The 113186-nt window shown below is 74.3% G+C and carries 108 protein-coding genes and 3 tRNA genes (1 of these 111 cut by a window edge); 65 read left to right on the top strand and 46 right to left on the bottom strand.

What is annotated here, in order from left to right; translation table 11 throughout:
- The 3 genes from HKK73_RS12760 to HKK73_RS12750 form a co-directional block, all read right to left on the bottom strand.
- Positions 1-527, bottom strand: the start of a protein-coding gene (locus HKK73_RS12760; protein ID WP_081600202.1) for a recombinase family protein. It extends 1177 nt beyond the left edge of the window; only the first 527 of its 1704 coding nucleotides appear in the window; it begins with the start codon at positions 525-527; its stop codon lies beyond the left edge, outside the window.
- A gap of 61 nt (positions 528-588) precedes the next feature.
- Positions 589-1092: a Cys-tRNA(Pro) deacylase gene (gene ybaK, locus HKK73_RS12755; RefSeq protein WP_171468146.1), complete on the bottom strand. Its 504-nt coding sequence runs from the start codon at positions 1090-1092 to the stop codon at positions 589-591.
- Positions 1093-1117: 25 nt separating this feature from the next.
- Entirely contained in the window at positions 1118-1843 is a 726-nt protein-coding gene (locus tag HKK73_RS12750; RefSeq protein WP_171468145.1) for a VIT family protein, read from the bottom strand.
- Positions 1844-1932: 89 nt separating this feature from the next.
- On the opposite strand from HKK73_RS12750, the gene HKK73_RS12745 reads away from it, so the two are divergent.
- A complete protein-coding gene (locus tag HKK73_RS12745) occupies positions 1933-2358 on the top strand; it encodes a carboxymuconolactone decarboxylase family protein (RefSeq protein WP_034650365.1) in 426 nt (141 codons plus the stop codon).
- A 37-nt stretch (positions 2359-2395) separates the two neighbouring features.
- On the opposite strand, the gene HKK73_RS12740 is transcribed toward HKK73_RS12745, so the two are convergent.
- Positions 2396-5131, bottom strand: coding sequence for an RNA helicase (locus tag HKK73_RS12740; protein ID WP_043657742.1), 2736 nt, complete (start codon positions 5129-5131; stop codon positions 2396-2398).
- Between the two features lie 385 nt (positions 5132-5516).
- Here HKK73_RS12740 and HKK73_RS12735 point away from each other — a divergent pair, with 385 nt between their 5' ends.
- The gene (locus HKK73_RS12735) at positions 5517-10589 is read left to right on the top strand and encodes a glycoside hydrolase domain-containing protein (RefSeq protein WP_171468144.1); all 5073 of its coding nucleotides are present in this window, start codon (positions 5517-5519) and stop codon (positions 10587-10589) included.
- Positions 10590-10707: 118 nt separating this feature from the next.
- Positions 10708-11301: a YdeI family protein gene (locus HKK73_RS12730; RefSeq protein WP_144722631.1), complete on the top strand. Its 594-nt coding sequence runs from the start codon at positions 10708-10710 to the stop codon at positions 11299-11301.
- 30 nt (positions 11302-11331) lie between these two features.
- On the opposite strand, the gene HKK73_RS12725 is transcribed toward HKK73_RS12730, so the two are convergent.
- Together HKK73_RS12725 and HKK73_RS12720 are read right to left on the bottom strand one after the other, a co-directional pair.
- Positions 11332-12159, bottom strand: a complete 828-nt coding sequence (locus HKK73_RS12725) for an aminoglycoside 3'-phosphotransferase (protein WP_171468143.1) — start codon at positions 12157-12159, stop codon at positions 11332-11334.
- A gap of 89 nt (positions 12160-12248) precedes the next feature.
- Complete coding sequence (locus HKK73_RS12720; RefSeq protein WP_369824886.1) at positions 12249-13238, bottom strand: 3-methyladenine DNA glycosylase; 990 nt, start codon at positions 13236-13238, stop codon at positions 12249-12251.
- Between the two features lie 44 nt (positions 13239-13282).
- Here HKK73_RS12720 and HKK73_RS12715 point away from each other — a divergent pair, with 44 nt between their 5' ends.
- Positions 13283-14011, top strand: a complete 729-nt coding sequence (locus HKK73_RS12715; protein ID WP_081895958.1) for an HNH endonuclease family protein — start codon at positions 13283-13285, stop codon at positions 14009-14011.
- A 7-nt stretch (positions 14012-14018) separates the two neighbouring features.
- Here HKK73_RS12715 and HKK73_RS12710 read toward each other — a convergent pair whose 3' ends face one another.
- The 4 genes from HKK73_RS12710 to HKK73_RS12695 all read right to left on the bottom strand — a co-directional run bounded on the left by HKK73_RS12710 (position 14019) and on the right by HKK73_RS12695 (position 16983).
- Positions 14019-15257, bottom strand: coding sequence for a PIN-like domain-containing protein (locus HKK73_RS12710; protein ID WP_128082835.1), 1239 nt, complete (start codon positions 15255-15257; stop codon positions 14019-14021).
- 233 nt (positions 15258-15490) lie between these two features.
- Entirely contained in the window at positions 15491-16186 is a 696-nt protein-coding gene (locus HKK73_RS12705) for a hypothetical protein (RefSeq protein ID WP_085387631.1), read from the bottom strand.
- Positions 16187-16197: 11 nt separating this feature from the next.
- A complete protein-coding gene (locus HKK73_RS12700) occupies positions 16198-16617 on the bottom strand; it encodes a hypothetical protein (protein ID WP_034654486.1) in 420 nt (139 codons plus the stop codon).
- 150 nt (positions 16618-16767) lie between these two features.
- A complete protein-coding gene (locus HKK73_RS12695; protein ID WP_043655110.1) occupies positions 16768-16983 on the bottom strand; it encodes a hypothetical protein in 216 nt (71 codons plus the stop codon).
- Positions 16984-17380: 397 nt separating this feature from the next.
- On the opposite strand from HKK73_RS12695, the gene HKK73_RS12690 reads away from it, so the two are divergent.
- From HKK73_RS12690 to HKK73_RS12680, 3 genes are all read left to right on the top strand, one after another.
- A complete protein-coding gene (locus HKK73_RS12690) occupies positions 17381-18166 on the top strand; it encodes a hypothetical protein (protein ID WP_034654492.1) in 786 nt (261 codons plus the stop codon).
- Positions 18163-18414: a hypothetical protein gene (locus HKK73_RS12685; protein ID WP_034654493.1), complete on the top strand. Its 252-nt coding sequence runs from the start codon at positions 18163-18165 to the stop codon at positions 18412-18414. The genes HKK73_RS12690 and HKK73_RS12685 overlap by 4 nt, the downstream gene beginning before the upstream one ends.
- Before the next feature lie 541 nt (positions 18415-18955).
- Positions 18956-19297, top strand: coding sequence for a hypothetical protein (locus HKK73_RS12680; protein ID WP_137281009.1), 342 nt, complete (start codon positions 18956-18958; stop codon positions 19295-19297).
- Positions 19298-19328: 31 nt separating this feature from the next.
- Here the strand turns inward: HKK73_RS12680 and HKK73_RS12675 are convergent, their stop codons facing one another.
- Positions 19329-19634, bottom strand: coding sequence for an Lsr2 family protein (locus HKK73_RS12675; protein WP_034654496.1), 306 nt, complete (start codon positions 19632-19634; stop codon positions 19329-19331).
- A 161-nt stretch (positions 19635-19795) separates the two neighbouring features.
- Between HKK73_RS12675 and HKK73_RS12670 the strand changes: the two genes are divergently transcribed.
- Positions 19796-20299 carry a hypothetical protein gene (locus tag HKK73_RS12670; protein WP_128082837.1) on the top strand — a complete coding sequence of 168 codons (504 nt, stop codon included), beginning with the start codon at positions 19796-19798 and terminating at the stop codon, positions 20297-20299.
- 4 nt (positions 20300-20303) lie between these two features.
- Here HKK73_RS12670 and HKK73_RS12665 read toward each other — a convergent pair whose 3' ends face one another.
- Entirely contained in the window at positions 20304-21140 is an 837-nt protein-coding gene (locus HKK73_RS12665; RefSeq protein WP_137281010.1) for a hypothetical protein, read from the bottom strand.
- 301 nt (positions 21141-21441) lie between these two features.
- On the opposite strand from HKK73_RS12665, the gene HKK73_RS12660 reads away from it, so the two are divergent.
- The 3 genes from HKK73_RS12660 to HKK73_RS12650 all read left to right on the top strand — a co-directional run bounded on the left by HKK73_RS12660 (position 21442) and on the right by HKK73_RS12650 (position 24973).
- Positions 21442-21708: a hypothetical protein gene (locus HKK73_RS12660; RefSeq protein WP_171468142.1), complete on the top strand. Its 267-nt coding sequence runs from the start codon at positions 21442-21444 to the stop codon at positions 21706-21708.
- A 1212-nt stretch (positions 21709-22920) separates the two neighbouring features.
- Positions 22921-23997 carry a DUF4190 domain-containing protein gene (locus tag HKK73_RS12655; protein WP_051028181.1) on the top strand — a complete coding sequence of 359 codons (1077 nt, stop codon included), beginning with the start codon at positions 22921-22923 and terminating at the stop codon, positions 23995-23997.
- A gap of 28 nt (positions 23998-24025) precedes the next feature.
- The gene (locus HKK73_RS12650; RefSeq protein ID WP_034654504.1) at positions 24026-24973 is read left to right on the top strand and encodes a hypothetical protein; all 948 of its coding nucleotides are present in this window, start codon (positions 24026-24028) and stop codon (positions 24971-24973) included.
- A gap of 25 nt (positions 24974-24998) precedes the next feature.
- On the opposite strand, the gene HKK73_RS12645 is transcribed toward HKK73_RS12650, so the two are convergent.
- The 3 genes from HKK73_RS12645 to HKK73_RS12635 all read right to left on the bottom strand — a co-directional run bounded on the left by HKK73_RS12645 (position 24999) and on the right by HKK73_RS12635 (position 27683).
- On the bottom strand, positions 24999-25379 hold the full coding sequence (locus HKK73_RS12645) for an MmcQ/YjbR family DNA-binding protein (RefSeq protein WP_114553906.1): 381 nt from the start codon (positions 25377-25379) through the stop codon (positions 24999-25001).
- Between the two features lie 65 nt (positions 25380-25444).
- Positions 25445-26452 carry an aldo/keto reductase gene (locus HKK73_RS12640; RefSeq protein ID WP_171468141.1) on the bottom strand — a complete coding sequence of 336 codons (1008 nt, stop codon included), beginning with the start codon at positions 26450-26452 and terminating at the stop codon, positions 25445-25447.
- 10 nt (positions 26453-26462) lie between these two features.
- The gene (locus HKK73_RS12635) at positions 26463-27683 is read right to left on the bottom strand and encodes a heparan-alpha-glucosaminide N-acetyltransferase domain-containing protein (protein WP_171468140.1); all 1221 of its coding nucleotides are present in this window, start codon (positions 27681-27683) and stop codon (positions 26463-26465) included.
- 128 nt (positions 27684-27811) lie between these two features.
- On the opposite strand from HKK73_RS12635, the gene HKK73_RS12630 reads away from it, so the two are divergent.
- The 5 genes from HKK73_RS12630 to HKK73_RS12610 all read left to right on the top strand — a co-directional run bounded on the left by HKK73_RS12630 (position 27812) and on the right by HKK73_RS12610 (position 32139).
- Positions 27812-28702 (top strand): methyltransferase domain-containing protein, encoded by an 891-nt coding sequence (locus HKK73_RS12630; RefSeq protein ID WP_043656661.1) that lies wholly within the window; start codon positions 27812-27814, stop codon positions 28700-28702.
- A gap of 31 nt (positions 28703-28733) precedes the next feature.
- On the top strand, positions 28734-29516 hold the full coding sequence (locus tag HKK73_RS12625) for a fumarylacetoacetate hydrolase family protein (protein WP_034654511.1): 783 nt from the start codon (positions 28734-28736) through the stop codon (positions 29514-29516).
- 2 nt (positions 29517-29518) lie between these two features.
- Entirely contained in the window at positions 29519-29785 is a 267-nt protein-coding gene (locus HKK73_RS12620; RefSeq protein ID WP_085387635.1) for a hypothetical protein, read from the top strand.
- Positions 29786-29851: 66 nt separating this feature from the next.
- Complete coding sequence (gene gltX, locus HKK73_RS12615) at positions 29852-31354, top strand: glutamate--tRNA ligase (protein WP_021482938.1); 1503 nt, start codon at positions 29852-29854, stop codon at positions 31352-31354.
- Complete coding sequence (locus tag HKK73_RS12610) at positions 31351-32139, top strand: HAD family hydrolase (protein ID WP_171468139.1); 789 nt, start codon at positions 31351-31353, stop codon at positions 32137-32139. The genes gltX and HKK73_RS12610 overlap by 4 nt, the downstream gene beginning before the upstream one ends.
- 289 nt (positions 32140-32428) lie before the next feature.
- Here the strand turns inward: HKK73_RS12610 and HKK73_RS12605 are convergent, their stop codons facing one another.
- The gene (locus HKK73_RS12605; protein ID WP_171468138.1) at positions 32429-33685 is read right to left on the bottom strand and encodes a YeiH family protein; all 1257 of its coding nucleotides are present in this window, start codon (positions 33683-33685) and stop codon (positions 32429-32431) included.
- Between the two features lie 69 nt (positions 33686-33754).
- Between HKK73_RS12605 and HKK73_RS12600 the strand changes: the two genes are divergently transcribed.
- Positions 33755-34678 (top strand): LysR family transcriptional regulator, encoded by a 924-nt coding sequence (locus HKK73_RS12600; protein ID WP_171468137.1) that lies wholly within the window; start codon positions 33755-33757, stop codon positions 34676-34678.
- Between the two features lie 9 nt (positions 34679-34687).
- Here the strand turns inward: HKK73_RS12600 and HKK73_RS12595 are convergent, their stop codons facing one another.
- The gene (locus tag HKK73_RS12595) at positions 34688-35335 is read right to left on the bottom strand and encodes a hypothetical protein (RefSeq protein WP_171468136.1); all 648 of its coding nucleotides are present in this window, start codon (positions 35333-35335) and stop codon (positions 34688-34690) included.
- A complete protein-coding gene (locus HKK73_RS12590; protein WP_171468135.1) occupies positions 35332-36111 on the bottom strand; it encodes a class I SAM-dependent methyltransferase in 780 nt (259 codons plus the stop codon). Before HKK73_RS12590 ends, HKK73_RS12595 begins: the two co-directional genes overlap by 4 nt.
- A gap of 202 nt (positions 36112-36313) precedes the next feature.
- Between HKK73_RS12590 and HKK73_RS12585 the strand changes: the two genes are divergently transcribed.
- Both HKK73_RS12585 and HKK73_RS12580 read left to right on the top strand, forming a co-directional pair.
- Positions 36314-36385 (top strand) — tRNA-Gln (locus HKK73_RS12585).
- 100 nt (positions 36386-36485) lie between these two features.
- A tRNA-Glu gene (locus HKK73_RS12580) sits at positions 36486-36558 on the top strand.
- Between the two features lie 189 nt (positions 36559-36747).
- Here HKK73_RS12580 and HKK73_RS18940 read toward each other — a convergent pair.
- From HKK73_RS18940 to HKK73_RS12565, 3 genes are all read right to left on the bottom strand, one after another.
- Entirely contained in the window at positions 36748-37710 is a 963-nt protein-coding gene (locus HKK73_RS18940) for a PH domain-containing protein (protein WP_216607987.1), read from the bottom strand.
- A 2-nt stretch (positions 37711-37712) separates the two neighbouring features.
- The gene (locus HKK73_RS12570; RefSeq protein ID WP_163187158.1) at positions 37713-37880 is read right to left on the bottom strand and encodes a hypothetical protein; all 168 of its coding nucleotides are present in this window, start codon (positions 37878-37880) and stop codon (positions 37713-37715) included.
- Positions 37881-38056: 176 nt separating this feature from the next.
- On the bottom strand, positions 38057-38776 hold the full coding sequence (locus HKK73_RS12565; protein WP_034654517.1) for an IclR family transcriptional regulator: 720 nt from the start codon (positions 38774-38776) through the stop codon (positions 38057-38059).
- Positions 38777-38937: 161 nt separating this feature from the next.
- Between HKK73_RS12565 and leuC the strand changes: the two genes are divergently transcribed.
- Together leuC and leuD are read left to right on the top strand one after the other, a co-directional pair.
- Positions 38938-40419: a 3-isopropylmalate dehydratase large subunit gene (gene leuC / locus HKK73_RS12560; protein ID WP_074809932.1), complete on the top strand. Its 1482-nt coding sequence runs from the start codon at positions 38938-38940 to the stop codon at positions 40417-40419.
- A gap of 57 nt (positions 40420-40476) precedes the next feature.
- Positions 40477-41115 carry a 3-isopropylmalate dehydratase small subunit gene (leuD, locus tag HKK73_RS12555; RefSeq protein ID WP_034654518.1) on the top strand — a complete coding sequence of 213 codons (639 nt, stop codon included), beginning with the start codon at positions 40477-40479 and terminating at the stop codon, positions 41113-41115.
- Positions 41116-41295: 180 nt separating this feature from the next.
- On the opposite strand, the gene HKK73_RS12550 is transcribed toward leuD, so the two are convergent.
- From HKK73_RS12550 to HKK73_RS12535, 4 genes are all read right to left on the bottom strand, one after another.
- Positions 41296-42207: an LLM class flavin-dependent oxidoreductase gene (locus tag HKK73_RS12550; protein ID WP_253705634.1), complete on the bottom strand. Its 912-nt coding sequence runs from the start codon at positions 42205-42207 to the stop codon at positions 41296-41298.
- A gap of 94 nt (positions 42208-42301) precedes the next feature.
- On the bottom strand, positions 42302-43609 hold the full coding sequence (locus tag HKK73_RS12545; protein WP_171468134.1) for a hemolysin family protein: 1308 nt from the start codon (positions 43607-43609) through the stop codon (positions 42302-42304).
- 36 nt (positions 43610-43645) lie between these two features.
- Complete coding sequence (locus tag HKK73_RS12540; RefSeq protein ID WP_171468133.1) at positions 43646-44632, bottom strand: DUF808 domain-containing protein; 987 nt, start codon at positions 44630-44632, stop codon at positions 43646-43648.
- Positions 44633-44827: 195 nt separating this feature from the next.
- Complete coding sequence (locus HKK73_RS12535; protein ID WP_171468758.1) at positions 44828-47332, bottom strand: class I tRNA ligase family protein; 2505 nt, start codon at positions 47330-47332, stop codon at positions 44828-44830.
- A gap of 379 nt (positions 47333-47711) precedes the next feature.
- On the opposite strand from HKK73_RS12535, the gene lpdA reads away from it, so the two are divergent.
- Positions 47712-49118, top strand: coding sequence for a dihydrolipoyl dehydrogenase (gene lpdA, locus HKK73_RS12530; RefSeq protein WP_034654525.1), 1407 nt, complete (start codon positions 47712-47714; stop codon positions 49116-49118).
- 174 nt (positions 49119-49292) lie between these two features.
- Here lpdA and HKK73_RS12525 read toward each other — a convergent pair whose 3' ends face one another.
- Both HKK73_RS12525 and HKK73_RS12520 read right to left on the bottom strand, forming a co-directional pair.
- Positions 49293-49736, bottom strand: coding sequence for a MarR family winged helix-turn-helix transcriptional regulator (locus HKK73_RS12525; protein WP_171468132.1), 444 nt, complete (start codon positions 49734-49736; stop codon positions 49293-49295).
- On the bottom strand, positions 49733-50677 hold the full coding sequence (locus HKK73_RS12520; RefSeq protein ID WP_171468131.1) for a serine aminopeptidase domain-containing protein: 945 nt from the start codon (positions 50675-50677) through the stop codon (positions 49733-49735). The genes HKK73_RS12525 and HKK73_RS12520 overlap by 4 nt, the downstream gene beginning before the upstream one ends.
- A gap of 169 nt (positions 50678-50846) precedes the next feature.
- Between HKK73_RS12520 and HKK73_RS12515 the strand changes: the two genes are divergently transcribed.
- From HKK73_RS12515 to HKK73_RS12485, 7 genes are all read left to right on the top strand, one after another.
- The gene (locus HKK73_RS12515; RefSeq protein WP_171468130.1) at positions 50847-51737 is read left to right on the top strand and encodes an SDR family oxidoreductase; all 891 of its coding nucleotides are present in this window, start codon (positions 50847-50849) and stop codon (positions 51735-51737) included.
- A gap of 113 nt (positions 51738-51850) precedes the next feature.
- Positions 51851-52891, top strand: a complete 1041-nt coding sequence (locus HKK73_RS12510) for an adenosine deaminase (protein ID WP_171468129.1) — start codon at positions 51851-51853, stop codon at positions 52889-52891.
- A gap of 350 nt (positions 52892-53241) precedes the next feature.
- The gene (gene murA, locus HKK73_RS12505) at positions 53242-54558 is read left to right on the top strand and encodes a UDP-N-acetylglucosamine 1-carboxyvinyltransferase (protein WP_021481138.1); all 1317 of its coding nucleotides are present in this window, start codon (positions 53242-53244) and stop codon (positions 54556-54558) included.
- An 81-nt stretch (positions 54559-54639) separates the two neighbouring features.
- Entirely contained in the window at positions 54640-55920 is a 1281-nt protein-coding gene (locus tag HKK73_RS19140) for a sensor histidine kinase (RefSeq protein WP_171468128.1), read from the top strand.
- The gene (locus tag HKK73_RS12495) at positions 55917-56522 is read left to right on the top strand and encodes a response regulator transcription factor (protein ID WP_061266816.1); all 606 of its coding nucleotides are present in this window, start codon (positions 55917-55919) and stop codon (positions 56520-56522) included. Before HKK73_RS19140 ends, HKK73_RS12495 begins: the two co-directional genes overlap by 4 nt.
- Before the next feature lie 31 nt (positions 56523-56553).
- Positions 56554-57279, top strand: a complete 726-nt coding sequence (locus HKK73_RS12490) for a 1-acyl-sn-glycerol-3-phosphate acyltransferase (RefSeq protein WP_034654564.1) — start codon at positions 56554-56556, stop codon at positions 57277-57279.
- Positions 57276-58301: an NAD(P)H-dependent glycerol-3-phosphate dehydrogenase gene (locus HKK73_RS12485; protein WP_253705632.1), complete on the top strand. Its 1026-nt coding sequence runs from the start codon at positions 57276-57278 to the stop codon at positions 58299-58301. The genes HKK73_RS12490 and HKK73_RS12485 overlap by 4 nt, the downstream gene beginning before the upstream one ends.
- Before the next feature lie 19 nt (positions 58302-58320).
- On the opposite strand, the gene HKK73_RS12480 is transcribed toward HKK73_RS12485, so the two are convergent.
- On the bottom strand, positions 58321-59043 hold the full coding sequence (locus tag HKK73_RS12480) for a hypothetical protein (protein ID WP_216607985.1): 723 nt from the start codon (positions 59041-59043) through the stop codon (positions 58321-58323).
- A gap of 132 nt (positions 59044-59175) precedes the next feature.
- Here HKK73_RS12480 and HKK73_RS12475 point away from each other — a divergent pair, with 132 nt between their 5' ends.
- Both HKK73_RS12475 and HKK73_RS12470 read left to right on the top strand, forming a co-directional pair.
- Positions 59176-59511, top strand: coding sequence for a DUF6191 domain-containing protein (locus tag HKK73_RS12475; protein ID WP_114553221.1), 336 nt, complete (start codon positions 59176-59178; stop codon positions 59509-59511).
- Positions 59512-59575: 64 nt separating this feature from the next.
- Complete coding sequence (locus tag HKK73_RS12470; protein WP_171468127.1) at positions 59576-60046, top strand: hypothetical protein; 471 nt, start codon at positions 59576-59578, stop codon at positions 60044-60046.
- Between the two features lie 116 nt (positions 60047-60162).
- On the opposite strand, the gene HKK73_RS12465 is transcribed toward HKK73_RS12470, so the two are convergent.
- From HKK73_RS12465 to HKK73_RS12450, 4 genes are all read right to left on the bottom strand, one after another.
- The gene (locus HKK73_RS12465) at positions 60163-61314 is read right to left on the bottom strand and encodes a PLP-dependent aspartate aminotransferase family protein (protein ID WP_171468126.1); all 1152 of its coding nucleotides are present in this window, start codon (positions 61312-61314) and stop codon (positions 60163-60165) included.
- A gap of 154 nt (positions 61315-61468) precedes the next feature.
- The gene (locus HKK73_RS12460; RefSeq protein WP_171468125.1) at positions 61469-62653 is read right to left on the bottom strand and encodes an acyl-CoA dehydrogenase family protein; all 1185 of its coding nucleotides are present in this window, start codon (positions 62651-62653) and stop codon (positions 61469-61471) included.
- Between the two features lie 107 nt (positions 62654-62760).
- Positions 62761-63792: a hemolysin family protein gene (locus HKK73_RS12455; protein ID WP_043654869.1), complete on the bottom strand. Its 1032-nt coding sequence runs from the start codon at positions 63790-63792 to the stop codon at positions 62761-62763.
- Positions 63789-65219: a hemolysin family protein gene (locus tag HKK73_RS12450; protein WP_081600013.1), complete on the bottom strand. Its 1431-nt coding sequence runs from the start codon at positions 65217-65219 to the stop codon at positions 63789-63791. The genes HKK73_RS12455 and HKK73_RS12450 overlap by 4 nt, the downstream gene beginning before the upstream one ends.
- Positions 65220-65461: 242 nt before the next feature.
- Between HKK73_RS12450 and HKK73_RS12445 the strand changes: the two genes are divergently transcribed.
- On the top strand, positions 65462-66631 hold the full coding sequence (locus HKK73_RS12445) for a D-alanine--D-alanine ligase family protein (RefSeq protein ID WP_144682401.1): 1170 nt from the start codon (positions 65462-65464) through the stop codon (positions 66629-66631).
- Positions 66632-66676: 45 nt separating this feature from the next.
- Here the strand turns inward: HKK73_RS12445 and HKK73_RS12440 are convergent, their stop codons facing one another.
- A complete protein-coding gene (locus HKK73_RS12440; RefSeq protein ID WP_228485009.1) occupies positions 66677-67228 on the bottom strand; it encodes a DUF3515 family protein in 552 nt (183 codons plus the stop codon).
- Positions 67229-67292: 64 nt separating this feature from the next.
- Here HKK73_RS12440 and HKK73_RS12435 point away from each other — a divergent pair, with 64 nt between their 5' ends.
- Positions 67293-68279 carry a thiamine-phosphate kinase gene (locus HKK73_RS12435; protein ID WP_171468124.1) on the top strand — a complete coding sequence of 329 codons (987 nt, stop codon included), beginning with the start codon at positions 67293-67295 and terminating at the stop codon, positions 68277-68279.
- A 9-nt stretch (positions 68280-68288) separates the two neighbouring features.
- Here the strand turns inward: HKK73_RS12435 and HKK73_RS12430 are convergent, their stop codons facing one another.
- Both HKK73_RS12430 and rpmB read right to left on the bottom strand, forming a co-directional pair.
- Entirely contained in the window at positions 68289-68804 is a 516-nt protein-coding gene (locus HKK73_RS12430; RefSeq protein WP_021483587.1) for a GNAT family N-acetyltransferase, read from the bottom strand.
- Between the two features lie 154 nt (positions 68805-68958).
- Positions 68959-69150: a 50S ribosomal protein L28 gene (gene rpmB, locus HKK73_RS12425; RefSeq protein WP_024840757.1), complete on the bottom strand. Its 192-nt coding sequence runs from the start codon at positions 69148-69150 to the stop codon at positions 68959-68961.
- A gap of 319 nt (positions 69151-69469) precedes the next feature.
- Between rpmB and HKK73_RS12420 the strand changes: the two genes are divergently transcribed.
- The 3 genes from HKK73_RS12420 to rsmD are packed head-to-tail and all read left to right on the top strand — an operon-like array spanning position 69470 to position 74238.
- The gene (locus HKK73_RS12420; RefSeq protein WP_171468123.1) at positions 69470-71305 is read left to right on the top strand and encodes a DAK2 domain-containing protein; all 1836 of its coding nucleotides are present in this window, start codon (positions 69470-69472) and stop codon (positions 71303-71305) included.
- Positions 71302-73560: an ATP-dependent DNA helicase RecG gene (locus HKK73_RS12415; protein ID WP_171468122.1), complete on the top strand. Its 2259-nt coding sequence runs from the start codon at positions 71302-71304 to the stop codon at positions 73558-73560. The genes HKK73_RS12420 and HKK73_RS12415 overlap by 4 nt, the downstream gene beginning before the upstream one ends.
- Before the next feature lie 33 nt (positions 73561-73593).
- Positions 73594-74238, top strand: a complete 645-nt coding sequence (rsmD, locus tag HKK73_RS12410) for a 16S rRNA (guanine(966)-N(2))-methyltransferase RsmD (protein ID WP_086151161.1) — start codon at positions 73594-73596, stop codon at positions 74236-74238.
- A gap of 108 nt (positions 74239-74346) precedes the next feature.
- Here rsmD and HKK73_RS12405 read toward each other — a convergent pair whose 3' ends face one another.
- Positions 74347-75084 (bottom strand): GNAT family N-acetyltransferase, encoded by a 738-nt coding sequence (locus HKK73_RS12405; protein ID WP_171468121.1) that lies wholly within the window; start codon positions 75082-75084, stop codon positions 74347-74349.
- Between the two features lie 87 nt (positions 75085-75171).
- On the opposite strand from HKK73_RS12405, the gene coaD reads away from it, so the two are divergent.
- The 6 genes from coaD to mutM all read left to right on the top strand — a co-directional run bounded on the left by coaD (position 75172) and on the right by mutM (position 78968).
- Positions 75172-75672 (top strand): pantetheine-phosphate adenylyltransferase, encoded by a 501-nt coding sequence (coaD, locus tag HKK73_RS12400; RefSeq protein ID WP_031315746.1) that lies wholly within the window; start codon positions 75172-75174, stop codon positions 75670-75672.
- 23 nt (positions 75673-75695) lie between these two features.
- Positions 75696-76280 carry a hypothetical protein gene (locus HKK73_RS12395; RefSeq protein ID WP_228485008.1) on the top strand — a complete coding sequence of 195 codons (585 nt, stop codon included), beginning with the start codon at positions 75696-75698 and terminating at the stop codon, positions 76278-76280.
- Positions 76281-76560: 280 nt separating this feature from the next.
- Complete coding sequence (locus HKK73_RS12390; RefSeq protein ID WP_163187270.1) at positions 76561-77079, top strand: DUF177 domain-containing protein; 519 nt, start codon at positions 76561-76563, stop codon at positions 77077-77079.
- A 2-nt stretch (positions 77080-77081) separates the two neighbouring features.
- Positions 77082-77276 (top strand): 50S ribosomal protein L32, encoded by a 195-nt coding sequence (gene rpmF, locus HKK73_RS12385; protein ID WP_021482203.1) that lies wholly within the window; start codon positions 77082-77084, stop codon positions 77274-77276.
- 5 nt (positions 77277-77281) lie between these two features.
- Positions 77282-78031 (top strand): ribonuclease III, encoded by a 750-nt coding sequence (rnc, locus tag HKK73_RS12380; RefSeq protein WP_051028283.1) that lies wholly within the window; start codon positions 77282-77284, stop codon positions 78029-78031.
- Positions 78024-78968, top strand: a complete 945-nt coding sequence (gene mutM, locus HKK73_RS12375; RefSeq protein WP_168944353.1) for a bifunctional DNA-formamidopyrimidine glycosylase/DNA-(apurinic or apyrimidinic site) lyase — start codon at positions 78024-78026, stop codon at positions 78966-78968. Before rnc ends, mutM begins: the two co-directional genes overlap by 8 nt.
- Before the next feature lie 16 nt (positions 78969-78984).
- Here the strand turns inward: mutM and HKK73_RS12370 are convergent, their stop codons facing one another.
- The gene (locus HKK73_RS12370) at positions 78985-79926 is read right to left on the bottom strand and encodes an NAD(P)-dependent oxidoreductase (RefSeq protein ID WP_171468120.1); all 942 of its coding nucleotides are present in this window, start codon (positions 79924-79926) and stop codon (positions 78985-78987) included.
- 308 nt (positions 79927-80234) lie between these two features.
- Between HKK73_RS12370 and HKK73_RS12365 the strand changes: the two genes are divergently transcribed.
- From HKK73_RS12365 to HKK73_RS12355, 3 genes are read left to right on the top strand one after another with little or no spacing between them, the layout of a single operon-like run.
- Entirely contained in the window at positions 80235-81722 is a 1488-nt protein-coding gene (locus tag HKK73_RS12365) for an APC family permease (protein WP_086151157.1), read from the top strand.
- Entirely contained in the window at positions 81719-82252 is a 534-nt protein-coding gene (locus HKK73_RS12360) for a hypothetical protein (RefSeq protein WP_171468119.1), read from the top strand. The genes HKK73_RS12365 and HKK73_RS12360 overlap by 4 nt, the downstream gene beginning before the upstream one ends.
- A complete protein-coding gene (locus HKK73_RS12355; RefSeq protein WP_171468118.1) occupies positions 82249-83652 on the top strand; it encodes a dipeptidase in 1404 nt (467 codons plus the stop codon). The genes HKK73_RS12360 and HKK73_RS12355 overlap by 4 nt, the downstream gene beginning before the upstream one ends.
- 10 nt (positions 83653-83662) lie before the next feature.
- On the opposite strand, the gene cydC is transcribed toward HKK73_RS12355, so the two are convergent.
- From cydC to HKK73_RS12335, 4 genes are read right to left on the bottom strand one after another with little or no spacing between them, the layout of a single operon-like run.
- Entirely contained in the window at positions 83663-85477 is a 1815-nt protein-coding gene (gene cydC / locus HKK73_RS12350) for a thiol reductant ABC exporter subunit CydC (RefSeq protein WP_171468117.1), read from the bottom strand.
- Positions 85474-87258 (bottom strand): thiol reductant ABC exporter subunit CydD, encoded by a 1785-nt coding sequence (gene cydD / locus HKK73_RS12345; RefSeq protein WP_171468116.1) that lies wholly within the window; start codon positions 87256-87258, stop codon positions 85474-85476. Before cydD ends, cydC begins: the two co-directional genes overlap by 4 nt.
- Entirely contained in the window at positions 87255-88367 is a 1113-nt protein-coding gene (gene cydB / locus HKK73_RS12340) for a cytochrome d ubiquinol oxidase subunit II (protein WP_085387659.1), read from the bottom strand. The genes cydD and cydB overlap by 4 nt, the downstream gene beginning before the upstream one ends.
- 41 nt (positions 88368-88408) lie before the next feature.
- Complete coding sequence (locus HKK73_RS12335) at positions 88409-89923, bottom strand: cytochrome ubiquinol oxidase subunit I (RefSeq protein ID WP_061266797.1); 1515 nt, start codon at positions 89921-89923, stop codon at positions 88409-88411.
- Positions 89924-90332: 409 nt separating this feature from the next.
- On the opposite strand from HKK73_RS12335, the gene HKK73_RS19300 reads away from it, so the two are divergent.
- The 4 genes from HKK73_RS19300 (at position 90333) to HKK73_RS12320 (ending at position 96440) form a co-directional block, all read left to right on the top strand.
- Positions 90333-90455 carry a hypothetical protein gene (locus HKK73_RS19300; RefSeq protein ID WP_255181389.1) on the top strand — a complete coding sequence of 41 codons (123 nt, stop codon included), beginning with the start codon at positions 90333-90335 and terminating at the stop codon, positions 90453-90455.
- Positions 90452-94099 carry an Rne/Rng family ribonuclease gene (locus tag HKK73_RS12330; RefSeq protein ID WP_171468115.1) on the top strand — a complete coding sequence of 1216 codons (3648 nt, stop codon included), beginning with the start codon at positions 90452-90454 and terminating at the stop codon, positions 94097-94099. Before HKK73_RS19300 ends, HKK73_RS12330 begins: the two co-directional genes overlap by 4 nt.
- Before the next feature lie 95 nt (positions 94100-94194).
- Complete coding sequence (locus HKK73_RS12325; protein ID WP_171468114.1) at positions 94195-95694, top strand: 5'-nucleotidase; 1500 nt, start codon at positions 94195-94197, stop codon at positions 95692-95694.
- 20 nt (positions 95695-95714) lie between these two features.
- The gene (locus HKK73_RS12320; protein ID WP_171468113.1) at positions 95715-96440 is read left to right on the top strand and encodes a thymidine kinase; all 726 of its coding nucleotides are present in this window, start codon (positions 95715-95717) and stop codon (positions 96438-96440) included.
- On the opposite strand, the gene HKK73_RS12315 is transcribed toward HKK73_RS12320, so the two are convergent.
- Positions 96383-97015 carry a protein-L-isoaspartate O-methyltransferase gene (locus HKK73_RS12315; protein ID WP_171468112.1) on the bottom strand — a complete coding sequence of 211 codons (633 nt, stop codon included), beginning with the start codon at positions 97013-97015 and terminating at the stop codon, positions 96383-96385. The genes HKK73_RS12320 and HKK73_RS12315 overlap by 58 nt on opposite strands.
- Before the next feature lie 169 nt (positions 97016-97184).
- Here HKK73_RS12315 and HKK73_RS12310 point away from each other — a divergent pair, with 169 nt between their 5' ends.
- The 13 genes from HKK73_RS12310 (at position 97185) to HKK73_RS12250 (ending at position 106782) form a co-directional block, all read left to right on the top strand.
- Positions 97185-97391 carry a dodecin family protein gene (locus tag HKK73_RS12310; RefSeq protein ID WP_021482381.1) on the top strand — a complete coding sequence of 69 codons (207 nt, stop codon included), beginning with the start codon at positions 97185-97187 and terminating at the stop codon, positions 97389-97391.
- A 276-nt stretch (positions 97392-97667) separates the two neighbouring features.
- Positions 97668-97976: a 50S ribosomal protein L21 gene (gene rplU / locus HKK73_RS12305; RefSeq protein WP_198285668.1), complete on the top strand. Its 309-nt coding sequence runs from the start codon at positions 97668-97670 to the stop codon at positions 97974-97976.
- Between the two features lie 86 nt (positions 97977-98062).
- A complete protein-coding gene (gene rpmA / locus HKK73_RS12300) occupies positions 98063-98320 on the top strand; it encodes a 50S ribosomal protein L27 (RefSeq protein WP_021482383.1) in 258 nt (85 codons plus the stop codon).
- Positions 98321-98461: 141 nt separating this feature from the next.
- The gene (gene obgE, locus HKK73_RS12295) at positions 98462-99982 is read left to right on the top strand and encodes a GTPase ObgE (RefSeq protein WP_144722600.1); all 1521 of its coding nucleotides are present in this window, start codon (positions 98462-98464) and stop codon (positions 99980-99982) included.
- 177 nt (positions 99983-100159) lie between these two features.
- Positions 100160-101287 carry a glutamate 5-kinase gene (gene proB / locus HKK73_RS12290; protein WP_171468756.1) on the top strand — a complete coding sequence of 376 codons (1128 nt, stop codon included), beginning with the start codon at positions 100160-100162 and terminating at the stop codon, positions 101285-101287.
- Between the two features lie 53 nt (positions 101288-101340).
- The gene (locus HKK73_RS12285) at positions 101341-102693 is read left to right on the top strand and encodes a glutamate-5-semialdehyde dehydrogenase (protein ID WP_171468111.1); all 1353 of its coding nucleotides are present in this window, start codon (positions 101341-101343) and stop codon (positions 102691-102693) included.
- A 190-nt stretch (positions 102694-102883) separates the two neighbouring features.
- Positions 102884-103039 (top strand): hypothetical protein, encoded by a 156-nt coding sequence (locus HKK73_RS12280; RefSeq protein WP_021483496.1) that lies wholly within the window; start codon positions 102884-102886, stop codon positions 103037-103039.
- 43 nt (positions 103040-103082) lie between these two features.
- Positions 103083-103688 carry a nicotinate-nucleotide adenylyltransferase gene (gene nadD / locus HKK73_RS12275; RefSeq protein ID WP_031316993.1) on the top strand — a complete coding sequence of 202 codons (606 nt, stop codon included), beginning with the start codon at positions 103083-103085 and terminating at the stop codon, positions 103686-103688.
- A complete protein-coding gene (locus tag HKK73_RS12270; protein ID WP_171468110.1) occupies positions 103681-104730 on the top strand; it encodes a hypothetical protein in 1050 nt (349 codons plus the stop codon). The genes nadD and HKK73_RS12270 overlap by 8 nt, the downstream gene beginning before the upstream one ends.
- 25 nt (positions 104731-104755) lie before the next feature.
- Positions 104756-105202 carry a ribosome silencing factor gene (rsfS, locus tag HKK73_RS12265; protein WP_021482244.1) on the top strand — a complete coding sequence of 149 codons (447 nt, stop codon included), beginning with the start codon at positions 104756-104758 and terminating at the stop codon, positions 105200-105202.
- Positions 105199-105879, top strand: coding sequence for a histidine phosphatase family protein (locus HKK73_RS12260; protein WP_171468109.1), 681 nt, complete (start codon positions 105199-105201; stop codon positions 105877-105879). Before rsfS ends, HKK73_RS12260 begins: the two co-directional genes overlap by 4 nt.
- Positions 105880-105947: 68 nt before the next feature.
- Positions 105948-106020 (top strand) — tRNA-Ala (locus HKK73_RS12255).
- A 192-nt stretch (positions 106021-106212) separates the two neighbouring features.
- Complete coding sequence (locus tag HKK73_RS12250; protein ID WP_021483178.1) at positions 106213-106782, top strand: dihydrofolate reductase family protein; 570 nt, start codon at positions 106213-106215, stop codon at positions 106780-106782.
- 63 nt (positions 106783-106845) lie between these two features.
- Here the strand turns inward: HKK73_RS12250 and HKK73_RS12245 are convergent, their stop codons facing one another.
- Entirely contained in the window at positions 106846-107814 is a 969-nt protein-coding gene (locus HKK73_RS12245; protein WP_171468108.1) for an SH3 domain-containing protein, read from the bottom strand.
- A gap of 171 nt (positions 107815-107985) precedes the next feature.
- Here HKK73_RS12245 and HKK73_RS12240 point away from each other — a divergent pair, with 171 nt between their 5' ends.
- Positions 107986-108831, top strand: coding sequence for an aldo/keto reductase (locus HKK73_RS12240; RefSeq protein WP_171468107.1), 846 nt, complete (start codon positions 107986-107988; stop codon positions 108829-108831).
- Positions 108832-108927: 96 nt separating this feature from the next.
- On the opposite strand, the gene HKK73_RS12235 is transcribed toward HKK73_RS12240, so the two are convergent.
- Together HKK73_RS12235 and HKK73_RS12230 are read right to left on the bottom strand one after the other, a co-directional pair.
- On the bottom strand, positions 108928-109374 hold the full coding sequence (locus HKK73_RS12235) for a hypothetical protein (RefSeq protein WP_085387669.1): 447 nt from the start codon (positions 109372-109374) through the stop codon (positions 108928-108930).
- A 91-nt stretch (positions 109375-109465) separates the two neighbouring features.
- Entirely contained in the window at positions 109466-110398 is a 933-nt protein-coding gene (locus tag HKK73_RS12230) for an aldo/keto reductase family oxidoreductase (protein WP_171468106.1), read from the bottom strand.
- 242 nt (positions 110399-110640) lie between these two features.
- Between HKK73_RS12230 and HKK73_RS12225 the strand changes: the two genes are divergently transcribed.
- Both HKK73_RS12225 and HKK73_RS12220 read left to right on the top strand, forming a co-directional pair.
- A complete protein-coding gene (locus tag HKK73_RS12225) occupies positions 110641-111642 on the top strand; it encodes a LysR family transcriptional regulator (RefSeq protein WP_083711899.1) in 1002 nt (333 codons plus the stop codon).
- On the top strand, positions 111639-112871 hold the full coding sequence (locus tag HKK73_RS12220) for an MFS transporter (protein WP_083711898.1): 1233 nt from the start codon (positions 111639-111641) through the stop codon (positions 112869-112871). The genes HKK73_RS12225 and HKK73_RS12220 overlap by 4 nt, the downstream gene beginning before the upstream one ends.
- Positions 112872-112929: 58 nt before the next feature.
- Here HKK73_RS12220 and HKK73_RS12215 read toward each other — a convergent pair whose 3' ends face one another.
- On the bottom strand, positions 112930-113148 hold the full coding sequence (locus HKK73_RS12215; RefSeq protein WP_086151137.1) for an SCO4848 family membrane protein: 219 nt from the start codon (positions 113146-113148) through the stop codon (positions 112930-112932).
- Positions 113149-113186 lie beyond the last annotated feature (38 nt).

The raw sequence follows: 113186 nt of genomic DNA, 5'->3' as shown, positions 1-113186 counted from the left end.
GGGGCGCCGGTCGATTGCGCCTTTGCCTGAAGTCCACCTTGCGTCCGACGGCGGATGTCATCCACCTCGGCAGCAGCGCGTGCAGCGAGGACCTCCACCACCGCGCGCCCCAACCGGCACAGATCGTCGACCCTCAGCGACGACACGGCGAGCGCGACCCCAGCGGCGGCCAACGCGTCCACGGTGTCCCAGATGTCTCGTCCTGAACCGAGCCGGTCGATGCTGTCGATCACCACGACCTCGAAGTCGTGTCGCTCGGCAGCGGTCACGAGCGCCGAGAACCCAGGCCGTCGGGAGGGCGCGGAGAGTCGTGAGACACCGAGGTCGACGAAGGATCGAAGGTAGCGCCAGGAACTGTCGTCCGCGTAGGCACGGACTGCGTTCTCCTGGCGAACGAGGCCGAAGCGAGCTGCCTGACGCCTCTGACTGACTCGTTGATACCCGACCGCGCGCGAGCCCGCTGACACGTTGGATGAAGACTCCACGGTGCACCCCTGCTGCTCCTGAACGGCCGACCATCGGCACATGTGTTGGTCGGGAGAGTAGCCATCGCCCCCGACACGCGCGGTGAGCCGCAGGAGTGCTGTACTACCTCGCGATCGGGGCGGCCGTGCCCGCGGTGAGGCGCAGCAGGTCCGCGGGCGCCAGGCCCAGGTCGAGCCCGCGGCGCCCGCCCGAGACGTAGACGGCGTCGAACGCGAGCGCGCTGTCGTCGAGGAACGTGCGGTGGGGCTGCTTCTGGCCCAGCGGCGAGATCCCGCCGACGACGTAGCCCGTCGCGCGCTCGGCCGCGGCGGGCTCGGCCATGCTCGCCTTCTTGCCGCCTGCGGCCTTGGCGAGCGCCTTGAGGTCGAGCTGTCGGTCGACCGGCACGATCCCCACCACGAGCGGGCCGCCGTCGACCACGGCGAGCAGCGTCTTGAACACCTGCCCCGCGGGCACCCCGATGGCCGCGGCTGCCTCGAGCCCGAAGGACAGCTCGCTCGACGGGTCGTGCTCGTACGGGTGGAGCGTGTGCGCGACCCCTTCGCGCTCGAGGAGGGCGACCGCGGGCGTGCCGGCGTGCGCGGAGGATTTCGACTTCTTGGCCACGGCCCGATTCTGCCGCAGCGGCGAGCTAGACGTTCACGTCGAGCAGCGAGCCGATCGCGTACGTCACGCCCATCGCGACCGCGCCGCCGACGACGGTCCGGACCGTCGCGCGGCGCGTCGGCGCGTTGCCCAGGCGTGCCGACCCCCAGCCGGTGAGGACGAGCGCGAGCACGACGGCGACGAAGGTGAGCGGGATGCGGATGGTCGCCGGGGCGAGGAGGATCGCCGCGAGCGGCAGCAGCCCGCCGACGGTGAACGACACGATCGACGCGACCGCGGCCTCCCACGGGCTCGTGAGCTCGTCGGGGTCGATGTGCAGCTCCGCGTCCGCGTGCGCGGCGAGCGGGTCGCGCTCGGTGAGCTGGACGGCGACCTGGCGTGCGAGGTCGGGCGTCAGGCCCTTCGCCTCGTAGAGGCCGGCGAGCTCGTCGAGCTCCGCGTCCGGCATCTCCGCGAGCTCGCGCCGCTCGGTCGCCAGCAGCGCCTTCTCGGTGTCGCGCTGCGTGCTCACCGAGACGTACTCGCCCGCGGCCATGGACAGCGCGCCCGCGAGCAGCGCCGCGCCGCCCGCGGTCGCGATGACGGGGATCGACGTGCTCGTCGCCGCGACGCCCACGACGACGCCCGCCGTCGAGACGATGCCGTCGTTCGCGCCGAGCACACCCGCCCGGAGCCGGTTGAGCCGCGAGCCCGTGCTCTCCGGGTGGTGGGGCTCGCCGGGGTGCCGACCGGTGCGCGGTGCGTCGCTCATGGGTTCACCGTAAGACGCGACCGGCGCGGCGCGACCCGGGGCGCGAGACCGTCGACCCCGACCGCCGCGCGTCCTCTACCCTGCTCCGCGTGACGCAGGGGAACTCCACGGACGAACGGCCGACGACGCGCGCGGAGCGCTACGAGCACGGGCGGGCGGTGTTCGGCGCGGTCAACGAGGCGGCGCCCGCCGCCATCGCCGAGGCGCTCGCCGACGTCTCGCCCGAGCTCGAGCACCAGATCTCGGCGTGGGCGTACGGCGAGATGTACGCGCGCCCGCACCTGGAACCGCGGGACCGCCAGCTCGTCACGCTCGGGATGCTCGCCGCGCTCGGCGGGTGCGAGGCCCAGCTCGACATCCACGTGGGGACCGCGCTCGACGTCGGGCTGACGCCCCGGGAGATCGTCGAGGCGCTCCTGCAGTCGGCGGTGTACTGCGGCTTCCCGCGCGCTCTCAACGCGACCGCGGTCGCGAAGGAGGTCTTCGGGCGGCGCGGGCTCCTGCCGGTCGAGTGAGGGCGGGGGCCGGCGCGCCCCTCCGGTCTCGCCCGGCCTACAGCGGCCCGACGGCGAGCACCGTCACCACGGGCTCGCCCGCCTCGTCGCTCGCCGCGAGGTCGACGCTCGCCGTGATCGCCCAGTCGTGGTCGCCCGCCGGGTCGTCGAGCACCTGCCGCACGAGCCACGTGCCCGCGGGCACGACGCCGCCGGGGGCGTGCTCCGCAGTCGGGCCCTCGTGGCCCGCGGGCAGCTCGGCGCCCGCCTCGACGACGCGGAACAGCGCCGCGGAGCGGGCCCCGGGCCCGATGCCGATCGCGTCGTCGCCCTGGTCCTCGAAGAGCGGGTCGAGCGCGTCGCCCCACGCGTCCGCGTCCCAGCCCGCGCCGCCGTCGAGCGCGCCGAGCGCGCGGTAGTCCTCACGCGCCGCGAGCTCCACGCGCTTGAACAGCGCGTTGCGCACGAGGCGGCGGAACGCGCGCGGGTTGCCTGTGACGGGACGCGTCGGCGCCTCGGCCCCCGCCCCGGAGAGCGGGCCGTCGCCCACCTCGGTGTCCGCGTCGTCGTCGACCGGGTGCGCCAGGCGCTCCCACTCGTCGAGGAGCGACGAGTCGACGCCGCGCACCAGCTCGCCGAGCCACTCGACGATCTCCTGCACCTCCTCGGTGCGGTGCTCCTCGGGGACGACCTGGCGCAGCGCGCGGTAGGCGTCCGCGAGGTAGCGCAGCACCACGCCCTCCGTGCGCTCGAGCCCGTAGACGGACACGAACTCCGCGAACGTCATGGCGCGCTCGACCATGTCGCGGACCACGGACTTGGGGGAGAGCTCGGCGTCCGCGACCCACGGGTTGGACCGCTTGTACATCGCGAACGCGGGCGCGAGCAGCTCCTCGAGCGGCTTGGGCCACGTGATCTCCTCGAGCAGCGCCATGCGCTCCTCGTACTCGTACCCCTCGGCCTTCATCGCGGCGACGGCCTCGCCCTTGGCGGCGTTCTGCTGGGCGTAGAGGACCTGGCGCGGGTCGTCGAGCGTCGCCTCGATGACGGAGACGACGTCGAGCGCGTGGGTCGCGCCCTCGACGTCGAGCAGGTCCAGGGCCGCGAGCGCGAACGGCGACAGCGGCTGGTTGAGCGCGAACTCGCGCGGCAGGTCGCCGACGAGGCGCACGCTCGGGCGGTAGCCCGCGGGGCGCGACGGGTCGGGGACGCGCACGCGCTCGACGATCCCCGCGACGCGCAGCGAGCGGTAGATGCGGAACGTCTGGCGCACGTGCTCGCGGCGCTGCGACTCGGTGTCGTGGTTCGCGAGGAGGAGGTGGCGCATGGCCTCGACCGGGTCGCGGCGCGGGTCGCTCGCGTCGGCCTGGCCGCCGCGACCGTGCTGCGCGGTGCGCGCGAGGACGTTGAGCACCATGGCGTGCGTGACGGTGAAGTGGCTCGTCAGCGGCTCGGGCTCGGCGTCGCGCAGGCGCTCGAACGTCGCGTCGGTCCAGTTGACCGAGCCCTGCGGCGCCTTCTTGCGGACGATCTTCTTGAGCTTCTTCGGGTCGTCGCCCGCCTTGGCGAGCATCTTGCGGTTCTCGATGACGTGCTCGGGTGCCATGACGAGCACCTCGCCCACGGTGTCGTACCCGGCGCGGCCTGCGCGCCCCGCGATCTGGTGGAACTCGCGTGCCGTGAGGTGGCGCATGCGCTCGCCGTCGAACTTCACGAGGCTCGTGAGCAGCACGGTGCGGATCGGTACGTTGATGCCGACGCCGAGCGTGTCCGTGCCGCACACGACCTTGAGCAGGCCCGCCTGCGTGAGGCGCTCGACGACGCGCCGGTACTTGGGCAGCATGCCCGCGTGGTGCACGCCGACGCCGTGGCGCAGGAACTTGCTGAGCGTCTTGCCGAACCCGGTGCCGAAGCGGAAGTCGCCGAGCTCGGCGGCGATGGCCTCCTTCTCGGACTTCGTCGCGACGTTCATCGACAGCAGGGACTGCGCGCGCTCGACCGCGTCCTTCTGTGTGAAGTGCACGACGTACACGGGCGCGCGGCGCGTGCTGACGAGCTCCTCGATGACCTCGGTGAGCGGCTCGACGACGTAGCTGAAGTGCAGGGGGACCGGCCGCTGCGCGGTGGTCACCTCGGCGACGGGCCGGCCGGTGCGCTCCTCGAGCTCCTCGACGAACCGGGTCGTGTCGCCGAGCGTCGCGGACATGAGCAGGAACTGGGTGTTCGGCAGCTCGAGCAGCGGCACCTGCCACGCCCAGCCGCGCTGCGGGTCGGCGTAGAAGTGGAACTCGTCCATGACGACCTGCGAGATCGCGTCCTCGTCGTCCGCACCGGCGTTCTCGCCGCCGCGGCGCAGCGCGATGTTCGCGAGGATCTCGGCCGTGCAGCAGATGATCGGCGCGTCGGGGTTCACGGCGGAGTCGCCCGTCGTCATGCCCACGTTCTTGGAGCCGAACGCCGCGACGAGCGCGAAGAACTTCTCGCTGACGAGCGCCTTGAGCGGCGCGGTGTAGTAGGTGCGGCCGCCGCGGCCCGAGCGGTGCGCGGCGAGCGCCGCGAACTGGGCGCCCATCGCGACGAGCGACTTCCCCGACCCGGTGGGCGTCGAGAGGATGACGTGCGAGCCGGTGACCAGCTCGATGAGCGCCTCGCTCTGGTGGGGGTAGAGCTCGAGACCCTGCTCCGTCGCCCAGGTGGTGAACCCCTCGTAGAGCGCGTCCGGGTCGGGGGCCTTGCCCGTCGGGGCGGGCACGTGCGCGAGGAGAGCCGGGGTGCGGCCGGTCGTGGTGGTCACGGGACGAGTCTGTCAGGTGTCGCGCAGGCGGGTCGCCGGACCGCAGCCCGGGGCGATCGGCGAGGAGTGAGACGGGGGTTGATAGCGCTGTCAACGTGTGCGAGGGTAGCCCCGGACGTGCACGGGACGCGCGTCCGGCCTCCGCGTCACCGACGACCACCGAGCCCACGCCGCCGTGGGACGGAGGGAGCACCCCGTGCGGTCACCCGCAGATCACCCGCTCGTCACCTGCCCCTGACAGGGTGGCGCGGGCCCGCCCCCGCCACCCCACGCCACCTCACCCCCGACCGACCTGGCCGCCCCGGCGCCCCCCCGCCGTCGGCCCCTGCCCGAGGACACCATGGCTCCCAGCCTGCCGACCCCCCGATCCCTGCACCCCAGATCCGTGACCCCCGGGACCACGATCCCGGACCGCCCGCGCCGGCCCGCCCCGCGGCTGGTCGCGGGCGCGCTCGCTGTGGCGCTCGCCGTCGTCGGCCTCGCGCCCGCGACCGCCGCGAGCGCCGCCCCCGAGCCGCCGTCGGCCGACTACGCGTCCCTGGTCGACGTCTTCGTCGGCACCGAGGGTGACTACGGCAACGACATGCCGGCCGCGCAGGCGCCGAACGGCCTCGCGAAGGTCAACCCACGCACGACCCCGGGCCGCAACAACACCGGGTACGACTACGCGCAGTCGAAGATCTCGGGCTTCACGCACACCAACCTCGACGGGGTCGGGGGCTCCGGCGGCGGTGGTGACCTCCTCGTGGTGCCGACGTCCGGGTCGTACACGGCGCGCCCCGGCACGGGCACGTACGCGCACCCGTTCTCGCACGACGACGAGGACGCCGGACCGGGCTTCTACTCCGTCGGGCTCGGCAACATCGCCGGCAAGGACGGTGCCATCACCGGTGCACCGGGCACGATCGAGGCCGAGGTCGCGGCCACCACCCGCTCGGGCGTGCACCGCTACGCGTTCCCCGCCGGCTCGACGCCGAGCCTCGTGGTGGACCTCGAGACGAACAACACGAGCCGCCGGTCGTCGTCGGTGCAGGTCGAGACGCGCGCGGACGGCACCGTGGAGCTGTCCGGGCAGGTCACGGGCTACTTCTACAACGCGGCCTACACGCTGTACTACACCGCGCGCACGCTCCAGCCCGCGACGGTGCAGACCTGGGGCGACGACGACCGGCTCGTCGACGCGACCGCCCAGGACGGCGTCGACACCGGCGCGATCCTCACGTTCGACCCGGCCGACGCCGGGGAGGTCGGGCTCCAGGTCACCCTGTCGCCGGTGAGCGTCGAGCAGGCGCGGATCGACCAGCGGGTCGAGCTCGGCGACCTGTCGTTCGACGCGATCCGTGATCGCACGCGCGCGGAGTGGAACGCGACGCTGGGGCGGGTCGCCATCGACGCCTCGACGGCGACGGACCCGACGGGCGAGCTCCAGCAGCTCTTCTACACGCACCTCTACCGCATGTTCGCGATGCCGATGAACGCGACGAGCACCTCGGGCACGTACCGCGGCGTCGACGGCGCGGTGCACGCCGCGCAGGGCTTCACGTACTACGACTCGTGGGCCACGTGGGACGACTTCCGCAAGTTCTCCGTCATCGCGTACATCGACCCGGCGCTGTACCGGGACATGGTGCAGTCGCTGATCTACCTGTTCGCGGACGCCGAGGCGACGGGGACCGGCGGCGGGCTCGGCGGGTTCGTGCACTCCGTCCCGACGGTGCGCTGGGAGCGGTCGTCGGTCGTGGTCGCGGACGCGATCGCCAAGGGCTTCGACGGGTTCGACCGCCTCGACGAGGCGTACCCCGCGCTCCAGCGCCTCGTGGGGCAGTACAGCGCGGACGAGCTCCGGCGCGGCTACGTGGCGGGCAACCCCGGCGCGTCGGTGCAGCGGGGCTACGACCAGTACGGCCTCTCCGTGATCGCGGACGCGCTCGGGCTGACCGACGAGGCCGAGACGCTGCGCGAGCAGGCGTCGTGGCCGATCGAGAAGCTCACGAAGCCGGGCGCGTGGACCGCGGCCGACGGCACCCCGGTCGGCCTCCTCACCCCGCGTGCTGCCGACGGCTCGTGGCAGAGCGCGGACCACGAGCGCTTCGAGGCCGCGAGCCTCTACCAGGGCACGCTCTGGCAGTACCACTGGTACGACGCGTACGACATGGACGCGCTCGTCGAGGCGATGGGCGGCCCCGAGGCGGCCCGCCTCGCGATGCGTCACATGTTCGGGGAGCACGCACCGGACGACGGCAAGGCCATGCTCCACTCGAACGCCAACGAGATCGACCTGCAGGCGCCGTACCTGTTCAACTACACGGGTGAGCCGAGCCTCACGCAGAAGTGGGCGCGCGCGATCTACACGAAGGAGACCTGGAACCGGTACATCGCGACGGGCTCCTCGAGCGCCGTCCCGAGCGGCGGCGGCGAGTTCACGCCGCCCGTGAGGACGAAGGTCTACCGGCTCGACCCGCGCGGGATGCTCCCCACGATGGACAACGACGCGGGCACGATGTCGACGATGTTCGTCGCCGCGGCCGTCGGGCTGTTCCCGGTGACCGCGGGCTCGTCCCAGTTCCAGGTCGGGTCACCGTTCTTCGATTCGACGACCATCACCTACGACGACGGCAGCGCCTTCACGGTCACGGCCGACGGCGTCTCGGAGGACGCGTTCTACGTCCAGTCCGCGACGCTCGACGGCGCGACGTTCGGCAACACGTGGGTCGACTACGCGACCGTGGTCGGGGGCGCGGACCTCGCGTTCCGCATGGGCGAGCAGCCGAGCGACTGGGGCACGGACACCGCGCCCGCGTTCTCGATGAGCACCGCGACCGACGAGCCGGCCGAGGGACCGCGCGTCAGCGCCGAACCGACCACCGTGCAGACCGGCGACGGCGGCGCGCTCGACGCGACCGTGACGCTCACGCTCGACGGCGCCCGCCTCGCCGCGCCCGCCGGTACGGACCTCGTCACGAGCGGGGCGGCGAGCGTCGTCGGGCTGCCCGACGGCGTCACGGCGGCGGTGACGGTCGCGTCGCCGACCGCGCTGACCGTCTCCCTGACGGGGACGGCGTCCGCCGACGCGCGCTTCTTCGTGCACCTGCGCGACGCCGCGCTCGCCGACGGCGTCGCCGCGGCGACGCTCCAGGGACAGGGCGTCTCGGTGCGCTCGCCCCTGCGGCTGTCCGTGGCTTCCGCCGAGCGCGACGCGCTCGCCGCGCTCGTCGACGACGCCGTGCTCGTGCGGCACGGGAACTACTCCTCGGTGACGTTCGACCGGTTCTCCACCGCGCTGACGAAGGCGCAGGAGGCCCTCGGTGACGAGGCCGCGACGAGCATCGCGCTGCGGTTCGCGGCCGACCGGCTCGGTGCGGCGGCAGACGCGCTCGACCTCACGGGCGGCGGGTACCGCACGCTCGAGGCCGAGCAGTCCGAGGCGTGGTCGGGCGGGGAGCTGAAGAACGAGGCGAACAGCTCGTCCGGCAACCTCGGCGGCGTGCGTTCCGGGTCGTGGGTGCAGTACCGCGACATGACCTTCGAGACCGCGGCCGGGGACACCTCGCCGCGCTTCCTCACGGTCCGGTACGACACGAGCTTCGCCCCGACGGACACGCCGAGCACCGTGCGCGTGCACGCGGGCGACGTGAGCGGCCCCGTGGTCGCGACCGTCGACCTCAAGGGCACGAGCGGCTGGGGCAGGTACGCCGAGGTGACGGCGGAGCTGGGCGACGTGCAGGCGCTCGTCGACGCGCAGGTCGTGACGTTCGAGCTCCTCGCGCCGTCGGGGCGGAGCTGGGTCGGCAACTTCGACTGGTTCCGGTTCAGCGCCGAGGACCCGGCGACCCCGGGCCAGCCGGGCGAGTCGCCGACGGTGACGATCGAGGCCGAGGACTGGACCGCGAGCTCCGGTCGCGGGCTCAAGAAGGAGTCCTCGACCTGGACGAGCGGTCCGGTGACGAACGTCGGCGGCACCGCGGACGGCGACTGGATCGCCTACGGCGAGGTCGACCTCGGTGAGCTCCCGCTCGGCGAGCTGTCGGTCCACTACGTGCACAACGCCAACCGGTCCGGGAACAACTCCGCGCTGTCGGTGTACCTCGACGCGTTCGACCCGGAGAACCCGGGGGAGCCGTTCGTCACCGTGCCGCTGCCGACGACCGGGTCGAGCTGGACCGCGGACGGGACCGCGACCGTCGTCCTTCCCGAGACGGTGCAGGGGACGCACGAGGTGTTCGTGCGCCTGTCGACCGAGCCGTACGCCGACCACCCGTACGTCGCGAACCTCGACAGCCTGACGTTCTCGCCGGGCGGCCCGACGTCGGTCGTCGTCGAGTCCGAGGCGTGGACGTCGCACTCGGGCCGGGGGCTCAAGAACGAGTCCTCGACCTGGACGAGCGGGCCGGTGACGAACGTCGGCGGCACCGCGGACGGCGACTGGCTCGCCTACGGTGAGATCGACCTCGGGTCCGCCGCGCTCGACCAGCTCTCCGTGCGCTACGTGCACAACGCGAACCGGTCCGGGAAGAACTCGGCCCTGTCGGTGTACCTCGACGCGTTCGACCCGGCCAACCCGGGCGAGCCGTTCGTCACGGTGCCGCTGCCGAGCACCGGGTCGAGCTGGACCACGGACGGGACCGCCGTCGTCGACCTCCCGAGCACGGTGCGCGGCAAGCACCAGGTGTGGGTGCGCCTGTCGACCGAGGCGTACGCCGACCACCCGTACGTCGCCAACCTCGACAGCATGCGCTTCTTCACGGACGCGTACGACGTCGAGGTCCCGCCGACCGACACCGCGGCGCTCGCGGCGGTGGTCGACGCGGCCGGGACGCCCGAGGCGGAGATCGCGCGGTACGGCCGGATCGACGCGCGCGTCTTCACGCGCGAGCTCGCGGCGGCACGGTCCGTGCTCGCCGACGCCGGCGCCACCCAGGCGCAGGCCGACGAGCGGGCCCGGCGCCTCGGCCTGGCCACCGACCAGCTCGTTCCCGCCGAGCGCCGTCGGCTCGAGAACCTCGTGGCGAGCGCGGAGACCCTGACCGACGAGGGGTACAGCCCTGAGTCCTGGCAGGCCTTCCGCACGGCGCTCGCCGCGGCGACCGGGACGCTCGACGACGCCGCGGCGTCAGACGCGGCGCTGCACGACGCGCGGCTCGCGCTCCAGGGCGCCGTCGACGCCCTGGAGGAGCCGGCCGACGTCGTGCTCGTCGAGGTCGAGGTCAGCCCGCGCTGCCTCGCCGGCAAGCCCTACGTCGCGGTCCGCGCGGTGAACGTCTCCGACGCGGCCGTCGACGTCGAGCTCGCGTCGTCGCTCGGGACGAGGTCGTTCACCGGCGTCGCGCCGGGCGCGAGCGCGTACCAGTCGTTCGCCGCGCGGTCCGCGACGGGCGACCTGGACGTCACCGTCACGGCGACGGGGGCGGACGGCACCCAGACGGTCGAGCAGGTCGTCACCGTCCCGTCCTGCTCCTGACCGCAGGACGCACCACCGACCCGGGAGGCGCCGACGGGGCGCCTTCCGGGTCGGCACCCTGGCGCCTCCGCGGCGGACCGGGCACGCTGGAGCCCCGACCGACGACGGAGGCGCCACCGTGACCGAGGAGTACCAGGGCCGGCCCGCGTTCCACGCGCAGACCCCCGCGGAGTGGCGGGCGTGGCTCGCCGCGCACCACGACGACCCCGAGCCCGGGGTCTGGCTCCTCACGTGGCGCCGCGAGAGCGGCCGGCCGACGTTCGGGTACGAGCCGTGGATCGAGGAGGCGCTGTCCTACGGCTGGATCGACGGGCAGGCCGCGACCGTCGACCAGGACCGGCACGCGCTGTGGTTCACGCGCCGCCGCCCCGGCTCCCGGTGGACGCGCCTCAGCAAGGAGCGGGTCGCGCGCGTCGAGGCGGACGGACGCCTGACGGACGCGGGGCGCGCCGTCGTGGAGGCGGCCCGGGCGGACGGGTCCTGGACCCGGCACGACGACGCGGAGGCGCTCGTCGTCCCGGACGACCTCGCCGCGGCGCTCGGCGAGCGGCCCGACGCGCGGGCCCGCTTCGACGCCTTCACGCCGGGCGTGCGGCGCTCGATCCTCGGCTGGATAGTCGAGGCGAAGCGTCCGGAGACCCGGGCCCGCCGGATCGCGGAGACCGCCGAGCTCGCGGCGCAGGGCGTCGCCGCCCACCAGCCGCGGCGCTGACGGCGCACGGCGGTGCGCCGCACCCCGCCGTCACGACAGGTCCCAGAGCAGCCGGTAGTACGCGATGCGCTCCGGGTCGGGGTCGACGCCGTAGCCCGCGTAGACGTGGCCGTCGTACCCGGGGCCGTAGTTCCACTCCGTGCTCCACGCCGCGACGGCGAGGTCAGCCCAGCGGTCCGCGACCCCGAGCGAGCCGAGGTCGACGTGCGCGGCGAAGGTGCCGTCGTCGTGCAGGAGCGTGTTCGGCACGCACGCGTCCCCGTGGCACACGACGAGGCGGTCGACCGGGGGAGCGTCGTCGAGCCGGGCGCGCGCCTCGGCGACGGCCAGAGCGCGGTGCTCGGGGAACCACTCGTCGGGCCCGTGCCCCCGTGCGAGCCGGTCGTCGGCGTTCGCGACACGCTGCGCGACGGACCAGGTGAAGGGGCACGAGGCCACCGGGAGCGCCTCGTGCAGCGCGCGCAGCCCGCGGCCGATCGCGACCGCCGCGACCGCCGGGTCGCCTGTCCAGCGCGCCTCGACCGCCGACCGCCCCGCGACGGCCTGCGTCACGAGCCACGAGCCGTCGTCGTCCGCGCCCCGGTCGAGGACGCGCGGCACGGGGGTCCGGTCGCCGACCCACGCGAGCCGCTCGGCCTCTCCCGCCAGGTCGATCTCCGGGACGCCCGCCGGGACCCACTTCGCGTACCGGACCGTTCGCGCGGCCTCGCCGCCGCGCGGGTCGAGACGGAACGTCAGCCCGCCGACGGTGTTGCGCCAGACCGGGGTGACGGCGTCGTCCCCCGCGAGCGCGCGGACGACGGCGGGGACGGCCACGGGGCCCGTGGGGATCTCGGCGATGGTCTCGGCGCGGCTCACGCGGGCGATCCTCGCACGCGGGCCGGTCGCCGGTCACAGCCGTCGCCGGCGCGACGCCGGTCTCGTCTGCGCGTCGGCGCGTCGGCGCGTCAGCGGGGAGAGCGGGCGGCCACGCCGTCCGGCGGGAGCAGCGCGTCGCACGCGGCGACGAGCCGCTCGCGCAGCGCCGCCCCGCGGGCGGCGAACGCGCGCTGGTGCCGCACGTACTCGGCCTTGCCCTCGGGCGTCTCGATCGCCACCGGCTCCAGCCCGTACGACGACACGTCGTAGGGCGACGCCTGCATGTCGACGACGCGGACGTCGCGCGCGAGCTCGAAGGCGTCGAGCACGACGTCCCCGGGGACGGCCGGCGTGAGCTTGAGCGCCCACTTGTAGAGGTCCATCGTCGCGTGCAGGCACCCCGGCTGCTCCAGGGCCGGCTGCGTCTCGCGCGTCGGCCGCAGGCGGTTGAGCGGACCGGCCTCGGGCGTGAAGAAGCGGAACGCGTCGAAGTGGGAGCACTGCACGGGGTGGTCCTCGACGACCCGGTCCGTCCCCTCGTGCCCGAGCCGCAGGGGGAGCGGGTGCCGGTGGTCGCGCCCGGCCGCCTTGTCGCGGTAGACCATGGCCCACTCGTGGAGCCCGAAGCAGCCGAACCGGCCCGGGCGCGACGCGGTGGCGTCGAGCAGGGCGCGCAGGTACCGCACGGTGTCGCCGCGGTCGGCGAGGAACGCGTCGGTGTCGAGCGCGAGGCCGTCGGGCGTGCGCCGGTACCAGCGCCATCCGGCGCGGTCGGCGTAAGGGTCGGGCGCCGCGTCGGTGCCCGGTACCGCACCGCTCGCGGCGGTCGGGGGAGCCAGCACGACGCCCGGCCCCGGGTGCCAGCGCCGGAGCTGGGCCGGACGCGTGGGGTAGTAGGTGAAGAGGAAGTCCTCGATCGCGTGCTTCTGCCCGAGCGGCTTGCGGTGCCGCCACCCGGCCGTGAGCGCGTCCGCGCGCTCGGCGTGGGCGCGGTCGAGCTCCGCCCACTCCGCGACAGGCAGCACGACGGGGCGGACGACGGGCGTCGTCCGGTGGGTCGCGGTGGCGGTCGCAGGCACGCACCCAGGGTACGAGAGCCCACGGGGAAGCCCTAGGAGGACGCGTGCCACGGAAACGAACCGTCACCATCTCGACCCTCGTCGTCGCCGCGCTCGCGTGCGCAGGCATCGCCACGGCGCGCGACGACTTCCCAGCCCTGCTCGACGAACTCCGCGAGACGGCGGGCAGCTCCGCGCAACTGCCGGACGCCACCGCATCACCCGACCCCTCCGTCGACGTCGAGGAGGTTCGGGCGCTACTCGATGAGCTCGAGGTCAAGGGCCGCGCGCCCAAGGCCGGCTACGACCGAGACCTCTTCGGGCCTGCCTGGGCCGACACCGACCGCAACGGATGCGACACCCGCAACGACGTGCTGCGCCGCGACCTCACTGCCGTCACCTTCAAGCAGGGCACGAACGGCTGCGTCGTCCTGAGCGGGACGCTCCAGGACCCCTACACCGGGCAGTCGATCAACTTCGAGCGCGGGCAGGACACGTCCTCGGCCGTCCAGATCGACCACGTTGTCGCCCTCGCCGACGCATGGCAGAAGGGCGCCCAGAAGTGGAGTGCTGAGACCCGCGAGCAGTTCGCCAACGACCCGTTGAACCTGCGTGCGGTCGACGGACCGACGAACCAGCAGAAGGGAGCGGGCGACGCCGCCACGTGGCTCCCCCCGGCCAAGGGCTACCGATGTGAGTACGTCGCTGCGCAGGTCGCGGTGAAGAGCGCGTACGGCCTGTGGGTCACCGCGGCCGAGGCCGACGCCATCGAGCGTGTACTGGAGGGCTGCTGAATCTCGCTCAGCTTGTGCCCTCGTCATCCGGTTCTTCGGGCGGTGGTTCTTGCTCTGAGCGTTCGTGTCGGATGAAGTCTGCGTGCGTGAGCTGTTGGCGCAGCGCCCGGAGTGCCTCCGCCATCTCGGGCGTCAACGGCACCTTGTAGTGGCTGCCGAAGAGGTGACCCACCTCGTGGATCTGCGAGCTCAACCCACGGCTCGCTGCCGCGATCAGACGCTCCCGGTCGCTGTCAGAGAGGTTCCAACTGGGGCCATAGGTCCGGAGAAGATCGTTCTCGACGGCGGACGCTGCCGCGGATACGGTGAGACGGCCCCGGAAGTCGGTGATCCGTTCCAGGGCCCGCTCGGCCTCGACCGCCGCCGCGAGCTCGTCCTCCTCCTCCAGGTTCTGGGACGTGACGGAGATGGCGAGGGCGTCGTCAGCCTTCCTCAAGAGCTCGCGCGTGGAGAGCTGGTAGTACCTCTGTCCCGTCTCGCGCTGGAACTCCGACACCAGGAGCGGGTGCGGCACGTCGCGCCCGCCCGGGACCTTCTGCCACCAATCCGTCTTGGCGTCGTCGGTGATGAGGACGACGTCGGTCCCGTTCTTCCTGGCGTGGGCGAGCACCTCGCACCACAGCAGGTAGTCACCCGCCGCCGCGGACACGCCGCGGCCAGTGATCTTGTGCGCGTCGTCGAACCCCGGGGGTAGGCGCAAGGGGACGCGGACCGTCTCGAAGTCGCGGGCACGCTTCGCGACCTTCTTCGCCCGAGGGGCTCGGCCGACCTGGTCGTCGTCGAGCAGTGTTTCGAGCTCGGCGAGGACAGGGTCGTCGCTCTGGTCGATGCGGTGCGGGTCGTCCTTCTCGAGCTCATCGAGTCCGTCGACGATCGCCTTGACCAGCGGGTTGATGAGCTCCTTCACGCGGGTGGTCGTCTCGTCGTAGCGGCCTTCGCCGCCGCCGAAGGTCTTCACGGACTTCTGGAGCGCGTCCGCCGCCGCGCGGACCGTCTCGTAGGCGGTGCCGATCCCGGCCGCGACCTCGCGACGGTTGCGGTGGAACTCGATGCCCACCTGGTGGGGGAGGAAGAGCCGGGGGCCGATCGCCTTCAGTACCTTGAGTCGCGTGGCGCGCAGGTCAGGGGAGACGCGGTAGAGGCCGAGCAGCACGTTGGTGTCGAGCACGACCGTCGCCTCACGCAGGGCGGTGTTGACCTCGTCGTCGTCGGGCCGCTCGTAGTGGTGGCTGAACTGGGTTCGCACGCGCACACGCTACGCCCTCGGCGCTCGCTGTCGGTGGGGGCCGATACGCTCCCGCACGACGACGCCCCTACCGGCTACCCCCTGAGCTGGTCGGGGCTCGTCGCGTCTGGGCTCAGCGGCGCTCGACGGCGTCTGCCCAGAGCCACGCCCAGCCCTCGCTTCCCTCGCGCGAGACGTATTCCCCGGCTATTCGGTCCTCGTCGGGCTCATGCGTCGGTGCCACGCCCGTGCCCTCAGGCATCAGGTCGGATGTACGGCGTCACCTTGACAAGGCCCGTTGGAAGATCAGAGACCGCTCGCGCAAGGTCTGGTGTCACGAGTTTCACCTCGAGGAGGACCTGCGGCTGCACCTGCTCTGTTACCGCTTCGCCGAAGGCGCTGAGCAGTTCGTCGGGGACGTGCGCGTACAGGCCTCGGGCCGTCCCCAGCTCGGTTCGGGTCCATTGGCACCGGACGATCCGGAACTGGGTGATTGGTATGCCCTCCGCGCGCAGCACGCGTTGGGCGGTGGGGGCGTCGAACACGCACAAGTCGCCGACGAGGTCGCTCCCTGGCGTGGTGTGCGCTGCGGCGAGCAGGTCTGCGGCCGTGAGCGCGTCGAGCGCCTTTCTCAGGATGGCGTAGCGCGATGGCTCGATCGGTCTGCCGGCAGAGGCTCTCTGCTGGAGGGGCTTGGGTTCCTCGCGCGTGACGGTCACGCGGGAGACGGCGATGCCGGAGCCGTCCCAGATCCCGTGCACCTTCAGCAGCTCGTCAGGTCGAAGGGTGGGCTCGGGTGGATCGGGCCACGTGGTCCTTACCGTCCATGGCGAGTCGTAAGGGGCAGTCTGCGCATGTTCCGGGTCGAGGGCGAGGCCTGTCTCGCCCTCGACCACAATGGGGAGTCCGGCGGCCACCACTCGTGACCCCGGCTGCAGCCCTTCGATCACGGTGATGGCGCTCAGTAGTTCGTCCCCACCATGACCATCCAGTAGTAGTACCCGGTCGGGCAGCCCGGCACGTAGAACCGCTGGCACTTCCATGACTTGAAGTCCGGTGCCACCTTCTTCAGGTACGCCATACGAGACTGACAGTTCGCAGACGACGTGATGTGGAAACCGTCGTAGGGCGTCCAGGTGATGACCTGCGGCGTGACGATGACCCCGCCGTCATCAGTGTCGACAGCGCCCCGCTCATCGATGCCCTGGAGCTCGCTGGCGACGTGAAGCTGGGCAACCTCGGCCTGGGCGTTCTCAGCAGCTGCGCACGCCGCTGCTGCGGCTGCCGGGCGAGCGCCGACAAGTAGGGCAACCAGGATCGTTGCCAGCACGGCAAGGGGGATCAACCCCTTGCGTGTACGCAAAGCGATCGATTCGTTCATTTCCACGCTCCTCTCTCGTCGGGAGCGTGCGCGAACTCCTGCAGCCCCCTGCTGGTGCCTGGGACGGTACGCCCGAACGTGTTCCTTGTCTCGGGATACCTCGGCCCGCCCGGCTCTGCAGCAGTCGCTACGGGCAACTCGAGGCTCCACTCAACTACCTGACCTGCACAAACAGATCCGATAGCCGGTTAACAGGTAGCGCACGTGGACCTGGCGGCCCGCCCATGCGACGGCCTCGCCGTCGACGCGGGCCTCGCCGCTCTGGCGCTGCGTGACCCACGCGCGCACCGGGATGCCCTCGGCCGGTCGCACGATCCGCTCGCCGCGCCGCGCGAGCTCGGGCGCTTCATCGGCGTGGTCGCGCATCGGGACCGTCTCGATGCCGGACGGTCAGCCGCCCGGAGGCGGACGTCGACGAGTACCCACGACACAATCGTACTCGAACACCAGTTCTATTGGGTTCTCGCCAAGGCGTCGTCGACGTAGGCGACGCAACTGCTGAGCCCGCACATCTCGTCGCACCCGGATGTTCTCCAGGGTGTTGTTGTCGACGCGGGCCTGACGAGGAGGAGAGGAGCCCGCGGCCAGCGGCGCGTAGCGGGGGTACGAGGCCGGAAGACGGCCCGAAGGCCATTCAGCCCCGAACGGGTGACAAAGGTCCTCGATCTTGTGTCTGGGCGAGCACCTGGCCGAGGTGACTGCCACGGTGGGGCGCGTCGGCCCGCAGGGGGCCAGACGCTTCAGTCGAAGGAGACCGCCAGGCATGAAGCAGCAGATGAGGCGCTCGACCACAGCACTCGTCACCGTGATGGCGCTCTGCGCCGCATCCATTCCCACGGCTGCCGCGCAGGAATCGAGCACCGCCACACAAGACCCGACCACGGACGTGGCCGTGCTTGATGGCCTCGATCCTCAGGCCGAGGTCCTAGTGATCGACGTCGGTGAGGGGCCCGGAGACCTGAGCACCCTTGTCGTCGACGTCAACGACCTGACCGAACGTGAGCAGCACGAGGTGGCGAGCGACCTTGAGATCATGCTCGACGCTGACGCCACCGCACAGGTGCTGCCCGCCGGTGAGGCTGAGAGCCAGCTCGCGCTCGACACAACAGTCGGGGCGGCGCTGCGCGAGGCGGGCGCACCCCAGGGCGGCGGGGGTGTCGTCACCGCGATGAAGACCGCGGCGACAGTCTCGATCAAGTGCAAGGCTGACCGCGAGTTCGTCGACGCCAACAATCGGCTCAGCATCCAGAACAACTGCCCCGTCAAGAAGGTCCACTGGGGGCTGCGTCTGAGCGACGGCTTGAAGAGCATCATCAACTCAACCGTCACTGAGCGTGGTGCCAAGGGCTGGCGTAACGGGATCTCCCTCGGCATGAACGCCCGCCACGCCAACGTGGGCAAGACCTACTGGTTCCACGGCGGGTTCTCGATGAACAGCGTGCCTGCGACATTCAAGTTCGATGACCAGTTCACGTTCACCATCCGCTCGGGAGGCAAGACCCTGCCTGCCTCGCTCTACGTCTGCAAGACCGTCAGGCTGACCGCATGAGCGCCAGCGACAAGCCCCCTGCCGCGGACCTCGCCACCATCACGACCTGGCTCCCCGAGGAGTCCCATGGGGTCGCCACGACCGACACCGATCGCCATGAGGTCTGGATCTTCTTCCCGATGCTCCGCGGCGGATTGCGCACCGACCAGCTCTACGTCGGTAAGCGAGTGCACCTCACCTACGAGCCGACCCCCGACCAAGACGGCTACAAGTGGATCGGGATCGAGGTAACGCCGCTACCCCGATAGTGTCCGGCGCGGGCCCGCAGACACGGGCCCGCGCCCTCGCACTGCCTGCCGCGTGACAGACACCGTCCACGATGCAGAAAGCCAGCATTCCCAACGATCTCTCGCGTCTCGCTCAGGGGAATACGTGTTCGAACAGCGGCGTAGCCTGGACGGGTGACGACGACCGCGCTCGACCCGCTCGAGGTGGCTCGCGCGACCTTGCGTCGCGCCGAGCTACGCACGGGCGTGCGCGCGTCGACGCCGGGCGTCGTCGACCTCGACGACGGCCCGCGGCCGCTCGGCGCGATTCTCGACGACGGGCGCCTGCCGCGTGGCACAGCGAGCGTCGTGACGGGCTCGACGTCGCTCCTGCTCGCGCTACTCGCGACCTCCCAGGGCACCTCGGACTGGCTCGCCGTCGTCGGCGCGCCCGACGTCGGGATGCTCGCGGCCAACGACGCGGGCGTGGCGCTCGACCGCGTCGCCCTGGTCCCCAAGGTAGGGGAGGACCCTGCGGGCGTCGTCGCGGCCCTCCTGGGTCGTCGCGGCCCTCCTGGACGGTATGACCTACGTCGTAGTAGGCCCCGACGCCCACCTCAGCCCATCCGAGCGACGCCGCTTGCTCGCCCGCGCGCGAGAACGCGGCTCGGGGCTGGTGAGTGTCTCACCGTGGGATCAGGCCGCGGTGCGTCTCGACGTCGTCGAGCGCCGCTGGGCGGGGCCGGACCGTGGGGCCGGCTACCTGCGTCGTTGCGAACTCGACGTCGCTCGCACGGCACGCGGCATGACGGACCGCTGGACACTCACCCTGCCCATGCCGGGAAGCCCGCTCGTCGACGCCGTCGACGGCCAAGCGCGCCCGGCAGCGTCGACGCGCCGCACGCGGCTGCGCCTCGTCGGGTAGGGCCTCGCCGCTCGGCGCTCGCGGCCCCGGGTCAGCGGTTGTTGTACGCCTCGACGACGGCGGCCGAGATGCGGCCGCGGTCAGACACCTCGTGCCCGTTCTCGCGCGCCCACTGACGGATCGCTGCCCGGTCGTCGCCACTGGCGGCGGGCACGGTGCGCCGTCCAGCGCGTCGTCCGGCGTCGATGAAGGGCTGGAGCGCGCGCAGGAGCTCGTCGCGGTGCTCGTCGTTGAGGTCGATCTCGTAGACGGTGTTCTGCCACGCGAACCGGTAGGGCTTCGCACCCTCCGTGCCGTCCAAGTCGTCGGTCACGATCACGCGCTTCTGCTGCACCATGCGCCCCATGATCGGGCATCGGCGCCCATGGACGCACCAGAACGGTGCTGGCCCCGTCCCAGCGCTTCGCAAGTGGCCCTCAGGCAGAGACTCGGGTGATTTCCTGCGCGCTGGCGTCGTCCGGCGTTGAGCCCTCGGGCGGGGGCTGGTTATGGTCAAGCATGAGCAACCAACCGGAGGACCCGCGTGACCCTGACTACGAGGGTCGACGGTTCGCTAGCGACGAAGAAGCCGCCGCGGCATTGCCTGAACCGAGTCTCGACGACCCAGTCGCCGTGGGCATCTTGTTCCTCAAAGCGCTGCGAGACCCGGTGCAGTACTCGAATGCGCTCCACAATCTTGTCACTCCGGAGTCGCTCGACGCCTGGGGAGATTTTTCAGAGGCCGCGAAAGGCCTCGAGGCTATTCAGAACCCGGGCTTTGGAAGCAGGGCAAACAGGGCTCACGATGCCTCGGACGTTGCGTACGTCAAGATTCTCTCCAACATCGAACAATCGTACGAGGTAACAGAGGAGCAGGTGGTCCTCGCAGCAGCGGTGGTGACGCTTGTCTGGAGGCCTGAGTTCGGGCAATGGATGGTACATGGGCTCGGCGACCACATTCGCCCCGAAGACCTGCCACGTACCTCTCCCAACGATGCGCCAGAGGAGAGTCCGGAACCGTAGATTTTTACTCGGCCACTTCAGGGGATGGAAGTTCTATGCCATCCGGTCGTGAGAGCCAGTACGTTCGGTACTCCCGTTGAACGATGAGGCTCGGTGAGCCGGGACTGCTTCGGCCGGGCGAAGGTTCGGCCGAAATGAGGCGGTAGCGCCCGGGCTCTGAATCGTGCGTTTGGTAGATCGGGGCATGGCTGATCGCAAACGACCAGCTGATGCTCCCCCCACTGTCGAGCTGATCAGAGTAGGAGACTCCAGGTGGCTGCCCCTCCAATGACCGCGTTGCGGCATCCTCTTGGGTCACCCAGTGTTCGATCCAGGTCCAGGCGAGAAACTCAATCGAGTGATCTGCACCTGGGGCCAGCGTGACGACCCGGTCGTAGACCCTCTCTCCACCGTCCATCGGCAGGTAGTCGACTCGCAGTTGGACGACTCTCTGGCTGCCGTTGTAGATCCCAATGCGGCCCTGGACACCGAGCGCCTTGCGTGCGTCGGCGGGGAGCGTGAAAGACGCGTCCAGTGGGCAGCGTTCCCAGGAGTTGGCCTGGTAGGGATTCGGCGAGAGCGTCGGTGGCCAGAAGATCGTCTGCTGAGGGATGACCGAGATAGCTGGAAGTGTCGCGTCGATGCGAGCTCGATGAGCCTCTACGACGAGTGCCCTGCTATGGCCTTCCTCCTGCCGCGCGATCTCGAGCGCGTCGTTCGCGGTTTCTAGACCTGCTGCTGCTGCCTGGGCCGCCTCGCGCGAGGCATTCGCACTCTTCCGCGTCTCCCACGACTGCCAAGCGACGATTGCTGCTGCGACGCAGGCAGCAGTAGCAGCGACGACCTCGGCTCCATCCGGCATGTCCCGAAGGTAGCCCCGAAAGGGCCCGCAGTACGGGTGAATCTGGAGCAGGGCGCGACGCTACGGTCCGACGTGCTCCACCATGCGCGCCATGGTGATCGCAGATCAGGTTCAGCAGGTAGGGGAGCGCGCGCGTGGCCGCGTTCCGGAGGATCACGGCCTGGGTGGCGCTCGCGGCCCGGGAGGGGCCTCAGAGGGCCCGTGGGAGACGTGGGAGCCGTGGGAGCCCTCGTGGGAGGAGCCTGGGGGCACTGATCCTTGGTGGCCCGGTTGGGGGCCTCCTGACGCGGAGCGCGTGCGGGTGAGCGCGCGGGGCCCGCGGCGCTCGTGGACCTGGACGCGCACGGCCGCGGGGGACGAGTTCGAGCAGGTCGTCGAGGAAGGCGCCGTGATCGCGGTCGAGGTCGACCGCGGCGGCGGCCCTCGCTCGCAGACCGTCCGCGGCGGGTCGCAGGTCCAAGACGGGGGAGACAGCCGGGCGCTCGCGGTGCTCCAGCTCGTCGTCGACGTCGTGGGGGTCGTCGTGACGGTCGGCGGGCTCGTGGCGACGGTCGCTGCGTTGGGGTGACCCGGCCGTCCCGCGGGGTCGGGCGTCGGAGCTTCGCCGGCTGGGGTCTGGGGGACGGTATGTCCTGGCTCTGGCCCTGGCCCGCGCGGTCCCCGGGTGAGCTGCTCGTCGAGCTAGCCCCCAGGCAGACATACCGCCGTGGGATCTCCTCGAGCTGAGCCGGCGGTGGTATGTCCGGGGGCTCGTGGTCGTCGAGCTGGGCGGCGAGCTCGTCGAGCTAGGGGGAGACATACCGTCGCGCTGGTCTGGCTCGAGCTCTCCTCGAGCTCGAGCGCGCGCCCGGGTTGTCGGGCTGCTGCTGGGGGCCCGCGTCGACGCGGGGCTTCGGTGGGGGCGACGTCGTCGTGCTCCGGGTCTCGTCGCGGTCGTCGTGCGCGGGCTGGTGGGGCGCTCGCGGCCGCGGCGGTCGCTCGTCGACGTCGGCGCTCGCGGCTGGTGGGGCGCTCGCGGGCGGCCGTCGGGGTGGGGGCTCGTCGGGCCGGGGCCCGGGCGGTATGTCTGGGGGGGGTGGCCGCGGTCGTCGAGCTGCTGGTCGGGCTCGAGCTGCTCGTCGACGGGGAGCTGGTGGGACATACCGTCGGGCGTGAGCTGCGTGAGCTGCGTGAGCTCGGGGGTGTGGGGATCTCGGTGGGCTGGTCGTCGAGGGGGTGCTCGTCGACGTCGGGCGTGGGGTCACGGGCGTGGGCTACCAGGGCCAGTGGTGGGCGAGGGCGATCAGGGCGAGGCGTAGGGCGGTGGTCGCGGCTTCTCGGTGCCACCAGGGGCGTCCTTGGTGGCGGGCGCGTCGTCGGGGGCTGTGGTGCTCGGGCATGGTCGTCCTCTCGGGTCGTGGGGCCCCGGTCGGGGCCCTCGCTTCGAGGGTGCGGGGGCTGTCGAGCCACCCCCGCGGCGCTCGCGGCCGGGAGCCGGCTCCGGGTCGGGGGCGGTATGTCTGGGCGCGGAGGCCGCGGCTGGGTCGGGGGCGAGCTGCGTGAGCTCGCGGGGGACTACCGTCGTCGCGGTCGGAGCTGGAGGAGATCTCGGCGGCCTGGCTATGGGGCGTCGGCGCGGCGGACTTTCACCCGCCGCGCGGTTTTCCCGATGTGGGCGCGACCGGGAAGAATGGCCGTGAACGTGCTGTGAAGACCCGGCGCGTCCGGCCGGCCGACCGCGCGTCGGCCGGCCACCCCGACCCGAACGACCGATCTCGCGGCGAGGCCGCGGAGGAGCACCATGTCGCAGCCGCCCACGGCACCGCAGGACCCGTACCAGTTCGACCCCTACCGGCCGCAGGGCTCCGACCCGGCGCAGGAGGGGCACGGACAGGGGCAGGACGCGTGGGCGCCGCAGGGAGAGCCGCAGCCCCAGCCGTACGGCTCGCCCGACGCCGCGTACGGCGCGCCCGGCTACGGCAGCACGCCGGAGCAGGCGCCCTACGGAGACCCCGGCAACCCGCCCTACGGTGCCGATCCTCAGGCCGCGTACGGGCAGCAGGGCTACGGCCAGCCTGCCGGGTCCCCGGCGCAGGGGTACGCGCAGCCCTACCCCGACGCCGGCGCGCAGCAGCCGTACGGCCAGCCCTACGGCGACCCTGCCCAGCAGCCCTACGGCGCCGCGCAGCAGCCCTACGGGAGCCCGTACGGGAACGGCTACGCCGCGTACACGGCGCCAGCGCCGTCGACGGGCACGATGGCGATCGTCGGCTTCGTGCTGGCGATCCTCGGCTTCCTCGGCAGCTGGATCCCGTTCGTCAACATCTTCGCCGCGGTCATGGGCATCGCCGGCGTGGTGCTCGGCTTCGTCGGGCTGTCGCAGGCGAAGCAGGGCCGGTCGGGCAAGGGCTTCTCCATCGCGGCGATCGTGCTCGGTGTGGTCTCGGTGCTCGTGACCATCCTCGTGTGGGTCCTCTTCGTCGTCGCGGCGAACGAGGCCTCGTCGCAGTACGAGCAGACGCTCTCGGAGATCCAGGAGGACTCCGACCGCGCGCTCGGCGAGTCGACGGACGAGATCCTCGCGAACGACCTCGGTGTCGAGGTCGGCACGTTCGAGGGCACCGCCGACGAGTTCGGCTGGGTCGAGTCGGCCCTGCCGCTCACGCTGACCAACACCTCCGACGAGCCGCTGACGTTCGACCTCGACGTCGACGCCGTCGCGGCCGACGGCACGGTCGTCGAGTCCGACTTCGTCTACACCGACCAGCTCGCCCCGGGCGAGTCGACGACCGTCGAGGCCTTCGACTTCATCGACTCCGAGAACCTGGAGGCCATGAAGACGGCGACCTTCGAGGTCACGCGCGTGAGCGCGTACTGACCGACGCACGGGACCGAGGGACGGACCGGTGAGCACGAGCGACCCCAGGACCCCGCCCGACGACGCGGCGCCCGCACCCGCCTGGGGCACGGCGCCCGGCGCGGCGGGGGAGCGCGAGCCCGCGCCGTCGGCACCCGGCCCTGCGGAGCCCTCGCCGCCCGCGGACGGCGGCGAACGCCCGGCCCCCGGCGACCCCGAGCCCGCACCGACGGCGCAGCCCGCGCGGGTCCGACGGCCGGGGACGGGCGTGCTCGTCACGGCGTGCCTCGGCGTCCTGCTCGTCGGGGCCGTCCTCGTCACCGAGGCCATGACGGCGCGCTGGGGCTGGGCGCACGTGGGCTGGCTCTACCCCGTCGCCGGAGCCGTCGTGCTGACGGTCGGCGCCGTCGCCTGGCGTCGGGGCACGCGCGGCGTGCCGGGGGCGACGCGCGCGCTCGTCGCGCTGCTCGCGGGGACGGTCGTCGTCACGACCTGGGTCGCGGTCGACGTCGTGCCCGCGGCCGGTCCCGGCTACGGCGTGGGGAGCTCGCTGCGCGGGTACCCGCTCGGCGGCGGGTCCGACGACGGCCCGGAGATCACGGCCGTGTCCGACCGCGTCTGGTTCGGCGACTCGGTCCGGTACGCCGACGGCCTCGTCGTCTCGGTCTCGGCCCCGCAGGCGTACACGCCGAGCGAGCACGCGGCGGTGCGCGACGGCGACCCGCCGGACTCCGTGCGTGTCCGGGTGCGCCTGACGAACGGCACGGGCCGCGCCGTCGACCCCGGGAGCATCGACGTGCAGCCGGTGTCGGGCGGCCTCGTGGCCCGCCGGGTGTACGACTACGCGCCGGACGTCCTGCTCGAGCGTCCCGACCTCGTGGCGCGGGGGTCGAGCGGCGAGTGGGATCTCGTGTACGCCGTCCACGACCCGGAGGACGTCACGGTGGCGCTAGAGCCGACGTGGGCGAACTACGCGGTGGCGGTCTTCTCCTGGTGACGACACTTCTGAGAGAGCGCGGGCGTCACTCCGTGCGCCGCAGGTACTCCTGCGCGAGCCGGTGCGGGGCGCGGGCGAGCCACGCGTCCTGGACGAGCTCCTCGAGCTCCGGCACAGGGACCCGGTCGAGCCGCGCGAGCACGATCGGGTACCCGTCGAAGTGGCTCGTCGTGAAGAACGTGCCGGGGTCGTCCTGGACCAGCGCGGCCTTCTCGCCCTCGTCCGCGACGCGGAGCGCGACGGGCGGCTCCGCCGGGGCCGCGTCGCCCAGCTCCTCGAGGTCGCGGCGGCGCAGGGGACGCTCCCACACGAAGAGCTTGCCGTGCACCGTCCACCGGCGCGCGTCCTTGAGGTCCGTACCCGGCAGCACCGCCACGACCCGTCCGACGTCCTCCCACGAGGCCATGCCTCCACGGTAGGCACCCGGTCGCGGGCGGGCCACACGGCCGCCGCCCGGCTCGACGCGGCGGGTCAGAAGGGCGCGACCTTCCCGAGCGGAGGGAAGATCTCGTCGAGCTCGGCGAGGTCCTCGTCCGTGGGCCGCCACGCGCCGGCGGCGGCGTTCTGCCGCACCTGCTCGGGCTTCGTCGCACCCGCGATCACGCTCGACACCTGGGGCCGGGAGAGCAACCACCCGAACGCGACCTGCACCTCGGTGATGCCGCGCACCTGGCAGAACGCGCCGAGCCGCGCGAGCGCCTCCCAGGGCGCGGACTCGAGCAGGTGCGGCTTGGTGCGCACGAGCCGGCCGTCGTCGGGCCGCGCGCCGTGCGCGTACTTGCCGGTGAGCAGGCCGTTCGCGAGCGGGAAGTACGGCAGGACGCCGAGCCCGTACGCCGCCGCGGCGGGCAGCACCTCGAGCTCGGCCGCGCGGTCGACGAGGTTGTACTGGTTCTGCGCGGACACGAACCGCACGGTGCCCGCCGCGCGCGCGACGAGCTCTGCCTCCGCGATCTGCCACCCGGCCCGGTTGGAGTGACCCACGTAGAGCACCTTGCCCGCGCGCACGAGGTCGTCGAGCGCCGCGAGCGTCTCGTCGATCGGCGTCTGCGGGTCGGGGGTGTGGAACTGGTAGAGGTCGATGCGGTCGGTGCCGAGGCGGCGCAGCGAGCCCTCGACCGCCCGCACGACGTAGCGGCGCGAGCCGCGCGCGTCGAAGTCCGCCCCCGCGGCCCCGCGCATCGACAGGCCGAACTTCGTCGCCACCACGACGTCGTCGCGCCGCGACCCGAGCGCCTGGCCGAGGAGCTCCTCGCTCAGACCCGGACGGCCGCCGTACGTGTCGGCCGTGTCGAAGAAGGTCACGCCCGCGTCGAGCGCGGCGTCGACGACGGCGCGCGTGCCTTCCAGGGTCTCCGTCGCCGTCGTGGGGCGCCCGAAGTTGTTGCACCCCAGCCCGACGGCGGACACCGCCAGGCCGGACCGGCCGAGACGGCGCAGGGCGGGGCGGGGGGCGGTGTCGTCGCTCGTGGTGGTCATGCGGCCGACCCTACGTCGGCCCGCGCGACGACGTGACGGCGGAGGCGCGCGCCGCGACGGACGCGACGAGCCGTTCCAGCGGGCCGCGGCCGATCGCCCAGCGCCACAGGGTCGCCACCACGAGCGTCGCGAGCACGAGCGCGAGGAGCGGTCCGTTCGTCGTCTGCTCGTACGCCGCGTCGCCCCACGCCCAGAGCGTGACGATCTGGGCCGAGTAGACCGTGAGCGCCATGGCGCCGACCGCGGCGACGGGGGCGAGCATCCAGCGTCCGACCCGGCCTGCGAACAGGCACAGCCCGAGCACCGCGACGGCGAACCCGCCCGACCCCACGACCTCGAGGAGCGTGTCCGTGTGCGGGCCCGCGAGCCAGAGGTACGCGCTCGTCGGCCACGGGTCCTCCCACCCGAGCGGCTCCGGCCGGTACGCGCTCGACCACACCGCGGCCGCGTCCTCCACGGCCTGCGCCCCGCCGAGCGGACCCGTGAGCGCCGCCGAGACGCCGTACCCGAGCCCGGCCGCCAGCAGCCCGCCAGCGACCAGCGCGACGCGCGTCGTCCTCGCGCCGAGGTCGGACCGCCCGATCGCGATCCCGACGAGCACGTACGCCATCCACACCACCGCCGGGTAGTGCCCCGAGACGAGGAAGTCCGTGAGCGCGCCCGACCCGTCGTCGGGCAGGTGGAGCCCGCCGCGCGCGAGCACCTCCGGGAGCCACAGGGCGAGCACCGGGCCGACGACGGCTACTACGCCCGCGAGGACCAGGAGGTCCCGGCGCCGCCAGCGCAGGAACGGCAGCGCGAGCACGAAGTAGGCGGCGTAGAAGCCGAGGATGAGCAGCACGCGCGTGCCGAGCAGGTCCAGCAGCCCGGCCAGGGCGAGCAGGAGCACCGCGCGCACGAGGACCCGGGTGCGGTTCTGGAGCGCGGGCAGCCCGTCGAGCGGGGTGCGTCCGCCCGAGACGAGGGCGAGCGACACCCCGGCCACGAGCGCGAAGAGGACCGACGAGCGGCCGTGCGACAGCGAGAGCCAGCCGGAGACCTCGCCGAAGTCGTCCGTCGTGAAGCCCACGTGCGCCGCGAACATCCCGAGGACCGCGACCCCGCGCGCGACGTCGAGCCCCGTGACGCGGCCCGGCCCGCCGAGCAGGAACGCGGCGTGGCGCCGCGCGAAGCCGGCTGAGGGGCGAGCGGGGTCGCCGGGGGCGGAGGTCGTGCCGGTCGCGGCCGTCATGGGGGGATTGTCCGTGCGCGGGCGCGCTCCCACCCCGCCGCCACGCCGGGGAGGAGCCGCGCGGCGACCGGCGCCCAGAGTGTGAGAACGGGGTCGAGAACGCCGCACCCGCGGCCTACGGTGCGGGTATGACGCACACCCCCCACGGCGCCGACGAGGCCGCCGAGCACCACGCCGACGCCCCCACCGGGGCAGGCAGCGACCCCGCGCAGGAGTCCGAGTCGTACACCCACGGCCACCACGAGTCCGTGCTGCGCTCGCACCGCTGGCGCACGGCCGAGAACTCGGCCGGCTTCCTCCTGCCGCACCTGCGCCCCGGCATGAGCCTCCTCGACGTCGGCTGCGGCCCGGCCACGGTCACCGTCGACCTCGCCGACCGCGTCGGCGACGGGCGGGTCGTCGGCGTCGACGCGTCCGAGGCCGTCCTCGACAGCGCGCGCGAGCTCGCCGCCCAGCGCGGCACCGCGAACATCTCGTTCCAGCACGCGAACGCCTACGAGCTGCCGTTCGCCGACGGCACGTTCGACGTCGTCTACGCGCACCAGCTCCTGCAGCACCTGTCCGACCCGATCGGCGCGCTGCGCGAGATGCGGCGCGTCACGAAGCCGGGCGGCCTCGTCGCCGTGCGCGACGCCGACTACGCCGCCATGACCTGGTACCCCGAGTCACCGGGGCTCACCGAGTGGAACACGCTCTACCACGAGGTCACCCACGCCTACGGGTACGAGGCCGACGCCGGCCGTCGCCTCTTCTCCTGGGTGCAGGACGCCGGGTTCCCGCTCGACGGGATCGAGCCCAGCGCGAGCACCTGGTGCTACGCCACCCCCGCCGACCGCACGTGGTGGGGCGGCCTGTGGGCCGAGCGGTGCGTCGCGTCGAACTTCGCCGTCCAGGCGAAGGAGTCGGCACTCGCGGACGACGTCGCGCTCGAGCAGCTCGCGCAGGACTGGCTGCGCTGGGCCGAGGAGCCCGCGGGCTGGTTCGCCGTCCTCAACGGCGAGGTCCTCGCCCGCGCGTGATCGACCGGGCACGGCCGGATAGCCTGGGCCCGTGCGCATCGCGAGATTCACCACCGGAGACGACCCCCGCTACGCCCTCGTCCAGCAGGAGGGGGACCGCACCTACCTCGCGGTCCTCACGGGCGACCCGCTCTACATGCCCGTCACGCCGACGGGCGAGCGCGTCGAGCTGGGCGACGGCGTCCGGCTCCTCGCGCCGGTGATCCCGCGCTCCAAGGTGGTCGCCGTGGGCCGCAACTACGCGGACCACGCGAAGGAGATGGGCAACGACGTCCCGACGAGCCCGCTGCTCTTCCTCAAGCCGAACACGTCGGTCGTCGGCCCGGACGACCCGATCGTCCTGCCCGACTTCTCGCAGGAGGTCTCGTACGAGGCCGAGCTCGCGGTCGTCATCGGGCGCCTCGCGAAGGACGTGTCGCCCGAGGCCGCGCCGGCGTACGTGCTCGGGTACACCGTCGCGAACGACGTCACCGCGCGCGACGCGCAGCGCACCGACGGCCAGTGGGCGCGCGCCAAGGGCTTCGACTCCGCGTGCCCCCTCGGGCCGTGGATCGACACCGACCTGAACCCGGAGGACGTCGGCGTCCGCAGCCGCGTCAACGGTGAGGTCAAGCAGGACGGCCGCACGAGCGACATGATCTTCGACATCCCGTTCCTCGTGTCGTACGTCTCCGAGGCGATGACCCTGCTGCCCGGCGACGTCATCCTCACCGGCACCCCCGCGGGCGTCGGGCTGATCGACGTCGGCGACCGCGTCGAGTGCGAGGTCGAGGGGCTGGGCGTCCTGAGCAACCCGGTCGTCCGGCGCGGCTGACCGTGGGGCGCGGTCCGGGCCGCGTCGTCGCGCGGTGGGCGGGCTGGGGCGCCGTCGTCCCGTGCGTCGTCGTGGTCGTGCTCGCGGTCCTCGCGGTCGCTTCCGGGAACGTGCCCCCGGGCGAGGTGCTGGCGTACGCCGTCGTCCTGGCGATCATCCTGGTCCCGGGGTGCGCGCTCGCGGGCGCCGCCCTCGGGGCGGCGGTCGTGGCGACGCGGTCGTGGCGGGCCGGACGCGCGGGAGGCGCGGCGGGGACCGTCCCGGACTGAGACGAGGACGGGCCCGACTCCGGACGCCCGGGCGGCGGACGGCGTCGGGCAACTAGGCTGGGAGCCGTGATCCCCGCACCTGGTTCCTCGCCTGTCCGCGTCCGCTTCTGCCCGTCCCCGACCGGGACGCCGCACGTCGGGCTCATCCGCACCGCGCTGTTCAACTGGGCCTACGCGCGGCACACGGGCGGCACGTTCGTGTTCCGCATCGAGGACACCGACGCCGCGCGCGACAGCGAGGAGAGCTACCAGCAGCTCCTCGACGCGCTGCGCTGGCTCGGGCTCGACTGGGACGAGGGCGTCGAGGTGGGCGGCCCGCACGAGCCGTACCGGCAGTCGCAGCGCGCGGACATCTACCAGGACGTCATCGCGCGGCTCGTCGAGGGCGGGTACGTGTACGAGTCGTTCTCGACCCCGGAGGAGTCCGACGCGCGCAACGCCGCCGCGGGGCTCAAGACGAAGGGCTACGACAACTTCGACCGCACCCTCACGGACGAGCAGAAGGCCGCCTTCCGCGCCGAGGGCCGCGAGCCGGTGCTGCGCCTGCGGATGCCGGACGAGGACATCACGTTCACCGACGTCGTGCGCGGGGAGATCACGTTCAAGGCGGGCTCGGTCCCGGACTACGCGCTCGTGCGCGCGAACGGGCAGCCGCTCTACACGCTCGTGAACCCGGTGGACGACGCGCTCATGGGCATCACGCACGTGCTGCGCGGCGAGGACCTGCTCTCCTCGACGCCGCGCCAGATCGCGCTCTACCGGGCGCTGCTGGAGATCGGCGTCGCGCACGTGATGCCGGAGTTCGGGCACCTCCCGTACGTCATGGGGGAGGGCAACAAGAAGCTCTCCAAGCGCGACCCCGAGTCGAACCTGTTCCTGCACCGTGAGCGCGGGTTCACGCCCGAGGGCCTGCTCAACTACCTCGCGCTGCTCGGCTGGTCGATCTCGCCGGACCACGACATCTTCACGGTCACCGAGATGGTCGAGGCGTTCGACGTGCACGACGTGCTGCCGAACCCGGCGCGCTTCGACCTCAAGAAGGCCGAGGCGATCAACGCGACGCACGTGCGGATGCTCGCGCCGGAGGACTTCCGCGACCGCCTCGTGCCGTACCTCCACGCCGGCGGGCTCGTCCCGGCGGACTCGTTCGCCGACCTGTCGCCCCGCAACCAGGAGATCCTCACGGCGGCCGCGCCGCTCGTCCAGGAGCGCATGGTGCTGCTGGGCGAGTCGGTCGGGATGCTGGGCTTCCTCTTCACGGCCGACGACGCGCTCACGGTCGAGGAGGACGCGCGCGGCGCCCTGCGCGACGACGCGAAGGACATCCTCGCGGCGGCGATCGCCGCGCTCGACGTGCTGCAGGACGACGAGTTCGTCACCGCGGCCATCGAGGAGCGTCTGCGCGACGCGATCGTCGAGGGCATGGGCGTCAAGCCGCGGTTCGCGTTCACGCCGCTGCGCGTCGCGCTCACGGGCCGCCGCGTCTCCCCGCCGCTGTTCGAGTCGATGGAGCTGCTCGGCAAGGGCTCGACGCTGGAGCGCCTCGTGCGCCTGCGGGACGCGCTGTGACCGACGCCGCGGCCTCGGCGGGCGCGCCGCTCGAGGGCGTCCTGTTCGACGTCGACGACACGCTCGTCGACACGCGCGCCGCGTTCACGCAGGCCATCGCCGCCGCGTCGCGCGTGTGGCTGCCGCACCTGCCCGAGGAGCGCTACGACGAGGTCCTCGCCCTGTGGCGCGCCGACCCCAACGGGCACTACCGCGCGTACACGCGCGGCGAGGTCGACTTCGACGCCCAGCGCATGGCGCGCGCCAACGAGCTCCAGGCGGCGTTCGGCGGCGAGTTGCTCGACGACGCGGCGTACGTCGACTGGAAGGACCTCTTCTGGGGCACGTTCGAGGCGTCGTGGACGGCGTTCGCCGACTCCCGCGGGGTCGTCGACGCGCTCGCGGGGGCCGGGGTGCGCGTCGGGTCGCTGACGAACGCGCGCGTCGAGCTCCAGACCCGCAAGCTCGCGGCCGCGGGCCTTGCGGACGTGCCGCTGCTCGTCGGGGTGGACACGCTCGGCTTCGGCAAGCCCGACCCGCGCGTGTTCGCCGAGGCGTGCCGTCGTCTCGGCACCGACCCGGCCCGCACCGCGTACGTGGGCGACGAGCTCGACGTCGACGCGCGCGGCGCGCTCGCCGCGGGCCTCGTCGGGGTGTGGCTCGACCGCCCCGGCACCCGCCGCGGCGGCCCGCACCCGGAGGACCCGACGTCGGCCCGCGCGTCGGGCGTGCACGTCGTCCACGGCCTCGACGACCTGCCCGCGACGCTCGGCGTCGCGGCGGCGCAGACCCCCGCGCCGAGGTAACGCCCGGCCCTGCGAGGCACAGCCCCCGCTCCGCGAGGTAGAGCCCCGGTCCCGCGAGGTAGAGCCCTGGTCCCGCCAGGTAGAGCCCTGGTCCCGCGAGGTAGAGCCCTGGTCCCGCGAGGTAGAGCCCTGGTCATGACCAGGGCTCTACCTCGGCCTACCGGGTCTCTACCTCGGCCTACCGGGTCTCTACCTCGGCCTACCGGGTCTCTACCTCGGCCTACCGGGTCTCTACCTCGGCCTACCGGGCCTCTACCTCGGGGGACCGGGCCGCTTCCTCGCGGGGCGGTCAGGCGAGGAGCAGGACGCCCACGAGGGCCGTCGCGGTGACGAGCACCGCGGAGAGGGCGCCCAGCACGAGCGACCGCCGTCCGGTGCGCACGAGCGTGGGCACGTCCACGCCGAGCCCGAGGGCGAACATCGCCGCGACGAACGCGAGCGTCGAGGCCGTGACGAGGACGGCGAGCACCGGCGCGGGCACCACCCCGAGGCTGCGGAGCGCGACCGCCGCCACGAACCCCACGACGAACCACGGCACCGGGGCGACGCGTCGCTTCTTGGCCTCCGCACCGGCACCCACGCCGCGGGGCTCGCCGTCGTCCGCACCGGTCGACGGCGTGGCGCCCGGCGCCCCGGGCGCGCTCGTGGTCGCGAGCGCCGACGCCGCGCGTCGGGCCCCGCGGGCCACGACGACCCCGGCGACGGCGACGAGCGGCGCGAGCAGGGCCACGCGCGCGAGCTTCGCGACCGTCGCGGTGGCGAGCGCCGGCGCGGAGATCGTCCCGGCCGCGGTGACGACCTGCGCGACCTCCTGGACGCTCGCGCCGATCCAGAGCCCGGCACGGTCGTCGGTGAGCCCGAGCAGTCCTGCGAGCCAGGGCAGCACGACGATCGCGAGGGTGCCGTAGACGGTGACGAGCGCGAGCGCGGTGGCGACGCCGTCGTCGTCCTCGCGCACCTCGTCGGGCGTGCGACCCGGCCGGTCCACGACGCCCTGCATCGCGGAGATCGCGGCGGCCCCGCACACGGAGAAGCCGGTCGCGACGAGTAGCGCCGTCACGCGCGGCACGCGCAGCACGCGGCCGAGCGCGAGCGTCCCCGCGAAGGTGACGGCGAGCGTCGTCGTGACGACGACGAGCCCGCGCCAGCCCAGCCCCAGCACCTCCGGGAGGGAGAGCTGGAAGCCGAGCAGCACGACGCCCACCCGGAGCACGACGCGCGACGTCCACGCGACGCCGGGACGCGTCGCGGCGACCGTCGCCGCGCCCCGACGCGTCGTCGCGAGCCGGCCGAGCACCGGGGCGACGAGCGCGCCCAGGACGAGCGCGACGACGAGTGGGGACACCGTCGGGACCAGGCGCGCGCCCGCGAGCACGAGGAGCGTCGCCGCGCCGACGAGGACGAGCCCGGGGACGAGCGCGCGCGGCCCGCGCGGTGCGTCGGGGCGCCGTTCGGGTGCGGGCGCCGGGGGAGCGGCCGTGACCGCCGGGACGCCTCGGGTCGCGAGGGCCTCCGTGCGGGCCGAGGGAGGTGCAGGCTGGGTCATGCTTCCAGCGTGCTGCGGCCGGTGCGGCGGCAGAAGAGCAACTTCCCTCGCGAGGCATAGAGTGGGCCTATGGCCCCGACCGCCCGCGACAGGACGTCCCTCTCCGCGCTCGAGCTGCTCGTCGCGACCGACTCGCACGGGTCGATCAGCGCCGCCGCCCGCGCGCTCGGCGTCGCCCAGCCCACGGCGTCGGCGGGCCTGCGCGCGCTCGAGCGCCGCCTCGGCCTCGACCTCCTCGAGCGCACGACGCGCGGGTCCCGGCTCACGGAGACCGGCCGCGCGACGGCGGCGTGGGCGCGCGAGGTGATCGAGGCCTCCGACCGCTTCGAGACCTCCGTCGCGGCGCTGCGCGACGCCCCGGCCGCCCGGGTGCGGGTCGCGGCGAGCCTCACCGTCGCGGAGTACCTGGCGCCGCGCTGGCTCGCGCGGCTCGCGCTCCAGGGGGCGCCGGGCGGCGGGGCTCCCGACGTCGAGCTCGTCGTCCGCAACTCGCGCGAGGTGACCGACCTCGTCCTCGACGGCGGGGTGGAGCTCGGGTTCGTCGAGAGCGCGACGCTGCGGCGCGGGCTGCGCAGCCGCACGGTCGCGCACGACCGGCTCGTCGTCGTCGTCGGCCCGGCGCACCCCTGGGCGCGTCGCAGCGCCGTGCGCGTCGACGAGCTGCTGTCCGGGGGGCTCGTCGTGCGCGAGCGCGGCTCGGGCACGCGCGAGACGCTCGAGCGCGGCCTCGCGACGCTCGGCGAGCGCCTGCCGGACCACCTGCCCTACCTCGGCTCCACCGCGGCGCTGAAGACGGCCGTGCAGCACGGCGGGGCGGTCGCCGTGCTGTCGAGCCTCGCCGTCGCCGACGACGTCGCACGGGGCGCCCTCGTGCGGGTCGCGGTGCCGGGGCTCGAGCTGGACCGCCGGCTGCGGATGGTCTGGAAGGACGGCACGGCGCTCTCCTCGGCCGCGCGCCGCATCGCGGCGGCCGCGGCCGCGTCGTCGGCCTGACGGGCCGGCTCAGCCCGGCGCGTCCGCGCGCACGCTCGCGTCCCAGCGCCAGCGCGTGCGCCGCGGCCGACCCGGGAGCTCGCCCCGGCCGGTCGCCCAGAGGAGCACGGCGTCGGGGTCCTCGTCCGGACTCGTCTCGACGTCGGGGAACAGGCGCGTCAGGGCGCGGGCCGCCAGCCCCGGGGGGAACGGGGTGGGTGCGTGCGTGAGCCCGAGCAGGACGTCGTGGCCGTGCACGAGGACCTCGACGACCCCCATCGCCGCGAAGCCGTCGGCGTCCGAGACCCCGTACGGGTGGAAGGCGCGCGCGTCCGCGGGCCGCGTCTCGGCGAGCGTCGCGAGCAGCTCCCCGCCGCCGACGAGCGCCTCGACGAGTCCCGCCGTCCCGGCCGCGCGGTCGACGTGCGCGATCTCGCCCTCCCCCCGGGGCCCGACGAGCGGCACGTACGCGAGCGCGGGGAGCGCCGCGAGCTGGAGCGCGTAGGCGAGGAGGTCGTCCACGACGTGCTCCGTCGTCGTCCAGCACGACCAGCGGACCGGACCGGCCTGCGCGTCGAACGCCGACACGGGCTGGTCCACGAGGCGGTCGGCGAGCCATCGGACGGCCACCCGGACGTCGTCGCCCGTGATCGTGCCGCGTGCGCCCGTGCCGCTCATGCTGCGCCCGGTGCGTCGGGGCGCACGTCCGCGCGCCAGCACTGGGCGAGGTAGGGGAGGTCCACCTCGGTGCGGCCGGCGAGGTCGGGGTGGGTCGCGACGAGCCGGTCGATCTCGTCCAGCAGTTCCTCGCGCCGCGCCGGCGGGAGGGTCAGGAGGTAGCTGCGCGACGCGGCGAGCGAGCGCAGCGAGGACGTGGTGACCCGGTCGGCCCACGGCACCGTGCGGTGCTCGGGCGTCGTGAAGAGGCGCTCGGAGAGCGCGGGCTCCCGGTAGCTGTGCTCGAGCGTGTCACCCCGGTGGATGATCTCGGTGAACCGGCCCACCCAGTCCACCGAGCTGTCCCGGACGTTCCACACGATGCCGAGCCGGCCGCCGGGCCGCAGCACGCGCGCGATCTCCGGCTGGGCCGCGGGGGAGAACCAGTGCCACGCCTGGGCGACCAGCACGGCGTCGACGCTCGCGTCCGGCAGCGGGACGGCCTCCGCCGATCCGGGGAGCGCCTCGGCCTCGGGGACGGTCTCCGCGAGACGGTCCCGCATCGCGTCCGACGGCTCCACGGCGACGACGTCGAGGCCGCGCGCCACGAGCCGCTCCGTGAGCTTCCCGGTGCCGGCGGCGAGGTCGAGGACGCGGTGGGCGCCGTCGGGCACGAGCCAGTCGACGGCCGCGTCCGGGTAGGACGGCCGGGTGGAGGCGTACTGCGCGGCACCGTGCTCGAACGACGCGGCCCGGTCGGCGCGCGAGCCGGGGTCGAGGGAGTCTCCAGGGCTCATGCCCCGACGGTGCCAGACGGCGGCCGTGCCCGTCGACCGCAGGACGCGCGCGTCGCCGGGCCGCTCGGGCGCGCGGAGCGCATTTGGTCCGCGTCGGCATGTCCGGTAATGTTCTCGGCCGGTGGGACCTCCACGGGAGGGAGCCAGGGGGCGGGTCTATGACTCGTCGTCACGGCTTCCCGACGCGGATCGGTTACCCCCTTGGGGTATGGTGTAATTGGCAGCACGAGTGATTCTGGTTCACTTAGTCTAGGTTCGAGTCCTGGTACCCCAGCGAAGAGCTCCGGCTCTGGAGCTCGCGGTCAAGACCGCGAGAAACATGAGGTAGAGTTCTCACCGGAGAAACGGACCGGAAACGGTACGAAGCTCCACAGGCCCCCATCGTCTAGCGGCCTAGGACGTCGCCCTCTCACGGCGGTAACACGGGTTCAAATCCCGTTGGGGGTACAGAAGAAGGCCCGGTCACCATCACGGTGACCGGGCCTTCGTCGTTTCTTCTTGATGCCCGACGCCCGATGCCCGCGCGTCGATCGACGACGGGCCGTGGCCGATGCCCGGTGTGACGCACGTCGCGTGGCGCGCGAGACCCCGCGGGGGTCGGCGTCGGAGTCTTTGCTGTCGGGTGGCGCGGCCGGGTCAGGGAGCGCCGTCGCGCCCGGGTCCGGGCTCGTACGGCTTCGGGATGGGCGTCGACGACGGCCGTGGGGGCGTGACCGGCACGTACGTCGCGCGGTGCTCGCCGGAGACCGTCCAGCCCTGCTCGTCCTCGCCAGGGCCCGCCTGCCGGCCGTCGGGACGCACCGTGTCCCGCGCCGCGTGAGCGTCGCCGGTCACGGGGATCGGCTGGGTGGGCCCGCTCGACACGCCGGCGGACCGGCCGGGCACGACGACGACCCGCGGGTCCGTCGGCAGCGGTGCCGGGGGCGGCGAGGGCGTGGCGGCCGGGCTGCGCCCGTCCCACGCGGGCGCGGGCTCGACCGGAGGCGGCTCGGCAGGCTGCGGCGGGCGCGGCGCGGGCGGCGGTACGGTCGCGGGCAGCGCACCCCCCGTCGTCGCGGCGGGCCCGCCCGGGCCGACCGGCGCTCCGCCTGGTCGGACGCCCGGGATGAAGAGCGTGTCGCACAGCAGGCGGTAGGTCCGGTCCGGGTGCGCGACCCAGTCGATCTGGCGCAGCGCCTGGTCCTGCCCGGCGGACTCGAGCAGGAACTGGCCGTAGCCCAGCACGCGCCCGACGAGCGAGCGCCCGTAGTTCATGTCCGTCACCTTGGTCAGCGGCATCATCGCCACCTTGTGCGTGATGAGGCCGTAGAGCAGGAGCAGGCGCTTGTCCGTGGCGACGAACCACTCGTTGCGCCACTCGAAGACCTTCCACACCAGGCGGGCGGCGAGGATCAGCCACAGCCACCACAGCACCAGCACGCCGTCGCCGACCGCGGGGCCGGCCTGCACGACGAGCCAGGCGATCACGACCGCGCCCGCGACCGTCGTCGCGACGGGCTCGACGAGCATCCCCCAGTGGTGGCGCGTCGCGATGACGACCCGCTCGCCGTTGAGCACGTAGCGGTCCAGGATCCTGCTGCGAGGTCCGCCGCGGGCCACGGTCAGTCCAGGAGCGAGCTGAAGAACTGGCCGATCGAGCGGAACGCCCCGACGATCACGTCCCAGATGCCCTCGACGATGTCGGCCGCGCGGTCCGGGCTCGTGACGATCGCGTACACGGCGAAGATCACGAGGACCCAGATCAGGGCGGCCTTCAGCTTCGGGTGCATCGGAACTCCTCGTGTCTCGGGATCGGACGGTCAGCGGTCGCCCCCGCGACCGCTGCGCTGTCCGGGCGTCGGGCACGCACAGCATGGCAGCAGCCGGGGACATTTTGACAGGGCGCGTCCCGTTTGCGGCCCGCGGCACGCCGACGCCGGCCCGGTGCGGGCCGGCGTCGGTCGGCTCACTCGCCGGCGCGGCGGAGGACCTCGGTGAGGCGGTTCGCGGCGGCGACGACCGAGCCGGAGTGCAGCCGCCCGGGCTGGCGGCTCAGGCGCTCGACCGGGCCCGAGATGGAGACGGCGGCCACGACCCGGCCGGACGGGCCGCGCACGGGCGCGGAGACCGACGCGACGCCGAGCTCGCGCTCGGAGACGGACTGGGCCCACCCGCGGCGTCGGACGCCGGAGAGGATCGTGGCGGTGAAGACGGCCTCGCGCAGCCCGCGGTGCAGCCGGTCCGGCTCCTCCCACGCGAGGAGGACCTGGGCGGCGGAGCCCGCGTTCATGGTGAGCGTCGCGCCGACGGGGATCGAGTCGCGCAGGCCGACGGGGCGCTCGGCGGCCGCGACGCAGATGCGGTGGTCGCCCTGGCGGCGGTAGAGCTGGGCGCTCTCCCCGGTGTGGTCGCGCAGCGCCGTCAGCACGGGGTTCGCGGCGGCGAGCAGGCGGTCCTCGCCGGCCGCGGTCGCGAGCTCGTTGAGCCGGGGGCCGAGGACGAACCGGCCCTGCATGTCGCGCGCGACCATGCGGTGGTGCTCGAGGGCGACGGCGAGGCGGTGCGCCGTCGGGCGGGCCAGGCCCGTGGCCGTGACGAGCTGGGCGAGGGTGGCAGGTCCGGACTCCAGGGCGCCCAGGACGGAGGCCGCCTTGTCCAGCACTCCGACTCCGCTAGTATTGTCCATAGGTCGATATTGACGTCTCACGCACTGAGATGCAAGTCCGGCACTGATGTTCCACCCGCTGGACGTCTTCCCCGGCAGGATGCCGGACGGCGGACCATCGACCCAGGCGGCTCTCCGTACCCCCCAGGAGGACCGTGACAGACGACGAGGAGATGAGCTACATGGCCGGCACGCTGGCGGAGAAGGTCTGGGACGCGCACCTGGTGCGACGAGGCACCGACGGGTCGCCCGACCTCCTCTACATCGACCTCCACCTCGTGCACGAGGTCACCAGCCCCCAGGCGTTCGAGGGGCTGCGCCTCGCGGGCCGCCCGGTCCGCCGCCCCGACCTCACCATCGCGACCGAGGACCACAACACCCCGACGCTCGACATCGACCTGCCGATCGCGGACCTCACGAGCCGCACGCAGATCGACACGCTGCGCAACAACGCGCGGGAGTTCGGCGTCCGCATCCACTCGCTCGGCGACGCCGACCAGGGCATCGTGCACCAGGTCGGGCCGCAGCTCGGGCTCACCATGCCCGGCCTGACGGTCGTGTGCGGCGACTCGCACACCTCGACGCACGGCGCGTTCGGTGCGCTCGCGTTCGGCATCGGCACGTCCGAGGTCGAGCACGTGCTCGCCACGCAGACGCTCCCGCTCGCCCCGTTCAAGACCATGGCGATCAACGTCGACGGCGAGCTGCCGCCCGGCGCCACGAGCAAGGACATCATCCTCGCGATCATCGCCAAGATCGGGACCGGCGGCGGCCAGGGCTACGTCCTGGAGTACCGCGGCGAGGCCATCCGCAAGCTCTCCATGGAGGCGCGGATGACGATCTGCAACATGTCGATCGAGGCGGGCGCACGCGCCGGCATGATCGCCCCGGACGACACGACGTTCGAGTACCTCAAGGGCCGCCCGCACGCGCCCGAGGGCGCGGACTGGGACGCGGCCGTCGAGTACTGGCGCACGCTGCGCTCCGACGACGACGCCGTGTTCGACACCGAGGTCACGCTCCGCGCGTCCGACCTCGAGCCCTTCGTCACGTGGGGCACCAACCCCGGCCAGGGCCTGCCCATCTCCGCGACCGTGCCCGTCCCCGAGCAGATCGCGGACGAGAACGAGCGCGTCGCCGCCGAGCGTGCGATCGAGTACATGGGCCTCACGCCCGGTCAGCCGCTGCGCGAGATCCCCGTCGACACCGTGTTCATCGGGTCGTGCACCAACGGCCGCATCGAGGACCTGCGCTCGGTCGCGAAGGTCGTGCAGGGCAAGAAGAAGGCCGACGGCGTCCGCGTCCTCGTCGTCCCGGCGTCCGCGCGCGTGCGCCTCCAGGCCGAGGCCGAGGGCCTCGACCAGATCTTCCTCGACTTCGGCGCGGAGTGGCGCAACGCCGGCTGCTCGATGTGCCTGGGCATGAACCCCGACCAGCTCCAGCCGGGCGAGCGCGCCGCCTCGACGTCGAACCGCAACTTCGAGGGCCGCCAGGGCAAGGGCGGGCGCACGCACCTCGTGTCGCCGCTCGTCGCCGCCGCCACCGCGCTGCGCGGGACGCTCTCCTCGCTGAGCGACCTCGACCTGCCCGAGGGCACCGACATCACGTCCTTCGACGGCACGCCGCTCGCGCCGCTCGACCCGCGCGTCCTCGTGCAGGTCTGAGCCAACCGCGCCGCGCTGCCCCACTCGTCGCCCCGAAGACCCGAAGAGGTTCCTGCCATGGAGAAGTTCACGACCCACACCGGCGTCGGCGTCCCGCTGCGCCGCAGCAACGTCGACACCGACCAGATCATCCCCGCCGTCTACCTCAAGCGCGTGACGCGCACCGGGTTCGAGGACGCGCTGTTCGCCGCCTGGCGCGGCGACCCCACGTTCGTCCTCAACCAGGACGCCTACCGTGCGGGCTCCGTGCTCGTCGCCGGGCCCGACTTCGGCACCGGCTCGTCGCGCGAGCACGCCGTCTGGGCGCTCAAGGACTACGGCTTCCGCGTCGTCCTCGCGTCGCGCTTCGCCGACATCTTCCGCGGCAACTCCGGCAAGCAGGGCCTCGTCGCAGGCATCGTCGCGCAGGAGGACGTCGAGCTGCTCTGGAAGATCCTCGAGACCAACCCGGGCACCGAGGTGACGGTCGACCTCGTCGCCCGCACCGCGTCGGCGCTCGACGTCACCGTGCCGTTCCAGATCGACGACTACACGCGCTGGCGCCTCATGGAGGGCCTCGACGACATCGGCCTCACGCTCCAGCACGAGGACGAGATCTCCGCGTTCGAGGCGACGCGCGCGTCGTGGCGCCCGAAGACGCTGCCGGCGAAGACGCTGCCCAAGGTCGAGATCGAGGCGGCGCGGCCCGTCGGCTAACGGTTCTGCGACGCGGGGCCGGGGGCGGGCTCTGGGGTGGTGACGACGGGTCTACCATCCGCAGGGCTCGTCCCTCGCCCTGCTCCCGCCAGGCCCGCCACGACCCGCCGTCACCACCCCAGAGCCCGCCCGTGATCGTGTCGCCGACACGTCGTCCGGGTCCGTTCCTGGATCAGGGCGTCAGTGTCGCGGCGGGCCCGCGTGGATCGCGGCCAGGAGCGAGTCCGGGGTCGCGGTCTCGGGATTCCAGCGGGACTCGACCCACCAGGTCGCTCCGGCGTCGGCGAGGCCGGCGAGCTGGTCGGCCGCCGCGGAGCGGTCCGCCGGGAGCTCGCCCTGGACGACGACGTCGAACGGCCGGTCCGCGTCGAGGCCCAGCTCGGCGCGACGCGGGGTGAGCCAGCCGACGAGGGCGGAGACGTCGTCGGGCGTGGGCACGTCGAAGCCGCGGTCGCCGCGGAGCTGGAGCACGATCCCGTCGGCGCGCAGGGTGCGGTCGAGCGAGCGCACCGGCGGGCGCTCGGCGTCCCACACGCCGACCGGCCAGACCGGCACGTGGTGGCCGACGACGGCGCGCTCGACCGGTCGCGGCAGGAACTGCATCTCCCCGGTCCGCACGTGCGTCCCCTCGAACGTGAACCGCTCGCCGGTCCACGCGCGGTCGAGGTAGGCGAGCGCGTCGTCGAGCAGCTCGGCGCGCTCGCGCAGCGACTGCGGCTGACCCGGTACGGCGGAGAAGCCGCCGTCGTCGAGCACGCCGACGCCGACCGGCAGCACGAGGCGACCGCCCGACAGGTGGTCGACGGTCAGCGCCTGGCGCACGACCTCCCACGGCTTGCGGCGGGGGAGTGCGAAGACCATCGCGCCCAGCGTGATCCGCTCGGTCCGGACCCCCGCCGCGGCGAGCACGGCCCACGGGTCGAACGTGTCGACCGGCATGGTCAGCAGACTCAGCCCGTCCCACGAGAAGAACCCGTCCCAGCCGGCGTCCTCCGCCCCGACCGCCATCTCCAGCACCTGGGCGGCGGAGCCGAAGCTCCCGACCACCCCGACCTTGATCCCCGACCCTGTCCCCGTCGTCGCTGCGCTCATCCACCCGACGCTACGCGGCCCCACCCACACCGCTGAGCGCGGGAGACAGCCGCGTCCGAGGAGCCGTGACGCGACCGTTCCCTGCGCTCAGCGGTCAGGGGAGCGGGACGACGTCCACGCGCACGATGCGCCGCCGCGCGACGTCGGTCACCGTGAGCCGGTAGCCGTCCGCGTCGACGTGGTCGCCCACGACGGCGAGGCGCCCGAGCTGCGCCAGGACGAAGCCGGCGACGGTCTCGTACGGGCCGTCGGGGAGCTCGACGCCCGTGCGGCGTGCGAACTCCTCGATCGTCTGTCCGGCGTCCACGCTCGTCGTCGCGCCGTGCTCGCGCGCGGGCGACGGCTCGTCGGCGTCGTACTCGTCGCGGATGTCGCCCACGAGCTCCTCGACGAGGTCCTCGAGCGTGACGATCCCGTCGGTGCCGCCGTACTCGTCGACGACGACGGCGATGTGCACGCCCTCGCGCCGCATCTGCGACATCGCGGGCAGCACGGTGTTCGTCGCGGGCAGCGCGAGGATGGGCCGCGCGACGTCGCGCACGGTGAGGGCGCGCCCCGTCGTCGGGTCCGTCGGCGGGTGGTCGGGGCAGTCCCGGCCGAGGAGGTCGCGCACGTGGAGGAACCCGACGACGTCGTCGAAGTCGTCGCCCGTCACCGGGTAGCGCGAGTACGGGCCCGCCGCGACCGTCTCGGCGGCGTCCGCGAGGGGGGTGTCGGCCGCGAGGAACGCGACCTCGCCGCGCGGCGTCATCGCCTCGGCGAGCGAGCGGTCGCCCGCCGCGAACACGTCGTCGAGGATGCGGCGCTCGTCCTCGGGCAGCGACTCGTGCGCGAGCACGATCTCGCGCAGCTCCTCCTCGCTCATCTCCTCGCTGCGCGCCGAGGGGTCGCCGCCGAGCAGCCGCACGACGCCGTCGGTCGAGCGCGACAGCAGCCAGATGACGGGCCGCATGAGGGTCGCGAACCGGTCCAGGGGAGGGGCGACGACGAGCGCGACGCCCGCCGAGCGCTGCAGCGCGATGCGCTTGGGCACGAGCTCGCCGAGCACCAGGGAGAGGTAGGCGATGACGAGGGTGAGCCCCACGAGCGCGACGGTGTCCGCGAGCCCGCTCGACAGCCCCAGGTCCTCGAGCGCGGGCGCGAGGTCCGGTGCGAGCGTCGACGCGCCGTACGCGGCCGAGAAGAAGCCCGCCACGGTGACGCCGATCTGCACCGCGGCGAGGAAGCGGTTGGGGTCGCGCGCGACCGCCGCGACCCGGGCGCCGCGCGCCGACTGCTTCTCGATGCGGGCGACCTGGCTCTCGCGCAGCGAGACGAGCGCGATCTCGGTCCCGGCGAAGACGCCGCCGACGAGGATGAAGAGCAGGACGAGGCCGATGTTGGTCCAGGTGCCGGAGTCCATGCCTCATCCAACCAGGCCACTCGGCCCGGCGTGGGCTCAGCCGGCGGTCGGGGCGGGGCCGTCCGGCGTCGTCGGCTCGGTCGCGGCGGGCTCGCCGTGCTTGCGGCGCGGGATCAGGTGCGCCACGAGGACCACGACGCCGCCGACCACGATCCCGACGACGGCGGAGCACGCCGTGTTGACGAGCCAGCCGAGGAACCCGCCCACGCCCGCGACGCCGGTCACGGCGTGCTCGAGGTGGTGCACGACGTCGTACGGGCCGTGCCAGCCGAGGTCGTACGTGCCCTGCAGCAGGATGTGGCCGCCCACCCAGAGCATCGCGACGATCCCGACGATCGAGATGACGGACATGACCTTCGGCATCGCGCTCACGAGCCCGCGCCCGAACGACTGGACCCAGGGCGTGTCGCGCTTCGCGAGGTGCAGGCCGATGTCGTCCATCTTCACGATGAGCGCCACGACCCCGTAGACGAGGACCGTGATGAGGATCGCGACGATCACGAGGATGATCAGACGCGACCAGAAGTTCTCGGAGGCGACCTCGTTGAGCGCGATGACCATGATCTCCGCGCTGAGGATGAAGTCGGTGCGGACCGCGCTCGACACCACCGAGTCCTCGTCGACCGCCTTCTTCTCGGTCTTCGTCTCGACCTCGGCGTGGTGCCGCCCGGAGACGAGCTCCCACAGCTTCTCCGCGCCCTCGAACGCGAGGTACGTGCCGCCGAGCATGAGCAGCGGCGTGAGCAGGAAGGGCAGGAACTGGCTCAGCAGCAGGATCGCCGGGAGGATGAAGAGCAGCTTGTTGCGCAGCGACCCCGTCGCGATGCGCTTGATGACCGGCAGCTCGCGCTTGGCTGCCAGACCCTCGACGTAGCGGGGCGTGACGGCGGTGTCGTCGATGACGACGCCCGTCGCCTTCGCGCTCGCGCGCCCGGCGGCCGCGCCGACGTCGTCGATCGAGGCGGCCGCGAGCTTGGCGAACGCCGCGATGTCGTCCAGGAGGGCAGCGAGTCCGAAGGCCATGGGTGGGTGCTCCGTGCGCCGGCCCGTGTCGCCGCGCACGGGCCCGCTGGTCGAGTGGACGCGGCCGCAGCATCGTAGCGACTCCGCCCCCACCACGCGTCGCAGGACCGCAGCCGCCGGCACCGGGGCGCCGAGCACGGGACCGGCGACCGGATCGAGGCGATTCCGGTCGCCCACCCCGTGCTCGGCGGCGGCTCACGTGACTGCCGGGTCGTCCGTGGAGGGGCGGGTCACCACGTTCACCAGGTGCGGCGGGCGGACGACGACGCGCACGACGTGCCGCCCGGCCGTCGCCCGGGCGGCACCCGCGGTCGCGAGCGCGAGGTCGTGCAGCGTCCGCTCGTCGACGTCCGCGGCCACCCGCACCCGGTCGCGCACCTTCCCGTCGACCTGGACGGCCGCCACGACCTCGTCGACGACGAGCAGCGCCGGGTCGACGGTCGGCCAGTCGGCCTCGGTCACCGACGGCTCGCGCCCGAGGCGGTGCCACGCCTCCTCCGCCGTGTGCGGCGCGACCAGGCTCAGCAGCACGACGGCGGCCTCGACGGCCTCGCGCACGGCGGCGGCGTGCGCGCCGGCCTTTTCGTCGGACGCCGGCCCGGTGTCGGTGGCGCGCCGCGCGGCGCTCGCGAGCTCCATGACGCGCGCGACGACGACGTTGAACCGGCTCCGGTCGAGCAGGTCCTCCGCCTCGTGCACGGTCCGGTGCGTGGCCCGGCGCAGCGCGTGAGCCCGCGACCCGGGCACGACGGCGCCCAGCACCTCGGGGCCGGTCGCCCGCGGCCCGGCGGCCGGTCCGACGGCGTCCGCGAGCCGCAGCACGCGCGCGCAGAACCGCCGCATCGCGCTCGCGTCGACGTCGGCCCAGTCGACGTCGTCCTCCGGCGGCCCCGCGAACACCAGGGCGAGGCGGACCGCGTCGGCACCGTGCCGGTCGAGCTGCTCGCCGAGGTCGACGCCGTTCCCGAGCGACTTGCTCATGGCCCGCCCGCCGTTGCGCACCTGACCCTGGTTGAGCAGGGTCGCGAAGGGCTCGACGACGTCCACCCAGCCCTCGTCGTGCAGGAACTTCGTGACGAACCGGCTGTACAGCAGGTGCAGGATCGCGTGCTCGACGCCGCCCACGTACTGCGCCGCGGGCATCCACCGACGCGCGTCCTCGGGGCGGAACGGGACGTCGTCGGGCGGGCTGTCGTCGCCCGGCGAGCAGTACCGCAGGAAGTACCACGACGAGTCGACGAACGTGTCGAGCGTGTCCGGGTCGCGCTCGGCGTCGGCGCCGCACCGGGGGCACGGCACGCGCCGCCACGCCTCGGCGGCGGGGGCGGCCAGCGGCGAGCGGCCCCGAGGGAGGAGGTCGTCGCCGGCCAGGTCGGGGAGCCGGACGGGCAGGTCGTCGTCCGGGACGGGCACGACGCCGCACCCCGGGCAGTGCACGACCGGGACGGGTGCGCCCCAGTAGCGCTGCCGCGAGACCAGCCAGTCGCGCAGCCGGTACGACGTCGCACGCTCGCCCGTGCCGTCGTCCTCCAGGCGGGCGATCGCCTCCTCCACGCCCGGCCACGTCTCGCCCGACCCCGTCGGCAGGCCGTGGGCGGCGGCGAAGCGCGCGTCGCGGTCGTCGTGCGCGGGCACGCCCATGACCGCTCCCGTCCCGTAGTGGGGCAGCACGTGGTCGGCGGCCCAGACCGGCAGCCGCTCGTCGCTGCCGGGGCGGCGGACCCAGGCGCCCAGGAACGTCCCGGCGCTCGGGCGCTGCGCGCTCGTCCGCTCGATCTCCCCGGACGCCAGCGCGGTCTCCCGGTGCCGGGCGAGCGCCTCCGCGCGCTCCGGTGCGCACAGTGCCGCAGCGAGCGGCCCGTCCGGCGCGACCGCGACGAACGTCGCGCCGGGCAGGGTGTCGGGACGCGTCGTGAAGACCTCGACGTGCTCGGGCCGCGAGGCGGCCCCGGGCGCGGCGCTCGCGGGGGCGTGGGGGGCGTCGTCGGGCACGACGGGGAAGCGCACGCGCGCCCCGGCGCTGCGCCCGATCCAGTTCCGCTGCATCGTCAGCACGCGTGCGGGCCACGCGTCCTCGAGCGCCTCCATGTCGTCGAGCAGGCGGTCGGCGTACGCGGTGACGCGCACGAACCACTGCGTGAGTTCGCGGTGCACGACGGCGGCCCCGCACCGCTCGCACCGACCGCCCACGACCTGCTCGTTCGCGAGCACGGTCCGGTCGACCGGGCACCAGTTCACCGACGCCGTCGCGCGGTAGGCGAGGCCGCGCTCCAGCAGCCGCAGGAACAGCCACTGCGTCCATCGGTAGTACTCCGGTCGGTGGGTCTCCAGGCGGCGCGACCAGTCGAACGACACCCCGTACCGGCGCGCGGTGGCGGCCTGCGTCGCGATGTTCGTCTCGGTGAAGACGGCGGGGTTCTCGCCGCGGCGGATCGCCGCGTTCTCGGCGGGCAGCCCGAACGAGTCCCAGCCGATCGGGTTGAGGACGTCGTACCCGCGCAGGCGCCAGTACCGCGCGACGACGTCCTCCAGCGCGAACACCTCGGCATGACCCATGTGCAGGTCGCCCGAAGGGTAGGGAAACATCGTCAGCAGGTACCTGCGGGGGCGCGAGCCGTCGTCGCGCGCGCGGAACGTGCCGTGCTCGGCCCAGTACTGCTGCCAGCGGTCCTCGATCTCTCGCGACGACGCGCCGAGCATGCGGCTGTCGCCCGAGCTCGGCTCGACATGGTCGACACCCGCATGGTCGGCGGGGACGATCGGGACAGTGGGGACAGAAGGGTGGGGTGGGGGTGCGGCGTGCATCGGGAGGGCTCCTCGAGAGGTGGGCTCGTCGTCGGGCACTCGCCGTGCGGCCCCTCGGGGACGCGCAGGCACCGCCGCGCTGAGCGTGCCCGCCCGGCGGGCTCAGCGCGGCCGACGAAGGAGGAGCCGCAGGTGTCGCATCCCGGCCATCGTCGCCCGGGCGCCGACGCGCGGTCAACACCGGGACGGCCCAGGACCGGGGCGGGGCCGGGTGTGGCGGACGTCGCGCACGCGGGCGCGCCACGGCCGATGCTGCGCCAGTAGGCTTGAGGCCATGGCATCCCACTACGACGTCGTCGTCCTCGGTGCAGGTCCCGGTGGTTACGTGGCCGCGATCCGTGCAGCCCAGCTGGGTCTGTCGGTCGCGGTCGTGGAGGAGAAGTACTGGGGTGGGGTGTGCCTCAACGTGGGCTGCATCCCGTCCAAGGCGCTCCTGCGCAACGCCGAGCTCGCGCACATCTTCCAGCACGACGCGAAGACCTTCGGCATCTCCGGAGAGGTCAGCTTCGACTTCGGCGCGGCGTTCGACCGCTCGCGCACCGTCGCGGAGGGGCGCGTCAAGGGCGTGCACTTCCTCATGAAGAAGAACAAGATCACCGAGTACGACGGCCGCGGCACGTTCCGCGACGCGCACACGCTCGACGTGAAGCTCGCCGACGGCTCGACCGACCAGGTGACGTTCGACAACGTCATCATCGCGACCGGCTCGAAGGTGCGCCTGCTCCCGGGCGTCGAGCTGTCCGAGAACGTCGTCACGTACGAGAAGCAGATCCTCACGCGCGACCTGCCCCGCTCCATCGCCATCGTCGGCGCGGGCGCGATCGGCATGGAGTTCGCCTACGTCCTCAAGAACTACGGCGTGGACGTGACGATCATCGAGTTCCTCGACCGCGCGCTGCCCAACGAGGACGCCGACGTGTCGAAGGAGATCGCCAAGCAGTACAAGAAGCTCGGTGTCAACCTGCTCACCTCGACCGCCGTCCAGACGGTCAAGGACAACGGCGCCGACGGCGTCACCGTCAGCTACAAGGGCGTCAAGGACGACAAGCCGGGCGAGCTCGTCGTCGACAAGGTCCTCATGGCCGTCGGCTTCGCGCCCAACGTCGAGGGCTTCGGCCTGGAGAACACCGGCGTCCAGCTCACCGAGCGCGGCGCCATCGCGATCGACGACGTCATGCGCACCAACGTCGAGCACATCTACGCGATCGGCGACGTCACCGCGAAGCTCATGCTCGCGCACGTCGCGGAGGCGCAGGGTGTCGTCGCGGCGGAGACCATCGGCGGCGCCGAGACGCTCACGCTCGGCGACTACCGCATGATGCCGCGCGCGACGTTCTGCCAGCCGCAGGTCGCGAGCTTCGGCCTCACCGAGCAGCAGGCGCGCGACGAGGGCTACCAGGTCAAGGTCGCGACCTTCCCGTTCATGGCGAACGGCAAGGCGCACGGCCTCGGCGACCCGGTCGGCTTCGTCAAGCTCATCTCCGACGAGACCTACGGCGAGCTCCTCGGCGGCCACCTCATCGGCCCCGACGTCTCCGAGATGCTGCCCGAGCTCACGCTCGCGCAGAAGTGGGACCTCACGGTCAACGAGGTGGCGCGCAACGTGCACACCCACCCGACGCTGTCCGAGGCCGTCCAGGAGTCGATCCACGGCCTCGCGGGGCACATGATCAACTTCTGACCCGTCAGACGCGGTCGCCCGCGCGGGCGACCACCCGAGCCGAGGCCCGGACCTGCTTGTCTCAGGTCCGGGCCTCGTGCTGTCCGGCGGGCGTGCGTGCGCCTGGGGACGAACGTGCCCCCGCGCGCCCTCGCCGGGGAGGCGGACGGTCCGCCGGGCGACCCGCCGGTGCCGCTAGGCGAGCGTCCGCGTCACGTGCTCGAGCCAGCGGGCGACGGTGACCAGCTCGTCGGGGGTGAAGCCCTCGGTGAGGCGGTCGTTCAGCTCGGCGAGCGCGGCGCGCACCTCGTCGAGCGCCGCGGTGCCGGTGGGCGTGAGGTCCAGGCGGACGGTGCGGCGGTCGTCGGGGTCGGGGCGACGGCGCACGAGGTCCGCGCGCTCCATGCGGGCGAGCAGGCCGCTGGTGCCGGCGGGGGAGGCCTGCAACGCGGCCGTCACCTCGCCGATCGTCGCGCCGGGGTGGGTGGCGAGGTGCAGCAGCACGCCGGCGGCGGCGGCCCCGAGCCCCGGGCCGCCGTCCCCGGTCGTGCGCGCGCTGCCGCGGCGCGCGATCCAGCGCCGCATCTGGCGCTCCGCCGCGGTGGTGAGGAACACCAGCCGCGGCGGGCGGCCCGTCATCGTCGCGGCTTCCTGGCGGGGAAGTGGACGTTTCCGTCCTGCTGCGACGGGGCGGCCGCGGCGCGGGCGTCGAGCCAGGCGAGGAGGTCGGGCCAGAGCGTGTCGCGCAGGCCGCGGCGGAAGAAGCCCAGGTGGCCGATCGCCTCCACGCCGCCGTCGGCGGGGCTCCAGGTGCGGCGCTCGACGTGGGCGGCCGTGAGGCGGTCGGTGATCGCGTCGATCTGCGCGGGGGTGGCCCACGGGTCGTCGGTGAACCCGACGGCGAGGACGTCGCCCGTGACGCGTGCCGCGTCCGCGGCGGCGCGCATGGTCGGGTCGTCGAAGAAGTAGCCCGGCATGGTCGACCAGCGACTCCACTCGAGCATCGCGGCGGCGGGCATGTCCTCCCCGAGGCTCAGACGACGGCCGGGGATGTGGCCGAGCACCCGGGCCGTCGCGGGGCCGAGCGCCCGCAGGATCAGTCGGACGCGCGCTCGCTCGGCGCGGTCGGGGATCGCGGACGTCGCGGCGACGTGGGACGCGACCGTGACGAACCCGGCCAGGCCCCGTGAGCCCTTGCCGAGCGCGAGCGCGTGCCCGCCGATGCTGTGCCCGACGGCGAGCTGGGGCACGTCGCCGAACCGCGGGCGGGCCCACGCGGCGACCGCGGGGACGTCGTCGGCCATCCAGTCGCGCATGCGCAGGCCGCGGTGGTCGCGGGGGCTGCCGGACCGGCCCGTGCCGCGGTAGTCGTAGGTGACGGCGACATACCCATGAGTGGCGAGGAACTCCGCGAACCCCGTGTACAGGCGCTCGGGGACCGCCGTCGCGGGGTGGATCACCACGACACCGCGGGGCGACTCCTTGGCGGGCCCGCGCACCGTGCCGACGACCCAGCCGCCCGCCGGGATCTGGATCCGCAGCTCGTCGGAGCCCACCGTCGCCGGGCTTTCGTTTCGCATGCGAAGTACCTTAGCGGGCTCCGTGGGTGAGGTAGTGCGTGCCCTGACGCTGGGTCTGGTGGCGGCGGACTAGGGTGCGCGTCGTCGGCGCACGGGGCGGGCGCGCTGCGAGCGCGCGCGGACGCCCCCATGCTGGACGTTCCGCCGAACGACGACAGGGGAGTTGCTCATGTCCGACCAGACCACGCCGCAGGACCCCACGACGCAGCAGCCGCAGCCGGAGCAGCCCGCGGACCAGCTCCAGCCGCCGGGACGCACGGGCGACATGTCGCAGGAGCCGGACCACGGGGAGACCACCTACCGGGGGTCCGGCCGGCTCGACGGGAAGCGGGCGCTGATCACCGGCGGCGACTCGGGCATCGGCCGGGCGGTCGCGATCGCGTTCGCGCGCGAGGGCGCGGACGTCGCGATCTCGTACCTCCCGGAAGAGGAGGAGGACGCCCGCACGACGGCCCGGTGGATCGAGGACGCGGGCCGCACGGCCGTGCTGCTGCCGGGCGACATCCGCGACGAGGAGTTCTGCCGGCAGCTCGTCGCGGACGCCGTCGCGGGCCTCGGTGGGCTCGACGTGCTGGTGAACAACGCCGCGTACCAGATGGCGCAGGACGACGGGCTGCGGGGGATCACGACCGAGCAGCTCGACCGGGTCCTCAAGACGAACGTCTACGCGCTGTTCTGGATCACGCAGGCGGCGCTCGACCACCTGCCCAGCGGCGGCGCGATCATCAACACGACCTCCGTCCAGGCGTTCGACCCGAGCCCTCCGCTGCTCGACTACGCCAGCACCAAGGCGGCGATCCTCAACTTCACCAAGGGGCTGGCGCAGCAGCTCGCGCCCGAGGGCATCCGCGTCAACGCCGTGGCGCCCGGGCCGATCTGGACGCCGCTCATCCCGGCCACGATGCCCGAGGAGAAGGTCGAGCAGTTCGGTGCCGACACGCCGCTCGGCCGCGCCGGGCAGCCGGCCGAGCTCGCGCCGGCGTACGTGTTCTTCGCCTCGCAGGAGTCGAGCTACATCACCGGTGACCGCATCGGCGTGACCGGCGGTCGGCTGCTCTGACGGGTTCTCCCGTCCCCGGCGCGACCAGGCGGCGGCCACCCCACCCGGGTGCGCCGCCGTCGTCGTGCGCGGGAGAAGATGGTCCCGGGGGACACCGACCGAGAAGGAGACCCATGCCCGCGCCCACGACGCCCACCCGCGAGTTCGTCACCGGCCTGCCGAAGGCCGAGCTGCACCTGCACCTGGAGGGCACGCTCGAGCCCGACCTCAAGCTGCGCCTCGCGCAGCGCAACGGCATCGACATCGGCCAGTCGACGGTCGAGGAGGTGCGCGCGACGTACGCGTTCGACTCCCTGACGAGCTTCCTCGCCGTGTACTACCCGGCGATGGAGGTGCTGCAGACCGCGGACGACTTCTACGAGCTCGCCGACACCTACCTCGCCCGCGCGGCGGCGGACGGCGTGAAGCACGCCGAGATGTTCTTCGACCCGCAGGCGCACACGTCGCGCGGCGTGCCGTTCGAGGCGGTCGTGACCGGGTACCACCGCGCCGCGGCCGAGGCGCCGAGCAAGCACGGCATCGACGCGCACCTCATCCTGTGCTTCCTGCGCGACCACTCCGCGCAGAGCGCGGCCGAGACGCTCGAGGCGTCGGTGCCGTTCCGCGACAAGATCCTGGGCGTCGGGCTCGACTCCGACGAGCGCGACAACCCGCCGCAGAAGTTCGCGGACGTGTTCGCGCGCGCCCGCGAGCTCGGGTACCGGCTGACGATGCACTGCGACATCGACCAGGTCGGCAGCATCGACAACATCCGGACCGTGCTCGACGAGATCGGCGTGGACCGGGTGGACCACGGCACGAACGTCGTGGAGGACCCGGCGCTCGTCGACGTCGTGCGCGAGCGCGGGCTGGGCCTCACGACGTGCCCGATCTCGAACTCGTTCGTCACCGACGACATGAAGGCGACCGAGATCGCCGGCCTGCTGCGCTCGGGCGTGCGCGTCACCGTGAACTCCGACGACCCGGCGTACTTCGGCGGCTACGTCGCGGAGAACTACGTCGCGCTCGCGGAGGCGGCGGGCCTCACGACGCAGGAGGTCGTGCAGCTCGCGAGGAACTCGTTCGAGGCGTCGTGGCTCGGCGACTCGCAGCGTGCGGCCTACCTCGCCGAGATCGACCGGTACGTCGCGGCGTTCGACGCGAACGCCGTCTGACCCGGCCCCCCACCCCGCCGAGGTAGAGCCTTGGTCCGCCGAGGTAGAGGCGTGGTCACGACCACGCCTCTACCTCGCGGGACCGGGGCTCTACCTCGGGCGGCCGAGGCTCTGTCTCGCGGTTCTGGGCGCTCGTCCCGCACCGACGTACCGGGGAGTAACGTGTCGGGGACGGCCGCCGCCGTCCGTTCGGCGGCGAGCACCCCCGCAGGGGGTGAATAATCTCCGGGTGCCGCACGTTGGCACGCACGGGACCCGCGCGCGCGGAATGGCCGTCCGCGGCCCCGCAGGCGGGCCCTGCCCGCAGGGGCACCACGACCACCGGCTTGGCGAGAGGGCGACCAGAGCTCATGAAGGATGTGCTGTACGTCGACGGCGGGACCCCGCTGGACGGGACGATCACCGTGCGCGGCGCGAAGAACTTCGTGTCCAAGGCGATGGTGGCGTCGTTGCTGGGGGAGTCGCCGAGCGTGCTGCGCAACGTGCCGCAGATCCGCGACGTCGGTGTCGTGACGGGGCTGCTGGAGCTGCACGGCGTCACCGTGAAGTCCGACCCGGACGCGGGGATCCTCGACCTGGACCCGTCGAACGTCGAGTCGGCGCACGTCGCGGACATCGACGCGCACGCGGGCTCGAGCCGCATCCCCATCCTGTTCTGCGGCCCGCTGCTGCACCGTCTCGGTGAGGCGTTCATCCCGGACCTGGGCGGCTGCCGGATCGGCGACCGGCCGATCAACTACCACCTGGACATCCTGCGCCAGTTCGGTGCGGTGGTGGACAAGCGGGAGAACGGTATCCACATCCGTGCCCCGCGCCGCCTCCAAGGCACGAAGATCGCGCTGCCGTACCCGTCGGTGGGCGCGACCGAGCAGCTCCTGCTGACCGCGGTGCGCGCCGAGGGCATCACGGAGCTCGCGAACGCCGCGATCGAGCCCGAGATCATGGACCTCATCGCGGTGCTCCAGAAGATGGGCGCGATCATCTCGGTCGACACCGACCGCGTGATCCGCATCGAGGGCGTCGACCGCCTCGACGGCTACACGCACACCGCGCTCGGCGACCGCATCGAGGCGGCCTCGTGGGCGTCGGCCGCGCTCGCGACGGGCGGCGACATCACGGTCAAGGGCGCGACGCAGCCCGAGATGATGATGTTCCTCAACACCTTCCGCAAGGTCGGCGGCCGGTTCGACGTCCAGGACGACGGCATCCGGTTCTGGCACCCGGGCGGCGACCTGTCGCCGATCGTGCTCGAGACGGACGTGCACCCGGGCTTCATGACGGACTGGCAGCAGCCGCTCGTCGTGGCCCTCACCCAGGCCAAGGGCCTGTCGATCGTGCACGAGACGGTCTACGAGAACCGCTTCGGCTTCACGGACGCGCTGCGCGGCATGGGCGCGACCATCCAGGTCTACAAGGAGTGCCTGGGCGGGCGCGACTGCCGGTTCGGGCAGCGCAACTTCCACCACTCCGCGGTCATCTCGGGCCCGACGCCGCTCACCGCGGCCGACATCGAGGTGCCCGACCTGCGCGGCGGCTTCTCCCACCTCATCGCCGCGCTCGCCGCGAAGGGTACGTCGACCGTGCGCGGCATCAGCCTCATCGACCGCGGCTACGAGAACTTCCAGGACAAGCTGGTCGCGCTCGGCGCGGACGTCCGCCGGGACTGAGCCGTCCACGGGTGCCCGGGGTACCCACCTCATGACGACTGTCACGGCCTCGCACGCGGTCCGCGTGCGAGGCTGGGCGTCGTGATCACCCGACCGCGCACGTTCCTCGACGTGTGGAGCCGGCGGACCGGCCCCGAACGGTTCGACTCCTACACCCGATGGTCGCTCTACTTCCTCTCGGGGACCGAGCCCCTCATCGCGCTCGCCCTCATCGGGAGCGACCCGACGTTCGACCCGTCGGTGGCGCGGTTCTGGCTGGCGCTCGTCCTCGTGCACACGGTCGTCTGCATCCTCGCGCTGCGCGCCGGGATCGGGCACTTCCTCGGCGGACGCCGCGTCCACCCGGTGCTGCTCGTCCTCGTCGGGGTCCTCTCGCTCGCGGTCGCCGCGCTCGCCGTCGGCACCTTCCCCGTGGACGGGGTCGACGACGTCGCCGCGAGCAGTCGCTACTACGGGCTGCTCCTGGGCCTCGGCTACGGGGTGCTGGCGCTCGTCCCCCTGCTCACGTTCCGGCGGGTCGCCCTCGTCGCGCTGGTCCTCGCCGTCGTCACCGGGTGCTCCGTGTGGATGGGCACCGGGCCCGTGACGCCGAGGACGGCGGGCGTAGCGGTGGGCCTCGGCCTCTCGGTCCTGGTCATGCTGCTCGGCGTCTTCGGCTCGTACCGCGCCTCGGTCTGGATGCTCGGCGTCGTGTGGGAGCAGGAGCGCACGCGCGTGCTCCACGCCCGCCTCGCCGTCGCCGAGGAGCGGCTGCGGTTCTCGCGCGACCTGCACGACGTCTTCGGCCGCACGCTGTCCGTGGTCGCCGTGAAGAGCGAGCTCGCGGCGGAGCTCGCGGCCCGCGGCCGCCCCGGCGCCGAGGAGCAGATGCTCGAGGTCCGCCGCATCGCGCAGGACGCGCTGCGCGAGGTGCGCGCCGTCGTCGCGGGCTACCGCACGGCCGACCTCGGCGCCGAGCTGGCCGGGGCGCGGTCCGTCCTGCGGTCCGCCGGTATCGAGACGACCGTGCACGGCGACGAGACCCCCGTGGGCGAGGACGCGCAGGAGGCGCTCGCATGGGCGGTCCGGGAGGCCGTGACGAACGTCGTGCGGCACTCGACCGCGCGCACCTGCACCATCACGGTCCACCGCGACGGGGCGTCGAGCGTCGTGGAGGTCGTCAACGACGGCGTCCCGACGGCGCCGCGCACCGGCGGCGGGTCGGGCCTCGTCGGGCTCCGCGAACGCCTGGAGGGCGCCGGCGGTCGCCTCGAGACGTGGGTCGACGACGGGCGGTTCGGGCTCGTGGCCCGCGTGCCCGACGCCGCCCGCCCCCACCGCACGTCCCCGTCCCCGCTCCCCGAGAGGACCACCCCGGCGTGATCCGCATCCTCCTCGCCGACGACGAGAACCTCATCCGCGACGCCGTCGCGTCGCTCCTCGCGCTCGAGGACGACCTCGAGGTCGTGGCGCAGGCGGCGTCCGGCCCCGAGGCCGTCGCGGCCGCGCTCAAGCTCCGGCCCGACGTCGCCGTGCTCGACCTCCAGATGCCGGGCCTCGACGGCGTCGAGGTCGCGCAGCGGCTCGCCGGCGAGCTGCCGTCGTGCGGCGTCGTCATCGTCACGAGCCACGGCCGCCCGGGCTACCTCAAGCGCGCGCTCGAGGCCGGCGCGCGGGGCTTCCTGCCGAAGACCGTCTCGGCGCGCGTCCTCGCGGACGTCGTGCGCCAGGTGCGCGACGGCGGCCGCTACGTGGACCCGGAGCTCGCCGCGGAGGCGATCGCCGCGGGCGCGAGCCCGCTCACGCCGCGCGAGGCCGACGTGCTCGAGCTCGCGGCCGACGGCGCCCCCGTCGAGGAGATCGCGACGCGCGCCCACCTCGCGCCCGGCACCGTGCGCAACTACCTCTCGTCCGCGGCGGCCAAGCTGGGTGCCGCGAACCGGCACGAGGCCGCGCACGCCGCGCGGCGGCACGGCTGGATCTGAGGGCGGGCTCCGCCCGGTAGGCTCGGTGACCGTGCCGAGCCAGCCCCAGACCCCGCGCGCGTACAAGACCCTGGCGTTCCTGCTGCGCCCGATCCTGTTCGCGATCACCCGACGCGACTGGCGGGGCGCCGAGAACCTGCCCGACGGCGGGTTCATCGCCGCCGCGAACCACGTCACCGAGGTCGACCCGGTGACGCTCGCCCACTTCCTCTACGACCAGGGCCGCGCCCCCAAGATCACGGCGAAGGCGTCGCTCTGGAAGGTGCCCGTGCTCGGCGGCCTCCTCACCCGCACCGGGATGATCCCCGTGCACCGCGGCACCGCGGGCGCCGCGCAGTCGCTCGTGGACTCCACCGCGCGGCTCGACGAGGGCGAGTGCGTCGTGTTCTTCCCCGAGGGCACGCTCACGCGCGACCCGGACGGCTGGCCCATGGTGGGCAAGACGGGCGTCGCGCGCCTCGCGCTTACGAGCCGGGCGCCCGTCGTCCCCATCGCCCAGTGGGGCGCGCACCGGCTCCTCGCGCCGTACGGCAAGGTGTTCAAGCCGATCCCGCCCAAGCAGGTCGCGGTCCACGCCGGGCCACCCGTCGACCTCTCCGACCTCTACGACCGCCCGCAGGACACCGCGACGCTGCGCGAGGCGACCGAGCGCATCATGGCCGCGATCACGAGCCAGCTCGAGGAGATCCGCGGCGAGCAGGCGCCCGCCGAGCGGTTCGACCTGCGCCGTCGGCCCGGGACGGAGGACCGCGCGTGAGCGCCGAGCGCATCGCCGCCGCCGTCCTCGGGTCGGGCAGCTGGGGCACCACGTTCGCCGCCGTCCTGGCCGACGCCGGGTGCGAGGTGCGCCTCTGGGGCCGCGACGCCGAGGTCGCCGAGCAGGTGAACACCTCGCGCCGCAACGAGAAGCGGCTGCCGGGCATCGACCTCCCCGACGGGATCCGCGCCACGACCGACGCGGCCGAGGCGCTCGCGGGCGCCGGGCTCGTCGTCGTCGCGGTGCCCTCCCAGGTCGCGCGCGAGACGCTCACCGAGCTCCGCCCGCACGTGGCGCCCGACGCCGTCGCGGTGTCCCTCATGAAGGGCGTCGAGCTGAGCACCGACCGGCGCATGAGCGAGGTCGTCGCGGAGTCGCTCGGCCTGGCTCCCGAGCGCGTCGCCGTGGTCTCGGGGCCGAACCTCGCGCGCGAGATCGCGCACCGGCAGCCGACGGCGACCGTCGTGTCGTGCGCCGACGACGACGTGGCCCGCTACGTGGCGCGCGCGTGCTCGTCGTCGTACTTCCGCCCGTACACCAACCGGGACGTGGTCGGCGTCGAGCTGTGCGGCGCGGTGAAGAACGTCATCGCGCTCGCCGTGGGCATCGCCCAGGGCCGCGGGTTCGGCTACAACACGACCGCCACCGTCATCACCCGTGGTCTGGTCGAGATCACGCGCCTCGGGCTCGCGCTCGGGGCGGACGCCGAGACGTTCCCCGGGCTCGCGGGCATGGGCGACCTCGTCGCGACGTGCTCGTCGCCGCTCTCGCGCAACCACACGCTCGGCAAGCACATCGGCCAGGGGCTGAGCCTCGACGACGCGATCGCCGCGACCGGCGGCACGGCGGAGGGCGTGAAGTCGTGCCGCTCGGTGCTCGAGCTCGCGCGCAAGGTCGGCGTGGAGATGCCCATCACGGCGGGCGTCGTCGCGGTGCTCCACGAGGGCATGCCCGTCGACGAGATGGCGCGCGGCCTGCTGTCCCGGCCCCAGAAGGCCGAGGGCGTCTCGGCGGAGCGCTGAGGCCTCGGCCTGCGGGCCGTCAGCCGTCGTCGCGGACGTCGACGACGACGCGGGTCGGGTCCTCGAGCGAGAACACCCGGAACGGGCGCTGCTCGTCGTCGACCCCGACGAACGCCTGCGTGTACCCCTCGAACACGCCGCGCAGCAGGACCTCCTCGACCACGCCGTCGTCCCCGGCCCGGACGGGGTTGGCGCCCGCGTACAGGTCGACGCCGGTGTCCGTGGGGTACCCCGAGCCGGAGAGCATGACCTGCAGGTAGGCGTCGCCGTCGACCGTCGCCACGTTGCCGCTGGCGTCGTCGACCGGCTGGTCGACGTACTCGACCCGCCACCCGGGCGTGCCGGTGCCGCCGAGCTCGAAGACGACCCGGTCGAACCCGTCGTGGTGCCCGACCCGGACGTCCGTCACCGTGAGCGCGGCGTCCGCGGACGGGTCCTGCGTGTCCGGCTCGGTGTTCGCGGGGAACGGCAGCGGTGCCTCGGTCGCGTCGTCCGACGGCGTGGACGCGCCGTCGGTCGGCTCGGCGCCGGGCTCCGGGGTGGTGCTCGGGGAGTCGGTCGGGCTGGGCGATGCGCTCGTCGCGGTGCTCGACGGCGAGGGTGAGTCGTCCGACCCGCCCGGGCTGCACGCCGCGAGGGCGAGGACGAGGACCGCGCCGGCGACGGCCGCCGGCCGCCGCCCGGGCGCCGCACCGTCCGTTGGTCGTGCCCGCCGCGTCCGCACCGCTCGTCGTGTCGTCATGCGGTCGATCCTAGAAACCCCAGGTCACGCGCGCGCGGCGGGCGGGCCACGGTCCGGCGACGGTCGTGTCACGGCCCGGTCTCGGCTGCACGCACCCTGTCCTGACGAGATGGCTGCCGCTACCCTCGGGGGATGGTGCAGGGGATCGGTGGTGCGTTCTTCGCGGTCGCGCTCACGGGACTGGTCGTCGTGGGGATCGTCCGCTTCACCTCCGGTGCGGAGGCGCGGGCCCGGCGCTCCGAGGGCGCGGGCGAGAGCGCGTCGTCCGGCATGTTCGGCGAGATCGTCGAGATCTTCCAGCCGAGCCGGACGCACCTCACCGAGGAGAAGGAACGTCAGCGGCTCGACATCGTGCAGCGTCCGGCGGAGGGCCGGCCGTTCGACGTCGACCTGGACGGCGGGGTCTTCTACGTCCCTCGGGAGCAGTCCCGCCGCGGCTCCCCGGCGCCCGAGCCCGACGCGGGCTAGGGTGCGGTGACCCACAGGTGGTGGTGCGCGGGCCGTGGCGGCCTGCGCGGAGAGGATCCAGGGCGTGCGTGACGAGCATCCGTTCGGTATCCGCCTGCACCCGGTGGCAGCGAGGACCGACCTCGACCCCGGGGCCCGCGAGATCGGCGTCGTCCACGACGGAGAGCTTCTGGTCATGGAGCACGGGGACGGGTCGACATGGGTGCGGGACGTCGCGACGGGCGACTCGTCCCCCCTCAACCGCGACCGGGCGGCGACCGAGGGGTTCCTGGAAGCGTTCGCGGAGTACCTGAGCTCCGGGCAGCCCGCCCCCGGACCGACGACGATGACGGCCGAGCAGGCCGCGGAGCGTCTCCGCGCCTTCCGGGCGGGGGAGGTTCGTCCGCCGTCCCGTCCGTCCGGGCGCAAGGCTCCCTCGCACCGCGCACGGCTGCGGACGCTCCGCACGAGGCTGCGGGCCATCGACCGCGCCGCGACCGGGCCGGACTTCTGGTGGAGCGGTCCTCTCGAAGAGGCGGAGAACGACCTGCTCTGAAGGAGGATCCGAGCGTGGCGGTGTGGAGCCGGATCGACGCACCCGCCGCCGCGCCGTCGCGTCGCGCCGCGCCGCCGGGATGCCGTGCGGCCGTGCGCCCGCGGCGCGTGTCGGCGTCAGCCGAGAGCGCTGCGCAGCGCCCGGTCCAGGTCGCGCCAGAGGTCCTCGACGTCCTCGACGCCCACCGAGAGCCGCAGCAGGTCCTCCGGGACCGTGCGCGACTCGGTCGCGAACCGGCGTCGGCGCTCGAGGCTCGACTCGACGCCGCCGAGGCTCGTCGCGGGCACCCACAGACGGACCGCCGCGACGACGGCGTCCGCGCCCGCCGCACCACCCCGCGGGCGCACGCCGAGGATCGAGCCGTACCCGGTCATGAGCCGCGTCGCGCGCTCGTGACCCGGGTCGTCGGGCAGGCTCGGGTGCCGCACCTCGACGACGTCGGGGTGCTCGGCGAGCCGGCGCGCGAGCTCCGCCGCGTTCTGCTGGGAGCGCTCGACGCGCAGGGCGAGCGTGCGCAGGCCGCGCAGCGCGAGCCACACCTCGAACGGCCCGGGGATCGAGCCGTGGAGCGTGCGGTAGGCACGCAGCGCGGCTGTGAGCTCCGGCGTGCGCGCGACGGCCGCCCCCAGCACGACGTCGGAGTGCCCGGCGAGGTACTTCGTCACCGAGTGCACGACGACGTCCGCGCCGTGCGCGAGGGGCTGCTGGCCGAGCGGCGTCGCGAACGTGTTGTCGACCGCGGACAGGACCCCGCGCTCGCGCGCCGCCGCGAGCAGGGCGGGCAGGTCGGCGACCTCGAGCATGGGGTTCGTCGGGGACTCGACGAGGAGGAGCGACGCGCCGTCGAGGGCCGCGACGACCTGGTCGGTGTCGGCGACGTCGACGCGCACGACCTCGACGCCGGCCCGTGCCGCGAGGTCGTCCGCGAAGCCGAGCGACACCTGGTAGGCGTGGCGCGGCAGCACGACCTTCCCGCCCGCGGGCACGGCCGAGAACACCGCGGCGATCGCCGCCATCCCGGAGCCGAACGCCACGCCGGGGTGCTCCGCGCCCTCGAGCGCGGCGAGCGCCTCCTCGAAGGGGTGCCACGTCTCGGTGTCCATCCGGGTGTACAGCAGCTCGCCCGGCTGCTGGACGCCCTGCGACACGTACGTCGAGGACAGCACGATCGGGGGGTTCACGGGCGCGCCCTGCGACCGCTCGGGGCGTCCCGCGGCGACGGCGACGGTCGCGGGGGACAGGGCGTCGGGGACGTGCGGGTCGCTCATGGCGGCAGCGTACGCCCGGCCGCGCGACGAGTGCCCCGGGCGACCACCCCCTGACCGGGCGACCAGGCGATCACGGTCGGCCGAGCAGGCCGTCGTGGCTCGTCCCGCGGCCGGGACGAGCCAGAACCACCTGCTCGGCGGCCGGTGGTCCGCGTCAGGAAAGGGGGCCGAGGAGCGACTGCGCGACGGTCGAGTGGGCGGACTCGTCGTCGGACGGGTGGAAGATCCCGGCGAGGACGTCGCGGTAGAGACGGCCGAGCTCGTTGCCGGCGAAGTAGCTCGAGCCGCCCGCGACCCGCACCATCTGGTCGACGACGGTCTTGGCCGTCTCCGTCGCGCGCACCTTGAGCCCTGCGGTCGCGCGGAACCAGCCCGCGCCGCGGTCGACGAGGGCGTCGAGCTCGGCCGCGACGGTGTCGATCTGCGGCCAGACGGCGTCGAGCGCGAGCGCGGCGTCGGCGAGGCGCCAGCGGACGTCCGGGTCCTCGGAGAGCGGCGCGCCGTCGTTCTTCATCGACGTCCGACGGCGGGCCGCGGCGACGCCGAGCTCGAGCGCACGGTCCGCGATGCCCGTGTACACCGACGCGAGCAGCGTCTCGAACGTCGTGAAGATCCCGACGACGAGGGGGTCCAGCGTCGGGCCTGGCGGCAGCCGCCGGACGACGTGCTCGACGGGGGCGAACGCGCCGTCGAGCACCGTGGAGCGCGACTGCGACGCGCGCATGCCCATCGTGTCCCAGTCGTCGAGCACCTGGACCCCGGCGTCGCGCGACACGAACGCGTGCACGAGGCGCGGGGCGTCGCGCGACTGGGTGTCGAGCCCCAGCACGCCGAGCCGCGTCCACGCGGGCGAGTTCGACGTGAAGATCTTGCGGCCGTGGAACGTGTACCCGCCCCGCTCGTCCGGGCGGGCCTCGGTGCGCGAGCCCAGCAGCACGAGGTCGTTGCCGCCCTCGGAGTACCCGAACCCGAAGACGCCCCCGCGGACGGCGTCCTCGAGCAGCCAGTCGAGCGACGCGTCGCCGCGCAGGTGGAGGTAGCGCGCGACGCCCGTCCACACGTGGTGCATGTTCACGGCGAGCGCCGTCGCGGGGGCGGCACCCGCGAGCCGCGCCTGCTCGTGCGCGACCTCGCGCAGGGTGAGGCCCGCGCCGCCGAACGACTCCGGCACGAGCGCGCGCAGGTACCCGGCCTCGGTGAGCGCCGCGAGGTCCTCGGTGAAGAACGCGTTGTCGCGGTCGTAGCCCGCGGCCCGGCCGCGGATCTGCTCCAGCAGCTCGTCGGAGAGCAGCGTGCGCGGCGTGGGGAACGGGGCGGGTGACGGGACGGGCGTGGGCATGGCCTGCCTTCGGTCTCGGGACGGACGGTGGAGGGGTGGACGGGGAGGGGCCCCGGCGACGTGCGTCGCCGGGGCCCCTCCACCGTACGGCGGCCGGTGGCCGGCCGTCAGCCCACGAGGACGGGCACCGGGTCCTCCGGGTGGGGGAGGATGCGGCGCAGGACGTCCGCGAGCGTCACGACGCCGACGAACCGCTCGCCGTCCATGACGACCGCGAGCTGCTCGCTCGACTCGCGCATGCGCGCGAGCGCGGCGTGCACCGTGGTGCCGGACTCCAGGACGAACCCGGGGCGCGCGAGCTCCTTGGCGAGCCGGTCGTCCGGCTCGAGGAGCGTGTCGCGCACGTGCACGACCTTCGGGACCACGCTCCCGTTCTGGACGAGGATGCGCAGGTGGCCCGAGCGGGCCGACGCGCGTCGCACGTCGGCCGCGGTCGCGTCGGCGGGGACCGACGTGGGCCGGCTCCCGGCCGGCACGAGCGCGTCGACCGTGAGGGTCTCGAGCTCGATCACGCCCGAGATCTGCGCCCGGTACGACGCCTCGAGCGCGCCGACGTTCGCCGAGTGCTCGACCAGGTGCCGCAGGGTCGCGGCGTCCTGCCCGCCACCCTCGACGTTCTCCACCGGCTCGACGCCCACGGCCCGCACGCAGCGGTTCGCGAGCTCGTTGAGCCAGCGCAGGAGCGGGCGGAACGCCCACATGAACCCGCGCATCGGCAGCGCGAGGAGCGTGGCAGACCGCTCGGGGTGGGCGATGGCCCACGACTTCGGTGCCATCTCGCCGACGACGAGGTGCAGGAACGTCACGACGATCAGCGCGAGCACGAAGCCCGCGACGTCGGCGGCCCACAGGGGCGCGCCCCACGTCTCGAAGACGGGCGTGAGCCAGTGGTGGACGGCGGGCTTGGTGATGGCACCGAGCGCGAGCGTGCACGCGGTGATGCCGAGCTGGGCGCCGGCCATGAGGAGCGTGAGCTCGTTCGAGCTGCGCAGCGCGGCGCGCGCGGCGCGGCTCGTGGGGGCGGCGTCCTCGAGGCGGTGCCTCTTGGCGCCGAGGAGCGCGAACTCCACGGCGACGAAGAACGCGCTGAGCGCGATGATCGCGACGGTCGCCGTGACGACGACCCAGGGGTTGCTCATCGGGTCTCCTCCGCGGCGTCGGTCGGGTGCGCAACCTCGCGCGCGGTCGGGTGCACGACGACGTCGACGGGGACGTCGCCCCGCCGCTCGACGAGCCGGACGCGCACGAGACGCGGCACGTGCCGCTCGACCGACAGGACGTCGACGAGGAGGGCGCGGTGCACCGGCTCGTCGTGCACGAGGTCGGCCGGGTCGTCCGGCAGCGGCACCTCGATCTGGTCGCCCGCGCGCGGCAGGGCGCCGTGCTGGGCGATGAGGAGCCCGGAGACCGTCTCGTGGTCGCCGCGGGGCAGGTCGTGCCCGAGGGCGCGCTCCGCCTCGTCGACGTGGACGTCGCCGCCCATGACCCACACGCCGTCCTCCTCGGCCGTGACCGTGGCGGGCTGCTCGGGGTCGTGCTCGTCGGTGATCTCGCCGACGAGCTCCTCGGCGAGGTCCTCGACGGTCAGCACGCCGGTGAAGCCGCCGTACTCGTCGATGACGCACGCGAGCTGGTTGCGCGTGGAGTTGAGCTGCGCGAGGGCGTCCGGGAGCGTCATGGCCGTCGGCAGCACCACGGCCTGGCGCATGAGCGCCGTGACGGGGGCGTCCGCGGGCAGGTCGGTCGCGAGGACGTCGGCGAGCTGGACGACGCCGAGCGGCTGGTCCGTGTCGTCGACCACCGGGTAGCGCGTGTGGGCGCGGGCCATGAGCTCGCGCACCTCGGCGACGGTCGCCTCGGGCCGCACGGTTCCCACGCGCGAGCGCGGGATCATCGCGTGCTCGACGTCGCGCTGCGGGAAGTCCAGCACGCGGTCGAGGAGCACGGACAGCTCGTCGGTCAGGTTCCCGCTCTCGCGCGAGTCGGCCACGATGTGCTCGAGGTCGCGCGCGGTCGCGGTGTTGTCGACGTCGTGGACGGGCTCGATCCTGAGCATCCGCAGCAGCGCGTTGGACGCCTTGTCGAACACCGCGATGAGCCAGCCGAACACCGTGAGGTACGCCGACGTCGAGCGTGCCAGACCCTTCGCGAGCGGCTCGGGCCGCGCGATGGCGAGGTTCTTGGGGAACAGCTCGCCGAAGAGCATCTGGATGATCGTCGACAGCACGAGCGCCAGGACGGTGCCCACCGCGACGCCGACACCCGTCGGGACGCCGACGCCGCCGAGCATGGTGCCGAGCGACTGCCCGATGAGGGGCTCGGCCACGTAGCCGACGAGCAGGCCCGTCACCGTGATGCCGAGCTGCGCGCCGGACAGGACGAAGGAGGTGCGCCGGGTCACGGCGAGCGCGCGCCGGGCCGACTCGTCGCCGGCCTCCGCCTTGGCCCCCAGCCGGGAGCGGTCGACGGTCATGTAGGCGAACTCCTGCGCGACGAAGTAGGCCGTCGCCGCCGTGATCGCGAGGACCACGAGGAGCCCGAGGAGGAGGGAGAGGAAGGTCGTCATCGTGCCCGCACCGCCCTGCGGTCGACGGGGACGCGTGGGTGCGTCCGCTCGCTGCCGGGGCCGGTGCGGCCGGGACTATGGTCGGGGTCGTCGGCCGCGGGGGCCTCGAGAGTCGTGTCTTCCACGGCACTCCCAACGCCGGAGCCTCCCGGATCGTTCCCGGGATCTCGCGGGGATGCTCGCCGGGATCTCGCACCGGCGCGCGTCCGCGCGCGAGCAGGCGTCCGGTAGGGTCGTCCGCGATGTCCAGCCAGAGCCCCGACCGGTCCGTGCCGTCCACCGACGAGCACCCCACCGGCGCCCCCCGCAAGCCCCGCGTCCTCGTGCTGTTCGGCGGGCGCTCGGGCGAGCACGCCATCTCCGCCGCGACCGCCGCGGGCGTCCTGCGCGCCATCGACCGGACGCGCTACGACGTCGTCCCGGTCGGGATCACGCCGTCGGGCGAGTGGGTCCTCGCGGCCGACGAGCCGTCGCGCTGGGAGATTACGGCGGGCCGGCTGCCTCAGGTCGAGCCGACGGGCGAGGAGGTCATCCTCCCGCTGTCGACCGGGCGCCGGGACCTGCGGGTGCTCGCGCCCGGCGAGGTGCCGCGCGTGCTCGGCGAGGTGGACGTCGTCTTCCCGCTCCTGCACGGCCCCTACGGCGAGGACGGCACCCTCCAGGGCATGCTCGAGCTCGCCGACGTGCGCTACGTGGGCGCGGGCGTCCTCGCCTCGGCGGTCGGCATGGACAAGCACTTCATGAAGCTCGTGCTCGCGGGCGAGGGCCTGCCGATCGCGCCGTACACCGTCGTCAAGCCGGGGGCGTTCGAGCGCGACCCGGAGACGGTGACGCAGGCGGTGGCCGCGCTCGGCCTGCCCGTCTTCGTCAAGCCCGCGCGCGCCGGGTCGAGCCTCGGCATCTCCAAGGTCGACGACCTCGCCGACCTGCCCGCGGCGATCGCGGCGGCGCAGGAGCACGACCCGAAGGTCGTCGTCGAGGCGGGCGTCGTCGGTCGCGAGATCGAGTGCGCCGTCCTCGGCGGACGCGGGGGAGCGCGGCCGCGCGCGTCCCTGCCGGGGGAGATCGTCGTCACGGGCGAGCAGCACGACTTCTACGACTTCGAGGCCAAGTACCTCGACGAGGCCGGGGTCGAGCTGTCGTGCCCGGCCGACCTCCCGGAGCACCTCGTCGAGCGCGTGCGCGAGATCGCGGTGCGCACGTTCGAGGCGGTCGGCGCGGAGGGCCTCTCGCGCGTCGACGTGTTCGTCACGCCCGACGAGCAGGTCGTCGTCAACGAGATCAACACCATGCCGGGCTTCACGCCGTTCTCGATGTACCCCCGCATGTGGGAGAAGTCGGGGCTCAGCTACCCCGACCTCATCGACGAGCTCGTCGCGCTCGCGCTCGAGCGGCCCACCGGCCTGCGCTGACCGCGCGGGCGACGGGCCGGCGGCGGCCCCGGGACGGGCACCGGCTCAGCCGACGTCGCCCACCCCGACGCACGCGCGCGTCTGCGGGACCTCCATGACCGCGCGGCCCAGGTCCGCGATGAACGACGTCGAGTGCCCCTCCGTCACGGCGGGCGGGACGACGACCTGCACCGCGGGGTCGCGCCCGTAGGTGGTGAACGTCCACGTGCCCTCGTCCTCGACGACGAGCCAGTCGACGCTGCCCCCCTCGGACACGACGCTCTGGCACGCCGTCGTCGTGGGACCGGGCACCTCGACGCCGCACCGCAGCGTCACCGCTGCGCCCGGCTCGCCCCAGGCGGCCGTGGCCTGGCTCGTCGTGCCGACCTTCGGCAGGTCCTCGCCCAGCGAGTCGGGCAGCGCGAGCACGACGTCCGCGCACAGCGGGTTCTGGGCGTCGTCCGCCACGGGGACGCCGATGCGCGGCGCGCACGCGGCGGTCGCGGCCACGACGCCCAGGAGCGCGGGGACGGCCAGGGCGCGGACGAGCCGGCGCCGGGACGGCCGGGACGACCCCGGGCGGGGGGAGGGGGAGCGGGGAGGGACGACGTCGAGCACGCGACCACCGTAGCGGCCCGCGACGGGTGCCCGTGACCGCCCGGGCGGCGACTAGGGTGGCCGCGTGAGCGAGACGCCCCTGCTGGTCCGCGACGTGCCTGAGGAGGCGCTCCTCGCCCGGATCTTCCCCCTGCTGCCCACGGCCCCCTCGACGCTGGTCGGGCCGGGTGACGACTGCGCGGTCGTCGCCGCGCCCGACGGCCGCTACGTCGTGTCCACCGACGTCCTCGTCGAGGACCGGCACTTCCGCCGGCGCTGGTCGACGGGTTACGACGTCGGCCGCCGCGCCGCCGTGCAGAACCTCGCCGACGTCGTGTCCATGGGCGCGCGCCCCGTGGCGCTCGTCGTGTCGCTCGTCATGCCGGGCGACCTGCCGGTCGACTGGGTCACCGGGTTCGCGCGCGGGCTGGCCGACGCGTGCACCCCGCTCGGTGCCGCGGTCGTGGGCGGCGACCTGTCCGGAGGGGACCAGGTCGTGGTCGCCGTGACCGTCCACGGGGACCTGGAGGGTCGCGAGCCGGTGCTGCGGGGCGGGGCCCGGGCGGGCGACGTCGTCGCGCTCGCGGGGACGCTCGGTCGGTCCGCCGCGGGTCTCGCGCTGCTCGACGCCGGTCGCGCGGACGTCGACGACGCGCTCGTCGCCGCCTACCTGCGTCCCGACCCGCCGCTCGCCGCGGGCCCGGTCGCGGCCGACGCCGGGGCCACGGCGATGATGGACGTCTCGGACGGCCTGCTGCGGGACGCGGGGCGGGTCGCGCGGGCGAGCGGCGTCGTCGTCGACCTGGACCCGGCTGCGCTCGACGCCGACCGTGCCCGGCTGCGGGACGCGGGCGCCGCGCTCGCGGGCGACGGGACGGAGCTCGTCGACGGGTGGGTCCTGTCCGGGGGAGAGGACCACGGCCTGCTCGCCACGTTCCCCGCGGCGGCGTCGCTCCCGGCCGGGTTCCGGCCGCTCGGCACGGTGCGCCCCGCGGGCGACGACGGCCCGGGCGTGCGCCTGGACGGCGCGGTGCCGCGCCCGTCGTCGGGGTGGGACCACTTCCGCGCGTGAGCGCGGGCGTCAGCTCCGGCGGTAGCGGACGGCGGTGAGGTCCTTGCCGCCGATGTCGTCGCGGCGCTCGACCCCGTCCGGGCTGAACCCGTGCCGACGGTAGAACCGGCGCGCGCGCTCGGCGTCCTCGAGGACCCAGAGCGTGACGGTGGTGCCGGGGCCCACCTCACCGAGCATGGTGCGCATGAGGTCGCGTGCGACGCCGCGGCCCCAGGACTCGGGGTCGAGGTAGATGGCGTAGATCTCCAGGTCCCCGGGCTCGGCGTCCTCGTCGCGACCGGGGCCGAGGGTGGCGAAGCCGATGGTGCGGCCGTCGGCGTCGGCGAGCCAGGTGCGCGCGCCCGCGGTGCCGAGGCTCTGGACCCAGTGCTTCTCACGCTGGTCGTGGTCGAGCGAGGCGAGGTACTCGTCCGGCACGATGCCGGCGTACGCGCCGCGCCACGACGCGATGTGCACGGCCGCGATGGCGCGCGCGTCCGCGGGGCCGGCCGGGCGGATCGTTACCTCGCTCAGTTCCGTCACCATGGACAAAGACTGCCACCCGGGCGGGGATACACCAAGCCCGTTTGTCCGGATCCTCAGGAGATCTTCGGAGCTCGGACGTCCGGCGACCGGGGCCACGGACGACGAGAGCGCCCGCCGGGGACCGGCGGGCGCTCTCGTGGAGGAGTCGCGCGACTCAGGCGGGGCGGGTGACCTTGCCGGCCTTGAGGCACGAGGTGCACACGTTGAGGCGCTTGGGCGTCCCCGCGACCACGGCGCGCACGCGCTGGATGTTCGGGTTCCAGCGGCGCTTCGTGCGGATGTGGGAGTGCGAGATGCTGTGCCCGAAGCCCGGGCCCTTGCCGCAGACGTCGCAGTTGGCAGCCACGGTTTCTCCTGATCGTCGTGCACGTCGCGCACGCAGCGGCGACGTCCTGAATGGTCTGTAGGGTGTCCGGCCCGGTGTCCCTCGGCGGCTCCTCGACGACGTCGAGGGCGCGCGAAGCACCCGGGCAACCTCGTCAGGGTAGCCGATCCGAGGCCCTCAGCTCAAACCGGGTCCGCGTCACACGGATCACGCCGGAGCCGGGGCGGCTCGCCCCACGACCGGGGGCCGCGTTGACTACCGTGGTCCCGACGACCGCCGGGTCGTCCGACCCGCCGCGCGCGGCCGGGCCGTCCCCCAGCGTACGAGGAGCCGTCCCGACGTGAGCCCCGGAGCCGACGTGGTCGACGTCGCCGTCGTCGTCGCGTGGGGTCGTGGTGGTGTCCACGCCCTCGCCCAGGCGCGCGCGTCGCTCGACCGCGTGAACGTCTTCCCCGTGGCCGACGCGGACACCGGCACGAACATGTACCTCACGCTGCTCGACGCCGTGCGGGCGCTGCCAGCGGGCACGGCGGACGCCACGGGCGCAGCGGGTGGCGCGGGCGACGTCCTCGTGCGTCTCGCGCGCGGGGCGCTCGTCGGGGCGCGCGGCAACTCCGGCGTCATCCTCAGCGAGTACCTGCGCGGGCTCGCGCTCGAGCTCGCCGAGCACCGGACGGTCTCGGGCGCGGCGCTCGCCGTCGGCCTGGACCGCGCCGCGCGGACGGCGCGGGGTGCCGTCGCGCGCCCGGCGCCGGGCACGATCCTCACCGCGGCGGACGCGGCGGCCCGCGCGGCTGCGGACGTGGTCACGGACGGCGACCCCTCGCCCGGTGCCGTCGCCGCGGCGGCGCGGGACGGCGCCCGCGCGGCGGCGCTGCGCAGCACCGACGAGCTCGACGCGCTGGCACGGGCGCAGGTGCTCGACGCCGGTGCCCTCGGCCTCGTGCTCGTGCTCGGCGCGCTCGTCGCGGCGCTCGACGAGCGGACCGGCGGAGCGGACCGCACGCGGACCGACGAGCCGGGCCACGGGCTCGTCGACGCGCGCCTCGACGAGCCCGGCGCGGCACCGGGGGCCCCCGCGCCGGTCGTGTCGGAGGTGCTGGGCATGATGTCCGGCATGACGCCGGTCACCGGGTCGTCCGTGGGGACGGCGTCGGGGACCGAGGCCGCGCACGAGGGGGGCGAGTTCGAGGTGATGTACGTGGTCGACCTGCCGGGCGGTGCGCTCGCGGGCGCCGTGGGCGCGTCCGCGGCACCGGGGGAGCGGCTGCGGTCCGACCTGTCCCGGATCGGGGACTCCGTCGTGGTCGTCGGCGGCGCGGGCGACGACGGGTCGGGGCTGTGGCAGGCGCACGTCCACACCGACGACCCGATGGCGGCGGTCGTGGCCGGACGGGCGGTGCTCGCCGACGCCCAGGGCCGCGCGTCGCGGGAGGGAGCGGGGGCGCTCGTCGCGCTGCGGCAGGTCCGCGTGCGCCACCTGCCGGGCACGCACGGGCACGGCCACCTTCCGGAAGCGGCGGGCATCACGGCGGACGGCGGCCCGTCGGACGAGCCGGGGCTCGTCGCGGTGACCAGCTCACCGGGGCTCGTCGCGGACCTCGCGCGCGCGGGCGCCGTCGTGCTCCTGCGCGACGAGCCCGGTGCGCCCGACCTCGCGGCGCTGCACCGCGTCGCCGTCGACGCGCGCGCGGCGCACGTCGTGGTGCTGCCCGGCGGCGACCTCCCCGAGCGGGACGTCGCGACGCTCCGCGCGGCCCTGCGCGAGGACGGCGTCGAGTCGCTCGAGGTGCTCCCGGCCCCGACGGACCTGCACGTGACGGTCGCGCTCGCCGCCGCCCAGCTGGTCGACGGCCCCGGTCGCGTGGACGCCGTGCGGTCCGCTCTCGCCACGGTGCGCACGTCCCGGGCGTCGGCGGCCGGGACGGACGACCCCGAGGCCGCGCGCCGGCTCGTCGGGCTCCTGGAGGGCCTGCTCGAGCGTCCCGCCGAGGTCGTCACGGTCCTCGCGGACGACGACGTCCCCCTCCCGGCGCTCGACGCGCTCGCCCCCGCGGCCGCCCGCGCCGGGGCCGAGCTCGTGCTCCTGCGCTCGGGCCGGGTCGGCGGCACGGTCGCGCTCGCCGCGGAGGGCGCCGTCGTCCACCACGGCACGGACGAGGCGGTGGGCGCATGACGGACCGGCTGGCCGAGCCGCTGACCCGCGCCGTCGGGACGCGCAGCGCGGGACCGCTCGCGAAGCTCGGCCTCGAGACCGTGGGCGACCTGCTGCGCCACTACCCGCGCCGCTACGGCGACCCCGGCCGTCTCACGGACCTCGGCGGGCTCGCCCTCGGCGAGCACGTGACGATCGTCGCCCAGGTCCGCAGCGCGACCGTCCGGCGCATGCGCAACCGCGCGGGCGCCATCCTCGAGGCCGTCGTGACGGACGGTCCGCAGCAGCTCTCGCTCACGTTCTTCGCGAAGAGCCCCAACGTGCTGCGCTACCACGAGCAGCGGCTCGCGCCGGGGCGGCACGGCCTGTTCACGGGCGTCGTCGGCCTCTACCGGGGCACGCGCCAGCTCACGCACCCCGACTACAAGATCATCGGCATGGACGACGACGCCGAGGACGCCGAGAGCGCCGTCCTCGAGGCGAGCAGGCCGATCCCCATCTACCCCGCGAGCGGAAGCATCCCGAGCTGGAAGATCCAGCCGGCCGTGCGGACGGTCCTCGACCCGCTGCGCGAGGAGGACGTCCCCGACCCGCTGCCCGACGCCGTCCGCGAGCGGCGCGGGCTCGGCACCCGGCTCGAGGCGCTGCGCGACGTCCACGAGCCGTACGACGAGAAGCAGTGGCGGCGCGGTCGCGACCGGCTGCGGTACGAGGAGGCGTTCGTCCTCCAGGCCGCGCTCGCGCAGCGGCGTGCCCGGGCCGCCGCCGAGCCCGCGACCGCACGCCCGCCCCGGCCGGAGGGCGAGCCGGGCATCCTCGCGGACTTCGACGCGGCGCTGCCGTTCACGCTCACGCAGGGACAGCGCGAGGTGGGCCGGGAGATCGCCGACGACCTCGCGCTCGCGCGCCCCATGCAACGGCTCCTCCAGGGCGAGGTCGGCTCCGGCAAGACCGTCGTCGCGCTGCGCGCGATGCTCCAGGTGATCGACGCCGACGGCCAGGCGGCGCTCCTCGCGCCCACCGAGGTGCTCGCCGCGCAGCACGCGCGAACCCTGCGGGCGCTCCTCGGGCCGCTCGCCGAGGGCGGGTTCCTCGGGGGCGCCGACCACGGGACGCGCGTCGCGCTCCTCACCGGCTCGCTCGGCGCCGCGGCGCGCAAGGAGGCCCTGCTCGACGCCGCGAGCGGCGCGGCGGGGATCGTCGTGGGCACCCACGCGCTGCTCTCCGAGCACGTGCAGTTCGCCGACCTCGGGCTCGTGGTCGTCGACGAGCAGCACCGGTTCGGCGTCGAGCAGCGTGACGCCCTGCGGGCGAAGGCCCGCACCTCCCCGCACCTGCTGGTCATGACGGCGACGCCGATCCCGCGCACCGTCGCGATGACCGTGTTCGGCGACCTCGAGACGTCGTCGCTCACGGAGATCCCCGCCGGGCGGTCGGGCATCACGACGCACGTCGTGCCCGCCGGGAACCCGACCTGGATGGAGCGGACGTGGGCGCGCGTGCGCGAGGAGGTCGACGCCGGGCACCGCGCGTACGTGGTGTGCGCCCGCATCCACCCGGACGAGCCGGACGCCGACGCGGGCGGGACGGGGGGCGACGACTTCGACGACGTCCCGGACTTCCTGCTCGATCCCGACGCGCCCGACGCCGTCGAGCGGGCGCCGCTGCGCGCCGTGCTGGAGGTCGCGGAGGAGCTGCGCGCGCACCCGCGGCTCGCCGGGCTGACGGTCGGCGTGCTGCACGGCCAGATGCCGCCGGCCGAGAAGGACGCCGTGATGGCCGACTTCGCATCGGGAGCGGTCCAGGTGCTCGTCTCCACGACGGTCGTCGAGGTCGGCGTCGACGTCCCGGAGGCCACGGCGATGGTCGTGCTCGACGCGGACCGGTTCGGCATCTCCCAGCTCCACCAGCTCCGCGGGCGCGTCGGGCGCGGGTCGGCCGCCGGGCTGTGCCTGCTGGTCTCGACCGCGCAGCCGGGCACGCCCGCCGCGACGCGCGTCGAGACGCTCGCGCGCACGACGGACGGGTTCGAGCTCGCCACCGTCGACCTCGAGCTGCGCAGCGAGGGCGACGTCCTGGGCGCCGCCCAGTCGGGGCGTGCGAGCTCCCTGCGGCTCCTGCGCGTCGTCAAGGACGCGGACGTCATCGAGACCGCGCGGGCGGACGCGGCGGAGGTCGTCGCGCAGGACCCGGACCTCGCGGACCACCCGGCGCTCGCCGCCGCGATCCGCGAGCAGCTCGACCCCGAGCGCGAGGAGTTCCTCGAGCGTGCGTGACGGGGCGCCGCGGCGCCTGCGTAGGGTGGGCGCGTGACGAGGATCGTGGCGGGAACAGTCGGTGGGCGCACGCTGCAGGTCCCACCCCGCGGCACGCGACCGACGAGCGAGCGCGTGCGGGAGGCGATCTTCTCCCGGCTCGAGCACCTCGGCGTCGTCGACGACGCGCACGTCCTCGACCTCTACGCGGGCTCCGGCGCGCTCGGCCTCGAGGCGGCGAGCCGCGGCGCGGCCGACGTCACGCTCGTCGACTCCGCGCGGGTCGCGGCCGACGTCGCACGACGCAACGTCGCCGCCCTCGGCCTGTCGAACGTGCACGTCGTCGCGCAGCCGGCCGAGGCGTTCGTCGCGGGCGTGGCGGCGGCCGCGGCGCAGCGGTCGGCGGCCGGGGACGCGGCCGGAGCGGCCGGGGCGTCGTCCCCGGGGCGTGCGGGCCACGGGCCCTTCCACCTCGTGCTCGTGGACCCGCCCTACGACGTGACGGCCGAGGCGCTCGAGCGCGTCCTGGCGCACCTCGCGGTGCCCGGCGTGCTGGACCCGGCCGCCGTCGTCGTCGTCGAGCGCTCGACGCGCACGCCCGAGCCGACGTGGCCCGCCGGCTGGGAGCTCGTCGCGCACAAGGACTACGGCGAGACCGCGGTGTTCTTCGTCGGCCCGGAGCTCCCCGACGACGCATAGCCCGTCGACCAGGTGGTTCTGGTTCGTCCGGGTCGGTTGACGCACCCGGACCGCCTGCTCGGCCTGCCGGGACTGCCTGGTCGGTGGGGGCGTCCGCGGGACCGGGGGTCAGGCCGTCGGGGCTCGGGTCTCGGCCGGGGCGAGGGCGCCGACGGGCACGGTCGCGAGGGCGGCGGGGTCGTCCGGGTCGACGAGGCGGACGCTGTCCCCGCCCGCGGCGTCGAGCAGGCGGCGGGTCGCGGCGTCGTCGGCGAGCGTGCCCTCGCTCTCGCGGAGGTTCTCCGCGAGGAAGGCGCGCAGCGGCGCGGCCGGGACGTCGTCCTCGGCGGCGTGCGGACCGCGGGGGAACGACACGAGGAGGAGCGCGGGCACGCGCTCGCCGCCCGGACCGTCGCCGGGCTGGAAGTAGGGGAGCGCCAGGACGCGCGCGCCGAGGCGCGCGTAGAACCGGAGCCGCGCGACCGGGTCGCCGTGGGCCTCGCTGCCGGTGTGGTGCGCGGGGTGCTCGACCTCGCCCACGACGACGAGCGGGTCGAGCGCGCGCCAGTCGTCGAGCGCGGTGGTGACGAGACGGCGGCCCACGCCGCCGCCCCGGCGTCCGGGGGCGATCGCGAGGTAGAGCACGAGGAGGACGCGCGCGTCGGCGAACCACTCGCCGACGACGCCGGCGACGACGCGGTCCTCCTCGACGACGCCGAGGCTGCGCAGCCGCCCGCTCGCGTGGGCGTCGAGCAGCTCCTGCTCGTCGACGAGCTCGGCGGGCGGGAACGACGGCACGAGGACGTCGCGGTGCAGCGAGCGCAGCAGCGCGGGGTCGGTGAGCGGGACGACGGCGGGGGTGGTCACGTCGACCATCGTCGCGCCCGACGCCGGTCGGCGCGCGCCCGGCCGCGCCGCCCGGGTCCGGCGGCCCCCGTGTACTACCGTGACGAGGTGACCACAGCCGTCTGTCCCGGGTCGTTCGACCCGATCACCCTGGGCCACCTCGACATCGTCCGCCGTGCGCGCGCCCTCTTCGACGAGGTCGTCGTCGGCGTCGCGCGGAACGCGTCGAAGTCGGCGCTCCTGAGCGTCGACGAGCGCGTGGACCTCGCGCGGTCCGCGGTGCGGGACGCGGGGCTGGACGGCGTCCGGGTCGAGGTCGTGCCGGGGCTGCTCGTCGACTTCTGCCGCGACGTCGGTGCGACGGCGGTGGTCAAGGGCCTGCGCGGCGGTGCCGACTTCGACGCGGAGCTGCCGATGGCGCTCATGAACCGGCACCTCGCGGGGGTCGAGACGGTGTTCGTCGCGGGCGACGCCGCGCTCCTGCACGTCGCGTCGTCGCTCGTGAAGGACATCGCGCGGTACGGGGGACCGGTGGACGACCTCGTCCCGCCCGGGGTGGGCGACGCCGTCCGGGCGGCGCTGGCACGGACGCAGGGGACCAGCAGGTGAGCACGACGGGAAGGACCGGGTACGTGAGCGAGCAGCAGGACCGACGGCCGACGCACGAGGACCGCGCGGGCGAGGAGGCGCAGGTCGGGTTGAACGCGATCCTCGACGACCTCACGCACCTCGTCGAGTCGGCGCGCACGATGCCGATGTCCGCGTCGGTGCTGGTGCACAAGGGCGACGCCCTCGCGCTCCTGGACGAGCTGCGGGGCGCGCTGCCGGAGCAGCTCGCGCACGCGGACGAGGTGCTCGCGCAGGCGGACGCCGTGCTCGAGGACGCGCACCGGCAGGCGGAGGAGATCCTCACGACGGCGCGCGCCCGGGCGATCGAGCTCGTGCAGACGGAGCAGGTGGTGGTCCAGGCGGAGGCGCGCGCCCGCGACATCGTCGACGAGGCGCAGGAGGCGGCTGCCGTGCTGCAGCGCGACGCCGACGACTACTGCGACCGGCGGCTCGCGGACTTCGAGGTGGACCTCGGCAAGCTCCTCGCGCAGGTCCAGGCCGGCCGGGCGAAGCTCGCGGACCGGCTCGGCGACCGCTTCGGCGACGCCGACGAGTCGCCGTTCCCGGCGACGATGCGCGAGCGCGGCGGGGAGCGCGCGGCCCGCTGACGGGCGTGCCGGTCGCCGGACCCGACGACCGTCGCGGTCGCCACCGCGAAGGTGGCGACCACGGCGTCCGGTGACGTAAGATCGATGTTTGGCTCGTCGCGTCACGCGTCGACCCGTGCCTGGCAGCCGCCGTCGAGCGGTCGCCGGCCCCCGACCATCGTTGACCACCGTCCGCGGGCGCCCACGCCTGCGGGCTCCGATCCTGGAGCGCACCATCACCGCCGAGAAGACGTCGCCGCTCGTGCTCGACACGCACGAGCTCGGTCGGCGACCCGGGAGCATGCTGACGGTCCGCCGGACCGTCCCCGCGCCGGCCGACCTCGGGACCGCCGTCATCGGCATCCCCGAGGGCAGCGAGCTCGAGCTCGACCTGCGTCTCGAGGCCGTCATGGAAGGTGTGCTCGTCTCCGGGACGGTGACGGGACGCGCGGTCGGGGAGTGCGTGCGCTGCCTCGACACGGTGCACGAGGACGTCTCGGTCGAGCTCGGCGAGCTGTTCGCCTACCCGGAGCGCGCGAAGGCCGCCGAGGAGTCGGGCGACGACCTGGAGGACGCCGAGGACGTCTACGAGCTGGACGGCGACCTCGCAGACATCGAGCCCGCGCTACGGGATTCGGTCGTCACTGCACTACCATTCAGTCCGGTGTGCCGAGCGGACTGCCCGGGGCTGTGCTCCGAGTGCGGTGCGCGCCTGGCGGACGACCCGGGCCACACCCACGAACTTGTCGACCCTCGCTGGTCGGCGCTGGAGAGCATGTTCGACACCTCGAACGTGTCCGACGAGACGAAAGAGAGCTAGCCGTGGCTGTTCCGAAGCGCAAGATGTCGCGCAGCAACACCCGTGCGCGTCGTTCGCAGTGGAAGACGACCGCCGCGAACCTCACCACCTGCCCGCAGTGCAAGGGCGACAAGCTGTCGCACGCGGCGTGCCCGACGTGCGGTACCTACAAGGGCCGCCAGTACGCCGAGGCGCTGCGCACCGAGCACGCAGGCTGAGGCGCGTGGCACCGGCTGCACCGGCATCCGGTCTTCTCGAGAAGCTCGGGGTCCATCTGGACCCCGAGCTTCTCGTGCTTGCGCTCACGCACCGGTCGTTCGCGCACGAGAACGGCGGCATCCCCACGAACGAGCGTCTCGAGTTCCTCGGTGACACCGTCCTGGGCCTCGTCGTCACGGAGACCCTCTACCGCCGCCACCCCGACCTGTCCGAGGGCGAGCTCGCCAAGATGCGGGCCGCGACCGTCTCGCAGAAGTCGCTCGCCGCGATCGCGCGCCGGCTCGGCCTGGGGCAGTACGTGCTGCTCGGCAAGGGCGAGATCCGCACGCGCGGCAACGACAAGGACTCGATCCTCTCCGACACGGTCGAGGCGATCATCGGCGCGGTCTACCTGAGCCACGGCCTGGAGCCGGCCCGCGGGCTCGTGCTCGGGCTCGTCGAGCCGACGCTGTCGGCGGCGGCCGGTCTGGGCGCCGGGCTCGACTGGAAGACGTCGCTCCAGGAGGCCGCGGCCGCGGCCGGGCTGAGCGCGCCGTCGTACTCGAGCGACGCCGTCGGGCCGGACCACGCGCGGGTCTTCACGTCGTACGTGCACCTCGACGGCCGCCTCTACGGCACGGGCAGCGGGACGGCGAAGAAGTACGCCGAGCAGGAGGCCGCGGAGCGTGCGTACCGCGCGCTCGCGGCGGAGCAGGCCGAGCGCGAGGCGGCGTCCGCGGCCTCGCCGGTCGCGGCCGAGGACGCCGGTGCCTGAGCTGCCCGAGGTCGAGACCGTCCGCGACGGTCTCGCCCGCCACGTCGTGGGCGCCCGCGTCGTCGACGTGGAGGTGCTGCGCGACTACAGCGTGCGGCGCCACGAGGGCGGGCCGGCGGGCTTCCGCGACGAGCTGCTCGGTCAGCGGCTCGGCGCCGCGGTGCGCCGCGGCAAGTTCCTCTGGCTCCCGCTCGAGCCCGCCGCCGGGTCCGACGACGGCCCCGCCGCCGCCCTGCTGGCCCACCTCGGGATGTCGGGCCAGCTCCTCGTCCGCTCCGGCGTCGCGCTCGCCGACCGCTCGCCGCACCTGCGGGTGCGCGTGGTGCTCGAGCACGACGACCGCACCGCGTACGGTGCGCAGGCGCTCGACTTCGTCGACCAGCGCACGTTCGGGCACCTGTCCGTCCAGGACCTCGTCCCGACGCCCGACGGCGCCCCCGGCGGCCTCGGCTCCGACCTCGCCGCGGTCCCGGCGCCGGTCGCGCACATCGGCCGGGACCTGCTCGACCCGTCGCTGCGGCGCGACGACGTGGTGGACGCGATCCGGCGTCGTCGGACGGGCGTCAAGCGCGCGCTGCTCGACCAGACCGTCGTGTCCGGCGTCGGCAACATCTACGCGGACGAGGCGCTGTGGCGCGCCCGGCTGCACTACGCCCGCGCGACGGACACGCTGCGCCGTCCCGAGGCGCACCGTCTGCTCGACGCGGCGGCCGAGGTCATGACGGAGGCCCTCGCGCAGGGCGGCACGAGCTTCGACGCGCTGTACGTCAACGTGAACGGCCAGTCCGGCTACTTCTCGCGGTCGCTCGCCGTGTACGGGCAGGAGGGCGAGCCGTGCCCCCGGTGCGGCACGCCCGTCCGGCGCGACGAGTTCATGAACCGCTCGTCGTACACGTGCCCGCGGTGCCAGCCGCGCCCCCGCAACGGCCGCTGGTAGACCCCGGAAGCGCCCCTCAGCGGGGGACGACGTTGCGGAGCTCGCGGCCCGCGCGGAGCGCGTCGAGGTTGGCGTTGACGAGCTCGGACGCGCGCTGGGGCCGGTTGCCCGCGACGTGCGGCGTGAGGACCAGGCGCGGCGCGTCCCACAGGGGTGACTCCGCGGGCAGGGGCTCGGACCCGGTGACGTCGAGCGCGGCGCCGCCGAGGCGCCCGTCGTGCAGCGCGGCGACGAGCGCGTCCTCGTCGACCGTGGCGCCGCGGCCGACGTTGACGAAGACCGCGTGGTCGGGGAGCTGGTCGATCCGCGCGGCGTCGAACGCGTGCCGCGTCGTGTCGAGGGCGGGCAGGAGCGAGACGAGCACGTCGGTCGAGGCGAGCACGTCGGGGAGGTCGTCGTCGGTCACGACGGGGAAGCCGTGCCGCTCGCCGCGGCGGCTCGCGACGCCCGTCACGTCGGCGCCGAGCGCCGCGAGCAGCGGCGCGAGCCGGGCGGCGATCGAGCCGAAGCCCCACACGGTCACGCGTGCGCCGTCGAGCGTGTAGCGCGCTGCCGTCGCCGGGTCCGCCTGCGCCTGGTTCACCGCGGTGTCCCACCGGTGCTCGCGCTGCGCCGCCCCGAGCACGTCGAGCCGGCGCACGACGGCGAGGACCAGCGCGAGCGCGTGCTCGGCGACGGGGCCGTCGTGCAGGGACCGGCCCGAGGTGATCGTCACGTCCGGCCCGAACCCGGCCGCGAGCACGGCGTCGGGGCCCGCGGCGAGCGTCTGGACCCAGCGCAGGCGGGGGAGCCGCGCCGCGGCGTCGGCGAGGTTCTCCGCGGAGCCGCCCCACACCACGAGCACCTCGGCGTCGGCGTCCTCGGGACGGAACGGGGCCGCGGCGTCGTACACGACGACCTCGTCGTCCGGGCCCGCGTGCACGTCGAGGGCGATGGTGCCGGGCACGAGGATCTTCACCGCTGCTCCTTGAGGTCGTCCGTGGTGTCGTCACGGCCCTCGCGCTGCGCGGGACGGGCCGCCTCGCGAACGTATCACCGCGTCCGAGCCGCCACCGAGCCGGCACCGAGCCGCCCTCGCGCCACCTCTGAGCAGGCCCGGCGCCGACCCGCGCGGGTGCGGCGCCCGGTCCGCGCCCCCGGCCGAGCCCCGGACGACTCCCCAGGCGCGACCTGCGTCGCGGCGATATGTTCGCGGTGTTCCGACGACGCGCCGTCCGCGCGCCGTCCCGGTCGGCCCCGGCGGGGTCACGGCTTCGGGGGTGGGGGATGGGCTCGTCCACGGGCGCGCCGACGCACGCTGAGGTGCGCGCGGCGATCACGGCACGGACACCGAAGAACTACATCACGTGGCTCACGCTCGCGTTCATGATCACGTCGTCGGTCGCGAGCCTGCGCGCCGCGCCGACCATGGCGGTCTACGGCCTCGCGGCCGTGTTCCTCTACGTGGTCCCGGCGCTCGTGTTCCTGCTCCCGACGTCGCTCGTGTCGGCCGAGCTCGCGTCGGGGTGGTCCGGCGGTGTGTACCGCTGGGTCGCGGACGGCGTGTCGAAGCCGCTCGGGTTCCTCGCGATCTGGTGCCAGTTCGCGATGACGATCTTCTACTACCCGAGCCTGCTCGGGTACGTCGCGAGCACGTTCGCCTACGTCATCAACCCGAGCCTCGCGAGCAACGGGCTCTACGTCGCGATCGTCATCGTCGTGCTCTTCTGGACGGGCGTGTGGCTCTCCTCCCAGGGCACCAAGACGGTCGCGGGGCTGTCGAGCTGGGGCCTCGTCATCGGGACGCTCGTCCCGGCCGCGATCCTCGTCGTGCTCGGCATCGTCTTCCTGGCCCAGGGCAACCCGTCGGCCGCGCCGATGGACGCGCAGCACCTGCTGCCCGCCTGGACCGGGCTCGCGTCGCTGGTGCTCATCGTCAACAACTTCCTGTCGTACGCGGGCATGGAGATGAACGCGGTGCACGTGACGAGCCTGCGCAGGCCGGCCACGGAGTTCCCGCGGTCGATGTTCCTCGCGATCGGGCTCGTCCTCGTGATCTTCATCCTCCCGGCCGTCGCGATCAGCTGGGTGATCCCCGCCGACCAGCTCAGCCTGACCGCCGGGGTGATGCAGGCGTTCGACGCGTTCTTCGCCAACTTCGGCGTGAGCTGGCTGACGCCGATCCTCGGCCTCATGCTCATCGCGGCGTCGCTCGGCGGCATGCTCACCTGGCTCGCCGGACCGTCCAAGGGCCTGCTCACCGTCGCGCGCGAGGAGGGCTACCTGCCGCCGTTCCTGCAGCGGCTCAACAAGCACGGCGTGCAGCAGAACATCCTCGTCACGCAGGGCGTCATCACGACCGGCATCGCGCTCCTGTACGCCTTCATCCCCGACGTCTCGAGCGCCTACTGGATCCTGTCCGTCATCACGACGCAGGTGTACCTCGTCATGTACCTGCTGCTGTTCGTCGCGGCGGTACGGCTGCGCCGTCGGGCACCCGACCACCCGCGCGGGTACCGCGCGCCCGCGCTGACGCTCCTGTGCGTCGTCGGGTTCTGCGCCTCGGTGGCCGCGATGATCATCGGGTTCGTGCCGCCCGCGCAGTTCTCCAGCGGGAACGTGGGCGTCTACGTGCTGATCGTCGGTGGCGGCCTCGGGATCATCGGCATCCTCGTCCCGGCGCTCTTCTACCTGCTGCGCAAGCCGTCCTGGAAGGACCCCGAGGCCGCGGCGCTCGCGGCGGCGGACGAGGCGGGGGAGGGGGACGCGGCATGACCACGACCCGTCCCTCCCACGTCCCCGAGCACGAGCCCGAGCCGGTCTCGTCGAAGCGGTGGGTCACGTACACCGCCGCCGCGCTGCTCCTGGTCGCGCTCGGCGCCGTCATGCTGATCGTGTTCGACAACGTGCGGTCCAACCGCGACGCGCGCGAGGCCGAGCAGAAGGCGGCCGAGCTGCACGAGCAGTTCGCCGCGATCGGGATCACCGCCTTCAGCGAGGAGACGATCGCCGACGTCCTCGGCGACGACGGCGGCGGCTTCTGCGCCGACCCGGCCGCCCTCGTCGAGGCGACGGCCGACCTCGGCGCGGCGAACGGGGCCGCCGGCCCGGGCCTGCGGCCCTCGGTGCTCGACGAGCGCCGCCTCGCCGGCGACCGGCTCGTCATCGAGGTCTACTGCCCCGACCAGCTCGCCGCGTTCGACGCGTACGTGGACTCGCTCGACCTCGACCCCGGCCGCACCACCGAGCAGGGCGGCGAGGGCACCGACGCCACCACCGGAACCACGACCGAGGAGGACGCGTGAGCCAGCCGAGCACCGGAGCACGACCCGACGCCACCGGGCACGTCGAGGAGGTGCGCGCCGCCGTGCAGGGCCTCCTGCCGCGCGCGCTCGACGACCTGCGCACGCTCGTCGCCATCCCGTCCGTCGCCGACGAGCGCCTCTACCCCCGCGCCGAGTGCGAGCGCGCCGCGCGCTGGGTGGCCGACGCGTTCCGCGCGGAGGGGATCGACACGCGCCTGGAGGTCACGCCCGACGGGTCGCAGGTCGTCCTGGGCCACCGTCCCGGGCCCGACGGCGCGCCCACCGTCCTGCTCTACGCGCACTACGACGTCCAGCCGCCCCTCGACGACGCCGCGTGGACCAGCCCGCCCTTCGAGCTCACCGAGCGCGACGGTCGCCTCTACGGGCGCGGTGCCGCGGACTGCAAGGGGAACATCGTCACGCACCTCACCGCGCTGCGGGCCCTGCGCGCCCTGGGTGGCGACGACCTCCCCGTCGGGGTCCGGCTCGTCGTCGAGGGCTCCGAGGAGCAGGGGACGGGCGGCCTCGACCGGTGGGTCGAGGCGAACCCCGGGGCGCTCGCGGCCGACGCGATGCTCGTCCAGGACACCGGCAACGCCGAGCTCGGCCTCCCGACGCTCACCGTGACCCTGCGCGGCGCGGCGAACGTCGTCGTGCACGTCGAGGCGCTCGAGGGCGAGATCCACTCCGGCATGTTCGGCGGCGCCGCGCCCGACGCGCTCGCGGCCCTCGTCGCGATCCTCGCGAGCCTGCGGGACGAGCACGGCGACACGACCATCGACGGCGTGCCGGCCGCCGTCGCGCACGGCACGTGGGACGGGGTCGCGTACGACGAGGACCAGTTCCGCCGCGACGCGGGCGTGCTCGACGGCGTCGGGCTCGTCGGGACCGGCAGCGTCGCCGACCGGCTGTGGGCGCGGCCCGTCGTGACGATCCTCGGGATCGACGCGCCGAGCGTCGTCGGCTCGGCGGCCGCGATCCAGCCGCGCGCGTCCGCCCGGCTCAACCTGCGCGTGCCGCCCGGCGCGGACGCCCAGGACCTCCAGGACAAGCTCGTCGCGCACCTCGAGGCCCACGCACCCTGGGGGGTGCGCGTGCGGGTCGAGCGCGACGCCGTCGGGCAGCCGTTCGCGGCCCGCACGAGCGGGCACGTGTTCGACACGCTCACGGGGGCGCTCGCGGACGCCTACGGGCGCGAGACGGTCACCGCGGGCCAGGGCGGCTCGATCCCGCTGTGCAACGTGCTCGCGGGCCAGTACCCGGACGCGGAGATCGTGCTCCTCGGCGTCGAGGAGCCCGCGTGCCTCATCCACGCGCCGAACGAGTCGGTCGCGCCCAGCGAGATCGAGAACCTGGCGGTCGGCGAGGCGCTGTTCCTCGCGCGCCTCGGCGAGGGCTGACCCTGCGGGCTCATCGCACCGCGGGGGCCTCCTGGTCGAGCGCCCAGCGGTAGGCGGGGAGCGCGAGCAGCTCGGCGTGCGGCCCGCGCGCGACGACGCGTGCGGCGGCGCCGTCCGGCGCGTCGTCGGGGACCCCGAGGAGCAGCACCTCGTCGACCGCCTCCAGCGCGCTCAGCCGGTGCGTCGCGAGGACGACGCCGCGCCGGTCCTGCGCGGCGCGCGTCGTCGCGACGAGGTGCCGCACGAGCGCGTCGGCGCCGGCGGCGTCGAGATGCTCCGCGGGCTCGTCGAGCAGCAGCAGCGGGGCGGGGGACAGGAGCGCGCGGGCCACGAGCAGACGGCGGCGCTCGCCGCCCGAGACCGTGGTGGCGTCGGGGCCGAGCAGCGTCTCCAGGCCGTCGGGCAGCGCGGCGAGCCACGGGTCGAGACCGACGGCGCGTAGGGCGGCCTCGGCCTCCTCGGTCGTGACGTCGCCGCGCGCGACGCGCAGGTTCTCCAGCACGGTCGTGTCGAACACGTGCCCGTCCTCCGCGACGAGCACGACGTGGTGCGCCACGTCCTCGCGCGCGAGGTCGGCCGTCGGGACGCCGTCGAGGAGCACCCGCCCAGCGACCTCCGGGACGAGCCCGGCGGCGGTCGCGAGCAGCGTCGTCTTGCCGACGCCCGACGGTCCGACGACGGCGACCGCACGGCCCGGCGCGAGCGCGAGGTCCACGCCCTCGACGACGGTGCGTCCGGTGCCCGGCCAGCCGGCCGCGACGTCGTCGAGCATGAGGGACGTGCGCGGGTCCGGGGCGCGGCCCGCCTCGCCGGGGGCAGGGGTCGGGCCGCGGCCTGCCGCGGGCGCCGGCCCGTCGAGGAGCCCGACCACGCGCGCGGCGGCCTGCCGCGAGCGGTGGAGCTGGACGGCGGCGGCGGGCAGCGTGTTCGCCGCCTCGAACACCGCGAGGGGCGTGAGGACGATGACGGACAGCTCGACGGGCGCGAGCGTGCCGGCGGTGACGGCCGGGATGCCGAGCAGGAGCGACGCGAGCACCGCGAGGCCGACGGCGAGCGCGGCGATCCCGGCCGCGACCCCGGCGGGGCGGGCGCCGTCGTCGGTCACGCGGGCGAGTGCCCGGTCGGTCGCGCGCAGGTCGTCGAGGCGCGTGCCGAGGCGCCCGGACACGGCGAGCGGCCCGGACTCCTCGAGGATCTCCAGCGTCGTGGCGGTCATCGCCGCGCGCGTCGTGGCGCCGCGCGCCTCGACCTCGCGCGCCGACCGGGCGGAGAGCCACGGCGCGACGACGGCGGCGAGCAGGAGGCACAGTCCGAGCGCGACCCCGGCCGCGGGCAGGAAGGCGCCCACGAGCACGACGGACCCCACCGACACGGCGAGCGCGACCCCGGCGGGCACGAACGCGCGCACGACCACGTCGCCGACCGCGTCGACGTCCGCGCCGACGCGCGCGAGCAGGTCGCCGCGTCGCAGCCCGACGAGCGCGGCGGGCGAGCCCTGCGCGAGCGCGGTGTAGAGGTTGGCGCGCAGGGACGCCATGCCGCGCAGCGCGACGTCGTGCGACGCGAGCCGCTCCAGGTACCGGAAGACGCCGCGCGAGATGCCGAACGCGCGCACGCCGACGACCGCGACGGACAGCGTGAGGACCGGCGGCATCTGCGAGGCGCGCGCGATGAGCCACGCCGCGGCGGCCGCGAGGCCGACGGCGCTCCCGAGCGAGAGCGTGCCGAGCACGACCGCCCACACGACGCGGCGCCAGCGCACGTCGAGCAGCCCGACCGCGCGCCACAGAGGGTCGGCGGCGAGGCGGGCACGAGGTCCGGTCACGGGACGCTCCCCTCGGGGGTCGTGGAGGTGGCGGCGCCGACCGCCAGGGCAGTGCCCTGGGGGTCGGCCGGGTCGGCGTCCGGGCTCGCCGGGGACGGGTCGAGCCGTGCGGAGCGGACCTCGACCACGTCGTCCGCCGCGCGCACGAGCGAGGCGCGGTGCGCGACCACGACGACGGTGCGCCCCTGGTCGCGGAATGCGCGCACGGCGTCGAGCACGACCTGCTCGCCGCGCGCGTCCAGGTGGGCGGTCGGCTCGTCGAGCACGACGAGCGGGACGCGCGCCGGGTCGCCGAGCAGCGCCGCGGCGAGCGCGACGCGCTGGCGCTGGCCGACGCTCAGCCCGACGCCGCCGCGCCCGACCTCGGTGTCCCAGCCCGCGGGCAGCGTGGCGAGCACCGTGTCGAGGCCGGCGGTGCGCGCCGCGCGGTCGAGGTCGGCGTCGGTGACGTCCAGGCCGCCGGCGACGACGTCGCGCAGCCGCCCCGGCGCGAGCACGGGGCGCTGGGGGAGCCACGCGACCTGGGGCCAGTACGTCTGGGGGTCGACGTCGGCCAGGTCGAGACGGTCGCCGTCGGGCCCGGTGAGTGTCGCGGTGCCGCGGTCGGGCCGTACGAGGCCGAGCAGGACCATCGCCGTCGTCGTCTTGCCCGCGCCGCTCGGCCCGGTGAGGGCCACGACGCGGCCGCTCGACGTCCCGAGCCGGAGCTCGAGGTCGAGGTCGGCGGGCGCGAGCACGTCGCGCTCCCCGGCCCGCACGCTCACGCCGCGCAGGGCGAGCGTCGTCCCGGCGAGCGCGGGCGCGGGTGCGGTGCCCGGCGCGGGCGCGTCCTCGTCGAGGACGGCGAACGCCTGCTCGGCCGCGGCGATGCCGTCGGTCGAGGCGTGGAAGTGCAGGCCGACCTGGCGCAGCGGGAGGTAGACCTCGGGGGCGAGCACGAGGACGGCGAGCGCCGGCTCGAGCTCCATGCCACCGTGCACGAGGCGCAGGCCCACGCCCACCGCAACGACGGCCACGGACAGGGTCGTGAGGAGCTCGAGCACCATGCCGGAGAGGAACGCGACGCGCAGCGTGCCCATGGTGGCGCGGCGGTTGGCCTCGCCCAGCGCGCGCACGCGCCGCTCGGGGCCGCGCTCGCGACCGAACGCGAGGAGCGTCGGCAGACCGGCGAGCAGGTCGAGCACCTGCGCGCCGAGCCGCTGCATGACGACGAGGCGCCGCTCCGACGTGCCCGCGGTGAGGCGCCCGACGAGCGTCATGAAGATCGGGACGAGGGGGATGGTCACGGCGATGATCACGGCCGAGACCCAGTCCAGGCCCAGCACGACGGCGAGCGTCGCGGGCGTGACGGTGGCGGCGAGCAGGAGCTGGGGCAGGTACCGCACCATGTAGGGCTCGAGCTGGTCGAGCCCGCGCGTCGCGAGCGTCGCGACCTCGGGGCCGCGCCCCGAGGCCAGCCACCGCGGGCCGAGCGCCACGGCGTGCGTGACGACCTGCTCGCGCAGCTCGGCGACGGTCCGCGTCGCGGCACGCAGCGCGAAGCGCTCCTGCGCCCACGAGGTGCCCGCGCGCGCGGCGACGACGGCGGCGAGCAGCCCGACCCGCGGCCCGAGGTCGGCCAGGTCGGCCGTCCCCTGGACGGCCGGCGCGAGGACCGACGCGAGGACGAGGGCCTGGGCGACGACCAGGGCCGCCGTGGCGAACCCGAGCACCGCCGTCAGGACGACGTACCCTCGCGCGGCCCGCGCGTGGCGCAGGAGCCGCGGGTCGAGCGGCTTCACGAGCCGGAGCCCCCGCCGTCGGTCAGGCCGCGGCCGGTCGAGCCGCCCGAGGACGCCCCGCCGAACGCCGCCTCGCGGACCTTCTTGAGCGACAGGCCGGCGGGCGCGGGGATGTCCTTCGTCGACAGGCGGCGGCGGAACACCCAGTACGTCCACGACTGGTAGGCGATGACGAGCGGCGTGAGGATCACGGCGACCCACGTCATCACGGTGAGCGTGTAGTCGGTCGACGACGCGTTGTGCACCGTCAGCGAGTTCGCCGGGTCGACGGCGGGCATCACGTCGGGGTACATCGAGCCGAAGATCAGCACGACGGCGGCGACGATCGTCAGGGCCGACGCCGTGAACGCGCGTCCCTCGGAGCCCTTGCGGTTCGCGAGGAGCGTCGTCACGAGCCCGGCCGCGGCGAGCACGACGGCGGCCCACGTCCAGGGCACCGAGTACGCGACCTGGGCCCAGACTGCCCAGCCGCCGGCGAGCACGAGCGCGGCCACGCCGAAGACCGAGGCGTGCTGACGGGCGCGGGCGCGGATCTCGCCGTCGGTCTTGAGCGCGACGAAGACCGAGCCGTGCAGCAGGAACAGGCTCAGCGTGACGAGACCGCCGAGGAGCGCGAACGGCGACAGGAGCGAGAAGAAGCCGCCGACGAACTGGTGGTCGGCGTCGAGCTGCACGCCGCGCACGAGGTTGGCGAACGCGACGCCCCACAGCACGGCGGGGACCCACGACCCGACCTGGATCGCGACGTCGCAGCGGCGCGCCCAGCCCTCGTCGCGGATCTTGCCGCGGTACTCGAACGCGACGCCGCGCACGATGAGAGCGACGAGGATGAGCAGGAGCGGCAGGTAGAAGCCGGAGAAGAGCGTGGCGTACCACTCGGGGAAGGCGGCGAACGTCGCGCCGCCCGCGGTGAGCAGCCACACCTCGTTCCCGTCCCAGACGGGGCCGATGGTGTTGATGAGGACGCGGCGCTCCTTCTCGCGGTGCTCCTTGTCACCGCGCGGGAGGATCGACAGCAGCATGCCGACCCCGAAGTCGAAGCCCTCGAGCACGAGGTAGCCGGTCCACAGGACCGCGATGAGCACGAACCAGACGACGGCGAGATCCACGGTGTCTCCTGAGTTTTCTGGGCGGGTTCAGGCGCGTCGTGTCAGTACGCGAAGGACAGCGGACGGTCGGCGGACTCGGAGTCCTCGTCCGGCGGCTCCTGCGCCTCCGGGGACTCGTCGCGGACCGTGAGCGGGACGCCCTCGATCGCGTAGCGCCGCATGAGCGTGAACCAGACCGCGGCCAGCGCCCCGTAGACGAGTGTGAAGACGATCATCGAGGTCAGCACCACGCCGGGGCTCACCACGGTGGACACGCCGCGCTCGGTGAGCAGCCGGATCTGGTCGATGCCCGTCGGGTTCGGCGCGACGACCCAGGGCTGGCGGCCCATCTCCGTGAAGATCCAGCCGAACGAGTTCGCGAGGAACGGCATGGGGATGGCGATGAGGCCGACGCGCGCGAACCACTTGTTGTCCGTGACCCGGCCCTTGCGGGTGAGCCACAGCGCCATGAGCGCGAGGAGCACGGAGCCGGCGGCCATGCCGATCATGAGCCGGAAGGACCAGTAGGTCATCGCGAGGTTCGGCGTGTACGTGACGGGGTCGCCGGAGGCGGTGACGTCCCCGTAGCGCTCGGTCATCTGCTCCTGGACGTCCTCGACGCCGGGCAGGTAGCTCTCCGGCCCGGAGAAGTGGCCCGTGCCGAGGTAGGACGCGAGACCGGGGATCTCGATGAGGTGCCGGACGTTCTCGCACGAGTTCGACAGGTCGCCGATCGTGAGGATGGAGAACGCGGCGCCCTCCGAGCCCTGGCAGAGCGCCTCGGCCGACGACATCTTGCCGGGCTGCTGCTCGTACATGATCTTGCCCTGGATGTCGCCGGAGACGGCGACGCCGAGCCCGCCGACGAGCATGGCGATGACGCCGAGCGTGACGGCCGGGCGGTAGACGTCGCGCGCGAGCTCGACGTTCTCCGCCTTGCGGGTGCGCACGAGACGGACCATCCACCAGGCCGCGATGCCCGTGACGAACGTGCCCGCGGTGAGGAAGGTCGCCGTGATCTGGTGCGGGAACGCGGCCCAGAGGGTGTTGTTCGTGAGGACGGCGCCGATGTCGTTCATCTCGGCGCGCCCGGTCTCCGGGTTGAAGATCGCGCCGACCGGGTGCTGCATCCACGAGTTCGCGGCGAGGATGAAGAACGCGGAGAGGTTGGTCGCGATCGCGACGGCCCAGATGCACGCGAGGTGCACCTTCTTGTTGAGGCGGTCCCACCCGAAGATCCACAGGCCGAGGAACGTCGACTCGATGAAGAACGCGGCGAGCGCCTCCATGGCGAGCGGCGCGCCGAACACGTCGCCGACGAAGCGCGAGTACTCGCTCCAGTTCATGCCGAACTGGAACTCCTGCACGATGCCGGTGACGACGCCGAGCGCGAAGTTGATGAGCAACAGCTTGCCGAAGAACTTCGTCAGGCGCAGCCAGCGCTCGTTGCCGGTGCGGACCCACGCCGTCTGCATGATCGCGACGAGCGGCGACAGGCCGATCGTCAGCGGGACGAAGATGAAGTGGTAGACGGTCGTGATGGCGAACTGCCACCGCGCCAGGGCTAGGGCATCCACGTGCGCTCCTCGGGGGGCCCGACCGGGTCGGGGAAGGGACAACGGCGTAGGGGAGTGTTGCCGGAGCCGGCGGCCGGACGACCGGTCGCCTCCTCCGACGGTAGTTCCAATCTGCCGCATCAGCAGGGCCGGAAATGACGAGGAGTACTGAAAACACGCCGCTTGTGACTATGTTCACAAGGTCCCGGGACGTTGGTCCCGACCCCCCGGGACCGGCGGCCCGGGGCGCGGTGCGTGTCGCCCGGGTTCGTCCGCACCCCTGTGCGATACTGGGCGGAGCCGGGCGGGCTCCGCATCGCTCACCCGGCGAGCACGAGATCGCGGCACCAGCGGACCGCGGCAGTCGGCGCGCCGACCGGGGCGAAGGGCCCGGTGGCAGGCGCCCGCGCCGCGCACGCGGACCGCGGCCGTGACCGACGACTTCCGTCGCCGGACGACGCGCTCCGGTGCGCTCGTCCCGAGCGACGACCGACCGCCCGACGGGCCGCACGGTGCGGGGCGGTCCCTGTGGCAGCAGGAGCACGACGCGTGACGCTCGACAGCACCTCCGACAGCACCCCCTCAGAGTCGACGGCGGACGCCGCCGCGGACCGGGCCGAGAGCCCGACGACCCCGGCGCGCAAGCCCGCCCGCCGCCGCGCGACGCGCAGCGCGGCACCGCCGCAGACGCCGCCCGCGGTGACGGCTGCCTCCGACGTCGCCGCGTCTGCGGCGGCCACCGCGGACGCGACCCCGGCGCCCGAGGCGCCCGTGACCGCACCCGAGGCCACGCCCCCGCCCGCGCGCCGCTCGCGTCGCGCGACCCGCACCACGCCGTCCGTCGCCGCTCCGGCGGCCGACGCGGCTCCCGCTGCGTCCGCCCCGGCCGACGTCCCGGCGGACGCGAGCCCCGCGGCCGCCGACGCCGCGGCGGAGCCGCCGGCGGCAGAGCCCGCCCCGCGCGCCCGCGCGCCGCGCCGCGCCCAGGGTGGCGGCAAGAAGGCGAAGGCCCCGGCCGGCGACGCGCCGCTCGACGTCCTCTCCGAGTTCGGCCTCAGCGCACCGCCCGCCGCCGAGCAGGCCCCGGCCGCCACGGTGGCGCCCGACGCCGACGCCCTGCTGGGAGCCGCCGACGCCCCGCGCCGCGCGAAGCGCACCCGGGCGACGCGCACGACCGCGCAGGCTCCGGCCGTCGAGGCCGCGCCGGTCGCCGAGCCGGACGCCCCGGCCGCAGACGCCGCGCCGTCAGGCACGCCGACGACGGCCGAGCCCGTCGAGGCACCCGCCGCGAAGAAGCCCGCGCGCCGGTCGCGCCGCGCGACCTCCGCGGCAACGGCCCCGACCGCCGAGTCCGCAGCCCCGGCCACCGAGGCTGCGGCACCGGCCGCGGCCGACGCGCCGTCCGCCGCCGAGCCGACTCCCGCCGAGGCAGAGGCGCAGGCGTCCGCGGAGCCCGCGAAGAAGCCGGCGCGCCGCTCGCGCCGCGCCACCTCGAAGCCCGCCGAGGCGGCACCGGAGGCGACCGCCGCGGCCGACAGCACGGCCGCGCCCGGGGCCCCGGCCGCTGCCGCGTCGTCGGCCCCGGCCGGCGGCCCGGCGTCGCCCGCCGCGACGGGAGCGGGGACCAGCACCCCGCGCCTCGCGACGACCGCCCTGCTCTTCCAGGCGCCCGACCCGGCTGCCGCGCCACGCCGTCCGCGTCGTGCGCAGAGCCCGGCCGGGCCGCCCCGCCACGTCGAGCCGGCCGCCCCGGCACCCGCGACGACGGAGCCGGTCGCCACGACGGAGCCGGTCGCGACGACGGAGCCGACGGCGACGCCCGAGCCCGCCACCGGGACCCGCAGCCGTCGCGGCCGGAGGGCGTCCGGGCCCGCGTCCCGCGCGGCCGAGCCGCGCACGCCCGAGTCGCAGCCGGCTGAGCCGTCGACCCCCGTCGAGGAGCCCGCCGCCACCGAGCTCGTCCTCACGGGCGAGGACGCGGCCGCGGTCGAGGAGATCGAGGCCATCGAGTCCGAGCTCGTCGCCGAGGGCGTCGAGGTGCCCGAGGACGCGTTCGGGCCGGAGGACTTCGTCGAGCTCGACGAGGCGGAGGAGCCCGACGAGCAGCCTGCGACCGACGAGGCCGACGCCGACGCCGACTCCGACTCCGACTCCGGCCCGCGCCGCCGCCGCCGTCGTGGTGGCCGCGGGCGTCGTGGTCGTCCGGACGGGGGACGTGACCAGGACCGCGAGCAGGAGCGCGACCAGGACGAGGACGACGCCACGCCGTCGGCGCAGGACGACGAGCCGGCCGACGCGGCGGCGCCGGCCGACGCCGAGGAGACCGACCACGAGCCCGGGGACGAGCAGGGCGAGGACGAGGCGGGCAGCAGCCGCCGCCGTCGCCGTCGTCGCCGCGGGAGCCGGGGCGAGGGCGAGACGACCACGACGCGCTCCCGCCCGCGCGAGCGCAGCCTGGCCGACGAGGTCACCGCGCTCAAGGGCTCCACGCGGCTCGAGGCGAAACGCCAGCGCCGCCGCGAGGGCCGCGACGCGGGTCGTCGTCGCCAGATCATCACCGAGGCGGAGTTCCTCGCGCGCCGCGAGTCGGTCGAGCGGTCGATGGTCGTGCGCGAGCGCGGCGGCCGCACGCAGATCGCCGTGCTCGAGGACGGCGTGCTCGTCGAGCACTACGTCTCGCAGCAGTCGCAGGCGTCGATGGCGGGCAACGTGTACCTGGGCCGTGTCCAGAACGTGCTGCCCAGCATGGAGGCCGCGTTCATCGACGTCGGCAAGGGCCGCAACGCCGTCCTGTACGCGGGCGAGGTGAACTGGGACGCGGCCGGGCTCGAGGGCCAGCCGCGCCGCATCGAGCAGGCGCTCAAGTCGGGCGACTCCGTGCTCGTGCAGGTCACCAAGGACCCGATCGGGCACAAGGGCGCACGCCTCACGTCGCAGATCACGCTCGCGGGCCGCTACCTCGTGTTCGTCCCCGGCGGCGGCATGACCGGCATCAGCCGCAAGCTCCCCGACACCGAGCGCAACCGCCTGAAGAAGATCCTCAAGGAGGTCGTGCCCGACGGCGCGGGCGTCATCGTGCGCACCGCCGCCGAGGGCGCGAGCGAGGAGGAGCTGCGCGCCGACGTCGAGCGCCTGCGCGGCCAGTGGGAGGCCATCGAGAAGAAGTCGAAGAGCGCGTCGGCACCCGCCCTGCTCCAGGGCGAGCCGGACCTCGCGATCCGCGTCGTCCGCGACATCTTCAACGACGACTTCAGCTCGCTCGTCGTCGAGGGCGACGGGGCGTGGTCGGAGATCTCGACGTACGTCGAGGAGCTCGCGCCCGACCTGCGCGAGCGCGTCTCGAAGTGGACGGGCACGCAGGACGTCTTCACGGTGCACCGCGTCGACGAGCAGCTCGCCAAGGGCATGGACCGCAAGGTCTGGCTGCCCTCGGGCGGGTCGCTCGTCATCGACCGCACCGAGGCGATGACCGTCGTCGACGTCAACACCGGCAAGTTCACCGGCTCGGGCGGCACGCTCGAGGAGACGGTGACGCGCAACAACCTCGAGGCGGCCGAGGAGATCGTCCGCCAGCTCCGGCTGCGCGACATCGGCGGCATCATCGTCATCGACTTCATCGACATGGTGCTCGAGTCGAACCGCGACCTCGTGCTGCGCCGCCTCGTCGAGTGCCTGGGCCGGGACCGGACCAAGCACCAGGTCGCGGAGGTCACGTCGCTGGGCCTCGTCCAGATGACGCGCAAGCGCGTGGGCCAGGGCCTCGTCGAGGCGTTCAGCGAGACGTGCGAGCACTGCCACGGGCGCGGGTTCATCGTGCACACCGACCCGATCGAGAAGTCGGGCGGCAACCGCGGCGGCCACGACCACGGCAACCACGGCAACGGGAACGCCGGGGGCAACGGGGGCGGCGCCGCCGCCGACGAGCCCGCCGAGGGCGGCCGCTCGCGGTCGCGCCGCAAGCGCGGTTCCGGCTCGGGCGCCTCGGCGCCGAAGGACACCGGGATCACCCTCCCGCAGCCCGCCGTCCCGGTCCTGCCGGAGGTCACGTCGGAGGCGCGGGCCGCGGTCAAGGCCACGCTCGCGACGATCGCGGCGGCCGCGGCGCACGCCCACGAGCACGACGGCGCCGAAGCGCCGGCGGACGGCTCTGCGCCGACGGCGGGCGACGACAGCGTGTCGGAGCCCACCGAGAGCTGAGCGGTGCGGGAGGGGCGGGGGTCTGCGGACCCTCGCCCCTGCCGCGTCCCCGGGCGGTCTTCGTGCACGTCACCCGCACCTGGCATCATGCGCGCATGGGTTACGACCTCTCGGGCCGCCTCGTCGTCGGCGTCGCCTCGTCCGCACTGTTCGACCTCACCGAGTCCGACCGCGTGTTCCGCACGCAGGGGGAGGCGGCGTACCGCGACTTCCAGGAGCGCCACCGCGACGACGCGCTGGCCCCCGGCGTCGCCTTCGGGTTCGTGCGCCGCCTGCTCGCGCTCAACGACCTCGCGCCCTCCGCCGACGACCCGCTCGTCGAGGTCATCGTCATGTCCCGCAACTCCCCGGAGACCGGCCTGCGCGTCATGCGCTCGGTGCGGCACCACGACCTCGACATCACGCGCGCCGTCTTCCGCCAGGGGCGCAGCCCGCACGAGTTCATCCGTCCCCTGCACGTGGACCTCTTCCTCTCGGCCGACGAGCGCTCCGTGCGCGACGCCGTCGACCTGGGCCTGCCCGCGGGGTACGTGCTCGACCCGACGTTCGCCGACGAGGAGGGCGACGAGCTGCGCATCGCGTTCGACTTCGACGGCGTCCTCGCCGACGACTCCTCGGAGCGCCGCTACCAGGACGGCGGGCTCGCGTCGTTCCGCGAGCACGAGGTGCTCAACGCCGACGTGCCGCTCGGCCGGGGGCCGCTGCGCGAGCTCCTCGTCGGCATCCACCGCGTGCAGGTCGTCGAGCGCGAGCGGCACGCGACCGACCCGTCCTACCGGCCGCGCGTGCACGTCTCGCTCGTCACGGCCCGCTCGGCCCCGGCGCACGAGCGCGCGGTCGCGACGCTCTCCTCGTGGGGCGTGACGGTCGACGACGCGTTCTTCCTCGGGGGCGTGGACAAGGGTGGCGTGCTCGAGGTGCTGCGGCCGCACATCTTCTTCGACGACCAGCGTGCCGTGGTCGAGGCGGCGCGCCGGGTCGCGCCGTCGGTCCACGTGCCGTACGGCGAGCTGAACCGCGGCGTCCTGCCGGCCGACCCGGCCCTCGACGCGCGGCCGACGCGTGCGGCCGACGTCGCGCCGCCCGCACCCGGTCGCCGGGAGGCAGCCACCCCGCCCGCGCCCGGCGCGTCGGCGGAGCGCGACGCGGACGACGAGCGGCCGGCCCACGACCCGGCGGGGGAGCGGCCGACGCCCGACCCGGCGGGCGAGCGCACCGCGGAGGGCGGCCGTGCGTCGGGCACCGGGACGCGCGAGCTCCCGCTCGTCCGGTCCGTCCCGGGGATCGGCGGGCCCGGGCTCGCCGGGATCGCGGCGGGGGTGTCGACGGCCGAGCCGACGCCCGCGCCCGAGGGGGAGAGGACGGCACCCGCTCCCGACGCCCGGGCCGACGCCGCGTCCCCGGCGGCGTCCGGCGACGAGCAGGTCGACGCACCGACCGACGCGGGTACCCCCGCCCCGTCCGGCACGACGCTCCTCAGCCGCCGGGACGCGCGGCCTGGCGCCCCCGACCGCGTCTCCGTCCTCGGCCCCGCCGGGGAGCCGAAGCCGCTGCCCGTCCGGCCGTCGTCGAACGGCGGCGCGCGCCACCACTGAGCCGGTGGTTCACTGCTCGCATGAGCGACGCGGCACGCCCGGGCGTCCCCGGGATCGTTCCCGGGGGCGCTGACGCAGGGCTCCCGACGGCCCGCCCCGGCGGGCGCGTCGAGGTCGTGTGCGGCCCGATGTTCGCCGGCAAGACGGAGGAGCTCCTGCGCCGGGTCCGGCGCGCGGAGGTCGCCGGTCGCCGCGTCGAGGTCGTCGGGCACGTCCTCGACACCCGCCGCGGTACCGGGACGGTGAGCTCGCACTCGGGCCTCGCGATCCCCTCGCGCACCGCCCGCGACGCGCACGACCTCGAGCGGATCGTTCGCGGCGCCGGGGCGCTCGACCTCGTCGCCGTCGACGAGGCGCACTTCTTCGGGCCGGAGCTCGTCGACGTCGTCCAGCGGCTCGCCGACGACGGGCTCGTCGTGGTCGTCGCCGGGCTCGACGTCACGTTCGACGCGCGGCCCTTCGAACCCCTGCCCACGCTCGCGGCGCTCGCCGAGCGCGTCGACAAGCTCACGGCGGTGTGCGCGGTGTGCGGCGAGGACGCCGCGTTCCACGTGCGCGCCGTCCGGGAGCCGGAGCCCGACGGCGGCGGGGCGGGCGACCCGCTCGCGCCGGTCGCCGCGCACGTGGGCGGCGCCGAGAGCTACGAGGCGCGCTGCCGGGTGCACCTGCCAGGAGCCCCGTGGCGCCGTCAGGACGGCGGCGGGGCCGGTCCCGCCGGGTCCTCGACGAGCGGGACGAACGAGTAGGACCCGTGCTCGCTCACCCGCACCCCGTCCGGGGCGTCGGGGTCGCGCACGATGACGAGCATCGTGTGCCGCACGGGGACGACCAGGCGCCCGCCGGGCACGAGCTGGTCGACGAGGGCGCGGGGGAGGGCGTCGGCGGCGGCCGAGACGAGCACCCGGTCGTACTGCTCGCCCGGCGTGCCGAGGACGCCGGGCGTCGCGAGGACGAGGCGTGCCCACGGCGCGCGCACCGCGGCGAGGTTGGCCGCGCCCCACTCGGCGAGATCGGCGTGGCGCTCGACGCCCAGCACGCGTCCCGTCGGTCCGACGAGCCGTGCGAGCAGCGCGGTCGTCCAGCCCGACCCGGCGCCGACGTCGAGCACCCGGGCGCCCGGGACGACGTCGAGCAGGCGCAGCATCGCGGCGACCGTCGACGGCTGCGAGCTGGTCTGGCCGTGGCCGATGGCGAGCGGTCGGTCCTGCGCGGCCCAGCGCCGCTGCGCGCGAGGGAGGAAGTCGCGCCGGTCGACCGTGCGCATCGCCGCGACGACGGCGTCGTCCCGGCGCGCGGCGTCGGGCGGGACCGCGGGGCGCATGCGACCACCTCCACGGCCAGCGTAGGCACGACGGCGGACCCGCGCGTCCGGGTGGGCCGGGGCACGGTGCCGAGCGGGAGGCGCCCCGGTGGCGCGGCCGCGGGGACGGCGGGATGCTCGACGGGTGCGCGGGCGCATCGGTGCGCCCGCCCTGGACCGGGGAGCCGGCATGAGCGGAACGGTGGCACGGATCACGCACATCAGCGCGCGGTCGGACACGAGCTTCGAGGACGCCGTGCGGATCGGCGTCGAGCGCGCCGCGAGCACGCTGCGCAACGTCTCGGGCGCGTGGGTCAAGGAGCAGAAGGTCGACGTGGCCGACGGCCGCATCACGGCCTGGCAGGTCGTGCTGGAGGTCACGTTCGTCCTCGAGTAGGGTCGGCCGGCGGCCTCGTCGCACGGAGGCGCCGCCGTCCGCGGTCCTCGGTGCGACGCCTGCTACGCGCCCCGGAGCGGTCGCCCGCGCCGGGGTCCGTGCGCGCCATTTGACCAGGACGCCCTGCGGTCCGTAATCTTGGACGTCGGCGCGCCCAGGCGCGCCGGTCCCGTGTGCCCACGGACGACTCGCACTCGCACGCCGCGGCGTGGTCGGAGTCTCCAAGACGAACTCGCCGTGACGAGCACGCCAAGACTAGGAGAGATGAGCAGCAACGTGGTGTACGCGATCGTCAAGGCCGGTGGCCGTCAGGAGAAGGTTTCCGTCGGCGACATCGTCGTGGTGGACCGGGTGTCCGCCAAGGCCGGTGAGTCCCTCGAGCTGCCCGCTCTCCTGCTGGTGGACGGGGAGAAGGTGACCACCGACGCGGCGAAGCTCGCGAAGGTCAAGGTCACCGCCGAGGTCGTGCGGGACGAGAAGGGTCCGAAGATCACGATCCTGCGGTACAAGAACAAGACCGGTTACCGCCGTCGTCAGGGTCACCGTCAGCAGCTGACCCGCCTCAAGGTCACCGGCATCAAGTGATCTCGCCCGGCGCGAGCTAGCGGCCCGGAGCCGCGCCGCGCCGTCGGCACCCTCCCTCAGCAGACCAGCACGAAAGCAGGTTCGTCATGGCACACAAGAAGGGCGCGAGCTCCTCGCGCAACGGTCGCGACTCGAACGCCCAGCGCCTCGGCGTGAAGCGCTTCGGCGGGCAGGTCGTCAAGTCGGGCGAGATCATCGTCCGCCAGCGCGGCACCCACTTCCACCCCGGTGAGAACGTCGGCCGCGGCAAGGACGACACGCTGTTCGCCCTGGCCGCCGGCGCGGTCCAGTTCGGCACCCGTCGCGGCCGCAAGGTCGTCGACATCGTCTCCGCCGAGGGCTGAGCGACAGCCACAAAGGCTTCGAGCAGGAGGGGCGCACCGACGCGGTGCGCCCCTCCTGCCGTTTCCGGCGCCCGTCCCTGCGGGCCGCACCACCCGCCGCGACCGCGGCACCGCACGACCCACCTCTGAGAGGATCCCTCCATGGCCAGCTTCGTCGACCGTGTCGTCCTGCACGTCTCCGGCGGCGACGGGGGGAACGGGTGCGCCTCGGTCCGGCGCGAGAAGTTCAAGCCGCTCGCCGGCCCCGACGGCGGCAACGGCGGTGACGGCGGCACCGTCCGCCTCGTCGTCGACTCCCAGACCACGACGCTCCTCGAGTACCACCACTCGCCGCACCGCCACGCGACGTCGGGCACCCAGGGCATGGGTGACGACCGCGACGGCGCCAACGGCGAGGACCTCGTCCTGCGCGTCCCGGACGGCACGGTCGTCAAGTCGCCCGACGGCACGGTGCTCGCCGACCTCGTCGGCGAGGGCGCCGAGTACGTCGTGGCCGAGGGGGGCCGCGGCGGTCTCGGCAACGCGGCGCTCTCGTCCCCGCGCCGCAAGGCGCCGGGCTTCGCCCTGCTCGGCGAGCCGGGCGAGGAGCGGGACGTCGTCCTCGAGCTGAAGACCATCGCGGACGTCGCGCTCGTCGGGTACCCGAGCGCGGGCAAGTCGTCGCTCGTCGCCGCCATCTCCGCGGCGCGGCCCAAGATCGCCGACTACCCGTTCACGACGCTCGTGCCCAACCTGGGCGTCGTGCAGGCCGGCTCGGCGCGCTTCACCGTCGCGGACGTCCCGGGCCTCATCCCGGGCGCGAGCGAGGGCAAGGGCCTCGGCCTGGAGTTCCTGCGCCACATCGAGCGCACCGCGGTGATCGTGCACGTGCTCGACTGCGCGACGCTCGAGCCCGGCCGGGACCCGATCAGCGACCTCGACGTCATCGAGGCCGAGCTCGCCGCCTACGCGCAGGACCTCGAGATCGAGGGCGGGCGGGTGCCGCTCACCGAGCGTCCGCGCCTCGTCGTCCTCAACAAGATCGACGTCCCCGAGGCGCGCGACCTGGCCGAGCTCGTCAAGCCGGACCTCGAGGCGCGCGGCCTGCGGGTGTTCGAGATCTCGACCGCGAGCCACGAGGGCCTGCGCCCGCTGACGTACGCGCTCGCCGAGCTCGTGGAGAAGGCGCGCGCCGAGGCGCCCGCCCCCGAGCCGACGCGCGTCGTGCTGCGGCCGCGCGCGGTCGACGAGGCCGGGTTCACGGTCAAGCGCAAGGGCGGGGCGACCGACTACTGGTTCGAGGTGCGCGGCGCCAAGCCGGAGCGCTGGGTGCGCCAGACGGACTTCTCCAACGACGAGGCCGTGGGCTACCTCGCGGACCGTCTCGCGCGCCTGGGCGTCGAGGAGAAGCTGTTCGAGGCGGGCGCCGTCGCGGGCGACGAGGTGCGCATCGGCAGCGACGTCAACGCGGTCGTCTTCGACTGGGAGCCGACGCTCATGTCGGGCTCCGAGCTGCTCGGCGGCCCGCGCGGCTCCGACAACCGCCTCGACGAGAGCCTGCGCCCGACGCGCTCCGAGAAGCGGCGCGAGCACCACGAGCGCATGGATGCCAAGGCGGAGGCGCGGCGCGAGCTGTGGACCGAGCGCCAGGCCGGCACCTGGACGGACCCCGAGTCCGACTGACCCCGGCGTCGTCCGAGCCGACGAGGGCCCGGCTCCCGTGGGGACCGGGCCCTCGGCCGTGCCCGGGACGTCCTCGGCGCGGCCCGGGAGCGGGCCGGTCCCGGGCGCAGGCGTCCTGGTCCGTGAAATCGTGCGCGGCCGCGGCCCTCCGGCGGCGATGATGGGCGCGTGAACGCGCTGTCCTCCCGCTCCGAGATCGCCTCCGCCCGCCGCGTGGTCGTGAAGATCGGCTCGTCGTCGCTCACGGGCGCCGACGGCCACCTCGACCTCGCGGCCCTGCGGGCGCTCGTCGACGTCCTCGCGGCCCGACGCGCGGACGGCGGCCAGGTCGTGCTGGTCACGTCGGGCGCCATCGCCGCCGGGATCGGCCCTCTCGGTCTCGCGACCCGACCGCGCGACCTCGCGACGGCGCAGGCCGCGGCGTCGGTCGGGCAGGGCATGCTCGTCGCCCGGTACGCCGAGGCGTTCGCGGCGCACGGGCTGCGCGTCGGGCAGGTGCTGCTCACCGCGGAGGACACGGTGCGTCGCGGGCACTACCGCAACGCCCAGCGCTCGCTCGAGCGCCTGCTCGACCTCGGCGTCGTGCCCGTCGTCAACGAGAACGACGCCGTCGCGACCGACGAGATCCGCTTCGGCGACAACGACCGGCTCGCCGCGCTCGTCTCCCACCTCGTGCGGGCCGACGCCATGGTCCTGCTCACGGACGTCGACGGCCTGTACGACGGCCCGCCGTCGCGCCCGGGCGCGCGCAGGATCGCCGAGGTGCGCTCGCCGGCCGACATCGAGGGCGTCGAGGTGACGGGACGGGGGAGCGCGGTCGGCACGGGCGGCATGCTCACCAAGCTCGAGTCGGTCTCCATCGCGACCGGCACGGGCATCCCCGTGGTGCTCACCAAGGCGCAGCACGCCGCCGCGGCGCTCGCCGGCGAGCCGGTCGGGACCTGGTTCGCCGCGACGGGCAGGCGGACGACGCGCCGTCGGCTCTGGCTCGCGCACGCGGCGCGCACGCGCGGCCGCCTCGTGCTCGACGACGGCGCGGTGCGGGCCGTGCAGGGCGGGCGCGCCTCGCTGCTGCCCGCCGGGGTCACTGCGGTCGAGGGCGAGTTCGACGCCGGCGACCCGGTCGAGCTCGTGGCGTCCGACGGGCGCGTGGTCGCCCGGGGTCTGGTCGCGTTCGAGTCACGCGACATCCCGGACCTCCTCGGCCGGTCGACCACGGAGCTGCGGGCCGAGCTCGGCGAGGGCTACGACCGCGAGGTCGTGCACCGCGACGACCTCGTCCTCGTGCGGCGGCGCGCGCGCTGACCGCGGGCCGGACGACGCTCCCGGCGCGACGGCCGCCGACGTAGGCTCGGACCATGACCACCACCGAGGACGCGCCCGTCGTCGCGGGCGCCGCCGAGCCCGGGACCGCCGGTCCCGCCGCAGCCGCGACCGACGCTCCGACCGACGTCGCGGCGGCCGTCGAGAGCGTCGCGCGCCGCGCCAAGGTCGCGTCGCGCACCCTCGCGACCGCGACCCGCGCCACGAAGGACGCCGCGCTCCTCGCGCTCGCCGACGCGCTCGTCGCGGCGACCGACGAGATCGTGGCCGCGAACGCCGTCGACCTGGAGCGTGAGCGCGCGAACGGCATGAGCGAGGGGCTGCTCGACCGGCTCGCGCTCGACGCGCCGCGCGTCGCCGCGATCGCCGACGCGCTGCGCGCGCTCGCGGGCCTGCCGGACCCGGTGGGGGAGGTCGTGCGCGGCTCGACCCTGCCGAACGGCCTGCGCCTGCGCCAGCTGCGCGTGCCCATGGGCGTCGTCGGCATGATCTACGAGGCGCGCCCCAACGTGACGGTCGACGCCGCGGGCCTCGCGCTCAAGAGCGGCAACGCGGTGATCCTGCGCGGCGGGTCCGCGGCGGCGAGCTCCAACGAGGTGATCGTCGGCGTGCTGGCCCGTGCGCTCGAGGCGCAGGGGCTGCCCGGCGACCTCGTGCAGTCGATCGACCGGTACGGGCGCCCCGGGGCCGTCGCGCTCATGCACGCGCGGGGTCTCGTCGACGTGCTCGTCCCGCGCGGCGGGGCGGACCTCATCCGCACCGTCGTGCGCGAGTCGACCGTCCCCGTCATCGAGACCGGGGTCGGCAACGTCCACGTGTACGTCGACGCGAGCGCGGACCGGGCCATGGCGCTCGAGATCCTCCTCAACGCCAAGACGCAGCGCGTGGGCGTCTGCAACGCCGCGGAGACGCTCCTCGTCCACGCGGAGGCCGCCCCCGAGTTCCTCCCCGCCGCGCTCGCCGCGCTCACCGAGGCGGGCGTCGTCGTGCACGGCGACGACCGCACGGCCGGCCTCGCGCCCGCGGGCACCGACGTGCTCGCAGCGACGGACGAGGACTGGGCGACCGAGTACCTCGCGCCCGAGATCGCCGTGCGCGTCGTCGACGACCTCGACGCCGCCATCGAGCACGTGCGGACCTGGACGTCGGGCCACACCGAGGCCATCGTCACGCGCGACCTCGCGGCGTCCGAGCGCTTCGTCGCCGAGCTCGACTCGGCCGCCATCATGGTCAACGCCTCGACCCGCTTCACCGACGGCGGCCAGTTCGGCCTCGGGGCGGAGATCGGCATCTCGACCCAGAAGCTCCACGCGCGCGGCCCCATGGGCCTCGCGGAGCTCACGACGACGAAGTGGGTCGTGCACGGGGACGGCCACGTCCGCCCCTGACGCACGGCCCCCGGCGGGTACCTGATACCCGCCGGACGAGGTCCCCGGACGGTCGTGAGAGACTGGTCGGCGACCGGCGCCCGTCCGGTCCGCCGTCGGGCCGGTCCCGGCGGGCGTACCGTTCCATCGCACCACCCCGGCCCGCGGCACGTGCCCGTCCGGCCCGGGGACGACCTTCGAGGAGGACGTCGTGATCTCTGCCGTCGTGCTGGCCGCCGAGGAAGGCGCCGAGGCCGCGTCGCACCTGCCCATCCCGCCGCTCGCGTACGGGCTGCTCGGGTTCGGCGGGCTCGTGGCCCTGCTGCTCGTGACCTACGCGTTCCGCAGCGTCGGCACGCGGCACTGACCCGCCCCGGACGACGAAAGCGCCCACGACCGATGACGCGTCGATGAGCCCGCGTCGGCCCCGCCTGGGGGTGATGGGTGGCACGTTCGACCCCATCCACCACGGCCACCTGGTCGCCGCGAGCGAGGCCGCAGCGCGGTTCGACCTCGACGAGGTCGTCTTCGTCCCCACGGGCAAGCCGTCGTTCAAGCAGCACCAGACCGTCAGCCCGGCCGAGCACCGCTACCTCATGACCGTCATCGCGACCGCGTCGAACCCGCGGTTCACGGTGAGCCGTGTGGACGTGGACCGGCCCGGGCTGACCTACACGGTCGACACGCTGCGCGACCTGCGGGCCGCGCGACCGGACGCCGAGCTGTTCTTCATCACAGGTGCGGACGCCGTCGAGCAGATCCTCACCTGGAAGGATGCCGACGAGCTCTGGAAGATGGCACACTTCGTGGCTGTCTCCCGCCCGGGTCACCAGCTGAGCGTCGAGGGCCTGCCTCCGGGCGTGGTCACGACGCTCGAGGTCCCCGCCCTCGCGATCTCGTCGACGGACTGCCGTCGGCGCGCGGAGGCCGGGCAGCCGGTGTGGTACCTGGTTCCGGACGGCGTGGTCCAGTACATCGCCAAGCACGGTTTGTATCGAGGTCAGCACGATGAGTGACAACGGCAGCAACATGCAGCCCGTCCGCCCGCTCACCCGGCGCGAGATGCGCGAGCGCGAGCAGGCGGCCGCCGCCGAGCGGTCCGCGCAGAGCGCTGCGCCCCCGCCTGCCCCGGCACCGGGTGCGGGCGGCTGGCAGCAGCCGGCGCGCCCGGCCGCGCCGTCCGGCCCGCCGCCGTCGCGCCGCACCCTGCGCGAGACGACCGGCCCGGCGGAGCACCCGGCACAGCCGTCGGTCGTGCGACCCCCGGCCGCCTCGGGCGGCATGCGTGGCCTGGACGAGACCGGGCGCCTCACGCCGGTCCAGGAGACGGCCGAGCGCGTCGCGATCCGCCCGCCGGCCCCGACGCCCGTCGTGCCCACGCGCACGTCCTCGCGTCCCCCCGCTGCGGCCCAGCGCCCCCCGGTGCCCGGCGCGTCCGGCCCCGTGCGGCCCGCGACGCCGTCGGCTCCGGTCGGCGGTCTCGCCGCGGGCTCGGGCCCCGCGCGTCCCGAGGCGACGCAGCCGCCGCGCCTCTCGGCGTTCGCGGCCCCGCCCACCAGCACTGCCCCGCCCGGCACGCCCGCGCCGGCACCGGCGACCTCCCCCTGGGCGGGGACGCGCGCGCCCGCTCCCGAGCGCGCGCCCGCCCCGGCACCGCCCGCCGAGGCAGGCGGCGCGGCCCTGCCGTGGTCCGCGATCACGGCAGGCTCCGCGCCCGAGCCCGCGGGCGCGGAGCGCGAGCAGACGTCGCCCTTCGGCGGCGTGCGGGAGCACGCACCCGCTCCCGCCGGCGGGTCGGACGAGCTCTTCCCCCGCGTGCCCGGTCGTGCCGCCGAGCCCGAGGAGTCGGACGACGACCACCTCGAGGACGAGCGGCGAGGCCCGTCGTACACGTGGCTGCACTACCTGATCCTCGTCGCCGTCGCGTTCGTCCTCGGTCTGCTCGTCTGGACGCTCGTGTCCCGCGACGACCCGGGCCTGGCCGTGGAGGACGCGAGCGCCTCGGCCGCCGCCGTGCGGACGTGGGACGACCCCGGCACCCTCGACACCGGCCGCTGACCGGCCGCACCACGAACGGAGACACGTGACCGCCACCGACCGAGCCCTCGAGCTCGCCGTCATCGCCGCCCGGGCGGCGTCCGACCGCAAGGCCGAGGAGATCATCGCGCTCGACGTGAGCGAGCAGCTCGTCCTGACCGACGTGTTCCTCATCGCCTCGGGGTCGAGCGAGCGCCAGGTCTCGGCGATCGTCGACGCCGTCGAGGAGGCCATGCACAAGGCCGGGTCCAAGCCGATCCGCCGCGAGGGCAAGCAGGAGGCCCGCTGGGTCCTGCTCGACTTCGGGGACGTCGTCGTGCACGTGCAGCACGCCGAGGACCGCGTGTACTACGCGCTCGAGCGGCTGTGGAAGGACTGCCCGGTCGTCGAGCTGCCGGAGGACGCGCGCGGCGGCGACGGCACGGCCGACGACACCGACGACACCACGCGCGGCGACGGCGCCATCCGCCTCTCGGGGGAGCCCCTGGCGTGACCGCCGGCACGCTCGTCCTCCTGCGCCACGGTCGCACCGCGTACAACGCGACGATGCGCCTGCAGGGGCAGGTCGACATCCCGCTCGACGCCGTCGGGCGGTGGCAGGCGGAGCAGGGCGCGAAGGCCCTCGCGAGCGCGCACCGCGCGACGCGCGTCGTCGCGTCCGACCTCGTGCGCGCCGCCGACACCGCGCGCGCGTACGCGGCGGCGATCGGCGCGGACGTCACGTACGACCCCCGGCTGCGCGAGCGCGGCTTCGGGGAGTGGGAGGGCCTCACGGGCCCGGAGATCGCCGAGCGCTGGCCCGAGGAGTACGCGGCGTGGCGCCAGGGCGAGGAGCCCGTGCGCGCGGGCGCGGAGTCCAAGGCCGACGTCGCGGCGCGCCTCGTCGCGTCCTTGACCGAGCACGTGGAGTCCCTGGAGCGGGACGACACGCTCGTCGTCGTCTCGCACGGCGCCGCGATCACGCTCGCGGTCACCGCGCTGCTCGGCCTGGACCCGGAGGGCTGGCGCGGGATCTCCGGGCTGCACAACGTCCACTGGTCCCACCTGCACCGCTCGGCGCCCGCCGCGACGCCCGCGTGGCGCCTCGTGGCGCACAACGTCGGGGCCGGGTTCCCGCTCGACGAGTGGAACGCGGGACCGGATTGGAATCTGGAGCCAGTTTCTGCGTAGACTAGCGACGCTCCGCAGGACGGGAAACCGGCCGGAGGAGTGCATGACCTGGATCTTCACGGATCCACGGGGCTGTGGCGCAGCTGGTAGCGCACCTGCATGGCATGCAGGGGGTCAGGGGTTCGAGTCCCCTCAGCTCCACCCGTAGAGCCGGACGGGAGCACGCATCATCGAGCGATGGGCGGGCTCCCGTCCGGCTTTTCTGCGTCCTGCGCGCCGCCCGGTGCTCGCCGGTGGAGGCCGCGGGTCTTGGCGCGGCCAGCCGCGCCTGCCACGCTGGTGCGGTGCGACGGCGCTCCGCCCGTCGCGCGGGTACCCGGGGGAGGGCACGCGATGAGGCCACTGCGCTACGCGATCAACGTCACGCTCGACGGCTGCTGCCACCACGAGGCGGGACTGCCGCCCGACGAGGAGTCGATGCGGTTCTGGACCGAGGAGACGGAGCGCGCGGACGCGCTGCTGTTCGGGCGGGTCACCTACCAGATGATGGAGGCGGCGTGGCGCCGTCCGGCGTCGGGCGCGTGGCCGGACTGGATGGGGGAGCGGGACGTCCCGTTCGCGGAGGCGATCGACGGGGCGAGGAAGCACGTGGTGTCGAGCACGCTGCGCGAGGTCGACTGGAACGCCGAGCTCGTCGAGGGCGACCTGGGTGACGCGGTGCGGCGGCTCAAGGAGCAGCCGGGCGGGTCGCTGTTCGTCGGTGGCGTGACGCTGCCGCTCGCGCTCGCGAATCTCGGGCTGATCGACGAGTACGCGTTCCTCGTGCAGCCGGTCCTGGCGGGGCACGGGCCGACGCTGCTGTCGGGGTTGCGCGAGCGCATCACGCTCGAGCTGGTGGACCGGCAGGAGCTGCGCTCGGGCGCCGTCGCGGTGCGGTACCGGCCCGTGACGGCCGTGCCGTGAGCCGGGACGACGACGCCCGGCGCGGCAGGTGCCGGCCGGGCGCTCGTGCGGGAGGAGCGGGGACTACGACGTGCTGACGTGCACGTGGTCGAAGTGGTTGGCGGTCGCGCCGCCGCGGTCCTCCATGCCGGACCACGCGCTCGCCGGGTCGCCGGCCATCCAGATCTTCTGCTGGTAGATGAGGTACGTGATGCCGAGCGAGCCCGCGTTGGCCTGCAGGTAGCGCGCGATGTCCCAGCCGGTCTCGCCGCTGATCATGATGTCGACGGCGCGGCCCGTGCCGTGGTCGCCGTCGTCGCCGGGGCGGATGCCGCCGAACGTGGTGACCTGGGGGAAGTTCGCGCACACGGAGCGGTAGACGGCGCGCGCGTTGGCGCGCAGCGACGACTCGATCCCGGTGCTCACGGAGCACGCGGCGTCCGAGACGCCGCCGGCGCTCGACCCCCCGGCCGCGGCGGCGGCGACCTGGGGCGCCTCGGGCTGTGACTGTGCGAGGAAGCTCGACTTGATCCACGCGGCCGCCCCGTCCCAGACGATCTGGCTCCAGTCGCCCTCGGTGACGCCCGTGACGTCGACGGCGGCGGCGAACTCGGTCGTCGCGACGCGCTCGGCGTCCGGGGACGGCGCGGAGCGCACGTTGACGGCCTCGGTGGTCCAGAGCTGACCGGTCACGGGCGGCAGGGGCGGGGGCGTCGGGGCGGCCTGGGCGGCCGGGACGACGGCGATCTCCGCCGCGGTCTCGACGACCGGGGGCTCTTGGGGCGCCGTGGGCGGCGCGACGCGCTCGGACGAGCGGCTGGCGGCTCCCGTGCCGCGTTCCACGCTCGCGCCGGCGGTGGGCTCGACGCTCAGCGGCGCGAGGTCGGGGTTGCCCTCGGCAGGCTGGGGGCCCGCACCCACGGCGCCGGCGCCCAGCAGCGTCACGAGCGCCAGCGCGGGGAGCTTGAGCGACCGGACCGGCAGCGTCGGCAGGGCGGGGAGCCGGAAGGAGCGCGCGGTGGCGGGGGCTGCGCTGTGGCGGCCTCGGGACATGGTGCGCTCCGGTTCTTCGTGGGTAGGACGCGCCAATGTAACCAAACCGTGATCTGAGAAGTCCAGTCGGACATTCCGTGCAGCGCTCCCGTTCGACTCATGAGCGGCAGCGCTGAGTCGTATGCGCCGCAGTCGTTGGACGGGCGGGAGGCGGGTTCCTACGCTGGAAGCATGACCGTTCCCCCTGTACCGACCGTGACGCTCAACTCCGGTCACACCATCCCGCAGCTCGGCTTCGGCGTCTTCCTCGTGCCGCCGGACGAGGCCGAGAAGGCCGTCAGCGAGGCCCTCGAGGTCGGCTACCGCCACATCGACACCGCGGCGATCTACCGCAACGAGGAGGGTGTCGGCGCCGCCATCGCAAAGAGCGGGATTCCCCGCGACGAGCTCTTCGTCACGACGAAGCTCTGGAACGACCGCCAGTCGGGCGAGCAGCCGCACGACGCGATCCGTGAGAGCCTCGACAAGCTCGGCCTCGACCACGTCGACCTGTACCTCACGCACTGGCCCGCGCCCGAGCAGGACCAGTACACGAACGCGTGGGCGAAGCTCATCGAGATCCGCGACGCGGGCCTCGCGCGCTCGATCGGCGTCTCCAACCACCTGCCCGAGCACCTCGACCGGATCGTCGCGGACACGGGTGTCGTCCCCGCCGTCGACCAGATCGAGCTGCACCCGGCCTACCAGCAGCGCGACGTGCTCGCCTGGGCCGACGCGAACGGCACGAAGATCGAGGCCTGGGGTCCGCTCGGGCAGGGCAAGTACCCGCTCTTCGAGAAGCAGGCCGTCGTCGACGCCGCGGCCGCCCACGGCGTGACGCCCGCCCAGGCGGTGCTGCGCTGGCACCTGCAGCGCGGCTTCATCGTCTTCCCGAAGTCGTCCCGCAAGGAGCGCATGGTGGAGAACTTCGACCTCTTCGGGTTCGAGCTCACCGCCGACGAGGTCGCCGCGATCGACGCCCTCGACACGGGTGACGGCTCGGGTCGCGTGAGCGCCCACCCGTCCGAGGTCAACTGACCCGGTCGCCCGCGGCCTCCCGCGAGGCAGCACGCACGACGAGGGGCGCCGTCCAGTCGGACGGCGCCCCTCGTCGTGCGCTGGTGGAGAGGCGGGTCAGCCGCACTCGTCGCAGATGCCCGTCGCGGGCAGGACCGTGAAGCACGTGGGGCACACGGCCGGCGGCTTCTCGGGCTCCGCGGAGCGGGCGGTCGTGCGGCGCGGTGTGCGCGTCGCGGGCGCGGCCTTCGCCGTGGCCCGACGCGCGGGTGCGGGCGCCGCGGGGGCGGCACCGGGCACGTCGAACCCGCGCTTGCGCAGCAGGTCCGCGACGCCGACGGGGCTGCTGCGGAACTCCTCGGCGGTCGCGACGCGGCCGGTCGCGTACCGGTGCGCGACGCCGAGGATCGCCTGCGCGTCGTAGACGCGGTCCTCGTGGACGAGCGGGGTGCCGGGGGACGCGGTGAACCCGTAGACCCCGAGGAACGCGTCCCGGCCCCGGTCGTCCCAGTCCGCGAGGGCCTGGAGGATGTGCTGCCGGGTCACTGCCGAGAAGGTTGCCACGGCACGAGCCTAGACCGCCCCGCGGGACCCCTCGGACGACGAGCGCGTGACCTTCCGCACGCGCTCGTGCCGGGCCCTGGACGCCCGTGGATCAGGGCACGGTGTACCCCGCGGCGCGGAACATCTCGTACCACTCGGCACGGGTGAGCGGGACCTCCGAACCGAGCGCGGCGCCGGCGACCCGGTCGGGGCTCGTCGTGCCGAGCACGACCTGCGTCCGCGCCGGGTGGCGCGTGATCCACGCGGTCGCGATCGCGATGGGCGGCACGTCGTACCGGGCGGCGAGGCGGTCGATCACGGCGTTGAGCTCGGGGTACTTCTCGGACCCCAGGAACACGCCCGTGAAGAACCCTGCCTGGAACGGGGACCAGGCCTGGATCGTGATGTCGTGGAGACGGCAGTAGTCCAGGATGCCCTCGTCGCGACTGATCGACTGGTCGAGGGCCTGCATGTTCGCGGCGACGCCCTGCGCGACGAGCGGGGCGTGCGTGACGGAGAGCTGGAGCTGGTTCGCGACGATCGGCTGCTCGACGTACCGGCGCAGCAGCTCGATCTGGCCCGGCGTGTGGTTCGAGACCCCGAACGCCCGCACCTTGCCCGCGGCGTGCAGGTCGGAGAACGCGCGCGCGACCTCCTCGGGCTCGACGAGGGCGTCGGGGCGGTGCAGCAGCAGGATGTCGAGGTAGTCGGTGCGCAGGGCCTCGAGCGAGCCCTCGACGGACGCGACGAGGTGCTCGTACGAGAAGTCGAAGTACGGGCCCTCGGGCACGATGCCGGCCTTGGACTGGATGACCCACTCCGCGCGCTCGGCGGGGGAGAGGTCGAGCGCCTCGGCGAAGCGGCGCTCGCAGCCGTGGAGCTCGGAGCCGTACACGTCGGCGTGGTCGAGGAACGTGATGCCGGCGTCCCGTGCGGTGCGCACGAGGGTACGGACTACGTCGTCGGTCTTGTCCTGGATGCGCATGAGGCCGAGCACGACGTCCGGGACGACGATGTCGGTGCCGGTCAGGGTGAAGGTCTTCATCGGTGGAGCTCCTTCGTGGGGTGGCGGGTCGGGTGCACGACCTCGGTGTCCGGGATCCGAGAGTGCGCCGCTGCAGAGGGGTCGTTCCCACGGGTCGGGGGTAGGAAGGGCGTCGTCCGCCCGCGGGCGGGGTGCCGGACGACCCGAGCGAGGCCGGTCGGCAGCGACGGCTCGAGCCTAGGAAGCGATAACCTAGAAGTCCAACAACTAGTGTTTGTCAAATAGAGAACTGTGAGTGGTCAATGGATCTTCGTCAGATGGAGTACCTCGTCGCGCTCGCGGACGAACGCCAGTTCACCCGCGCCGCCCAGCTCGTCGGAGTCTCGCAGTCGGGGCTCTCCGCCGCGGTCCGCAGCCTGGAGGAGGAGCTCGGCGCGAGCCTGTTCACGCGCACGACGCGGCGCGTCGAGCCCACCGAGGCCGGTCTCGCGCTGCTCCCGTACGCACGCTCCATGCTCGCGCAGGCTGCCGCCGCCCGCGACGCGGTCGTCCGGGCCACGCGCGCGCTGTCCGGCTCGCTGCGCGTCGGCTCGGAGCAGTGCCTCGGCGTCCTCGACGTGACCGCCCTGCTCGAGCGCTTCCACCGCCGCTACCCGCAGGTGGAGATCCACTTCGCGCAGGCGGGCTCGCACGACCTCCTCGCGCGCGTCCGCGAGGGCGACCTCGACGTCGCGTTCGTCGCGACCACCGAGCACCTGGGGCCGCTGTCCCAGACGGTCCTGGGCAGCGAGCCGCTCGTGCTCGTGTGCGCGCCCGAGCACCCGCTCGCCGGGAGGGGCCGGGTCGAGTGGTCCGACCTCTCGGGCCAGGAGTTCGTCGACTTCGACCCCTCGTGGGGCGCGCGGCCGGTCAACGACGCGACGTGCGCCGCGCACGGCGTCCACCGGCGCGTGCGGTGCTCGGTCAACGACGTGCACACGCTCCTCGAGCTCGTCGACCGGGGGCTCGGCATCGCGCTCGTGCCGCGCCACGTCGCGGGCAAGCCGGAGGCCGAGCGCCTCGTCACGCTCGCGCTGCCGGAGGGCGGTGCGCCGAGCTGGGTCGTCTCCGTCGTCACGGGGCGCTGGGACCGCGGCGCCTCGGCCGCGCCGCAGCTCCTGGAGCTCCTCGCGGACGCCCCCGCGTGCCGCGGCGTCGACGTCTCCCGGCCCGACGCGGCCGCGCTGCGCGCGGGCGTCGAAGCGCCGAGCCCTGCCGTCGAGGTGCCGAGCCCTGCCGTCGAGGCCGTGGCTGAGGCCCGGTGACCGCCCGCGCGGGCACCGACGCACCGCTCTTCCCGCTGCGCAGCGTCGTCCTCGGCGCGTTCCTGCCCACGCTCGTCCTCGAGATCGGCGTGGGGGCCATGCTGCCGGTCGTCGCCGTCACGGCCACGGGCCGGGGCGCGAGCCTCACGGTCGCCGGGCTCGTCGCCGCGCTCGTGCCGATCGGCAAGATCCTCTTCGACCTGCCCGCCGGGGCGCTCGCCCAGCGCCTCGGCGACCGTGCGGCCATGCTGCTCGCCGGGGGCGTCGCGGCGGTCGCCTTCGCGACGATCGCGCTCACCCCCAGTCTGTGGGGCCTCGCGGCGGGGGTCCTCGCGCTCGGTGCGTCGACCGCCGTCTTCAACCTCGCCCGCCAGGCGTACCTCACCGAGATCACGCCCCCGCTGCGCCGGGCGCGCGTCCTGTCGACGCTCGCGGGCGTGCACCGGATCGGGCTGTTCCTCGGCCCGTTCGCGGGCGCGGCGGTCATCGCCGCGACCGACGTGCGCGGCGCCTACTGGCTCGGGACGGGCGCCGCCCTCACCGCGGTGGTGGTGCTCGCCGTCGTGCGGCCGGACCCCGCGGAGGCCGGGCGTGCGCGGCTGCGCGGCGCGCGGGCCGTGCCGCGGGTCGGCATCGCCCGCGTGGCGCGCGACCACCGCCACCTGTTCGCGACGCTCGGCGTGGCGATCCTCCTGGTCAGCGCCGTCCGCGGGGCCCGGCAGACCGTCATCCCCCTGTGGGGCGAGCACCTGGGGCTGGACGCCGAGGTGACGTCGCTGATCTTCGGCGTCTCCGGCGCGCTCGACATGCTGCTCTTCTACCCGGCGGGCAAGGTCATGGACCGGTTCGGGCGCCTGTGGGTCGCCGTGCCGTCCATGCTCACGATGGCCGTCGGTCTCGCGGTGCTGCCGCTCGCGCACACCGCCCCCGCGCTCGCGGTCGTCGCGGCGGTGCTCGGGGTCGGGAACGGCATGGGCTCGGGCATCGTCATGACGCTCGGTGCCGACGTCGCGCCCGCGGACGTGCGCCCGACCTTCCTCAGCGTGTGGCGCCTGTTCCAGGACACCGGCGACGCACTCGGCCCGCTCGTGCTGTCGGCCGGTGCGGCGCTGGGGTCGCTCGCCGCGGGCGTCTGGGCGACGGCGGCGCTCGGCGCCGGCTCGGCGGCCGCGCTCGCGCGGTGGGTGCCGCGGCACTCACCGCTCGCGAACCTCGTCCGACGTCGCTAGTCCGGGCCGCGCTCGGGTGCGGGGTGGGGCGTCGGGCCGGGCCGCGCGCCGGCCCGGCTCAGACGAGCGTGAGGACGCCCAGCACCCCGACGGCGAGGGCGAGCACGAGCGAGACGGCGATGAGCACGACGTGCACGGTGAGGAAGCGCGTCGCGCGGCCGTCGGCGTCGCGCGAGCGGGGGTCCTTGGCGATGCGCTGGAGGAAGCGCGGCCAGATGAGCAGGTTCCAGGCAGCCGTGACGAGCAGGACCACGGACCAGACGACGGGGATCTCCACGTCCCGAGCATGCCAGGAGGCGTCGGGCGCCTCGGGCG

Origin of the sequence: Cellulosimicrobium sp. 72-3, from assembly GCF_013127315.1 — a bacterium.
GTDB classification, from domain to species: Bacteria; Actinomycetota; Actinomycetes; order Actinomycetales; family Cellulomonadaceae; genus Cellulosimicrobium; species Cellulosimicrobium funkei.
This window is presented reverse-complemented; position numbering and strand designations above follow the sequence as displayed.

Bases quoted from the DNA above. Each gene is read 5' to 3' on its own strand.
- HKK73_RS12320 (WP_171468113.1), top strand. From the start codon at position 95,715: ATGAGCGACGCGGCACGCCCGGGCGTCCCCGGGATCGTTCCCGGGGGC.
- HKK73_RS12545 (WP_171468134.1), bottom strand. From the start codon at position 43,609: ATGGACTCCGGCACCTGGACCAACATCGGCCTCGTCCTGCTCTTCATC.
- HKK73_RS12590 (WP_171468135.1), bottom strand. From the start codon at position 36,111: ATGAGCCCTGGAGACTCCCTCGACCCCGGCTCGCGCGCCGACCGGGCC.
- HKK73_RS12635 (WP_171468140.1), bottom strand. From the start codon at position 27,683: ATGACGGCCGCGACCGGCACGACCTCCGCCCCCGGCGACCCCGCTCGC.
- leuC (WP_074809932.1), top strand. From the start codon at position 38,938: ATGGCCGGCACGCTGGCGGAGAAGGTCTGGGACGCGCACCTGGTGCGA.
- HKK73_RS12685 (WP_034654493.1), top strand. From the start codon at position 18,163: ATGAGCGCCAGCGACAAGCCCCCTGCCGCGGACCTCGCCACCATCACG.
- HKK73_RS12310 (WP_021482381.1), top strand. From the start codon at position 97,185: ATGAGCGGAACGGTGGCACGGATCACGCACATCAGCGCGCGGTCGGAC.
- HKK73_RS12700 (WP_034654486.1), bottom strand. From the start codon at position 16,617: ATGAACGAATCGATCGCTTTGCGTACACGCAAGGGGTTGATCCCCCTT.
- nadD (WP_031316993.1), top strand. From the start codon at position 103,083: ATGAGCCCGCGTCGGCCCCGCCTGGGGGTGATGGGTGGCACGTTCGAC.
- HKK73_RS12415 (WP_171468122.1), top strand. From the start codon at position 71,302: ATGACGGACCGGCTGGCCGAGCCGCTGACCCGCGCCGTCGGGACGCGC.
- HKK73_RS12665 (WP_137281010.1), bottom strand. From the start codon at position 21,140: ATGCCGGATGGAGCCGAGGTCGTCGCTGCTACTGCTGCCTGCGTCGCA.
- HKK73_RS12640 (WP_171468141.1), bottom strand. From the start codon at position 26,452: ATGACCACCACGAGCGACGACACCGCCCCCCGCCCCGCCCTGCGCCGT.
- HKK73_RS12695 (WP_043655110.1), bottom strand. From the start codon at position 16,983: ATGCGCGACCACGCCGATGAAGCGCCCGAGCTCGCGCGGCGCGGCGAG.
- HKK73_RS12230 (WP_171468106.1), bottom strand. From the start codon at position 110,398: ATGAAGACCTTCACCCTGACCGGCACCGACATCGTCGTCCCGGACGTC.
- HKK73_RS12600 (WP_171468137.1), top strand. From the start codon at position 33,755: ATGGCCCCGACCGCCCGCGACAGGACGTCCCTCTCCGCGCTCGAGCTG.
- HKK73_RS12465 (WP_171468126.1), bottom strand. From the start codon at position 61,314: ATGAGCGACCCGCACGTCCCCGACGCCCTGTCCCCCGCGACCGTCGCC.
- HKK73_RS12445 (WP_144682401.1), top strand. From the start codon at position 65,462: ATGTCCAGCCAGAGCCCCGACCGGTCCGTGCCGTCCACCGACGAGCAC.
- HKK73_RS12360 (WP_171468119.1), top strand. From the start codon at position 81,719: ATGACCACGACCCGTCCCTCCCACGTCCCCGAGCACGAGCCCGAGCCG.
- HKK73_RS12270 (WP_171468110.1), top strand. From the start codon at position 103,681: ATGAGTGACAACGGCAGCAACATGCAGCCCGTCCGCCCGCTCACCCGG.
- HKK73_RS12240 (WP_171468107.1), top strand. From the start codon at position 107,986: ATGACCGTTCCCCCTGTACCGACCGTGACGCTCAACTCCGGTCACACC.
- HKK73_RS12520 (WP_171468131.1), bottom strand. From the start codon at position 50,677: ATGCGAAACGAAAGCCCGGCGACGGTGGGCTCCGACGAGCTGCGGATC.
- HKK73_RS12680 (WP_137281009.1), top strand. From the start codon at position 18,956: ATGACCTACGTCGTAGTAGGCCCCGACGCCCACCTCAGCCCATCCGAG.
- leuD (WP_034654518.1), top strand. From the start codon at position 40,477: ATGGAGAAGTTCACGACCCACACCGGCGTCGGCGTCCCGCTGCGCCGC.
- HKK73_RS12455 (WP_043654869.1), bottom strand. From the start codon at position 63,792: ATGAGCAACCCCTGGGTCGTCGTCACGGCGACCGTCGCGATCATCGCG.
- HKK73_RS12565 (WP_034654517.1), bottom strand. From the start codon at position 38,776: ATGGACAATACTAGCGGAGTCGGAGTGCTGGACAAGGCGGCCTCCGTC.
- HKK73_RS12630 (WP_043656661.1), top strand. From the start codon at position 27,812: ATGACGCACACCCCCCACGGCGCCGACGAGGCCGCCGAGCACCACGCC.
- HKK73_RS12605 (WP_171468138.1), bottom strand. From the start codon at position 33,685: ATGACCCAGCCTGCACCTCCCTCGGCCCGCACGGAGGCCCTCGCGACC.
- HKK73_RS12655 (WP_051028181.1), top strand. From the start codon at position 22,921: ATGTCGCAGCCGCCCACGGCACCGCAGGACCCGTACCAGTTCGACCCC.
- HKK73_RS12325 (WP_171468114.1), top strand. From the start codon at position 94,195: ATGGGTTACGACCTCTCGGGCCGCCTCGTCGTCGGCGTCGCCTCGTCC.
- HKK73_RS12510 (WP_171468129.1), top strand. From the start codon at position 51,851: ATGCCCGCGCCCACGACGCCCACCCGCGAGTTCGTCACCGGCCTGCCG.
- HKK73_RS12450 (WP_081600013.1), bottom strand. From the start codon at position 65,219: ATGACGACCTTCCTCTCCCTCCTCCTCGGGCTCCTCGTGGTCCTCGCG.
- HKK73_RS12250 (WP_021483178.1), top strand. From the start codon at position 106,213: ATGAGGCCACTGCGCTACGCGATCAACGTCACGCTCGACGGCTGCTGC.
- HKK73_RS12675 (WP_034654496.1), bottom strand. From the start codon at position 19,634: ATGGTGCAGCAGAAGCGCGTGATCGTGACCGACGACTTGGACGGCACG.
- HKK73_RS12690 (WP_034654492.1), top strand. From the start codon at position 17,381: ATGAAGCAGCAGATGAGGCGCTCGACCACAGCACTCGTCACCGTGATG.
- HKK73_RS12540 (WP_171468133.1), bottom strand. From the start codon at position 44,632: ATGGCCTTCGGACTCGCTGCCCTCCTGGACGACATCGCGGCGTTCGCC.
- lpdA (WP_034654525.1), top strand. From the start codon at position 47,712: ATGGCATCCCACTACGACGTCGTCGTCCTCGGTGCAGGTCCCGGTGGT.
- obgE (WP_144722600.1), top strand. From the start codon at position 98,462: ATGGCCAGCTTCGTCGACCGTGTCGTCCTGCACGTCTCCGGCGGCGAC.
- HKK73_RS12365 (WP_086151157.1), top strand. From the start codon at position 80,235: ATGGGCTCGTCCACGGGCGCGCCGACGCACGCTGAGGTGCGCGCGGCG.
- HKK73_RS12550 (WP_253705634.1), bottom strand. From the start codon at position 42,207: ATGAGCGCAGCGACGACGGGGACAGGGTCGGGGATCAAGGTCGGGGTG.
- HKK73_RS12460 (WP_171468125.1), bottom strand. From the start codon at position 62,653: ATGCCCACGCCCGTCCCGTCACCCGCCCCGTTCCCCACGCCGCGCACG.
- HKK73_RS12315 (WP_171468112.1), bottom strand. From the start codon at position 97,015: ATGCGCCCCGCGGTCCCGCCCGACGCCGCGCGCCGGGACGACGCCGTC.
- HKK73_RS12535 (WP_171468758.1), bottom strand. From the start codon at position 47,332: ATGCTCGGCGCGTCGTCGCGAGAGATCGAGGACCGCTGGCAGCAGTAC.
- HKK73_RS12245 (WP_171468108.1), bottom strand. From the start codon at position 107,814: ATGTCCCGAGGCCGCCACAGCGCAGCCCCCGCCACCGCGCGCTCCTTC.
- HKK73_RS12225 (WP_083711899.1), top strand. From the start codon at position 110,641: ATGGATCTTCGTCAGATGGAGTACCTCGTCGCGCTCGCGGACGAACGC.
- HKK73_RS12595 (WP_171468136.1), bottom strand. From the start codon at position 35,335: ATGAGCGGCACGGGCGCACGCGGCACGATCACGGGCGACGACGTCCGG.
- HKK73_RS12645 (WP_114553906.1), bottom strand. From the start codon at position 25,379: ATGGCCTCGTGGGAGGACGTCGGACGGGTCGTGGCGGTGCTGCCGGGT.
- rpmA (WP_021482383.1), top strand. From the start codon at position 98,063: ATGGCACACAAGAAGGGCGCGAGCTCCTCGCGCAACGGTCGCGACTCG.
- HKK73_RS12670 (WP_128082837.1), top strand. From the start codon at position 19,796: ATGAGCAACCAACCGGAGGACCCGCGTGACCCTGACTACGAGGGTCGA.
- murA (WP_021481138.1), top strand. From the start codon at position 53,242: ATGAAGGATGTGCTGTACGTCGACGGCGGGACCCCGCTGGACGGGACG.
- HKK73_RS12480 (WP_216607985.1), bottom strand. From the start codon at position 59,043: ATGACGACACGACGAGCGGTGCGGACGCGGCGGGCACGACCAACGGAC.
- HKK73_RS12570 (WP_163187158.1), bottom strand. From the start codon at position 37,880: ATGCACCCGAAGCTGAAGGCCGCCCTGATCTGGGTCCTCGTGATCTTC.
- HKK73_RS12750 (WP_171468145.1), bottom strand. From the start codon at position 1,843: ATGAGCGACGCACCGCGCACCGGTCGGCACCCCGGCGAGCCCCACCAC.
- HKK73_RS12430 (WP_021483587.1), bottom strand. From the start codon at position 68,804: ATGGTGACGGAACTGAGCGAGGTAACGATCCGCCCGGCCGGCCCCGCG.
- HKK73_RS12525 (WP_171468132.1), bottom strand. From the start codon at position 49,736: ATGACGGGCCGCCCGCCGCGGCTGGTGTTCCTCACCACCGCGGCGGAG.
- HKK73_RS12515 (WP_171468130.1), top strand. From the start codon at position 50,847: ATGTCCGACCAGACCACGCCGCAGGACCCCACGACGCAGCAGCCGCAG.
- HKK73_RS12475 (WP_114553221.1), top strand. From the start codon at position 59,176: ATGGTGCAGGGGATCGGTGGTGCGTTCTTCGCGGTCGCGCTCACGGGA.
- HKK73_RS12390 (WP_163187270.1), top strand. From the start codon at position 76,561: ATGCTGACGGTCCGCCGGACCGTCCCCGCGCCGGCCGACCTCGGGACC.
- HKK73_RS12285 (WP_171468111.1), top strand. From the start codon at position 101,341: ATGACCACCACCGAGGACGCGCCCGTCGTCGCGGGCGCCGCCGAGCCC.